This is a genomic window from Natrinema sp. CRL1 (assembly GCF_059162405.1).
The window spans coordinates 545769-657463 of sequence record NZ_JBLVOY010000001.1 but is presented as its reverse complement, the minus strand read 5'-3'; the positions used below and the strand labels follow the sequence as shown (position 1 = coordinate 657463).

The following is a 111695-nucleotide window of genomic DNA, read 5'->3' as shown; positions in this document are numbered from 1 at the left end:
GGCTCGAGACGGGTTCGCGATCCAGAAGCGGGACTGGAGACCGACATCGGAGTTGCCCAGTTCGGTCAGTCGCACGGAGGGGGCGGGGTCGTCCATGATGTCGGGGTGGCGCTCGGCTTCGTCGACGATGATTTCGGTCGCCCGCTCGATGTCGTCGTCGTAACCGATCCCGAAGACGAACTTCAGTCGAAGCTTGTCGGCGTCGACGGGGTTCTTGAGTACGCCGTCGGTCAGCGCCGAGTTGGGCACCGTCAGCAGTTCGTTATCGAACGTTCGCACGCGCGTCACGCGAAGGCTGATGTCCTCGACGACGCCGGAGTAATCGCCGTTGTCCCATTCGATCCAGTCGCCGATACGGAACGGTTTGTCGGTGTAGATGAAGACTCCTGCTACGAAGTTCGAAATCACGTCCTGCATCGCGAGACCGATCGCGAGTGCGCCGGCCGCCGCGATGCCGGCCATCGAGACGAGGAAGTTACCGAAGCCAGCGAAGCCGAACGCGACCGCGACCGCGAGGAACGCGACCCCGAATTTCGTGAGCATCAAGAGCGGGTTCTGGGCGTGTTCGTCGAGGCCACGCCTGTCGAACGCGCGCTCGACGAGCGGAAGAATGACGAAGCGGCCGACGAACCAGATCACGACGAAGGCGAGAACGAATCGGATCGCACCCTCCGCGCTCGCGGCGAGCGACGATCCGAAGAGGTTCGTGCTCTCGAGTGCCTCTCCGATCGGTCCCAGGTCCCCGCTCTGTAGCGGCGTCGAACGAGGGGTACCCCTCATCGATGCAGCACCGCCGTGTGCCCACGCGTATCGATCAACTCCGCGCTGACGCGATCAGCGAGATCGGCCGCTTTTTCCTCGGTCGAACTGCCCGCGCGGGCAGCACGCAGGAATTTGACTTTCACGAGGTCCCGGTCGGAGAGTTGATCGTCGAGTTCGTCGACGACCGCGTCGACACCGCTCTTGCCGACCCAGACGGTAACATCGAGATCGTGTGCTCGCTGCTTGAGGTCCTGTTTATCCATGGCCTGATTAACGAATCGAGGCGCTTCAATCTTCTCGATTCGGTAGCGGTCGGTCGCAACTGACTCACGCCGCCGCTGAGAGGAATCGGCGTCAGTCGTCGTATGGATATCTGGCGTGTGCGCCGCAATCGCAGGTGATCACGACGTGGCCGTCCCGTAATCTGACGCGCGCGTTCGTTCCCGGCCGGAGATACGCATCGCACCGATCGCACGTAAATCGTCGAAACTCCCGCGGAAGCGTCAATCGGTTTCGCTCTGCGACCCGTCGCGCGAGACGGACGTAGTAGCGAGCACGGTCGTCGTTACCGTCCGCTGCCGCCGCTCGAGCGAGGTCCTGGAGACGGTCGATCCGCTCGGCGGCGACATCCATACCCCGACTTTCGTCGGTCGACCTATTGATGTTGCGCTCCGGCGAGGCGAAATCGTCATCGGCCCCTGCAGGGATTGTTAGCTAACATCACACCAGTAGACAGTTGAGGCGAATGTGCTACCGAGTGAAAAGATTCTTTATCGTACCCCGTATTGGGTTGTAGTACGCAATATTGTTATATATTAAATAAGATGAGGTGTTACACAACGACATGAATTGGACCCCCACGCCGCCCGACGACGGCGTTAGCAGACGTTCCTTCCTCGCCGCCGGAGCGACCGGTGCCGCGATTACGACGAGCGGCTGCATCGATCGAGTTCGCAGCGTCGTCGATCAGAACGGAGACGATCAACTCTCGCTGTCCATCACCACGGTTCCCGCCGACTCGGACAGACAGAACATCCGAATCGCTCGTCGACTCGAGGCAAACCTCAAGAAGGTCGGCATCGACGTCTCGTTGGATATGCGGTCGCAGTCGGAGTTGCTGAAGTCAGTGTTGCTCGAACACGACTTCGATATCTACGTCGGCCTCCACCCCGCCAGCTACGACCCGGATTTCCTCTACGAGGCACTATACTCACGGTACGCCGACGAATCCGGCTGGCAGAACCCCTTCGGCTTCAGCGCTATCTACTTCGACACCCTCCTCGAAAACCAGCGCCACGCCGACGGCAATGAACGAAAGCGACACGTCCAGTCGCTGCTGACTGGATTGGCACAGGAAAAGCCCTTCGAGCCGATCTGTCTCCCCGACGAGGTCCGCGTCGCCAGCACCGACCGATTCGAGGGCTGGACCGATCGACAGGACCTGTTCGCGTCCCGACACGGCTATCTGGGACTCGAGCCGACCGACGAGACCGACCAGTTACACGCGCTCGTGACCGACGGCCGCGTGACGCGGAACCTCAACCCGCTCTCGGCGACGTTCCGCGAACGCGATACGATCATCGACCTGCTCTATGACTCGCTGCTGACCGAACACGACGGCAGCCTCCATCCGTGGCTCGCCGAATCGGTGGCGTTTGCCGACGCGTCGGCGGATTCTGGCGACGACGGCGACAACGATGCTGAGGACGACCCGTCGCTGACTGCGACGGTGACGCTCCGGGAGGATTGTCGGTTCCACGACGGCGAGCCGGTGACCGCCGAGGACGTCGCGTTTACGTATCGGTTCATCACGGATACGTCGTGGACGCTGGCCCAGATGCCGTCGCCGGCACCGCGGTACCGGAGCCAGGCCGATCTGATCGACGGGATCTCCGTCGGCGACGACGAGTATCAGCTGACGATGACCGTTACAGGCGGTCGAGCGGCCGCCGAACGGGCACTTACTGTTCCGATCCTCCCGAAACACGTCTGGAGCGATCGGGTCAACCGACACGCCGACGGCGAGACGTTCACGCCGAAGCAGGGTCAGTGGAGTGCCGTAACGACAGCTAATATCCCGCCTGTCGGCAGCGGTCCGTTCGAGTTCGACAGTCGAAGCGAAGACGAACACCTCACGCTGCGGCGGTTCGACGAACACTTTACGCTCCGAGAGGACGTTACCCTCGCCGACCCGATCGCCGAGCTATCCGAGCCGACCGTCGCGGAACTCCTGTTCGAGGTCGACCCCGGCAGTCCGTCCGCTATCGGCCGCGTCGCCGACGGGAGCGCCGACCTGACGGCGTCGATGCTCGATGCCTATTCGCTCGGCGCAATCCCCGACTCCTCGAGCGTCGAACGGTTGGAAACGCAATCGCAGATGTTCTATCACATCGGCTTTAATGTCCGGAACGAACCCTTTAGCAACCCTCACTTCCGCAGAGCGATCACTCAGTTACTCGATAAGGAGGAGATCGTCGAGGAGGTGTTCGGCGGGAACGCAACGCCCGTTGCGACGCCGGTGACCGGCGAGTGGGTCCCGGACGCCCTCGAGTGGAATGGGGAAGATCCAGTAACGCCGTTTACCGGGTCTGACGGTGTTCTAAACACCGAAATAGCGAAACTGGCGTTCGAGCGAGCCGGGTTCCGACACGATGATAACGGGCGACTGCTTGGGGGCAACTAGGAGCGATGCTCGCCGAGGTGCTGACACAGCTCGTTATCGTCATCAGTATTCTACTGCCGATCGCGATAGCCGTCTTTATCGGCCGTAAGCGCCTCGCACGGACGCGTGCGGAGTGGCGAACGCGACTCAGGGATGTCGCACCGGCCATCGGCGCTTTGCTGGTCGTGTTGCTGATCAATCGGCTCGCCAGACAGCGAGCGCCGCGGCTCTCCCGGGAGATCGGGCTCCACCTCACCTCGGAGATGTATAATATCGAGGGTGAGTTTATCCTGCTCTTCCAGTCGATCGCAACTCCCGAGACGACGGCGTATTTCTCGCTGATCTACATCTACGGGTATACGTTTCTATTACTCTTCCCACCGATAGCGTACTTTACCCTGTCGGAGACGCGGACGTTCCGCCGGCTACTGACGGCGTACGCGCTCAATTATGTGATCGGACTGATCCTGTACATCTTCGTTATCGCGTACGGCCCTCGAAACCTGATGCCGGCCGAAGTCGCAGAAACGATGCTGTTCGACACGAACCCACAGTATCGGTATCTCACTCGAGAAGTCAACAGCAACACGAACGTGTTCCCGTCGCTTCACACCTCGCTCTCGGCGACCGTCGCGACGTTTGCGGCGATGACTCGCTCGACGTTTCCGAAGTGGTTCCCCGTCGCGGTCGTGTTGGCGGCAAGCGTCGCGATCTCGACGATGTTCCTCGGGATTCACTGGGGGATCGACGTGGTCGGCGGGCTGTTGCTTGCAGCCCTCTGTGTCGTCCTCTCGGATCGACTCGTGGGCCGGTGGTCGATCTCCGAGGAACTCGGCGATCGATACCCGCAGATCGAAGACCGACTCCCGTGGCTAGATCGAGACGAGTAACCGCCTGTCAAGTCGTTTGCGACGCTTATAGCGTCGTATTTCCGCCATACAAACCGCTTCAGTACGGTGATCTACCGAGCACCGGGGAGAGCACAATACTGTTATATCGTGGCTCTTCAACTATGAGAAACGAACGAAATGAACGGGAGATCGGCCGCTCCGAACCGAGACAGCCGCGGCGGTGACAGCCGGACCCGCAGTCGTCGAGCGATGCTAGCAGCGACGGGTGGGCTGGCGGTTTCGGCCAGTGGCTGTCTCCGGCTCCGGGACATCGTCGTTCCGGACAACATCGACCAGCTCTCCGTTTCGATTACCACGATTCCGGCGGACGCGAACAGACAGAACATCCAGATCGCTCGTCGTCTCGAGAAGGCCCTCAAGGCCGTCGGCATCGACGTCTCTCTCGATGTTCGATCCGAAATCGACTTTCGTCGAACGGTACTGTACGACCACGAGTTCGATATCTGCATCGGCCGACATCCAGGCGGGACCGATCCCGATTTCCTCTACGAGGCGTTGTACTCGCGGTATGCTGACGAATCAGGGTGGCAAAACCCCTTCGGCTTTACCAACTTGGATATCGACGAACTCCTCGAGGAACAACGTAACACCGAGGGCGAAGCGCGCCGGGAGGCCGTCACGGCTGTACTCGAGGAGGTCGCGACCCAGCAGCCGTTCGTTCCGATCTGTCTCCCCGAGGAACACCGGGTCGCCAGGACCGATCGGTTCGACGGCTGGAACGAGGGACATCCCGCGACGCGTCACGGCTACCTCGGCCTCGAGGCGTCCGCAGGTGTCGATACGCTCCGGGTCGGCCACACCGACGCCAGACCGACAGAGAACCTCAATCCGATCGCGCCCGACTACCGTCACAACGGGCTGATTACGGATCTGCTGTACGACTCGTTGGCGTCCCAAAACGGGACCGGTGAGATCCAGCCGTGGCTCGCAGAATCCTACGACTGGACCGGCGATGCGTTCGATATTCGGCTCCGCGAAGGATGCGAGTTTCACGACGGCGAACCGGTAACCGCCGAAGACGTCGTCTTCACGTATCAGTTCCTGCAGGATACCTCGATGGGCGGTCGCGACACGGCATCGCCGACGCCTCGGTATCGGGGACGCGTCGACGCCGTCGATGTCGACTCGATCTCGATCCGTAATGACGACCACCGCATCGAACTCCCGATCGAAACGACGGAAGCGGTGGGCGAACGCGCACTCTGTGTCCCGATACTCCCCGCCCACATCTGGCGCGAGTACTCGACCGAGACCGCGGGACCGGGCGGCCCCAGCGTCGCGCAGGGAACCACGGAGGGGATCGTGACGAACAATATCCCGCCGATCGGTAGCGGCCCATTCCAGTTCGAAAGCCGAACCGAAGGCGACCAACTACTCCTCGAGCGCTTCGAGAGCCATTTCACGCGCCGACCCGGCGTCGATCTCCCGTCACCGACGGTCAGCGAGTGTCGGGTCGTTGTCCATCCGAGCAGCACGACGGTCGCGGAGGTCGTCCAGAACGATGGGGCAGACATAACGAGTCTTCCCCTCGACGCGCACGCGATCGACGGGGTCGAGAAATCCGGCGACGTGGCGGGACTCGAGTCGCCGTCATGGTCGTTTTGCTTCCTCGGATTTAACACGCGCAAGGCACCGTTTAGCAACCCGCTGTTCCGGCAGATCGTCGCCCGACTCGTCGACAAGGAGTGGCTGTGCAACGAGGTCTTCCACGGTCACGCCCGCCCCATCGCAACCCCGGTAACCGACGACTGGGTCCCCGAGGGCCTCGAGTGGGACGGCCGCGATCCCAAAATGCCGTTCCTTGGTACCGAGGGTGAGGTCAACGTCGAAGCAGTGAAAACAGCGTTCGAAGACGCCGGATTCCGATACGACGACCAAGGCCGGCTGCGAACCAGACAGTGAGCGGCCGTCGGAGATTGCCGAGAGTGTGAGTTGCGAGTAGTCGGCGCAAACGTCCCTCTATTCCGAGTTGGATATTGCTGTCGCTCTATAGTAGCCACTGAAAGTCATTGAACACCTGATCGCACGACTGCGTCGCGGTCAGTGTGGAAATCGTTTCAGTGGCTACTATAGCAAGGAAGCCACTCGAGCGGAGCGACCGCAAAAGGAACGGAGAGCGTTACTGGTCTTCGAGCGCGTCGGCGATGCGTTTCAGCGCGCGGGTCTGGTCGCGCATCTCGTCGCGCATCTGTCGGACTTCGCGGACGAGTTCCTCGTTGCTCTCGTCCTGGCCGCCAGCGCCGGGACCGGCACCCGGGCCGCCCGGACCGGGACCGCCGGGGCCGCCACCCATCATACCGCCCATCATTTGTGCGAACGGGTTGCCGCCACCGCCCATGCCGCCGGGGCCGCCACCGCCGCCGCCGAACGGGCTCTCGGGGGCCTCACCCTCGCCCTCGCCTTCCTCCGCTCGCTTTTCGCGGATCTCCTCGACCCGCTCGCGGAAGGATTTCTCCTCGCTGTCGTCGCCTGCGTCTCCGTCGGGTGATTCGTTTTCGTCCGTCATACCATCCGATTCCGTTGCGTGAGGGAAAAGGGTTGCCATGTTTTTGATGTCGGGGCTGACCGTCCTCTGGTGCCCGCGCGGCGATCAATGCCTGCACAAAATCGACCCGGCCCGAGCCGGTAGCCGCCGTATGACCCATCGATCCAACCGAGACCCGATCGTCAGCGAAGGACCGTACGCGATCGTCGACGCAACCGATAGCGACCCGGGGGACTACTGGCTCGTCTCGAGTCGAGATGACGAGACGACCGACGCGGACGAGCGCCGTCACGAGGTTCCGATCGACGAGACCGCGATCGACGATCTCGCGACCATCGTCTCACGGCTTCGGGGGCTGAAAACGGACACCGAGGAGTCATCGGAGTCGGTCGAACTGACTTGCCACGAGTGTGGCAAGACGTGGACGTACACCGGGTCGGACGAACACGCCTCGTGTCCGAACTGCGAGACGGAGGTCCCCATCGAGGGGATCGGACCGTAACTCTCGCGAGTCCTCGAGGGTGCAGGAATCACCGCCCACGATCGACCCACCACGAGTGCGAAGGCCGAACGGTTGTAATAGGTCTCGTTGAATCGGCACTGACCGAGCCAGAATGGGTAGACGAACGCACCACCAACACCATCGAGCGCGATTAGAACGACCGTCCTCCGACCGATGACACGACTAACGAGACGCGGCGCGATTGCGGGCATCGGAACCGCGCTGGCGGCCGCCGGTGGAGCGAGCGCCGTCACCGAAGCGGTGGATTCGGAATCGGTCCTCGAGGCAGATCGCGAGAGCGACTATCCACGATGTGTCTACCAGCCCGACGGCGACGAGTGGACGGTCACGATGCCGATTACTATGCACGTCACCGTCCCCGGCGAACGCCGCGCGGTCGCCGCGATCGAAGCCGAGTTCGTCGGCCTCGAGAACCCGCGCTGGACGGGCTTCTTTCCGGATGCGGAGGTCACAGCGTGGGACGGGGACGAAGAGGAACTCGTCGCACCGGATGTCTCGGTTCGTCGCCCCCGACTGGGCGAGGGGTGGAATCACGTCCACGTCTGGGACGTCGACGCGGACCGAGCCGCGGTCCACGCCCACTTAGATATCGTCGACCTCGAGTACGACTATTTCCACCGCGGCGCTCACTTCGACGCTGCCACGCGGCAGGTCCGAACGCACCTCTCGACGGACCACTGGCGGCGGCAAACGCCATACAGTATCGAGTACGGCGTCGAGGAGGGGAAACGAGAGGGCTGGGGTGAGACGGGCGATACGAAACTCGAGTACGTGTCCGGCTGACCGCAGCACAGGAGAAATCGCGGTCGCGGTCACTCGAACGAGCCCAACGACGACTGGAGGTCGCGATCCGCCCGGCCCGCCTCGAGGTCGTAGCCGACGAGGTCGCGCATGTCGACGGCGTAGGTCGTGGCGCCGTTCTCGAGGACCAGCAGCCGGCCCTTGACGCCGACGACGGTCCCGGAAGCGATCGTCTCGCGCACCGGGCGGGTCTCGAGGCCGAGTCCGTACTCGAACTCGACGGTGTCGATGACGTCGAATTCGTCGAGGGTGGCCGCCCAGCCCGCTTCGTCGACCGCGGCCCCCAGCGCGGCGACTTTCGTGCCGGTTCGAACGCGGTCGGGGAGTCGGGTCGCGATCTCGGCCTCGAGTTCGCGGGCGATCCGGCCGTTCGAGACGGTGTGGACGTGGGCCCCGCGGTCGGCTCCCTGTTCGCGCAGTCGGGTCTCGAGCCGCCAGCGTTTCGTGACGCCGACTTTGAACGTGTCGGGGGCGAACGCGGCGATGTAGACCGCATGCTCCTCGTGGCAGTCCATCTCGTCTTTCAGGCAGGTGCCCGTACAGCGCGCACAGACCCATGTACTCGTGTGGTAGTCGCAGTAGGGCGTCGACGGTCGGTCGCAGGAAACGTGCTGGCCGTCATCGTCGATGGTGCCGGCACAGTGGCGCGCCCCGAGCGAGTAGGCGAGGTCGTCGCCGGCTTCCAGCGGGCGGTGGTCGACGTCGCCGCTGCCGTCGCTGACCAGCAGCGCCGATCCCCGCCCGCTCGGTTGGTAACCGACCAGTTGCACGCGTGCGGCTTGGAACCGGGCGCAAATAGACGTAGCGCTCTCCGGTCGTGACAGCTCCATCGGACCGGCTGCCCGCTGGCGAGCGTGGAAGAAGACCTATCCGCGACCGCCACGAAGCCCGGGCCATGAGCCTCGAGGGGGCGCTCGAGACGGCGGCGGACGGCACCAGAGACGCCGTGATGTTCGTGTTCACCGTCACTAATTCGGGCGACGAGCCGGTCGATCTCCAGTTTTCGGACGCGTGCAAGGCGGAGTTTGTCCTCGAGGATGACGGAGACGAGGTCTGGCGGTTCAGCGAGGGACGCATGTTCGCGCAGGTGCTGAGCTCGGAGACCCTCGAAGTGGGTGAGGAAACGACCTACGAGGCGGAGTGGTCCGATCCCGAGCCGGGCGACTACACCGCGGCCGCGGAATTGCGAGCGCAGGACGAATGCTGTACGGCGCGGGCCCGCGTTTCGGTGCCGTCGTGACGCCCGTCTTGCGAGACCCCTCTTTTGTGGGGAAAATTGGTCGAACACACCGTCGGTAGACCCGGCGACGAGGGCCGACAGCGAAGTCCATATACCGTCTCCATCCTAAGCCGCGGGCATGCAAGCGCTGGTCATCGCGGCACACGGATCGCACCTGAATCCGGACGCCTCGGACCCCACCTACGCCCACGCGGACACGATCCGCGAGACGGGCGCGTTCGACGAGGTCCGCGAGGCGTTCTGGAAGGAGGAACCCCACTTCCGCGAGGTCATCCGAACGCTCGAGTCAGACGAGGTGTTCGTCGTCCCCCTGTTCATCAGCGAGGGCTACTTCACCGAGCAGGTCATCCCGCGGGAACTGCGCCTCGACGACTGGGACCCCGAGCAGTGGGAGTCCGACGGCACCAGCGCCTCGCAAGCAACTCTCGAGGCCGAGGACGTCGGGAAGACGATCCACTACTGCGGACCGGTCGGCACCCACGACGCGATGACTGACGTGATCGTCCAGCGAGCCGAGACCGCGACGGGCGATCCGGACGTCGGCGAGGGCTTTGGCCTCTCGGTTGTCGGCCACGGCACCGACCGGAACGAGAACTCCGCGAAGGCCATCGAGTACCACAGCGACCGCATCGCCGAGCGCGACCGCTTCGACGAGGTGAAGGCGCTGTTCATGGACGAAGAGCCGGAGGTCGACGACGTCACCGACTACTTCGAGAGCGAGGACATCGTCGTCGTCCCGCTCTTTATCGCCGACGGCTACCACACCCAAGAGGACATCCCCGAGGACATGGGCCTGACCGAGGACTACCGGCTCGGCTGGGACGTGCCGAGCGAGGTCGACGGCCACCGGATCTGGTACACGGGCGCGGTCGGCACCGAGGACCTGATGGCCGATGTCGTCCTCGAGCGGACGGCCGACGCCGGGGCTGACATCGGCGATGCCCGCGAGGCGGTCCTCGAACTCGCCGCATCGCTCGAGGACAGCGAGGCCGATTCCGGTCCCGAACCGAACGCGGGAGCGGGCGCGGGTGACTGATGACGGAACCGACGGCCGAACTCGAGTCGCTGCTCGAACGCGCGTCCGACGGCATCGCGTTCGACGGCCTGCACGTTACGGAAACGAACGGCGAGTACGCCCTCGAGACGCCGGCAAACGAGTGGACGGACCTCGACGAAGCCGACTGCCGGCGTGTGCTCGAATCGATCGAAGAGTACGTCACGAACTGGCACTACTGGCAGGAGACGGTCGGTGGCGAGGGGACCGCCCGCCGCGCGTTCCTCCGGTGGTGTGAGCGAGCCCCGCTCGCCGACGCCGCGGACGCTGACCCGACGACCGGGCCGTGGAGCGAGGACGCCCCCGAGCCGCTCGCAGTTCCCGAACGCTACCGCACGCTCCGTGACGGGATCGATCGCGAGTGGGGCCAGCTATCGATCACGACCCGGTTCGTCGATGTCGACAACCCTGACGGCGAGCGCGTCTATGACCTGTGGCACGTCGACGACGCCGACAGCGACATCGCGGACCTCGAGGTCTACGACGACCCGCGGGAGGCCCGAGAACTCGCGACCTACGACGAGGACGGCCGCTACCGGCCGCTGAAGACCGCGCCGACGCTGCCCGACGGCTGGGCCTTTACCGGCCTCTCGGGCGCAGATCTCGTCGAGACGGTCGAGTTCTTCTACCCCGCGACGGTCGCCAACTGGCACCGCGAACTGCGTGGCAACTTAGATGTCGACCACTGGCTCGAGACCGCCGAGCGACAGACGGGGATCTACGACGTGATCGACGAACTCCCGCGCGAGGCCGTCGAGTGGATGGCCGAGGCCTGCTGTGTCGACTCCCAGTGTCTCCGCCGACGGGAGTGGCAGTACGACGAGGGCGACGACCTCGACGCCGACGGCGGTGACGGTCCCTTCCCCTGTCGCGAACCCTGCTCGCTCGTCGTCGCCGCCGCCCGCAAGTGGACGACCCTCGAGTCCGAGACCGAACACACCTACGAACTCGAGTTGACGACCAGCGAAATCAATCAGCTCACGGAGCTGATCGACGCCGTCGCGGAGGGCCGCACCGACGAGATCCGCGAGGCTGACGTCTACGACGGCGCGAACCGCTACCGAGCGCGATATCTCCGGGCCAAGCGATTCGACGAGGACGGAGAGCTCGAGGCGACGCAGGTCGACGACTGACACCGGCCGACCCTGCTTTTGGCACGCGCTTGCCGACTCGCAGGTCGAGCAGCAAATGTCGTTCGAAACGCCGAGCCGGTACGACGGGCGGCGCTACCGAACGATCGTCGAGGTCGCGTGAGCCACGCGACCCGTGTGCTCCGCTACTGAACCAGCAGAAACAGCGCCACGAGAACGCCAATGACGACGACGCCAGTCCCGGCCGTGGCGACCGGACTGCCGATCGTCGCCGCCGTCAGCGTCGCGATCCCGACCGCGACCAGCCCGAGCGCGAGGACGACGAGCGTCGCCGGCTCGAGCCCGCTCGCGCCGGTAACCTGGCCGATGGTCCGCTCGAGCGCCGTCGGTTCGGGCTCCGTACGCGCGGGTTCGGCGAGCGAGTCGTCGACATCGACGGCCGGCGGGCCGGGGGTGACGGTGACGGCGACCGAGATCGATTCGGACCCGTAGCCGGTCAACACCTCGAGGTGGCCGTCAACGGGGTGATCGAGCGCGTCCGCGGTGACAGTAACCGGAACGGCGGTGACGCCGTCCGGTTCGACGTAGTAGTTCGTTTCGCCGATCGCTGCGATCCGTTCGAGATCACCGCCGAGGCGACAGTGGACGTGCGCAGGCGTCTCGTGGCCCTGTAACAGGAGCGCAAACGACTCGCTGGTCTCGAGCGCGTCGCTTTCTGCCTCGAGTTCGTCGGCGGCCCCGCGATTGACGTGGACGGTGACCTCAGTGCCGGACATAGTCGCGTGGCCTCAGGCCGGCGTCTCCTCGCGCATATCTGGCGGCAGGAGGTTCGGGATCCCGTCTTCGATCGGGTAGGCCTCGCCGCACTCGGTACAGACGAGGTCGCCGCCGACGACTTCCTCGCCGTCGTACTCGGCGTCTGCGAGTTCCAGGTCGTGTTTGTCGAGCGGGCAGCAGAGAATGTCCAGCAACGACTCCTTCATACTACGTAGGCTTGCCGCCTGAAGCAAAAGGTTTCGGGAACGCCGCGAGCGAGTTAGACGACGCTCCCTCGCAGGTTACTCGTAGGGATTCTCGACGACGACTGTCTCCTCGCGACCGGGGCCGACGCCGACGGCGTAGATGGGGGCGTCGAGTTCGTCGCTGATGTACTCGAGGTAGGTCCGCGCGTTCTCGGGGATGGCCTCGTAGCCGTCCTCGGCGACCGCGGCCCAGTCGACCGCGGGCCAGCCGTCGAAGGATTTGAACGTGGCCTCACAACGGCCCCACTGCTCGGTCGTCGGGGGCATCGTGAAAATCTCTTCCCCGTCGAACTCGTAGCTGTGGCCAACTTTGACCGTGTCGAGTCCAGACAGGACATCGATATGGTTCACTGCGAGTCCGGTAAAGCCGTTCGCGCGGGCCGCATGGCGCAGCATGGGCATGTCGAGCCAGCCGACCCGTCGCGGGCGACCGGTGACGGTGCCGTACTCCCCGCCCTCGTCGCGGATGTAGGTCGCGAGTTCCTCCTCGTCCGCGTCAGTACCCTCGTCCACGTCGTAGTCGGGCGTTTGGTCCTCGACGCCGCCGAGTTCGGTTGGCAGCGGACCGGTCCCGACCCGCGAGAGGTAGGCCTTGACGATGCCGATGACCTCGCCGTCGCCGATAACGGTCGGGCCGAGTCCGGTGCCAACGGTCGCGCCGCCCGCGGTCGGGTTCGAGGAGGTGACGTAGGGGTAGACACCGTGATCGATGTCGAGTGAGGTCCCCTGTGCGCCCTCGAGCATGACGTTGTCGCCGGCATCGATCCGATCCTGCAGGAAGGTCCCGCAGTCGACGGTCATATCCTCTTCGGCCAGGCGCTCGCCGTACTCGCGGTAGGTCTCGTAGAGGTGATCGATGTCGAACTCCTCGCCGGTCTCCTTGTCGAAGACGTCCTCGGCGAGGGCCTTCTTCTGTGGGACGACGTACTCGAGCCGTTCGCGGAGCGTATCGGGATCGAGCAGGTCGCCGATGCGGACGCCGCGGCGGCCGGCCTTGTCCTCGTAAGTCGGCCCGATACCGCGTTTGGTCGTCCCGGCGGCGAGATCTTCCTTTTCCTCCTCCTCGATGCCATCGAGCGCGCGGTGATAGGGGAGAATAACGTGTGCGCGCTCGGCGACGCGAACGTCCGGCTCGAGGCCGCGCTCGCGGAGGGTATCGATCTCGTCGAACAGCGTCTCGGGGTTGACGACACAACCGTTCCCGAGGACGCCGACCTTGCCGCGGACGGCTCCGGACGGGACGAGCGACAGCTTGTACTTGGTACCGTCGTGAACGACGGTGTGGCCGGCATTGTCGCCGCCCTGATACCGGGCGACGACGTCGGCGGCGTCGCCATAGAGGTCGACGACTCCGCCCTTGCCTTCGTCGCCGAGTTGCGACCCGACGATAGTGACGGTCATAACAGCGGCGGATTCTTGCCGGGCCGATAAACAGATTTCGGTATACGGGTGGGTGGAAGTCGCTGCTCGAGCAATCGAGCGGCACGGTCGAACCAGATCATTCGGCTACTATAGACCCCATCATCGGGAATGTAGTTCGACACGAGTTGTCGAACGAATCACGGACAGTGTGCGATGGAATAGCTACCAGTATATATACTAGCAGTGCGAACGGCCGATACACGGACACAGCGGCGGGTCGCCGACGACTCGATAGAGACCCGACCCCCGGAACCGCCGGGATCGGAAACGTTAACTACTGACAGGACCGACTGTTGGGTTGGGAGTAGTCATTTCAGTCGCCGAGAGTAACTTTTAAAAGGCCCAAAGACAAGTTAACAAATGCCATGATAGATAGACTTGAGAAGGAAGTCGATATGCTGGAACGTCATCTCCAGGTCCTGAAGATGGTCATCGAGAACGAGCCAATCGGGATCGTCAAAATGTCCAACGAGACCGGCTACCCCCACCACAAGGTCCGCTACTCGCTTCGGGTCCTCGAGGAAGAGAACCTGATCGAACCCTCGAGTCAGGGAGCGATCAAGACCGAGCGCACCGCCGAGTTCGTCGACGAACTCGATGGCAAGATCGACGACATCGTCGACAAGCTCGACGGGATGAAGATCGAAGACGTCGCAGAGATCGAAGGGTAGTCTCTCGCCCAGTTCGGATTGTCGTCCCCGCGGCCGGCAGCCGGCGCGAGCACGCCGAACATCTCATCGCCGTTTCTCCGCCGCCCTAGCGCTTCGCGTACTCCTACAGAGCCTCCTACTCCTCGACACCAGCCCATCGAGCGGCCGCTACGGTCCGAGCGCCTCGTCACCGTTCGAACGCGGGTTCAGCTGCTGTGCGGGGTCAGGACCGATCGGATCGAACGGAAGTGGGAAAAGACGACGGCCTGCTACAGCTCCGGGACGTTCATGTGGAACCCTTCGGAGCGCGACTCGACCAGACAGAGGTGATACCCCTCCTTCCGGGAGAGGTTGACGTAACTGAGTTTCGAGCCGCGGCTGAGGAACCCGCCGCTGGTCGCCTGCTCGGCCACCTCGAGCGCGCCGGGCTCGAAGTAACTCGAGGTGACGGCGATCGCCGCCGCGAGATCCGGATAGTTCGCCTTCACCGCGGAGGCCGCTTCCTCGAGACCCTCGAGTAGTTCCGTCGATGCCGGCTCCCGTGAGTCGTTGAGGGTGACCAGGACCAACGGATTCCCCATCTTGTCGAACGCGACGACGTCGAACGTGACCTGATCGGGAACGTCCTCGGTGTCGTCGTCCTCGAGCGAGATGGTGGCGTCGAGTTCGGCCCGGTCGATCCGCGGGATAGCGTCGTAGAGGTCACCCAGTCCGTCCGCGTTGCCGGTGTCGCGGATCTCGTAGAGGAGCATCTCGGTGAGCCAGTCGACGAACCGGTGTTCCATCGACGACGCGAGAAAGTCGGCGAACGGTTCGCCGTCGACGACGGTGTCGGCCGAGTCGAACTGCGTGTGATGCTCGAGTTGCAGGTTCGCCGCGACGTCGGTGCGGTCGGCAGCGCCGTCGTGGGCTTTCTCGAGCGTCGGCTGGCTCTTCGAGGCGTATCGGACGAAGAGGTTCGTCCCCGAAAGCGCCTGCTGGGCCGAGAGTTGGGTACCGCCACCGGCTCCGCCGGACTCCGTGCGCCCGGCATCTTGGGTGCGCGCGCGCTCGCGCTCCAGTTCCGTCTCGAGTTCCTCGATTCGAGACTGGAGCCGGTCGACCGTCGAGGACAGTTCGTCGTTTTCCGACCGCAGTCGGTCGCGTTCGGCCTCGAGTTCCTCGGCCTTCGCGACGAGCGCGTCGCGCTGTTCCTGCAGGGTCTCGAGTTTCTCGGTGAGCGCCGCGATCCGTTCCTGTTCCTCGCTCGGTCCGCGGCTCTGGCTCCGCTCGCTCGTCGACGTGGACGGTTCCGACCGGGACTGTCCAGCCTCCTGTGTTCCCTGTCCACGCGATTGGGTCCGCGATCGCTGCTCGCGCGTCTCAGGCGACTGCCCGGAATCGGTCGTCGACTCTGCGGTCGGCGAATCGGACTGAGCGCCGTTCGATGGGGCGGCGGTTGCGGGATCGGTCCCAGCGTCCGCCGCTGTCGAGGGCGAAACCGCCGATCGGCTCTCCCCCCGACCGCGCTCGCTCGCGCTCGCGGCCGCCGATTCGTCGGCCTCGCTGTTGTCCGGATCGATCGAGGGAATGCGCCGCGTTTCGCGCCACGCTTCCTCGCGTTCGAACTGCTCCTCGAGGTCGCCCTCGTCTTCCGCCTCGGGACTCGTATCAGCTGCTGTCGCGGTGTCGTCGTCGCCCGCCAGCTCCGGCGCGTCGTCGCCGTCAGTTCCCTCGTGATCCGCGGCTTCGTCTTCCTCGTCGACCCACGAGATATCGTTTCGTTCCAGTTCTTCGGCCGCCGCCTCGACCTCCGCGAGATCGGGACTCGCGGTCGCCGTCTCGGTATCGGGATCCGCAACCGTATCGTCCGGATCGGCCTCGACTGGATCCGCATCGACTGCTGCAGCCGCCTCGGCGGCGTCGGCAGTCGGGGACGAAGCGTCGCCCTCATCGTCGGCCCCGGTGACGGCACCGGGACCGGTGTCGATGGAGTCACCGTCCGGCGAGTCAGTGGCTGGCGAGTCGGTGACCGGAGAGTCGTCGGTCCTCGAGTCGGCCGCGTCTCCGCGTTCGGGTGTTGCTGGGCCGGTATCGAAATCGCGAGTCGGTTCGGAATCGGTTGTAGCCGGCTCCGCGTCGGTGATTCCGGCCGAAGCTGGCTCGGTCCCTTCCGGCGTCTCGTCGGTCGCGGTGATCCCCGACGGATCGCCCGTGAGATCGATGTCCGACGTCAGTGACGACGGATCGTCGACGGTCACGTCTTCGATCGGATCGGGGTCGGCTGCGTCGACTCCTCCGCTCGAGTCGGTACTCGAGACGTTGATCGGCTCGATCGACGAACTCGACGAATCGGCGGCTGGTTCGGCACTCGAGTCGCCCCGGTCGGGCGCACCCGGGTCGGCGGGAGAGACGGACTCCGACCGCGAGTCGGCTCCGTCGGCGAGCGCTCCCGCGCCCGTGGCGTCGTCACCGACACCGGCGTCGCCGGTTCCCGGAACGTCGGTGACCTCGATTTCGACGTCGGTCACCTCGTAGATGCCGACCTCGTCGGCCGCTCGTTCGAAGGCCTCGTCGCCGGTGAGCAGCCGTCCGGCGTTGCCGATGTAGGCGGCGGCCATTCGGCGGCCGCCGTAGTAGACGGCGTAGTAGTCGCCGCTGAGTACGTTTTCACTCAGTTCGATATAGCCGGTAAACGAGCCGCTCTGGAGGGTGTTGTCGACCTCTCGAAGCGGGGTCTCGTTGGTGTAGTATTTCGCCCGTGTTTCGCCGCCGCGTTCCTCCATTGCACAGAGTAGCGGCAGCGACGGATGAGGGGCCTCGTAGCGTGTCCCGGAGGCGGTCTCGAAGTCCTCGATATCGCCGTCGACGACGCCGATGATCCGGCCGTTGAGCATAAAAAGCCACGTGCCGACCGCCGAGACGGCACCGGAGAAATCAGCGTCAGCGAGATCGGAGAGGCCATCGAAACCGCCGCTGAACTGGCGGGAGTCCCACTCCTCGACGCGCTCTTGCGTGCGCGGGTCCATAGTTCAACAAGCGAGAACCACACTAAATACGTTTCGCCTAGAAACGGGCTATATTTTTGACTCTGCGTCCTCGGCAAGTTCCTTCATCCGCTTGCCGATCCGACCGGCGCTCGAGAACTCGTCTTCGCTCATGGCACTTGCCAGCGCGTTCCCGAGGACGAAGACGGCGTGTTTGTGTTCGCTCTTCGATTTGTGGACGTGAGAGGGATCCACATCGAGTTGGCGATAGTGATCGAACAGCGTTTCGTCGACCTCCTCGCGATCCGAGAAGTACTCCATAATAACGACGAGTTCTTCGTGGAGCTCGAGAAGTTCGTCTTTATGCATATCCCCGTATAGGAACGGTTTCGATTTAAGCGTTGTGTGGCCGAGAGTCGCAAAACCGGCCGAGATCGTCAGCGGTTCGGTGCGGCCAGTTCGCCGTCGTCCCGACGGAGAAGCGTGACCGCGAGCAGCAGGGTCCAGCCACCGATGGCGACGGCGGCGACGAATTCGGGCACGGCAAACCACGTGCTGGTGTCGACGCCACCGATCGACAGCACCCACACCAACCAGGCGACGGGATGGACGTTTCCGAGCCAGAACGACGCCACCGCGAGCCGACCGTCGCCGGCAAGGACCGCTCCGGAGCCGTAGATCCACGCCGCGAACGGGGCCACGCCGAACACCGAAAGCGCCGCGAGGCCGTGCAGGCTCGTCTCGAGGTAGACGACCGTATGCTCGAGGAAGAAGACGCCCACGCCGATCATCCCGACGACGGTGAGCCCGAGCAACAGTGTGCCGAGGCGTTCGAGGGTGTTCCGGCTCGCGATCCACAGCCGCCAGCCAAACGGGAGCCCGAGCAGCCCGCCTGCGATCAGCCCGCCGTTGAACAGCGGGAACGTCGACGCGCCGTAGCGACCCATATCCGAGAGGGCCCGCCCCTGCCACGTGAACGTCTCGGTCGGGGCGGCGATCGTCGCGAGCACGATCGCGCCAAGCGAGACGATCGGGCTGGCGATCCCACAGTACGTCGCGATGTGCCGCCAGTCAGCCATACGCTGGCTCGCGGTGCCCCGTATATCAACGTAACTGTTCGGAACACTGATTCGATAGGGCTGGGCCGGCAGCGGGGGAGAGAAGGGCATCGTACTGACTCTCCGGAGAGGCCAGCGGCGGCCGAAGCGGTTAGTCAGCGCCGGCAGGGGGCACGTCCGTATTCGCGTCGACGCCGTCACGGTGATCCGCGGGGAACCACGCCAGTTCGTGATCCGCGGTGACGCGGACGCCGACGCGTTCGTCTAGGTCGATGCGGTCGGAGTGGTTGTGCATGCAGGCGATGGTCTCGCCGCTGTCAAGTTCCACGCGATAGAGGACTGTCGGGCCGAGGTATCGTCGATAGACGACGCGCCCGTCGGCCTCTGGTCCGTCGGTGGGGAAGGCCGTCACGTCGTCCGGGCGCACCAGGAGGTCGACGACGCTGCCGTCGTACTGGTGGGCCAGCCCGTGAACATCGTCGCGGAACACGTGGCCGAGTGCGGTGTCGACGTGATCGTCGCGGACCTCGCCCGAGAGGAAACTGGCGTGGCCGAGAAAGCCTGCGACGAACCGTGATTCGGGCTGCTGGAAGACCTGTTGGGGAGTGTCGATCTGCTCGATGTCGCCGTCGTTCATCACGGCGACCCGATCGGAGATCGACAGCGCCTCCTCCTGATCGTGCGTGACGGAGATGGCGGTGACGCCGGTTTCCTTGATGATCCGGCGGACCTCCTCGCGCATCTCGACGCGCAGGTCGACGTCCAAGTTCGAGAAGGGTTCGTCGAGCAGGAGCATCTCCGGTTCGGGAGCCAGCGACCGCGCGAGCGCGATCCGCTGTTGCTGGCCGCCGGAGAGTTCGTCCGGATAGTCCGCGCCGTGGTCCGCGAGCCCGACGAGTTCGAGGAGTTCGTCGACGCGGTCCTCGCGGTCGACCTCGTCCCAGTCTTTGAGGCCAAAGGCGACGTTCTCGTGGGCGGTCAGGTGCGGGAACAGCGCGAAATCCTGAAAGACGACGCCGACGCCGCGTTCCTCCGGCGGGACGAAGCGTCCGTCGCCGGCGACGGTCTCGTCTTGCAGCGTGACCGTCCCGGCGTTCGGTCTCTCGAGGCCGGCGATCAGACGCAGCGTCGTGGTCTTCCCACAGCCCGACGGGCCGAGCAGCGTCAGGATCTCACCGTCGCGAACGGACAGCGAGAGGTCGCCGATGACGTCCTCGCTGCCGAATCGTTTCGCGACGCCGTCGAGTTCCAGAACCGTCTCCGCGCCCGTCGGTTCCCGGGGTTCGTCCTCGACCGCCGTCGTGAGTAGCTGTCCGTTCGCCATGAATCAACTCCGGCGTCTGCCGGTATACGTTCGATTTAGGCAACCCTAAAACACTTATAGCTGCCGGTCCGGTCCCGCTCAGTAGAAAATCCCGGCGCGCGGAGGTTACAGTTCGACCCCGCTTGGGATCAGGCTGTGCTGGCGGAGCAGGCTCCCCTCGTCGTCGTAGACGAGGAAGGTCCGTTTGTCGTAGGTGACGAACGGCTCGCCGTCGAGCGTGAGTTCGACCTCGTACCGGCCCTCGTCGGCGGCGTCCTCGCCGTAGCCCCGCGCTGCCCGGATAAACTGGAGGACATCCGCGGCGTCTTCGTTGAGCTCGAGGATGAATTCGCCGGTGACGCGGTTGGTCACGCTCACTACCCCCGTGGTGTCGTCCCCGAGTGGCCCCTGTAGTCGGAGGGCCACGTCGGTTTCGCTCGCCTCGAGAACGTCTCCGCCGGGACCAGTGAGGCGCTCGCGGAGCATCGTCGCCGGGCCGGTGAAATCGATCGATACCGCGGGCTTTTCGGGTTCACCGCCGGTTTCGACCCAGTCGATATTGGTGACGTCTAACGTGAAGTGCTCGCGCCTCATTCCGTACCGGTAACTTCGGACTCCCGCGGTATGAACGTAACGCACGATCACTCATCGGACAGAACAGTTCCACAAGCTGTCATCTCAGCAGCAGATTAGCCAGCCGGATACCGGATCGGCTCTCCCGAGAAGCCCACTCGCGTCGGGACGTGTCGTCTGATCGGTACTCGAGCGGGAATCGGCGGCGCCGGCGATGTAGAAACCCTTTAGTCCCCGACGAGGGAAAAGCCGGTGGGAAGCGCACGGCCGCAAATCTGACTGTGTCACCCACTCTTTCGGGTGGCTTGGGATTGCGGAAGTGCAGAGAGCCGATACTGTCGATTGACAGTATACGAGCGGTCAGTGCGATTCCTATCCTCAACAATGGCACGAATGCACACCCGCCGTCGCGGCTCGTCCGGTTCGGACAAGCCGTCGGCAGACGAACCGCCGGAGTGGAGCGACGTCGACCCCGAAGACATCGAAGATCGGGTCGTCGAACTAGCAGAGCAGGGCCACGAACCGAGTCAGATCGGGATGAAGCTACGTGACGAAGGCGTCACCGGCACGCCCGTTCCGGACGTCAAGCTGGCGACCGGAAAGAAAATAACCGAGATCCTCGAGGAAAACGACGCGCGAGCGGACATCCCTGAGGACCTCTGGAACCTGATGGAACGAGCAGTGCGCCTGCGCGAACACATGCAGCAGAACCAGCAGGACCACCAGAACAAGCGCGCCCTGCAGAACACCGAAGCGAAAGTTCGACGCCTCGCGGACTACTACCGCGGCGACGAACTCGAGCCGGACTTCACGTACACGCCCGAGTTCGCCCAAGAACTCATCGAAGACGCCGAATAAGTAGATGTCCACCGAGGGTCGATCCGCCGAGCCGGTGTCCGCCACGAGCGCACTCGAGAGCGCCGGCTTCGTCCGAATCGTCGCCCGCGCTGACGGTGACGCACTCGCGGCGAGTGGCCTCCTCGCGAGCGCCCTCGCCGAGCGCGAGACGCCGTTTCAGGTGACCGTCGGACGGACGGTCGCGGAACGATCCGAGCGCGTTCGAGCGCCGACCAACGACGGCGATGTGACGATCGTCCTCGGTGCCGCCGACGCGGCTGCCGACGGCGAGCACATCCTCGAACTCGAGGCGACGGACCGACCCGCAGCACTCGACGCCGTCGACCTCGTCCGCGAACTCGGTGCGACGCCGGATCCGCTGCTCGCACTCGCCGGTTTCGTCGCCAGCGGCGGCGATCCGGGTGCGGGCGAGAGCGAGTGGCTTCTCGAGACCGCACGCGAACGCGGACTCCTCGAGCGGCGACCGGGTGTCGCGGTACCGACCGCTGACCCGATCGACGGGCTCGCCTACTCGACGCGCCTTCGCGCGCCGTGGTCGGGCGATCCTGACGCGGCCCGCGAGGCGCTTTCGGACGCCGACGCCGACGATCCCGACGCGCTCGACGCGGAGGATCATCGCGCGATCGGCTCGCTCGTCGCACTCGACGCCGTCGGTGCGGACGAGGCCACCGACGCCGCCGCGGAGACGATCGGCCGGGCGCTGCGGCCCGACGCCACGCCCGATTCCCCCTTCGCGACGCTCGGCGGCTTCGCCGACGTGCTCGAGGCGCTGGCACGAACCGACCCCGGAACGGGGACGGCACTCGCGATTGGCCACGACGTTCGCGAGCTCGCACTCGAGGCGTGGCGCGAGTACGGACGCCGCGCTCACGGGGCCCTCGAGTCAGCGTCGACCGGTCGCTACGACGGGGTGTTCGTCGTCGGAATCGACGACGGTCCTGTCGAAGCGGTCGCACAGGTCGCGGCGGCCACCAGGTCACCGGAACCGACCGTCCTCGCCGTTTCCGACGGCGAGGCCGCCATCGCGACTCGCGAGGCCGGTTCCCTCGGCGCGACCGTCGAGGGAGTCGCTCGCGAACTCGCGGACACTGCGGCAGCGTCGGACCCAGAAGCGGACGACGGGTCCGAGACCGACACCGGCATCGAGTACGACATCGGCCATCGGCGCGGTTACCTTCGATACGACCCGGACGTGGACGAATCGACGATTATCGCGGCAGTGAGGGGCCTGCTATGAGCCGGCGCGCGACGATCAGGACGGAACACGACGATGCAGCACTCCTCGCGCGGGCGCTTAGCCCCGACAACACCGACGAGATGACGACGACCGTCGAGCGCGACGGGAGCGACGCGACGGCAGGCGACGACCACACAGCCACGATCGTCACGCGGATCGACCGCGAGGCGACCAGCGGGCTCCAGTCGACGGTCGACGACTACGTCGTCAACCTCGAGGTCGCGATCGACATCGTCGAGCAGGGACGACCCGGACAGCGCGACGAACCGACGGACACGGGACCTGTGTCCGACAGCGACTCACAACACGACACAACACAATGAGTGAACGATCAGTTTCACGTGCGAAACAGGAAAAGCGGTGGTACACCGTTCTGGCACCCGAGCAGTTCGACCGCCAGGAACTCGGCGAAACCCCCGCTGACGAACCGGAGAAAGTCTACGGCCGAACGCTCGAGACGACGCTCGGCGAACTCAACAACAACGCAAGCGAGAACAACACGAAGCTCACCTTCAAGATCACGGACGTGGGCAGCGACAGCGCCTACACCGAATTCGTCGAACACTCGCTGACGCGGGACTACCTGCGTTCGCTCGTTCGACGCGGTGCATCCAAGATCGAGGCCTACGTCACCGTCCTCACGACGGACGACTACCGCGTCCAGATCCAGCCCGTCGCCTTCACGACGAAAAAGGCCGACGCGAGCCAGGAGAAGGCCATCCGCGAACAGATGGTTCAGATGATCGAGGAAGCCGCCGAGGAGCGCTCCTTCGAGGAACTCGTCGACAGCGTCGTCGAGGGTCGTCTCTCCTCCGCCATCTACGGCGAGGCCAAGACGATCTACCCGCTGCGCCGCGTCGAGATCCAGAAGACTACCCTCGAGGCCCACCCCGAGGAAGTCGCCGAAGAGGAAGCGACCGCGGTCGATGTCGACGACGAAGACGTCGCGACGAGCGACTGAATCGACGGCGAGTTCGTTCGAATTTCCTCGCGACCCGTTTCGATATTTTGCGGCAGTTCAGCGCTAGCGATCAGGGAGCCGCGGCTCCGAACGCGAGACAGTCCAAAAACGACCTCTCGGTAGTGGGATGGACTCTGGGTTCAGAGTTCGACATCTTCGGCCGACTCGACATCGAACTTCGTGACATCGGGATCGCCGGCGAGGAGTTCCGGGAGCGCCGCCGCGAACTCTCGGAAGTGCTCTGTCTGGCCGTGTTCGGCGAACGCGTCCTCGTCTTCGTACTGCTCGAAGAAGCGGACGAGATTCGGATCGGAGACGTCCGTCGTAGCTCGGTAGTCGATCACGCCGTCTTCCGTCTGGGACTTGGTGACGAGATCGTCGATCAACTCGAGGGCGTCGTCGCGGCGATCGGGATCGAGCGGAAAACGCGCGTGAATAACGATCATTACGGCGGTAAAATACGCCCCTCGAGGCATAAACGTGGCCCTGCCGGACTCGAGTCACAGCGCGATGTGGCGAACCGATACGCCGCAGACGGCGACGACAATGCGCCGGCCGTTACTCGGTGACGACGATTTTGCCGACCATCTGGGCTCGCTCGTGGGGGATACAGAAGTAGTCGTAGGTGCCCGGGACCTCGAAGGTGTGTTCGTACGTATCGCGCGTCTCGAGTTCGCCGCCGTGGTCGTCCCACGCGTCGTAGGCGGCCGACTGGCTCTCGTAGCCGCCGGACGCGAAGTACTCGGCCTCGTCCGGAATCTGGCTCTCGTAGGCCGTAACGGTATGATAGGCCTCGCTCGTGTTCTTCCAGACGACCGTGTCGCCAACCGAGACTTCGTAGCTCTCGGGGGTAAACTCGGTGCGACTCATCCCGATATAACAGTCCGCACCGCTGCAGGACTCGTCGTCGAACGCGCCGAGCACGGACGAACACCCCGCCAGAGTGGCCGATGCGGCGGTTCCGACGGCGGCGAGATAGACGCGCCGTTGCATACGTGATCGTTAGGAGAGTCACGGTATAACCGCCCCGGTTCAGTTCTCGAAAACGGCGACCCCGTAGAAACGAAAACACGTAAGGTAGCTCCCCGTCGAATCCGGGCATATGCTCCCCCGGTTCGCCGGTCGGCTCGGTGTCGCCGACGCGGTGACGATCGCAAACGCCGCGCTGGGGTTCGTCGCGGTCGTCGTCGCGGTCGTCGATATCGAGCTCGCCGCTCGACTCATCCTGCTGGCGGCGATCGCGGACGGCCTCGACGGCATCCTCGCGCGCCGCTACGGCGGCACCGACGCCGGCCCGTATCTCGATTCGCTCGCCGATGTTGCCTCCTTCGCTGTCGCCCCCGCAGTGCTCTCTTTCGTGGTCGTCACCGACGGCCTCGAGGTCGGATTCGACGCGATCAGCCCCGTACTGCTGGTCGTGACCGCGGTCTGTGCGCTGTTCGTCGCGATGGCCGTCACCCGGCTGGGGATGTACACCGCCTACGACATCTCCGGCAGTCACACCGAGGGCGTCCAGACGACGCTGGCCGCGACCGTTTTGGGCGCGGCTATCCTCGCGGGCGAGACCCAGCCGGTGCTCGTACTCGCAGTCACCGGCGCGTTCTGTTACCTAATGGTCTCGCGGATCCAGTACCCCGACCTGCTGGCCAGAGACGCCGGAATCATGGGCGTCGTCCACGCGCTCGCGATCCTCCTCCCGAACGTTGTCGGCCGAACGTTTCCCTACGCCCTCCTGACGCTCGGACTCGCCTACATGGCACTCAGCCCATGGCTCTACTGGGGCGACGCCGAGCGGACCGGCGAGGTCGACGTGCATGGAAACGCTTAGGGCCGTGCTGACACGACCGTAGAGTATGTACACTGTCACGCGTCGGCGTCGTCCCGAGGTGGGACTATGAGCGAGGACGAGACGACCGGTGACGACGCGGCCGCCGACGGGGAAGCGGACGAGGCGGAACAGGAACAGTCGGCCGATCTCGAGGCCATCCGCGAACGGCTCGAGGCACTCGCCGCCGATCTCGAGGGGCTCGAGTCGAACCTCGAAGCGGCCGAGACCGAAGACGACCTCGACGTCGTCGAGGCCGATCTCGATTCGTTCCGCACCGAACTCGAGAGCGTCGAGATACCGGAGCCGCCCCAGACCGACGAAGAAGAGGAGGAGGAAGACGAGGTACCCGCGCCCGAAGAGGAACTGCAGGACGAGTACGACGAGATTGAGAGCGACCTCTCCGATCTCGAGTCAGACCTCGAGGACCAGCGCGGTCCCTACGGGGAAGACGTCGTGGACGAGATTGACGGCGCGAGCGGGACGATCACGGGCACCCGCTGGACCGAGGAGGGCAACGCCGAACTGATCGAAGCGGTCGACGACTTCCTCGACGACCTGAACGACCTGCTCGGAAGTTCGGTCACGCTGGTCAACGAGGGCGAGACGGTTCCCGACCAGTTGGACGCGACCCTCGACGACGCAGTCGAAGCGGTCGAGGACGCTGCTCTCGACGCTGACGACGACGCGGAGACGATTGCCGGCTTACTCGAGGCCACCGACGATCTCGAGAGCGATATCGACGACGCGACCGAATGGACCGACCTCGAGATCCGCGAACAGCTCCGCCGCGAGGGCTACTACGACGTGCTCGATCACGTCAAAGACTTCCCACCGGAGTGGCACGCGCTCAAGGTCCACGAGAAACAGGGCAACGTCGATCAGATCCTGCTCGCGCTCGATACCTTCGACTCCGATTTCATGGAGGAACACTGTCTGGAGTCCCTCGAGCGCATGGGTTCCAGTGCGGAGCCGGCCATCGACGCGATGTTGCAGAAAGCAAACCGCCGCGATCAGGCCGCAATGCGTATCCTCGGGAAGATCGGCGTCGAGACCGAGGAGATCGTCGAGACGCTGGTTGATTACGTCGACTCGAACCCGAACCTCCAACAGCCCGCGTTCCGCGCGCTCGGCGAGATCGGTGCCACAGAGGCGGTCGAGCCGATCGCCCAACAGCTCGTCGCCGACGAGGCCGACGTTCGCAGTTGGGCCGCCCGCGCGCTCGGCCTGATCGGCGATACCCGCGCCATCGACCCGCTCGCGGACGTTCTCGAAGACGACGACTCCGACCGCGTCCGGGCCAGCGCCGCGTGGGCGCTCAATCGAATCGGCACCCAAGACGCCCTCGCGATCGTCGCCGACTACGACGACGATCGCGCGTATCTCGTCCAAGCCGAAGCCGAGAACGCCGACCTCGAGCCCGCGGCCTGACGAACGGATCGTCGAAACCCATCCCAGACCGATTCGAGCCGATCACCTTGCTCCGACATTTTAAGTACCGATAGACGGCCAGAGGGAGCGATGCACGTCCGGCGGGCCGCCCTCGTCGCCGTCTTCGCCTGTTGTCTCCTCTGTAGTACCGCAGTACTGGCGGGCTTTGCGGTCGGCCACGGGACAGCGGTAGGTGATCGGCCGGCCACTCGAGCGATCGCAGAACCGAACTCGAGTCCGGCTGCCGGCGCTGCCCTCGCCTGTCCGACTCGAGCGGCCGACGGGGACGCGAACGACAGCGACTCTCCGACACGACCGCAGATCGTCGGCCTCTACCTGAACCCGACGACCGACGAAAACGTCGGCGAGTTCGCCGTCCTCGAGACGCCGCCCGAAACCCGACTCGAGAACGTCACCCTCACCGACGGTCACACGACGGCGACACTGCCGAACGAGACGGTCTCCGGACGTGTCGCGGTAAGCACGGCTCCGAACGTCACGCGGACGCTGACCGACGCGCCGGTCCTCGAACTCGAGGGACATCTCCAACTCGCGACCGACGGCGACGACCTCCAACTGCGAAATGCGACGGCCACGATCGATTCGGTCTCTTATGAGCGCGCGCCGACTGCAGAACAGTGGTACCGAACCGCCAGTGACGGCGATGAGCAGCCGACACAGGGCCAATGGTGGCCGCGAGACGCGACCTGTCTCCCCGTCTCGAGCAGCGAAGTCGACGACGCCACGGCGTTCGTCCTCCCCGATAGCCCGGAGATCCCGCGAGAAACGATTCGAAACGCCGACGACCGGCTCCTGCTGGCCGGCTACACTCTGACCTCCGAAGCGATCGCCGCCGACCTCGTCGCCGCGGCCGAGCGCGGCGTCGACGTCAGGGTGCTCCTCGAGGCGAGTCCGGTTGGCGGGACCCCGGCACCGACCAAGGGTGTCATCGAGACGCTCGAGGCAGGCGGCGTCGAGGTGCGAGCTATCGGCGGGGAGGCCGCACGCTACCGGTACCACCATCCCAAATACGCCGTCGCCGACGACCGCATACTGGTCACCAGCGAGAATTGGAAGCCATCAGGTATCGGCGGCGAGAGCAGCCGCGGCTGGGGCGTCCAGTTTGCGGACGAGACTCTCGCAGCCGACCTCGCAACCGTCTTTCACGCCGACTTCGAGGGTCGGGATACGGTGTCCGGAGAGAGCTATCGTACGACCACCTCGTTCGTCGAGGAGGAGAATCAAGACTTTACAAGCGCCGACTCACGGTCCGAGTTCCCGACGAATCACGAGGCGGTGACGATTCCCGTCGAGTCGGCCGAACTCCTGCTCGCGCCGGACAACGCCGACCGGCGGTTACAGGAGTTACTGGCCGGCGCTGACGACGAAATCCTCGTTATCCAGCCCAGTATCGCCGCCGACGTCTCGGTGCTCGAGGAGACGCTCGCGGCGGCACGCCGCGGCGTCGACGTCCGAATCCTGCTCGGCTCGGCGTGGTACAACGCCGACGAGAACGAGGCGCTGGCGGCCGACCTCGAACGTCTTGCCGATCGAGAAGACATCCCACTCGAGGTCCGACTCGTCGAAGACACCGACCGGTTCGAGAAGATCCACGCCAAGGGCGTCGTGATCGATCGCAAAATCGCGGTCGTCGGGAGCGCAAACTGGAATTCGAACTCCCTCGAGAACAACCGCGAGGTGCTCGTCGCGCTTTACGGGGACGAGGTGGGGAGCTACTACGCCGACGTGTTCGAGGCCGACTGGTCGGGCGACTCCTGGTCGTTCCCAGTCGGGCTAGCCGTGGCGGTTGCCGTCGCCCTCGCGGCCGCCACGCTCGTCGGGCGTCGCTACATTCGATTCGGCGACCGCCCCGAGAACGGGGACATCGATCCGGTCAGGCCGGGATCCGGAAACAAAAAGTAAGTCTCAGTCCGCGTGACCGCTGGCTTCGAGTTCGAGCAGTTCACAGCAGTCCTGCTCGGCGTCGAAACAGTCGGGACACTGGTCTGGCCGGTCGATAATCGTATCCAGCCGTTCGGCGACCGTGTCGTCGATGACGCTCTCGAGTGCGCGAGCCTCGTCGCGGAACTCCTCGACTTCGAGGACGTTCGCGAGGAACCGCTCGATGATACAGTAGGTCTGTAGCGCGTTGTGGGCGCGCTCGAGTCCCTCGTCGGTCAGGCTGGCTCCCTTATACTTCTCGTGGTCGACGAGCTCGCGGTCCTCGAGTTTCCCGATCATCTCGTTGACGCTCGCCGGGCTTACCTCGAGTAAGTCCGCGAGCGTGCCGGTCGATGCGGGACCGTCCTCGATTCGTTGCGCCAGATAGATCGCCTTGAGATATTGATCTGCGGTGTTCATAGCGTCCCTCCGTCGGTCGCGTTGCGTGCTGCGTCGGTCCCTCGCCGGTGTGCCCGAACCCGGGAATCGGTGCGCGTCTCGACTGTATCACCGTCGACGGCCGCGCCCGCCGCGGTGGCCGTCGCCCCGATCATGCTCTGTGCTCCATGATATCGGTCACTTCCTCGACACCCTCCTTTTCCTCCTCGCGGATGTCAGAGAGGGTCTCGAGCAGCCGGTCGCGATCGACGGCGAACTCCGAATCGGAGGCCTCGATTGCCTCGATCAGGTCGTCGTAGAACTTGTAGGCCGTCTCCTCGTTCGCTAACTGATCGTAGAGGACCCCGTCCGTATCCTCTGGTGGCCCGTACTGGGCGTCGACCAGTGCGTTGATTTCCTCGTATCCGACTGTTTCGGCCTCGAGATCGTCGATCAGCGCCTCGAGTCGCTCGCGGTGTTCGGCCGACTCCGCGGCGGCTTCCGCGAGCAACTCTTCCACCTCCTCGTCGAAGTCCGCTCGCTCCGCCGGCGGGAGCGAGTCGATGTGGTGGGCGGCGCGTGACTCGACGAGTTCCTCCAGCACGACCCCGATCTGTAGCAATCGGGTCAACTGGTGGTCGCTCGAGACACGCTGTCCCAGACTCATATCACCACAAGAGAGCCGCTGTTACTTAGTCGTCTCGGAGCACGGACAGCGAAAACGCGAGAAACGGCGCTTGAATCGGATTCGACAGCGGCGACAGCGGTTAGTCGCGCTGGCGCAGCCGCGCGTCGATCAGGTCCGTGAGATCGTCGCGGAGTTCGTCGACGTCGACTTCCTCGAGGACGGGCACGAAGAAGCCCTCGACGAGCATGTTCCGCGCGGATCGTGGGTCGACACCGCGGGAGGTCATGTAGAACAGGTCCTCCTGGTCGATCTGGCCGACCGTCGCGGAGTGGCTGGCCTCGGTGTCGTGGTTGTTGATGATCAGCTTCGGGGAGGCGTCGGCCTCGCTCTCGTCGCTAAGCATCAGCGTGTTCTCGCGCTGGTAGGAGCTGGTGTCCCACGCATCGGAGCCGACGTCTTGGACGCCCTCGTAGACCGAGCGGGCGATGTCGTCGGTGACGCCGCGGGTGACGAGATCGGCGGTCGTGTGCTCGGCGCGGTGCCAGACCTTCGCGTCGAGGTCGAAGTGCTGGTCGTTGTGGCCGTAGAAGGCCCCGACGATCTGGGTCTCCGAGGAGTCGCCGCGAAGCTCCGTCGAAACCTCGGTCTTGGTCAGCTGGGTCCCGAGGTTGCCCTCGATCCAGTCGATCGTGGCGTAGGTGTCGGTGACGCCGCGCTTGACGGTGAAGTTGTAGGCCTCCTCCGAGAGGTTCTGGAGGCTGCCGTACTGGACGTAGCTGTTCTCGCCGGCGGCGACTTCGACGATGCCGCTGTAGTACTGCTCGTCGGCTTCCGAACCGGTCGACTGGCGCTCGAGAATCGTGACCGAGGACGATTCCTCGGTGACGACGAGGGTGTAGTTAAACAGCGAGCGGGAGTTCTGCTCGGTTCGGATGGCGATGTCCTCGGCGTCGACGCCTTCGGGAACGTAGATGACCGTCCCGGTGCTAAACAGCGCCGTCGAGAGTGCCGTCAGGTAGTTCTCCTGGGGATCGACGATGCTGCCGAAGTGCTCTTTCAGGAGCTCCTCGTGCTCGTCGACGGCCTCTGCCCACGAGAGCACGTCGGCCTCGTCGGGACCGACTTGATCCTTGTTCTCGGCCGCGTTTAGCGGGTCCACCAGCGACTCGAAGTCGAGTTCGTGGAGGTTCGTCCAGTCCCGACCCGGTGTCCGGATGACATCCGGCATCTCGAGCTCCTCGAGGGCCGCGAGGGCCTCGAGTCGGGTCTCTAAGAGCCACTCGGGCTCGTCGAGGTCCTCGCTGATTTCGCGTACCTGTTCTTCGGTCAGATTGGCGTGTACCTGTGTTCCGGCGCTCATATTATCCGAGGCTCCCCTCCATCTCGAGTTCGATGAGACGGTTGAGTTCGACCGCGTACTCGATCGGCAGTTCCTCCGTGATCGGCTCGATGAAGCCGGCGACGATCATCTTCTTGGCGTCGTCGTCGTCCAGACCGCGGCTCTGCAGATAGAAGATGTCTTCGTCGCCAATCTTGCCGACGGTCGCCTCGTGTGCGACGTCGACCTTCGACTCCTCGATTTCCATGTACGGCATGGTGTCCGACGTGGACTCGTTGTCGAACATCAGCGCGTCGCATTCGACGGCGGTGCTCGCGTTCTCGGCACCGTCTGCGATGTGGACGAGGCCGCGGTAGTTGGTACGGCCGCCGTCCTTGGAGATCGACTTGGACTCGATGGTCGAACTCGTCTCGGGCGCGTTGTGGTAGACCTTCGCGCCGGTGTCGATGTCCTGCCCTTCGCCCGCCAGGGCGATGGTGATGTGGGTGTCGGTCGAGCCACGACCCTTGAGGATCGTACACGGGTAGAGCATGGTCACTTTCGAGCCCATACTGCCCGAGACCCACTCCATCGTGCCGTTCTCTTCGCAGATGGCGCGCTTGGTGTTCAGGTTGAACGTGTTCTTCGACCAGTTCTGCACAGTCGAGTACTGAACGTGAGCGTCTTCGCCGACGAAAACCTCGACGCCGCCGCTGTGGAGGTTGTGGGTGCCGTACTTCGGTGCCGAACAGCCCTCGATGTAGTGGACTTCCGAGCCTTCCTCGGCGATGATGAGCGTGTGCTCGAACTGGCCCATCCCTTCGGAGTTCATCCGGAAGTAGGCCTGAACCGGCATCTCGACAGTAACGTCTTCTGGGACGTAGACGAACGACCCGCCGGACCAGACGGCCCCGTGCAAGGCGGCGAACTTGTTGTCGCTCGGCGGCACGCAGGTCGTCATGAAGTGCTCTTTGACGAGCTCGGGATGTTCGCGAACGGCCTCATCCATGTTACAGAAGATGACGCCTTTCTCCTCCCACTGCTCTTGCATGTTCTGGTAGACGACCTCGGACTCGTACTGGGCACCGACGCCCGAGAGGGCGTTTTTCTCCGCTTCCGGAATGCCGAGCTTGTCGAACGTGTCCTGAATCTCGTCGGGCAGTTCCGTCCAGTCGTCGACGCCTTCGCGCTTGTCGACGTCCGGTCGGATATAGGGAATGATCTCCTCGACGTCCAGTTCGGAGAGATCGGGCATGCCGGGCCAGTCGGACGGCATCGGCATGTTGTGATACTGCTCGAGTGCACGGAGACGCCGCTCGAGCATCCAGTCGGGCTCGTCCTTGTCCTCGGAGATCATGCGGATGACCTCTTCGGTCAGGCCTTTGCCGGATCTGACGGCGGAGTTCTCCTCTTTCTTGAACTCGAACCGGGCCTCAGTGTCTGTCTCTTTTAGGTGGTCTTGATCGGAACTCATTGTTTGATGTAGTTGTGTTTACGGCTGTAGCGTTATTACGGTTGTTCTAGTCGAATCCGGTTACGCGGTGCCGTAGACCTCTTCGCGGACCCAATCGTACCCCTTGTCCTCGAGCTCCTCGGCGAGCTCGGGACCGCCGCTCTTGGCGATCTGGCCGTCGAGCATCACGTGGACGTGATCGGGCTCGACGTAGTCGAGGATACGCTGGTAGTGGGTGATCTGAAGGATCCCGGTGCCCTGCTCGTCGCGCAGTGCGTTGATCCCGCTGGAGACGTCCTGCAGTCGGTCGATGTCGAGCCCGGAGTCGATCTCGTCGAGGACGGCGACCGAGGGCTCGAGGATAGCGGCCTGCAGCACTTCGTTTTGCTTTTTCTCCCCGCCGGAGAAGCCGGCGTTGAGATAGCGTTGGGCGAACTTCTCGTCCATGTCCAGTTGCTCCATCTTTTCCTGGAGGATCTGCTGGAACTCGGCGACGCCGACGTCGCCCTCGTCCGCGGGGCCTTCCATCGGCGAGTTCTCGAAGCCTTCTTCGTCCTCGGCTTCAGCCTCGTCTTCCTCGTCCTCGAAGAGCTCCTCGCGCTCTTCGATCTTGGCGTTGAGCGCCGTGCGGAGGAAGTTCGTCATCGTGACGCCCTCGATCTCGGCCGGATACTGGAAGCCGAGGAAGATACCGAGCGCAGCGCGCTCGTTGGGTTCGAGGTCCAGCAGGTTCCACGTGCGCTGGTCCTCGTCGATCTCGATATCCTCGCCGAACTCCTCGTCCTCGAGGTGAAGCAGAACCTCACCGTCGGTGACCTCGTAGGCCGGGTGACCGGCGATAACCTTCGCGGTCGTCGACTTCCCGGAGCCGTTCGGTCCCATCAGGGCGTGGATCTCGCCCGACTGGACCTCGAGATTGACGCCCTCGAGGATCTTCTCGTCGCCCTCCGCTACTTCCGCGTGCAGGTTGTTTAGTTCGAGACGTGCCATAGTATTCGCTCACCTAAGGGGAGGGTCGTATGACTGATAACGGTTTCGTATCCAATTGGATACGGTCCCACATTAGCAAAATAATTTTCTAAAAGAAAAACTCGTGTTGTGTTCGAGCGGGTCCCTTTGATAGCGATTTTCGGTCACTCAAACCGCAGCTATTTGAAGACTCTAACTCCTCGGGGGACATAAGAGCCTACATGAAGCTGTCTAAGCCCTTCTGCTCCTGTCCGCTCTTCACTTCTTCCCACGAGATCCCAAGCGCCTCGAGGATCCGCTCGATCGGGCCCTGCAGCGTCTTCTCGAGCATCTTGTCGTAGTCGACGTCGAACGCCTCGGGGATCTGGTCTTCGTACTCGAAGCAGATAACGTCGGGATCGCGCTTGAACGCGCCGTAGAGCGGGTCCGTGCGGGCGTCGAACCCTTCCTCTTCCTCGAGTCGCTCGAAGAACGACGGATCGACACGGTCGAGGTAGAGTCGCTTCGGCTTGCTCCCGCGCTGGAAGTTGGTTCCCAACAGGAGGTTGGCGTACTTCGCGCCCCGAACCTGTGCCGTGTCGGTGTCGTAGTTGTCCAGTCGCTTGCCGATCCCGCCCGGGATCGCGATGTCCTCGAGCGAGATTTCCCCCTCGAGGACGTCTTCGATGACGCCGTTGACGTACTCCTTTGCCCCTTCGACGTCGCCCTCGCGGACGATCATCTCGATGACGCGGTGTTGGACCTCCTTGGTGATCGGGGCGATATCCGAGCGCTGATACTCGAAGCCGACGATGTCGACGTTGTTGACGTCTTTGCCCTCTTTCCACGTGATGTGGCCGGCGTATCGCTTCTTCTTGCCGGCTTGGAAGAACCGCCGGTAGAGTTTCTCGAACTCGATCTGAAAGCGGTGATCCTCGGCGTTCAGATCCTCGCGCGCGAAGTCGTCGTACCGGCCGTTGATATACTCTTCAATCTCGAAAGACTGCTCGAGGGCCTCTTCTTTCGACACGTCGGGGCCGAGCTCGAGCATGACACTATCCGTGTCACCATACGCGACCTGATAATCTAGTTCACCTGCGGCGGTATCGGTGAATTCGATCACTTCACGGCCGGTGGCGGTAATTGCGGCTGCTGCATCCTTATCATATAAGCGGAATTGTTCCCATCCAGACACCCCGTAGAGAGAATTCATGATAACCTTGACAGCTCCCTGCTGTCGGTCGTACTGCTCGTACTCCCTGGTGCCGGGTTCGTACTCGTTGCGCTGGGACTTCTTCTCCTCGCGTTCGGACAGCAGTTCGTTGATCATCTCCCGCATGACGCCGTCGGGCTCCTTCCGGAAGTGGGTCGGTTCGGGCTGGGTCGGCGCGACGAACGTCTCGCCGTCGTACTCGTCCGGATCGACCCGCGTCTCGGGCGAGGCGTTGACCGTCACCATACACATCGGATACAGCGACTTCAGGTCCAGCACGGTGACGTTCTCCTTGACGCCCGTGATCGGCTCGAACACCGCGCCGCCCTCGTACTCCTCGCCGGCCTCCTGTTGACCCTTCGACGGCAGCGCGAACCGCCCGTAGGCCTCGTGGAGGACGTACATGTCCACCGCATCTCCGGGGGTGGGGGCGTCCTCGAGTTTGCAGCCGACGAACGAGCGCACCTCGTCCCAGAAGGTGACGATCTCCTGTTGGCGGTCGAGTTCGACGCAGAGTTCCACGTCCCGGAGGTTGTACTCGAGCAGCCGGGTGGGGTCGCCCTCCCAGAGGTCCCCGATGTCGCCGGCGTAGCGCTCCTTCCCGACGCCGAGTTCCGCTTCGCCGACCGCGTCGAGCCGGTAGGAATCGAGTTCGGAGAAGACCGTCCGCTGGTAGGCATACAACAGGTCAAAGACGATGCGGCCCTTGATGTCGGGGCCGCCCCAGTTGCTCCGCCAGACCTCGTCGACACGGGAGAGTCGGTCGATCGAGAGGTCGTACTCGTGGTGGGGACCGTCGAGTTCCTCGAGGCGGTCGAGGAAATAGGGCGCGTCGAAGTCCTCGAAGTTCCAGCCCGTGAGGATGTCGGGATCGGTCTCGTCGATGTACTCGATGAAGGCCTCGAGCATGGCTTCTTCGTCCTCGAAGGCTCGAACGTCGTGGTCGATCGCGCCCTCGATGGGGTCGTAGTCGTCGATTTCGGCCGGGATCTCGCCGTCGCCGATCGGGGCCTTGTAGAGCCACATGATGTACTCGTCGCGATAGGAGTCGTGGCTGGTGAGACAGACGATCGGTTCCTCGCCGTCCTCGGGGAAGCCGTTCCGGTCGTCGACCTCGATGTCGAACGTGTTGACGCGGGGGTCGGCGTCGACAGCGGCCGATTCGACCTCGTCGTGGGGGACGACAAGCGAGTCGTCGTCGGCGCGTCGCTCCGGTACTCGAAGCCCGCTGCGGATGTCCTTGTCGATCAGGAACCGGTTCGGGAACAGAATGTCGGCCTCGTAGTGCTCGAAGTCGTCGCGCACCTGCCCGACATCCCGCGGCGTCTGGCCGAAGATTTTCGTGAGCTTCTCGCCGCGAATGCTCTCGTAGGGCTCGCCGTCTTCGCCGACCTCTCGGCTCCCCGTCAGTCGGTCGTACTGTTCCTCGGGCGGCCGCTCGAGCGTGTCCGTCGGCGCGTAGAAATACGGTTTGAACCCGACCACCTGGACGTGCTCGAGTTCGCCCTCGGGGGTGCGCCCGAAGACGTGCATGATCGGTCGTTCCTCGTCGCCGTAGCCGGCGATCGTGTAGTCGACTTGCATCACCGCGAGCTCGAGGTCGCCCTCGGGCTCGGGCAGCGTCTCCTCGACGACATCGATCACGTCCGCGGCGTTCGATCCGCCGTTGCCGGCGACGGCAGCCGCCTCTTCCGCCGGCCGATCGTCGCTCTCGTCGGAGTCGCCGCCGAACGCCGCGAGTCCGGTCTGGCCCGCCTCAGTCATGATACCGAGATTCGCAGTCGGCGGATAAAAACCCCTGCAATCCCCGCCTGCGTGATCGATTCCACACTGCCGTCACCCGCCCTGATCGCCGGTACTGGGACGCGGGCCCCAATTATCCATATTTAATGTGATATTTTATTCGGCCCCGACGGCTTGCGGGAGCAACAAGACATATAACTTGGTAACACATAGCACGGAATCAGGTGATCGATGTGTCCACCCATGTGAACGACGACGCGACGGATTCGAGCGAACCGAGTAGCGAGCCCGCGGGGACCGCAACGATCGAGTCCTACGAGACCGAAGACGGCGTGGTCTTCTATGACGCCGAGAACCCGCTCGCGTGGGTGGAGACCTCCCAGACGCTCACGCTCGCGGAGTTAGCCTAACGCCGTCGAAACGCGAACACTTTTCCTGTCGGTCGCCCTTCCGCCGAACGTGGTGTTCGACCCGTTCGAAGACGAGTCCGAGGACTGGGAGCCCGACGATCCCTACGACGATCCCGAGGACGCCTTCGAAGATCCGGACGACGATTCACTGACGATTCCGAGCGTCGACACGGAGGACCTCGCCACCGAGGCCGACGAGGAGTCGTACACGAACTCCGTCGACGTACCGGCAGTGACAACCGACGAAACCGACGCCCCGAACGACCTCCTCGAGGCGTTCTGGGTGCTCATTATCGTGATCAACGGCGCGCTGCTGGCTCTTGCACTCGGCGTTCTGTTCTTGCTCTTCGAGGGTGACACGACGACGGGCGGGTGGCTGCTCGTTATCGGACTCGTACTGAGCGGGTTCGCCGCTCGGCGATATTGGCAGTACCAACACACCGCCTTCGAGACGGACCCGCCGACCGACTCGGAGCAGACGGACGAATCCGAGACCGCGATCGAAACGGTCCCGGCGGACGAATCGAACACAGCAGACGACCCGACTCATTCATGAAATCTGTTCAGGACGACACCGGCAGACGATACCTCCTTCTCAAGCGATCGGACAGCGCGAGTCTCGTGCGCGATCCCGAAAACGGCAACGAGTGTTACATTCAAAACGACCGCCTCGAGGTCGTCAACGAGGAGTCGCCCCTCGAGACAGCCGCTCGAAGCGTCGGCGACCCGGTTTTGACGCTGCTGACCAACGTCCACGACGAGGAGACGCTCGGCCTGTTGGTCGAACTTGCAGAACGCGGCCCGCTCGGTGTCCGGACCCTCCTCGACGGCTACGACTTCTGCGAGAGCGACCTTCACGGCCGGCTGACGGTCCTCACCGCCGCCGGACTGCTCGAGGAGACGGAGATCGCCGGCGAACGCGGCTACCGGCTCACCGAGGACTGCGAGACCGCACTCGAGACGATTCGGCCGAGCCTCGAGGCGACGGACGAGACGGCGACGAGGGACTCCTGAGAGCGAGCCGGCCGAACTGACCGAAAGACGAGTTTTCAGTCCGAGGCGAGCAGTTCCGCTTCCGGCGGCTCGCCGCGCTCGAGTCGCGAGCGGTTCGAGGTGGCGTCTTTTTCGACCCGGACGAGCGAGTCGGCCGCGCCGACGAGTTCCTCGTCGTGGCTGACGACGACGATCTGTTCGACGCCGAAGTCGTTGCGCATCGATTCGATCAACGAGACGAGTTGGGTGATGTGGCCCGAATCGAGGAAGACCGTCGGCTCGTCTAAGATCAGCGGCGGCATCGGCGCGGTTCCCTCCACGCCCTCGGCGAGCAGCCGATAGATAGCACACCGCAGGCTGAGGTTGAACAGCGCCCGCTCGCCGCCGGAGAGCTGTTCGGGCTCGAGGGCTTCACCGTCTTTCTGGTAGACCGTTAGCCGGTAGTCGCCGTCGAGATCGATCGCCGCGTAGGAGTCGTTCTGATAGACGAGATCGAACGTCTCGTTGAGCAACCGTTCGAGGGTCTCGACGTTGCGCTGGCGCAGTTCCGCCCGCAACTCTCCGTACGTTGTCTGGAGCGTCTCAGCCTCGTCGTACAGCGACTCGAGACGTTCACAGCGACCCTCGAGGCGCTCGCGGCGCTCGCGGAGGCGCTCGAGTTCCTCGAGTTCGTTCTCGACGGCACCGATCGCGTTCTGGACGCCGTTGCGTTGGTCCTCGAGTTCCTCGAGTTTGTCGTCGACCTGCTCGAGATATTCTTCGGCGTTTTGCTTGTCCTCGCGTGCGGTTTCGACCCGTTCCTCGTCGAACTCCGACTCGAGGTCGCGCTTGCGATCGCGCTTTTCGGAGAGCCCCTCCCGGCGCTCGTCGTTCATCGTCTCCCAGTCCTGCCGTCGCTCGCGAAGGGTCTCGATCTCGCTCTCGAGGCTCGTCCGCTCGTCGGCGATTTCCGAACTGCGTTCGAGGGACTCGAGAGTCTGCTTGATCTCCCCGCGTTCGGTGTTGATCTCGCCGAGTTCGGCCCGTGCGTCGTCGACTGCTGCCTCGCGGTCGTCCGCCGTCGCTCGCTTTTCCTCGGCTTCGGTTTCGTACTCGTCAGCGTCCTCTCGGAGCTGGTCGCGCTGGTCGCGCCGATCGGCAAGTGTCTCGCGTTTCTCCGCGAGCAGTTGCTCGATGTTGTCGCGGTTCTCCTCGAGTCGGTCGACCGTCCGCTCGGCTTCCCGTAGGTCCTCGACGTGGTCGAGTCGCTCGTCGATCTCGTCGCGTTCGGCCTCGAGTTCCGCCCGACGTTCCTCGAGGTCGACGAGTTCCTCCCGACGGTCATCGAGTACGTCGACGTGAGGCGACTCCTCGACCGGTTGGCCGCACTCGGGACACTTGCCCTCCTCGAGCAGCCGTTCGCCCTCCTCGATCGCATTCTCGGCGGTCCGAATATCAGCGGTGAGATCGTTGATTGCCGAGACCACGTCCTCGCGCTCGGCCTCGAGTTCCTCGAGCCGTGACTCGGCCTCGCCGAAGGCGATCGACGCGTCGTCGAACGCCGCCCGCGCGTCCGTGATCTGCTCATCGAGGTCCTCGAGTTTCGACTCGCGCTCCGCGATCGTTTCCTCGTCGGCCTCGAGTTGCGCATCGAGTTCGTCGGCCTCTTCGCGAGCCGTCTCGGCTCGGTCGTCGAGGTCGTCGGCCTCGGACCGAAGACGGTCGATCTCGTTGGTCCCTTCCGTGATCGTCACGCGAACGTCCTCGAGGTCGTCCCGGAGTTCCTCGTCGCGAGCCTCGAGGGCGGCGATTCGTTCCTCGACCGCTTCCGCGTCGGGGTCCGTGGCCTCGAGATCGGTCTCCGCGAGCAACTCGGCGCGTTCGTCCGCGAGTTCCTCGCGCCGGTCGCGGATCCGGCTGATCTCGTCGGTCGCGTTCTCGCGCTTGCGCTTCGTCTCGGAAATTTTCGATCGAAGCGCCTCGATCTCGTCTTCGAGCGTCTCGATCTCCTCGCGGGTCTCCGCGTGGCGCTCGAGGACGTCTTCGGCCGTCTCGAGGGTTTCTTCGGCCTGCTTGCGTTGCGTTTCGTAATTGTCGATCTTCTCCGCGACGTCGGCGCGGCGGGACTCGAGGCTGTTCAGCCGCTCGTGGAGGTCCTTCGCTTCTTTCTGCTCGACTTGGTTGCGGACGTCCTCGAGGACTTCGCGCTGGCCGTCGAGCACCGTTTTGACGCCGAGTCGCGCCTCGCTGGCGCGCTCGCGGTAGTCCTCGAGCGCGCCGAGTTGGAGCAGGTCGTCGATCATGTCCTGCCGGTCGCTCGGCGAGGCGTGAATGAGCTTGTTGACCTCGCCCTGCCGGACGTACGCGCAGTTGACGAAGGCATCGGCGTCCATCCGCAGGAGTTCGGTCACCTCCCGGCGTACGTCGCGGGCGCCCTCGATCGTCTCGGTCGGCGTCTCGAGGACACACTTCGTCGTGGTCGCGCGGTCGCCCCGGAGTTTGAGCCGGCGTTCGACGTGGTATTCGCAGTCGTCGTGGGTGAACCACAGTTCGACCTCCGCTTCCTCCTCGCCGGTCGTGATCACGTCGTCGAGCGTGCGGTCGTCCAGGGCCTTCGAGCCGTAGAGCGCGAAGAAGACCGCCTCGAGCAGCGTCGACTTCCCGCTGCCGTTGACGCCGTGGACGACGGTGACCCCGTTCTCGAGTGTAAGGTCGGCGTCGCCGTAGCACTTGAAGTTCAGCAGCCGAACGCGGTCGACTTTCACGCGAAATCACCCAGCGACGCGGTATCGGCGTCAGCGTCGGCATCGGCGTCGCCATCAGTAGTTTCGTCGGTCTCGGCGGCGTCACTGTCGCCATCGCCGGGTGCGGCGTTGCCGGTGTCGGCGGTCGCGCTGTCGCCCGCATCGGCGGCCGCTTCGGCTTCAATTTCCCCTCCGTTCGTCGCGGCCGCCGTATCGGCGTCGCTATCCGCGGCTGCCGAGTCGGTCGACTCGGCTGTTGCCGTGTCTGCCGCCCCGTTCTCGTCTGCGAGTTGATCGGCAACCGTCGTCACGTCCTCGTCGCCCGGTTCCCGTTCGGGCGCGGGTTCGAACGACGACTCGTCGTCCTCGAGCAGGTCGCGCACCCGCCGTTCGACCGACTCGCGAACGTTCGAATCCGCGAGGTCGCCGCTCCGAACTGTCTCGTCGATCTCGAGTGCGGCGTTGCTGAGCCCCATCTCGCGGACCCGCTCGCGGACAGCGTCGTCCGGGTTCGCGAAGCTGACCGACACGTCCTCGTCTTCGTCCGGCAGGTCGCGACGATCGTTGACGCGGGCGACGAGCGCCCCGCGGTCGATCGCGAGTTCCTCGATCGCGGCCGGCGCGATGGGACGGCCCTCGCCCTCGACGGTGACGATGACGACCGCGCCCTCGAGGTCGTGCTGGCGGACGCGTTCCTGCACGCGGTCGACGCCTTCGCCCTCCGCGAGGTCGGCGTCGACGAAGACGAACTCCCGGGTCGCGGAGAGTCCCCGGCGGCTGATCGCGACCTCGTCGTCCGCGAAATCGACGAGGTTGTAGCCCCGGTCCTCGCGCTCGCTGGCGCTCGCGCGCTCGGTCGAGCCACAGTAGGTAACCCACGTGTCGCGTACCTCCGCGGTGTCCGGTTTGTGGTTGTCCCCCAGCAGGACGGCGTCGAAGTCGACCGTCGACTCCGCGAGGACGGTCTCGGTGTCCCAGTCCGCGTGCGCGAAGGGGTCGAAGAGGCCGTGGCTCACCAGCGTTGCGTACGCCGCCTCGCCTGGGACGGGGTCGAAATCGTAGGTCAGATCGTCCCGGCGAGAGCGGGGGACGAAGTCCAGCCCGTAGAGGGCGACATCATCGACGACGACGGGCTCAGCACCGAGTCGGGTCGCCAGTCCGAGATCCGCGAAGAGATCGAGCCACTGGGCGTCGCGTTTCGACTCGTGGTTGCCGACGACGGCCAGAAAGGGGATGTCGGTCTCTGCGAGAACTCGGAGGATGTCGACGGTCCCCTGTAGGTCGACCAGTCCCGGCCGGCGGTCGTGAAAGAGGTCGCCGGCGTGGACCACTGCGTCGACGTCATCCGCGACCGCGTCCTCGACGACGGTCCGGAACGCCTCGAGGAAGTCCTGTCGTCGCTCGGGCGAATTGTACTGCTGGTACCCGAGGTGGGTATCGCCCGTGTGTAGTACCCGCGTCATTGGCCAGTCGTTGGCGAGCCCGCCCTAAAGGGGTTCCGTGACCGAGGTGAAAGTAAAACGGACAGTTCGGACGAACTCGAGACGGCCGAGGGCGTTGGGCTCACAGACGAGAAAACCGCAGCGAGAACAGACGAATTCGATACCCCGAACGCCAGTTACGATTCGATATCGAGGCTGTACAGGCGCTTGCGGGCGTCGGAGAACGAAAAGCGCGAATCGATGACGTGCTGCTCGTCGAGCCGGTTGAGCGCGTACCGCACGGTCCGGGAGGGCAGGAGCGTCTCGTCGGCGATCTGTTGTTGGGTCATCGTGTCGTTGTACTCGAGGACTTTCGCGACGAGTTTCGCACTCGGCGGCAGCTCGCGCACGTCGTCCCACGTTCCCCGCTCGCTGGTCTCCTGTCGAAGCGACTCTGAAGCACTCATCCTACCACCCCATTCCGAATACGAGGTGATAATATTTTCTATTCCATTTAATGCTTTGTAGTTATATTTCGTGGCTAAGTACACCGACCCGAAGTCTCTTATGAACCAGTACCCAAAGGACGGGTGATGAGCGACACCGTGGACGACGTCGACCTCCCATATGATGAGGACGAGGCGTCCCAACAGGAGAAAATCCAGGCGCTCGAGGAACGGCTGGAGATCCTCGAGGCGCAAAACGAGGAGATGCGCGATAAGCTCCTCGACGCCAACGCCGAGAACAACAAGTACCAGCAGAAACTCGAGCGACTCACACACGAGAACAAGAAACTCAAGCAGTCGCCGCTGTTCGTCGCCACCGTCCAGGAAGTCACGGACGAGGGCGTCATTATCAAACAGCACGGCAACAATCAGGAGGCGCTGACCGAAGTCACCGACGAGATGCGCGAGGATATCGAACCCGACGCGCGGGTCGCAGTCAACAACTCGCTGTCTATCGTCAAGCCCCTCTCGAACGAGACCGATGTCCGCGCTCGCGTGATGGAAGTCACTGAGAGCCCGGAGGTCAGCTACGAGGACATCGGCGGCCTCGAAGAGCAGATGCAAGAGGTCCGCGAGACCGTTGAAATGCCCCTCGAGAAGCCCGAAATGTTCGACGACGTGGGCATCGACCCGCCCAGCGGCGTCCTGCTCTACGGGCCGCCGGGCACGGGGAAGACGATGCTCGCCAAGGCCGTCGCCAACCAGACCGACGCCACCTTCATCAAGATGGCCGGCTCGGAACTGGTCCACAAGTTCATCGGCGAGGGCGCGAAGCTGGTTCGCGACCTCTTCGATGTCGCCCGCGAGCACGAGCCCGCAGTCATCTTCATCGACGAGATCGACGCCATTGCGGCCAAGCGGACCGAGTCCAAGACCTCCGGCGACGCCGAGGTCCAGCGGACCATGATGCAACTGCTCTCGGAGATGGACGGCTTCGAAGAGCGCGGTGAGATCCGCATCATCGCCGCCACCAACCGCTTCGATATGCTCGACCGCGCCATCCTCCGCCCCGGCCGGTTCGACCGCCTGATTGAAGTACCAAAGCCCAACGCCGAGGGCCGCGAGATCATCTTCGAGATCCACACCCGCGGGATGAACGTCGCGGACGACGTCGAATTCGCCGACCTGGCCGAAGAGGCTGACAACGCCTCGGGTGCCGACATCAAAGCGGTCTGTACCGAGGCCGGCATGTTCGCTATCCGCGACGACCGCACCGAGATTCGGATGGAGGACTTCAGCAACGCGTGGGACAAGGTCCAAGCCGAATCCGACGAGACCGAAGACGTCTCGAAAACCTTCGCCTGAACTGCCGGCTCGAGGTCGACGTCGGTTCTTTATCTCGTCTTTCGTCTGGTCAAGCGATAGCGCCGGCATCGGTGATAGGGAGAGCGGCACAAATCGCGACCCCGACTGGTATAGTAGACGTAGACAGATCAGTCCGGAACGCACAGCAGAAAATACTGCATTGCAGTGACCGACGGCGTGCCGGTCGTCAGAACAGGTGGTCGTCTTCCTCGAGCAAGCGGGCGGGACCGCCGACATCCCATGTGGTCGTCGAGACGCCGCAGTCCGAGACCGCTTCCTCGACTTCCTCGGCGTGTTCCTCGGTGGTGTTGACGTAGACGCTGGCACCGGTGTCCGTCGAGAAGTAGACCGGGATGTCCTCTTCTTCGCGGAGTTCGCGTACCTTGTTGAAGATCGCGAGCGTGGCCGGCTGCCAGTAGACCCAGCCCGAGGGACCGGTCATGGTCGTCGCGGCCAGCGACAGCGAGTCGTGTTCGGCGCGTTCGAACACGCCCTCGAAGTCGTCGTTGCGCAGGGAGTCGCGCATCTTCGCGATCTGCTCGTGGATGTGGGCGTTACGGGCCTGGAACATGTGGCTGTCGGCGGCCTCGCGGTGGGCGTCGTCGGTGTCTTTGTGGTAGGGGACGAGACCAACGATGATCTTCAAATCCTCGTGAAGGTCCGAGGGGATCCGCTCGGAGCGACAGTCCTCGTCGTTCATCCCAGTGCGCAGATGCGAGAACGCGCCGGTGACCGCCCGCGCGGCCGAGGCCGACCCGACGCGCGCGATCGTCGAAATCTCCCCTTTCGAGGCGTCGAGTTCGGCCGCCTCGGCCAGCGCCATCGCCGCGGCCGCAAAACCCGAAGAGGACGAGCCCAGACCGACGTTCGTCGGGAAACTGTTCTCGCTCTCGAGGCGGACCGGGTAGACGGTGTGGGCAGCGTCGGACTTCGAGCGGGCCTTCTCGACGACGGCCTCGACCCGTTCGTGGGCGCGGCCCTCGAGTTCCTCGCCGTCGACGATGAAGGTGTCCTCGTCGTAGTCCATCGAGAACTCGACGGTCGTCCGGGTGTGGCTCGGAGCCGTACAGACGCTGATACTGTCGTGATAGGGAAGCCGCTCGATCTCGTCGCGCATCCCGTGATACTTGACCAGTCCCTGAATGGGGTGGGCCATGGCCGTGGCTTTCATACCCTGATACGTGGCTGAAGACCGCTTAAAGCTCACGGCATCCTATCGGTTCGAGGGTTCTCCCGCCTCAGCGTCTCACCCGCCGCTCCGCCGGGAATATATTGCAATTCCGGGACCGTGCGGCGCTATTTCGAGTCGATCTCGACTCCCGTATTATCGTAGCTCTTGAAAGTCAATGCACACCCGATCGCAGGACAGCGTTGCGATCAGTGTGTGAATCGTTTCAAGAGCTACTATATTTTCCGTCCCCGTCGTCCTCGAGTGCGGACAGTCGCCGCTCGAGCGCGCCGATATCGTCTGTCAGGGACGCTCGAATCCGTTCGAGGTCACTCTCGAGGTCCGAGGTGACCGTATCGAAGGCGGTCGCAACCGTTTGCTCGAGGGTCGCGAGATCGTCCGCGAGCGCGTCGATGTCGGCGTCACCATCGTAGTCGGTGTCGCCATCGTGAACGTCAGCGAGGGAATCCCGGACGGCAGTAAGCTCCGAGCGAAGCCTCCGCGTTTCGGACTCGAGACTCGCCAGTCGGGTCTCGAGGTCCTGCAGGCGGCGGTCGACGGTCTCGAGTCGCGGCTCGAAATCGTTCTCGATCTCCGCGACCTGCTCCGGCGTGGCCGTCTGCTCGAGGTCGAGCGCCCGACGGAGCGCTGCCCCGTTCGGCCCGTCGTCGGCCTCGAGTTCGGCGAGTAGTACGTCGATCACGCCGATTCTCGACTGTCCCTCCGCGCGGTCGACCTGCGTTCGACGTGTTTCGTCTGTCATTATCGATCGTCTCTCCCGGTGGCCCTGTCTTTCATATTACTCCCGCCGGGAATAATAATAGTATTCCTCCCGTGAATTCTGGCAGAGCGGTGGACCGTGTGAGACGCCTCGCCGGCGTCAGAATCGAGGGTGGAAGCATCCCGGAAGTCGAACGCCCCACTGCGAACCGAACGCCTCAAATGCGCGCTCTCGCAACGATTTCTGCATGGGAACCCCGCTCGAGACCCGCGCCGAGCAGGCGACGGAGGTCATCGATCGCCTCGAAGAGGAGTATCCGGATTCGACGATTTCGCTGCGGTACTCGAACCGACTCGAACTCCTGATCGCGGTGATCCTCTCGGCCCAATGTACGGACGAACGGGTGAACAAGGAGACGAAACACCTCTTCGAGAAGTACGACGGTGCCGAGGACTACGCCGACGCGCCAGAGGAGGAACTCGCAGAGGAGCTGAACTCGATTACCTACTACAACAGCAAAGCGGGCTACATCAAGAGTTCCTGCAAGACGATCCTCGAGGACCACGACGGTGAGGTACCGGACACGATGGACGAACTGACCGAACTCTCGGGCGTCGGCCGGAAGACGGCGAACGTCGTCCTCCAGCACGGCCACGACATCGTCGAGGGGATCGTCGTCGACACGCACGTCCAGCGGCTCTCCCGGCGGCTGGAGCTGACCGAGGAGGAGTACCCCGAACGGATCGAACAGGACCTGATCGAGATCGTCCCCGAGGACGACTGGCAGCAGTTTACCCACCTCTGTATCGACCACGGGCGAGCGACCTGTACGGCCCAGAACCCCGACTGCGCCGACTGCGTGCTGGCGGATATCTGCCCCTCCGAGAAGGGCGACAGCGAGATCGATCTCGCCGCCGGCGAGCCGTGGTAAGTCGCGGGGAGACGGCCAGGTACTGCAATACAGCTGCCACGCCGACTGTCGCAAGCCCAACGCCTTTTCAGCGACCGCGGGTAGCCCCACGCGGGATCACTATGTCCGACAACACCGACGAGCGCGACACCACCGGCAAGGACGAACACGGGCGGGACGTCCAACTCGCGAAAGAAGAGACCGATCCCGAGGAGGCCCAGGACGAAGAGGGGCTCAGCGAGGAGGAGAAGGAAGCTCGCGAGCGCCAAGACGAAGAGCAGCGCCGACAGGACATCGAACAGCAATCAGTCGACCGAGAAGACGACGCCCTCGAGAACGCGAACCCGGATCATCACCGGGACGAGGAGCCGTACAACGGCTAACCGGGCGACAACACCGATTCCGGTTGCTGACCGGCGGCCGATATCGCTTTTTCGTATCAGTCATTCCGACGCTGCGAGCCGCTCGTCCGGAACGACCAGGGTCGAGAGTGACTCGGCTGGTGAAACGGTCACCCGCGAGTCGACAGTGACCGACCCGATCGATCGGCCGTCGACGACGACCGTCACGTCACACGCCTCGCGTTCGACGGTGAACGTCAGTTCGTCGGTCGGCAGCACCCACTGGCGAGTCTGGGTGACGAAGGGACCGATCGGCGCGACCGCCACTGCGTCGACGGCCCGCGAGAGTTGTGGCGCGTCGACCGCGCTCGCGTAGCCGTGACTCCCCGCCGGTGTCGCTGTGACGACGCCGTCGGCCCGGAAGGTCGCCACGGACGTGCCCCGGTCCCGGACACCGTACTCCGAGATCCGGGCGGGCTCGTCGGTTATCAGCGTCACGTCGAACAGCGCACGTACCCGAGTTGCGGTCTCTGTCTTGTCGTCACCCACCGACTCGAGGGAGACGCCTAGTACGGACCGCTCGCGACTGAGAGCGCGGCCGTCGAGGACGGCCGCGAGCGCGTCGGGAAGGCGGTTGCGGTCGACCGACTCGATTCCGGAAACCGAACCGAACGGAAGAACGGGTACGTCGATATCGGCGCAAACGACCGCCGATAGGGTCGCTTCGCCGGTCGCGACCACCATCGACGGCTCCGCCGCGAGCACGTCCTCGAGACCCCCGGCGACGGTCGTTACGTCGGCGTCGGCAGCAGCGAAGACCGACTCGAGGGCGTCGATTTCGACGGCGTCGCTGGCGTCAGGCTCGCCAACGACGCCGACCACGGGGGACTCGCCCGGGCTCCACGCGGCATCCATGCCCGTCAGTTCACACGGGCCGCTCAAAAGCGTACGGTTGTCGGTCGCAGACTGCATGCCGACGGTCGGCCGCGGTCGCCGTAGAAACGCCGAGTGCCGCGGGCGGGATCACTCGTCGTAGGGCCAATCGCCGGTGATCTTCATCCCCTCGGCGAGGTCCTGAGACTCGAGGTCGGCCGCGATATCGGCGGTGTCCCTGTGGTCGACCGTCACCTCGCTATCGGCGAGCGCAACGACGTACGCCGTCAGAAGGATCGCCTGTTCGCGCAGGGTTCGGGGCTCGAGTTTCTCGATGGTGTCGGCAGCGGTGTGGCCCCAGCCCCGTCCCGGCCCGTCAGAGATCGATTTGACGTGACAGCCCGGTACGCCCCGCTCGACGAACGACCAGTGGTCGCTGTGGGGACCGACTTTCGGCACCGTTCCGATCGGGTGATCGTACTGATCCGCCACGTCGTTTGCAACCTCCTGCAACGCGTCGAAGCCCTGTGTGACGATCGAGAGCGTCCGATCGCGGACGACGCCGTCGTTGTTGACGACCGCCGTGATCGTCTCGGGGTCCGCCCGCTCGGCGTATCGCGCGGAGCCGACGAGGCCGACCTCTTCCGCGCCGAAGCCGACGAACTCGACGCGGGTCTCGAGGTCGTCTTCGCGCTCCGCGAGGGCGTTCGCGAGTTCGACGATCATCGCAGTTCCAGCGCCATTATCCATCGCACCCTCGGCGATGTCGTGGGCGTCGACGTGGCTCGTCACGAGCACGCGCTCGTCGGTCTCGGGGCCGAGTTCGGCGCGAACGTTCTGGCTCTTCGCGGGGTGGATGTCGGCCTCGACGGAGACCGTGATCGACTCCCCGTCGAACCGACGAGCCAGCCGCGCGCCGACCTCGTTCGAAACCCCCAGCGCCGGGATCGCACCGACCGGGTCCGCGTCGGTTCCTACGCTCCCGGTCGGCGGGAGACAGCCCTCGACGTGGTTGCGATAGACGAATCCGACGGCACCGTTTTCGACGGCATGGTAGTACTTCTCCCGCCGGTGGACGTACCGATCGTAGTAGTCCGGGCTGTCGCTGCGGACCATGACGATCGCGTCCTCGACATCGGCCTCCGCGAAGTCCTCGGGCATGCCATAGCCGAGATCGACCAGCGGTGCAACGACGCGCTCATCGGGACTGCGCGGCAGGGCGATACACGCTTGGGTCGTGTCGCCGGCCGTGATCGCGCTGTCGCCGCGGGTCCAGCCCTGTATCTCGAAGGACTCGAGGCGGGCGTTTCGCGCGCCGGCGTCGGCCAGCGCGTCACGGGTCAGTTCGGCGGCCTCGCGTTCGCCCTCGCTGCCGGCCATCCGGTTCCCGACATCGACGAGGTCCTCGAGGTGGCTCCAGCCGACGTCGCTCTCGAAAACGGATCCGATCCAAGCGGTCATGGCTGGAATAACACACGACGGCCGGGTAACTGTATCGCTCGCCGGATTCTGCCTTCCCCCAGTAGTATGAGGACAGACACCAATCACTGACACGACAAACTGCGAACCTTTTTCACGTCGCTCCGTCTCGGAATCCGTATGCGGGAGACGCTTGCCGACTGGCGGCCGGCCATCGACGAGGCGATCGCCGATCTGGTCCCACGCGAGATCGACGCCGACTACCTCGAGTCCTTCTTCGGTCCGCCCACCTACGAGTACGATCCCGCCGGCATCCAACGTGCGCTGGCGACGCCGCTGTGGGATCTGCTCGGTCGGGGCGGAAAGCGGTGGCGCGCGGTGCTCTTTCTCGTCTTCGTCGAGGGATTCGGCGAAGACCCGGCCGAGTACCTCCCGTACGCCTGTATTCCAGAGATACTGCACAACGGAACGATCATCGTCGACGATGTCGAAGACGGGGCGACGATTCGGCGCGGGGAGCCCGCGCTCCACCGCGTTTACGGGCGCGATATCGCGCTCAACGCCGGCAACGCGATGTACTTCCTGCCGCTGAAGGTCCTCACGCGGGACCCCGCCGACCTCCCGGCAGACCGGCGGCTGGCGGCCTACGAGATGCTTGTGCACGAACTGAACCGCACCCACCTCGGCCAGGGGATGGACATCTGCTGGCACAACGAAGGCGAGGTTCGGATCAGTACCGACCAGTACCTCGAGATGTGTGCGTGCAAGACCGGCTGCCTCGGCCGGATCGTCGCTCGCCTCGCCGCGATCATCACCGACCAGCCGCCCGAGGTCGAGGAAGCCGTCGCCGAGTACGCCGAACTGACCGCGGTCGCCTTCCAGATCGGCGACGACATCTTAGACGTCGAACACTCGCTGGGCCGGGCCGGCGAGTTCGGCAAGGCATTCGGCAACGACATCCGCGAGGGCAAGAAGACCCTCATGGTCATCCACGCCATGCAAACGAGCAAACCGGACCGCGTCCGGCGGCTGCAAGCGATCCTCGAGGCCGAAGCGAACACCGACGACGAGATCCTCGAGGCCCTGGAGATCCTCGCGGACGCGGGCAGCATCGAGTACGCTCGCGAGCGCGCCCTCGAGTTGGCCGCCGACGCGCGGGCGGCGATCGATGACGTGGATTTCGACGCGGAGACGACCCGGAAGCTCGAGGAGTTCACGGAGTTCGTCATCGAACGCGACGAGTAGCGCGGCGACGCGCTCGCTGGGATCGCTTTTCCGCCGTCTCGAGAGAGTAACGGGATCCGACCGGTAGGGCCAGATACTACACCCTCGACGTGGAACGCCGAGTATGGCCGACCACTCGCAGGGAACGACGACAGAACCGACGCGGGCCGACGGCGGGCGGCCGTGGCCGATCCTCGTCGCGCTTGGACTCGTCGGATCGGAGGTCGGCATCGTCGTCGGGTTCCTCCCCGTCGCCGTCATCGGACTCGTCGCGTTCGCCGCGAGCACCGCGGGGATTCTAGCCGACGCCGACTACGTCGATCGGCCGCTGGCGTTCGCGGCGACGTTCGGCGCGGCCTTCGTCGGTATCGGCGGGATACTGACCGCCCACGGGACCGGGGCGGCTCCGATCAGCCTCCTCGAGCCCCTGTCCGGGCTGGCGAGTCGCGGCGTCGCACTCGTCCTCGCCGGCGTCGTGACGATTGTCGGAGCCGGCGTTGTGCGGTCCCGACGGTAGCACCACCGCATTAGCCCAGCGGCCACGACGCGACTGAATCGAGCCGAAACCGATCGCAGGCAGCCACTCGAGACTATCCAGAATCAATGAGTCGACGCGCATTCGACGCCGAAATCGGGCTCGATCTCACGGTCAATCTGATCCCGTTCGCGATCATGGCGTTTTTCGTCGTGATCTTCGCGGTGTTCAACCCGTGGGGGTTCGACCCGCTCCAGTCGACGATCCAGTTTGCCATCCTACTCGTGACGATGGGGCTGCTCGCGGTCGTCACCTACATCGCGGCTCGAGCGATCGAGACCGACGACCGCACGCGACACGACACGTCCGAGAGTTGACCGCGACACGCGACGGGTTCGGCCTCAGTTGATGATGAGGACGAACCCGGTAATCGACATCAGTATCGCGATTCCGACGAGCAGTAACAGGAACAGTTCCTTCTCGGATAGCCGGTGCTGGAGGACTGCTCCATCGGCGTCGGCCTTATCGGAACTCACGGGGGATCACTGTCGGGGGTACACCGCAATCGGGGAAGAACGTTTCCCAGCCGTCACCCCGACACCGCGTTCGGATGCCAACGCGGAACGCCGCGGTTACACCACGAGGGAGACGGCGGGTCGGCGTTCCGTTCGTTCTCGTCTACGCGTGGGTCACCCGCACTGACCGACGGAGTATCTATGTGGCTCACTCCCGTTCGATTCGAGTACCGGGATCGAAGCGACGCCGCGACGCGTTCGGCGTGACCGAGAGATTCGATTCCGGATCGAACGGGTGAGACCGATGGAATACATCTACGCAGCCCTCATACTCCACGAAGCGGATCGAGAGATTTCCGAAGAGAACGTCCGCGACGTCGTAGACGCCGCCGGGGTCGACGTCGAGGACTCCCGCGTGAGAGCGCTCGTCGCCGCGCTCGAGGACGTCGACATCGAGGATGCCCTCGAGGAGACGGCCTTCGGTGCCGCACCCGCCCAGCCGGCGGCCGGCGGCGGGGAAGCGGCGGCAGCGGACGAAGAGCCGGGAGACGAACAAGCAGAAGCCGAGGAAGAGCCGGAGGAAGAAGACGACGACGAAGGAGACGCGTCGGGCGAAGGGCTCGGCGAACTGTTCGGCTAATCCCCTCCCTTTCTTTTCGATCCAGTCGAACGAGCCGCTCGAGTAAGCGACGGCCTCGAGCCCCGAGTACTACCCCGTCATCGTCGGTGCCGACGCAAGATCCACCACTCAGGACGACATACGGGGAACTATGCCCGACGACCGACGGATTACGGGCCGGAACGCCACCGCCGGCCTCGGCCTCGCGCTGATCGCCGCGACCGCCGCCTTCGGAGCGCTGCTCGGCGCGACGCTTCCCGGCCGGACCGGGCTCGAGGAGATTACCGTTCTCACGATCGCGGTTCCCGTGTCGCCGCTCACGCTCGGCATCTACGGGGCCGTTGCGGTCGGGGCCGTCCTGCTGTCGCTGCTGTTCGTCGTTCGACTACTCTCCCAATTCGACGCCGAAGCGTGATGGAGACGGTCGCATACCGCCGCTTGGAACTCACGGAGAGCTGTCCATCGATCGCCCGCTATCGCCAAACCGCGTCCGACGGTATCGGCGGAGAACCCCGTCAGCGCGGCGCTGCTGGCGGGCTCGAGGGGCAGCGCACGATCAGGCTAGGCCGATGCTCTCGCTGTACGCGCCGTGTTGTGCCTCGAAGACGGCCATGATCTCGCCCATCGTCGCGTAGGCCGTCACCGCGTCGACGATGTACGGCATCGTATTCTCGCCGCGCTCGCTGGCCTCGCCCAGTGCCTCGAGGGCCTCCTCGACAGCTGCATCGTCCCGGTCGGCTTTCACGTCCTCGAGTCGCCCGAGCTGGCGCTCGGCCGTGGCCTCGTCGATTTTGAGGATGTCGGGACTGGTGTCTTCCTCGAGCGTGTACTCGTTGACGCCGACGACGACCTCCTCGCCCCGCTCGACGCGTTCTTGGTACTCGTAGGAGGCGTCTTGGATCTCTCGGAGGAAGAAGCCGTCCTCGATGCCGGTGAGGATGCCGTCGCGGACCGATCCGTCGCCCATCTCCCGGATTTCCTCGATATATCGCATCGTCCGCTCCTCGATTTCGTTCGTGAGTGACTCGACCGCGAAGGAGCCGCCCATGGGGTCGACGATGTCGGCCGCGCCGGACTCCTCGGCGATGATCTGCTGGGTCCGCAGGGCGACCCTGACCGCCTTCTCGCCGGGCAGCGCCAGCGCCTCGTCGAAGCTGTTGGTGTGCAGCGACTGGGTCCCGCCGAGGACGCCGGCGAGGGCTTGGATCGTCACCCGGGCAACGTTGTTCAGGGGCTGTTGGGCCGTCAGCGATTGGCCCGCCGTCTGGGTGTGGAACTTGAGCCGTTTCGACTCGTCGGCCTCGGCACCGTACCAGTCGTCCATCACCCGGGCGTAGATCCGGCGAGCCGCCCGGAACTTCGCGATCTCCTCGAAAAAGGAGTTGTGGCAATTGAAGAAAAAGGAGAGCCGCGGCGCGAACTCGTCGACCTCGAGCCCTCGATCCATCGCGTCCTCGACGTAGCCGAAGCCGTCCGCGAGGGTAAAGGCGAGTTCTTGGACCGCCGTCGAGCCCGCCTCGCGAATGTGATAGCCTGAGACGGAGATCGGGTGGAACTTCGGCGTCTCGGCGGTGCTGAACTCGAGAACGTCCGTCACGAGATCGAGCGACGGCCCGGGCGGGATGACCCACTCTTTCTGGGCGATGAACTCCTTGAACATGTCGTTCTGCAGAGTTCCGCGCAGCTTCTCGCGTGGAACCCCTCGCTGGTCGGCCAGCGCGACGTACATCGCGTAGATCACTGGCGCGGAGGGATTGATGGTAAACGAGGTCGAGATGTCCGCGAGGTCGATCCCGTTGAAGAGGATCTCCATGTCCCGGAGCGTGTCGACCGCGACGCCCTCCTTGCCGATCTCGCCCTCGCTCATGGGGTCGTCCGAATCCAGTCCCATCAGCGAGGGCATGTCGAAGGCCACCGAAAGCCCGGTCTGGCCCTCGTCGATCAGGTAGTGAAATCGCTCGTTGGTTTCCTCTGCAGTACCGAAGCCGGCGAACTGGCGCATCGTCCACGTCCGTCCGCGGTACATCGTCGGATACGGCCCGCGGGTGTACGGCTCCTCGCCCGGGAAGCCGAGATCCTCGAGATAATCGAGATCAGAGATGTCGTCGGGAGTATAGAGGCGGTCGACCTCGTGGTTCGAAACCGTCGCGAATCGGTCCCGGCGCTCGCCGTGGCGCTCGAGGGTCGGCTCAAGGCGCTCGGCCTCCCACTGCTCGCCGGCCTCCCGGATCTCCTCGAGTTCCTCGTCGTCGTACATGGTCGTAATATTTGCCGACAGCCAATGAAGGTTCGGGGGCGTTCAATCGCCTGCAAACGGGACGGGATCCCCCGTAAGAGTACCTCAGATTCGGCTTCGTTCGCGGGAGACTGTAAGAGAGTCGTCGGCCCAGTCGATGTCGACGAGGCGTTTCGGCGTCCCCGAGAGCCCGTCGCGGCTGACGATTTCGATCGTCCGATTGCGCGCGTCGGGCGTGAACGGCGATGCGGCCATGATCCGCGCCACGTCGGCTCGCGGAATCGATCCCGAGACGGAATCGCCGCCTTCACCCACGAGAACCTCACCGCTCGGCGGGCCGTTCGTGAGTCTTCCGGGGCGAACGATCGTGTATCCGACCCCCGACCGGCGCAGCGAGGTCTCGGCGTCGCGTTTGGCCCGCAACGAGCCCCGGATCACGAGCCGCGCCGGCAGCGACAGCCCCGCCTTCGAGTTTCCGACGCCGATCGCGCTCTCGAAGACGAAATAGGAGACCTCCGCCGCTACGGCGGCGGTGACGAGGTTGATGACGCCGGTCCGGTCGATCAGTTTGCCGCCGGTCGCGTGTCGCAGACATGGCGGCGTCCCGAGCGCACAGTAGACGATGTCACAGCCCTCGACCGCTCGCACCGCGTCGGCCGACTCGAAGAAATCAGCGACGATTACCTCGTCGGCACCGTGTCGCTCGAGCGTGTCCGCGGCCGCGTACGACCGCGTGGTCGCGCGAACGGTCAGCTCGGTCGGTCGCAGAACAGACAGCAGTTCGTGTCCGGTGTCGCCGCTGGCACCGGCGATGAGAACGCGGTCGGGTGTGCGTGATCCAGCCATCGAGCGAGGTACTGCGCCGACACGGAAAACGCTCAGCAGCGGTTGGTCCGACTGACTGTCCGCCCTCGCCGACTATAAGACATAGTCTTGCGGTTCGCCGACCCCCTACTCGTCCCCGTCTCCGTCGCCATCCTCGTCATCCCCGCCGTCGGACTGGAGTCGTTTGGTCGTCTGGACCAACGGATGGCGCGCGTAGTCGACGACCTCGATATCGTCGATCCGCTCGAGGTTCTCCTTCTCGGCGGTTCGGGCCATCCCCAGATCGATCTCGTGATCGATGACGATGACGTAGGCGTCCATCTCGTCGATCGAGAGCTGATCGGCCGCGAGCACGCGGTGGTGGCCGTCTGCCAGCAGCAGTGTGCCGCCGTTGTCGATGACGACCAGCGGCTCGGCGAGCCCGCGCTCGAGTTCGTACCGTCGCCCCTCGAGTTCGTCGGCGTACACTCGGCCCTGCGTCGGGGTGAGTTCAGAGAGCGGGACGGTCCGACGTTCCTCGGTCAGATCGATCTCGTGGATCTGCTCTAAGGTCCGCATCAGTTTGCCCACCTTTTCGGGGGTCGCACGCTCGATCTGGCTGCGGATGACGTCGGCGTTCGAGATGATCCCGACGAGGTTGCCCGCGTCGTCGACGACTGGGAGCTTCTGGATGCCCGAACGGAGGATGACGCGCGCGGCGTCGTTTACCTTCATGTCGGGATGGGCGACCAGCAGATCGGTCGCCATGACCTTGAAAATCGGGTCGTCGTCCTCGGCGAGCAGCAGGTCGCGGGCGCTGATGAACCCTTCCACGCGCCGTCGATCGGTGACGGGAAAGCCGCTGTGTTCCTCGCTCTCGGCGATCCGCGTCGCGACCTCGCCGACGGTTTCGTCGGGCGACACCGTCGCCACGTCTCGCGTCATGTAATCTTTGACCTTGGGCTTCGTCCGGCCCGACACGACCTCCATATCCGGACAGACGGGAGCCGCGCGCAAAAGTACTGTTACTGACGACGGCGCAGTCTACCGCCTTAGCCGCGAGCCCGCTCACGCGGACTCGCCGTCTTCGGGCTCGCCCCGCTGGGTGAACAGCCACTCGCTGGTCTGGGTGTAGGCACCGACCGGGACACCCGGCCGCGTCTCGATCGCCTCGAAAAACCGGTTCGTGATGACCTCCTCGACGACGCTGACGATCGACTCGACTTCCTCTTCGTCGTCGGCGCTACCCAGAATGCCGATCTCGAGTTGCGCGCCGGCCATGTCGGCGTGGCCGCCGGCGCTCCCGATCCGGTCGAACGCGTCCCGAAGAGTTTCCCCTAAATCGACGTCGGCGGCCCGCGACCGCGCCGAGAGATAGACCATCTCGTCGTTAAAGCCGAACACGAGCGTCGTGTCGACGCCCTCCATCGCGAGCAACTGGTCGGCCGCTTGGGGCAGCGCGTCCCGATCGCTGATCCGCCCGACGCTGGCGACGGCGACCGACTCGCGTTGCACCCGATTCTTGATCGCCCGTGCGATCGTTTCGAGGGTCTCGCCCTCGAGGGAGGGTTGTTCGATCTGGCGCAAAAGCGACGTGTCTACGTGGGGCCATAGCCGCGATGCCGCCCGGAAGTCGGCGGGTGACACCTCCCGCGTGAAGTCGTTCGTGTCGACCCGGATGCCGTACAGCAGCGCCGTCGCTATCGCCGGATCGAAGTCGAGGTCGAACCGCTCTATGTACTCGGTCAGGACGGTACTGGTCGCGCCCGCCTGCTGGCGCAGATCGACGAACTCGCCGGGGACCGGCCCGCGGGGCGGGTGGTGGTCGATGACAATATCGACGTGGAGATCGGACGGCAGTTGATCGTTGACGCCGGGCCGGGAGTGATCGACCAGCGCGAACGCCGAGTACTCCGAGATCGGCTCGTCGCGGTCTAAGTTCCGCAGGTCCAGCCCGAGCAGGTTGACCATCGCCCGGTTTTCCTGGTGGGAAATCTCGCCGAAGTAACAGGCGTCGGCGGCAACGCCGACGGACTCGGCGACAGCGACCAGCGCGACCGCGCTCGCGATCGCGTCCGGATCGGGGTTGTCGTGTGCGAGGACCGCCAGTCGGCCGTCGATCCCCGCGAGGTGCTCGCGGAGTTCGATCGCCGCTTCGGCCGACGCGCTCGCCGCGTCGTCGAGGACTTGGTCGGCCATGACGCTCGACGGGTCGACGACGGCATCCGCCACCGCCTCGAACCGGTCGCGGTCCGCCGCCGTCGCGTTCCCGCCGAGATACGCCACGATCGAGGCCTCGGGGAAGCGCTCTCGCGCCGCCTCGAGTGCGGCCCGGTTGATATCGGTGCGGTCGCTCCCGATGAAAATCACGTCCGGCGGATCGATGTTCGAAATCGCGTCGGGGTCGGCCGGATCGGCGCTGCGGGCCGGCACGCTCTCGTCGCGCAGCGTTTCGACGACGCCCTCGTCATCGGTGATCGCGAGCAGTCGGTCGCCGTCGTGCTCGGACAGTCGCTCCGTGACCTGTCGGCAGACGGTCCCGCAGCCGAGCACGAGCCGGAAAACCATTTGTCGCGGCTTGCAACCCCGACGGGTAAAAGCTACCGGGTCGCCGCTCAGGCGACGACGGCGGCGGCCGCCTCGAGGGCGGCGTCGGCGACCGGCCCGAACGCGGGCAAGACGACGACCGTGAGGACGGCCGCGGCGATAATCGCCGCGTAGAGCCCGGTCGGCTGGGCGAGGCGGTCCCGGTCGAGGATCGGCTCCTCGATCCAGAGCGCCTTGACCAGCCGCGAGTAGTAGTACAGCGAGAGCGCGCTGTTGACCACGAGCGCGGCGGCGAGGACCAAGAGGATCGTGTTGTCCGCGGCCGCGTTGATCGTCTCGGTGTAGAGCAGATACTTGCTCCAGAAGCCGCCGAACGGCGGCACTCCGGCGAGGCTGAACATGAACACGGCCATCGCGGCGCAGGCGAAGGGTGCCTGCTCTGAGAGGCCGTTGTAGTCCTCGAAGGTCCGGCCGACGCCCCAGTACTCCGCGAGGGCGACGAACAGGAACGCGCCCGTGTTCATGAAGCCGTAGACCAGCAGGTGCATCATGGCCGCGCCCATGACGAGTTCGCCACCCTCAGCCGAGAGGGCGGCAAGGCCGATCAGCACGTAGCCGGCGTGGCCGATCGAGGAGTAGGCGAGCATCCGCTTGACGTTCTCTTGGGTCGCCGCCGCGAAGTTCCCGACCGTCATCGTGACGATCGCGAGGATGACGAAGGCGAGCGTCCAGTCGACGCCGATAACTTCCGTCGTCGCCGCGACCGGGAACGCCGTCGTGAACACGCGGAACGCGAGCACAAAGCCGGCGGCCTTCGAGGCCGAGGAGAGGAACGCCGAGATCGGCGCGGGCGCGCCCTCGTAAGCCTCGGGGGCCCAGAAATGGAACGGCACGCTCGCGGTCTTGAACGCGATGCCGCCGATCAGCATCAGGATGCCGAGTCCGAGCAGGCCGCCCATCTCGCCAGCGAGATCGAGGTTCGTCGCGATATCCTCGAGTCGCAGGGACCCGGTCGCGCCGTAGACCAGCGAGACGCCGTAGACGAAGATCGCCGAGGACAGCGCCCCGATCAGGAAGTACTTCAGGCCGGCTTCGACGCTGCCGCGGTTGTCCTTGAGGATCGCGACCAAGGCGTACGACGGCAGGCTCGTCAGCTCGAGTGCGATGAAGATCGTCACGAGGCTGTTCGAGGCGGCCATCATCGACATCCCGGTCGCCGCGAGGACGATCAGCGAGTAGTACTCGGCCTGGTAGGTGTGATCCCGCAGGTAGTCGTGGCTCGCGACCGTAACGAGGGCGGTGACGATCGCGATGATGATCATGAAGTACAGCGCGAGCTGATCGACGACGAACTGGCCGCCCATCAGGTCGATGACGCCGTAGTTCTCGATCCCCGTCGCGCCGACGCCGGCGGCGGTAAACCAGACGGCGACGGCGAGCGACGACAGCGAGCCGACGACGGCGACGCTGGCGAGCAGCGTGCGGTTCGTCGAGCGCGGGTTGATGCTATCGAGTAGGAACAACACGAGCGCCGTCCCCGCCAGAAGCAGCGCCGGCGCGAGTGCCATCCACTCCGGAAGCTCGAGAACCGCCATCAGAGGTCACCTCCGTGCTGGATGATCGGGTCGATTGCGTCGGTTATCATGTCGAAGATCAGGTCGGGGGCCACGCCCAGCAGGATGATGAGTCCCAGCAACACGACCATCGGTGCGATGTCGTGGAGTGGCGCACGGCCCACCTCGTAGTCGGTTTCGAGTCGATACGGGCCGAATACCGTCCGCTGGAGCGCAAAGAGCAGGTAGCCCGCGACGATGACGATGCCGAACATCGCCGCCGCGGTAAACAGCGGCGAGTAGTCGAGCAACTCGGAGCCGAAGGCACCGAAGAAGATCGTGAACTCGCCGTAGAACCCGCTCATCAAGGGCAGCCCCATATAGCCGAAGGCACCGGCGATGAGGATGCCGACCGCGATCGGCATCCGATCGGCCAGCCCGGACATGTCGGTGACCATCCGGGTGTGGGTGGCGTTGTAGATGACGCCGACGGCCATGAACATCAGCCCGGAGATCAGGCCGTGAGAGACCATCTGGAAGGTCGCGCCGCCGACCCCGAACTGGGTGTACGCGACCAGTCCGAGGATGACATAGCCCATCGACGAGACCGAGGAGTAGGCGACGATCCGTTTCAAGTCGGTCTGGGCGAGCGCCAGCATCGCGCCGTAGATGACGCTGATAACGGCGATCGCCGCGATCGGGACCGCGTAGGCCTCGACCTGTTCCGGGAACATCGTGAAGTTGAACCGGAGCAGCGCGTAGGTCCCCATCTTCAGCAGGACCCCCGCCAACAGCACCGACGCCGGCGTCGGGGCTTCGACGTGAGCGTCCGGCAGCCACGTGTGGAACGGGACGATGGGCACCTTCACCGCGAACCCGAGGAACATCGCGACGAAGACGACCGATGCGAGCGTCGTCCCCTCGAGCCCGAAGAAGCCTTCGGGGCCGCCGTCGAGCATCGCACCCGCGATTTCGGGTAGCGCAAAGGAGGTGACCGAGTCACCGAGTCCGAAGACGAGCGCGATGAAGGCACCGAACATCACGAGCGACGCCACGTTCGTGTAGACGAAGAACTTGATCGCGGCGTACTTGCGGCGCGGGCCGCCCCAGATCCCGATCAGCAGGTACATCGGGATCAGGACCGCCTCCCAGAAGACGAACCAGAGGAAGAAATCGAGCGCCGAGAAGACACCGATCAGGTTCGCCTCGATGAAGAGGATCAGGCCGTAGAACTGGGACTCGCGCTCGTCGATCGGCGTCCACGAGCTCACGATCGCCAACGTACAGAGGATCGTCGTGAGGACCACCAGCGGCAGGCTGATCCCGTCGAGGCCGACGAACCACGAGATCGAGTACTCGCCGATCTCGATCCACGCGGCTTGGGATTCGAACGCCAGTTCGCCACCGCGCAAGGCGTTGCCGCTGCCGTCGAAGGCGGCGAATAGCCACAGGGATAGCGCCGCCGGCACGAGGCTGATCGCAAAGGCGAGTTTCCCGGCGATTCGGTTCGGCGCGACGAAGGTTACGAGCGCGCCGAGCAGTGCGACCGCGATAAGCGCTTCTATCATCATGCGAACCACCCTCCGATATAGCCGAGGACGAGTAGCAAGCCGATGAACCCGCCCACCAACAGCGCCGCGTAGTTAGTTACGATACCCGTCTGCAGCCGCTTGACCACGTTACTGCCGGACAGGCTGATTCGAGAAGTGCCGTTGACGACCCCGTCGATCACCGTCTGGTCGAACCGATCGGCGGCTCGAGCCACCGGCAGCGTCAGGCCCTCAGCGAGCCAGACCTGGTATTCGTCCTGGTAGTAGTTGTTCTTGAGGACGCCGTACGCGCCGCCGAGTTTCGTCGTGTGTCGCTTCGGCTCGGGGACGTTGTACAGCGTGTGTGCCGCAATCGCGCCGGCCAGTGCGAGCCCGAGGGACAGCCCCGCACCCAGCAGCATGGTTGTCGTCTCGGAGCCGATCACGCCCTCCTCGAAGGCGACCGTCTCGTGGTACTCGTGGTAGGTCAGCCCCTCGAGGTAGCCGTACTCGCCGTCGAGCCAGAACTCGAGGAAGGTGATGTCGACGTGGAGCAGTTCCGCGACGGGCGCGAGGTTCGCGAGGCCCGCGACGGTCGCGAGCGTCCCGAGCGCGATCAGTGGGACCTTAACTGCCCAGCCGACCGCGTGGGGGTCCTCGGCCGTCTCGGACCGGGGTTCGCCGTGGAAGGTCAGGAAGACCATCCGGAAGGTGTAGAACCCGGTGAAGAAGACGGCAATCAGGCCCATCGCGTAGGCCACGAGGAAGATCGGTTGCTCGAGGCCGACGGCCAGCGCGTCGAACAGCACCTCGTCTTTCGACCAGAAACCGGAGAACGGAACGATCCCCGCGAGCGCGAGCGCGCCGGCGAGGAACGTGTAGTAGGTGACGGGCGCTTTGTCTTTGAGCCCGCCCATCTGCCACATGTCCTGTTCGTGGTGCATCAGGATGATGACGGCACCGGCACCGAGGAACAGTAAGGCCTTGAAGAAGGCGTGGTTCATCAGGTGGAAGACCCCGGCGACGTAGCCGCCGACGCCGAGGCCGAGCATCATGTAGCCGTACTGGCTGATCGTCGAGTACGCCAGCACCTGTTTGATGTCGTCTTTAACGACGGCCATCGTTGCGGCAAAGAGCGCGGTGAACCCACCGACGAAGGCGATGATCGCCAGCGCGGTCGGGCTCAGTGCGTAGTAGCCGAACATCCGCGCGACCAGGTAGACCCCGGCTGCGACCATCGTCGCGGCGTGAATCAGCGCGGAGACGGTGGTCGGGCCTTCCATAGCGTCGGGCAGCCACGTGTGGAAGGGGAACTGCGCGGACTTGCCGAGCACGCCGCCGAGGACGAGCAGTCCGGTGATCGTCACCCACGTCTCGGCGTCGAAGCCGAACAGGGTCGTGCCGTCGTCGATCGCCGTCTCGGCGGCGGTGACGAACGACTCCTCGCCGGCGAAGCCGACGGTGCCGAACGTCGCCGCGATGGCGACGACCCCGACCAGGAAGAAGTAGTCACCGAATCGGGTGACGAGGAAGGCCTTCTTCGCGGCCGAAGGGGCCGATTTCGTGCGGAACCAGAACCCGATGAGCAGGTACGAACACAGCCCGACGAGTTCGAAGAACATGAACGCCATCAGCAGGTTGTCCGCGAAGACGAAGGCGAGCATGCTGAACGTAAAGAGGCCGAGTTCGGCGTAGTACCGCGGGAGCCCCGTTTCGCCTTCGGCGTTCATGTAGCCGAGACTGAAGACGTTGACGAGCAGGGCCACGGTCGAAACGATCACCAGCATGAGCGCTGAGAGAGGATCGATCAGGATCCCGAAGGAGAACGAGATCGTCTCGACACCCGTCTCGCTCATCGCCGCGCCGGCCGTCCACTCGTACAGTTCCGTGTGATGTGCGTTGCCGCCCGCGACCGCCGCGAACATCACGAGCGAGACGAGAAGCGACCCCGCCGTCGCGATGATCCCCGGGAGCGCGCCTTTCTTCGGCAGGTGTCTCCCGAACAGCAGCGTGATCACGAACGCCACGAGCGGGAACACTGCGATCGCCGGTGCGAATCCGAACGGTCCTGTTGCTGTTGCTGCCATCTTACCACCTCATCGTCGTCGGTACCGTGACATCGACATCACGGAAGTTACGGTACAGCACCAGAATGATCCCGAGTCCGACCGCAACCTCTGCGGCAGCCAGCGCCATCGTAAACAGCGCGAACAACTGCCCGGTGAGGTTGCCGTGATAGAACGCGAACGCGATCAAGTTGATATTCGCCGCGTTCAGCATTAGCTCGACGGACATCAGGAACAACAGTGCGTTGCGACGCGTCAGCACGCCGAAGAGCCCGATACAGAACACTGCCATCGACAGCAGCACGTAGTACTGCACGTCGACGGTCATCGACTCTCACCACCGGCGTCTGCGGACTGGTCGGGCGTCTCGGCGCTCCCGCCGTCGGCGACGGCCGGCGCTGCACCCTCACTGCTACTCGAGGACTCGCCCGTGCTCGAGAGCGCGGCGACGGGTTCGCCGCCCTCCTCGCGTTTCGCGAGGACGAGCGAGGCGTCGAGTGCGGCGTCGAGTGCGATCGCGACGAGCAAGACGGCGGCGAGGAACGGTTCGGTGCCGCCGATCTGCTGGAGCGAGTCGAAGCCGAACAGCGCGTAGCCGAGTTCGGCCGTGATCGAGACGTCGTCAGGGAAGCCGGCTCCGGCGGCCGCGGTCATCGGCTCGAAGGACGCGTTCAGCGTGATGAGCGCCATCACGGCGAACAGCCCCACCGCGAGTAGCCCCGGAACCAGCGTCTTGCCGAGTCGGAGTTTCGGACCGGTCGTCATGTCTGTACCACCTCGTCTGTGTCGGCGTCGGTCTCGTCGCGCTGGGTCAGCATAACGGCGAACGTGATGAGGACGAGGACCCCGCCGACGTAGACGAGGACCTGCATCATGGCGACGAATTCAGCCGCCAACATCACGTAATGGGCCGCGACGCTGAGCAGCGCCACACCAAGCAGGAGCGCGGAATGCCACGGGTCCTGCATGAGCACGACACCCACCGCGCTGGAAATCGTCACGGCAGCGAACAGCGCGAACGCGATCAGCTCGTAGTTCATGTGTTGTTGATAGTGCCCGTTTGCGGGACGGGCGGACCCGTTACTGGTAGTCGACCTCTCCCTCTCCCTCACCGACCCACGCGCCCCGGTCGGGTTCGCGGGCGGCGAGCGGATCGATGTCTTTGTACCACGGGACGGCTTTCAGCTGCTCTTTGTTGTAGACGAAGTCGTGTTTCGTGTCCGCGGTGAACTCGAAGTTCTCCGTGAGCAGGATGGCATCGACGGGGCAGACCTCCTCGCAGAGCCGGCAGTAAATACACTGCCCGATGTGGAGGTTGTACTGTTCGCCCTGTCGCTGATCGTTCGTGACGATCTGGATCGTGTCGTTCGGACAGACGTTTTCACACTGGCGACACCAGATACACCGCTCCTGACTGAACTTGTGGACGCCGCGGAATCGCGGCGACACGTCGGGTGCGGTCTCCGGGTACTCCACCGTGAAGGTAGAGCCGTCCAGTGCGTGTTTCATCGTCGTTGCCATCGATTTGAGTATCCCGATCATGCTATCAGCCCCACGATTACCGCGGTCAAGATGAGATTGGCGAAGGACAGCACAAGCAGCCCCTTCCAGCCGATCTCGATGAGTTGGTCGATACGAACCCGGGGAACCGCCGAGCGCAGCCACTGCGTCGCGAAGAACACCGCCCAGATCTTGATGATGAACCAGACGATGCCCGGCAGAACGGGCCCGGCGGGTCCGCCGAGGAAGATGGTTGCGATGATCGCCCCGCCGAGGAAGATGTGGAGGAACTCCCCGAGGTAGATCAACACGAAGTAGACCGAGGAGTACTCGGTCTGGTAGCCCGCGACGATTTCGGTCGGTGCTTCGGGCGTGTCGAAGGGGTTGCGGCCGACCTCCGCGAAGTTCGCCACGAGGAAGAGCACGAAGGCGAACGGATTGACCAGCGCGTACCACGATGGGATCGAAATTCCCGCGATCGTGACGAGCGGTTCCGCCTGTGCCGAGACGATCTCTCCCATCTGGAGCGACCCGCTAAAGATCACGATCGACATCCCGGTGATGACCAGCGGGATCTCGTAGGCGACGTTCTGTGCCACCGCACGGAGTCCGCCGAGCAGCGAGTACTTGTTCGCCGACGCGTAGCCGGCCATCACCAGGCCCAGACTCGCGATCCCCGAGACGGCGAAGACGTAGGCCAGCCCGACTTCGGGATCCGCGAGATGGATCCCGCTGCCCATCGGGATGACGGCAAAGCCCAGCAGTGCCGACGATGCGACGACGATCGGTGCGAGGTCGTAGGCCGGTCGATCCGCGTTCTCAGGGACGACCAGTTCCTTCGACAGGAGCCGAACCGCGTCGGCGATAATAATGAACAGTCCGGCCGGTCCGAGCCGGTTGACCGCGATCCGGTCCGTAAACGCGGCCGTGATCTTCCGCTTGGCCCACGGCCCCGCGACGCCGGTCATCGCCAGCATCAGGTTGCCGATGAGGAAGGCAGCGAGGAAGGTCGCGAGCAACTCGCCGCCGAGCCCGAACCCGTCGAGACCGGTTAGCTCGCCGATCCGCTCGGGGAGCAAGACCGTATCCTGCAACGGTACCGCCGGAACGGCCGCGTTTCCGGCGGTCGTGCCTGCGATCTGGCCGGACATACTACCGGTCCACCTCCCCGAGTACGATGTCGAGGCTGCCCAGCGACGCGATCAGGTCCGGGACGTACTCGCCTTCGGACATCTCGGGCAGCGCCGAGAGGTTGTGGAAGCACGGACTCCGGATCTTGAACCGACCCGGCTTGTCGGTGCCGTCCGAACGGATATAGATCCCGAGTTCGCCTTTCGCACCTTCGACGGCGCGGTAGATCTCCGTGTCCGCGTCCGGCTTGAGCGTCCGCGGGACGTTGCTTTGGACCGTGCGCTCGTCCTCGGGCCAGTCCTCAAGCAGATCGAGACACTGCTCGATGATCTTGGCGGATTCCTCGACTTCCTGCATGCGGACGAGGACGCGGCTGTAGTTGTCACAGCCGTCCTCGGTGACGACGTCCCACTCGAGGTTGTCGTAGTAGCCGTAGGGGTCGTCCCGGCGAAGGTCGTAGTCGATGCCGGAGCCCCGTGCGACGGGCCCGGTACAGCCGTACTGTTTGGCGACCTCGGGCTCTAAGATACCGGTGTCGTGGGTCCGGATCTGGAAGATTTCGTTGCCGGTCAGCAGGTCATTGTACTCGTCGACCTTCGCGGGGAGTTCATCGAGGAAATCCCGTGTCTTCTCGATGAACTCCTCGCGGGGTTCGGGCAGGTCCCACGCGACGCCGCCGAGTCGGAAGTAGTTGAACATGAGCCGCTGGCCGGTCAGGTCCTCCAGAATGTCCTGGACGACCTCGCGGTCGCGCATACCATACTGGAAGATGGCGGTGAAGTCGCCGTAAACGTCCAGCGCGAACGTCGCCAGCGCGAGCATGTGCGAAGCGATCCGGCACAGCTCCGCGCCCATCGTCCGGATGACCTGTGCGTACTCGGGGACCTCGATGTCCGCGAGGTCCTCGGCCGTGCGCGCGTAGGCCCATTCGTTCAACAGGCCGGCTGAGACGTAGTCCCAGCGGTCAGGGTAGGGCATGATCTGGTGGCGGTAGGTTCCCTGCTGGCACATTTGCTCCTCGCAGCGGTGCAGGTAGCCGATGTCCGGATCGACGTCGACGACCGTCTCGCCGTCCAAGACCGTCTCGATGTGGAGCACGCCGTGGGTCGCCGGATGGTGGGGACCGATGTTCAGGAACATCGTGTCCGACTCGTCGTCGTGGTGATCCGGCTGGACCGGGTTGGCGTGTTCAGTCAGGGTCACCAGTTGGGGTTTCTCCTGATCGTAGCCCCGCGAGAGCGGGTGTCCTTGCCACGTTTCGGGCAGGAGGATTCGTCGCGGATCAGGGTGGCCCTCGTAGTCGATGCCGACGAGGTCGAAGGCCTCGCGCTCGTGCCAGTCGGCGGTCCGGAAGACCGGTTCGGCGCTCTGGCTGACCGGGTCGTCGGTGGTCGTCGGGACGACGATCGATACCTCTTGGGTGGGATCGTCGTACTTCCGGAGGTGGTAGATCGATTCGTACCGGTCGGCGTACTCCTGTGCCGTGAGGTTCGCGAGGTGATCGAACCCGGCCTCGTCCCGGAGGTCCGTGAGGACCGATTGGACGTCGTCCGGTCGGATGACGAATCCGGGTGCGTTCATGTGATCATCGCGTGCGAGCGCACGATCACCGATCAGCGCCTCGAGGTCGTCTTCCGTGACTTCGATCGGCGGCTGGCCGCCGCGTTCGAGTCCCGTGCTCATGGCGAATCAGCCCAGTTATAGCGCATGACGAGGTCCTCCTCGTCGATGTCGTCCGCGAGCTTCTGGACGAGTTCGTCTTTGGGCAGGTCGCCGAACTCCTCGAGTTCGTACGGTTTGACGACGACGGGTGTCGACTCGCCGTTGCGGATCCGCTCTTGGAGTTTGGCGATGCCGTAGACGAGCGCTTCCGGTCGGGGCGGACAGCCGGGAACGTGGATGTCGATGGGAATGATCTCCTCGGCACCCTTGACGACGTTGTAGCCCTCTTGGAAGGGGCCGCCGGAGATCGTACACGAGCCCATGCCGACGACGAACTTGGGTTCAGGCATCTGGTCGTAGACCCGCTTCATGCGGGGGCCGAACTTGGAGACGATCGTCCCGGGGACGATCATCACGTCGGCCTGTCGCGGCGAGGCCCGCGGGACCCCGGCCCCGAAGCGGTCGAGGTCGTGTTTGATCGCGTACGTGTGCATCATCTCGATGCTGCAACACGCGATCCCGAACTGGAGCATGAACATGGAGTTGCCCCGTACCCAGTTCATGAACTTGTCGAACTTCGTGAGGATAAACGGGGTCGAGCCAAAGGCCTCCCGAAGCTTGGAGTTGAAACGGTCGTCGGCACCCTCACCGATTCGCGAGTCCCGGGTGTCCGTCGACGGTGCGGTGCTATCGTAGATTTGCTGGCGTGGTTGTTCGCTACTCATGATCTGTCCGTTTCCAGCTGACGCGGTGTCTGTGCCCACTGTACTGCACCCGTACGCCACGCCCACGCGAGTCCGACGAGCAGGATGGCGACGAACAGCAACATTGGCCCAAGCGCGCTAACGAGCGAGATTTCGTCCGCCGCGAGCGCATCCTGATAGGCGACCGCCCACGGAAACAAGAGGACGGTCTCGATATCGAAGACGACGAACAGCAGCGCAACCATGTAGTACTGAATATTGAACCGGATGCGCGTCCCGCCGGTCGGAATCTCGCCACTCTCGTAGGTGGCGCGTTTGCTCGTTTCGGGCACGGTGGGTCGCAGGAGATACGATACCGCCATCATCCCGAACGGTATCAGTACTCCGACGAGCGCCAGCGCCCCGATGGCGATCCAATCATTCATCTCGGTAACGTCCGAGGCTTCAAACCGCACGCACATAAGGGTTGATTCTTCATTTTTCGGGGAAGCACGGGCCAAGGCGGGACTTCTGTGGAAACGACTCTCGTGAATAATCACGAGAAACCACCCCCGATCGCGGCGGACACGAACGGAGCGGTAACACGGGATTATCGACGCCCGATATCAGGCGGGAGGAGGGCTGCAAGTACCCGATAGGTTTTGCCGAACCAGTTCGGCGGTGGAGACGGTACTGTAACCGAAATCGGACCGAATCCGTGTCCGGTCGTGTGAGAACACAGAGGTGGCCCACTGCGATCGCAGCAAATCCGAGACGCCGTTAGCCGTTACTGGTCGCGGTCTCGGAACGCCGGCGTGCCGCTGTCGTGCAGTTCTCGAGAGACATCGCCGACGCCGTCGCGCAGATCCTCGTGGTATGCGACCAGTCGGTCACGGACTTCCTCGTGCTGGCGAGCGAGAATCTGGGCCGCCGACAGCGCCGCGTTAAACGACTTGCCAGCGTCGACTGCGACCAGCGGCGCGCCCGTCGGCATGCCGATGACGCTGTCGACGGATTTCTCCTGGACCGGCACGCCGATGACCGGCAGTGGGTACGCGATCGATGCGGTCATGTTCGGAAGATCAGCGGACTTCCCGCCCGCGCCGGCGATGATGACTTCGAGGCCGCGTTCCTCGGCGGTCTCGGCGTAAGCCGTCATTAAGTCGGGGGTGCGATGGGCCGAGGTGACGTAGGTCTCGAACGTGAACTGCGCGTCGGGCGCGCTCTCGTAGTCGGTCTGTTCGGCGAAGCCGAGTTCGTCCACGAAGGCGTCGTACGCGCCGCGGCGCTTGCCGCCGGTCATCATCGTCTCGAGGTCGGAGTCACTGCCCATGACGATCCCTACGTCGGGCGTCTCCTCGGCCGGCTGGTCTTGTGCGGCCTCGTCGTGCAAGCGATCGATCAGGTCGGAAACGCTGTCGCTCATGGGTGACTGTGGTCGGGCAGGCGACTTGAAACGGTGGCAAACGGGACGGACCCGAGCGCCCGTTTCGGCTATTCGTCCGTTCGGAACGTTACGGCGCTCTCGAGGTCGCGCGCACGCTCGAGTAGCTCCTCGACCGGCACGTCCTCGTCGCCCGCCGAGAGCGTCACGTGGCCTAACTTCCGCAGCGGGCGGGCCTGTCGTTTGCCGTACCAGTGGAGGTTTGCGCCGGGCGTCTCGAGGATGCGGTCGATGTCACCGAGTTCGGCCTCGCGTTCCTCGTCGACGTCGCCGAGCAGGTTCGTCATCACGGTCGGCGAGCGGAGGTCCGTCGAGCCGAGCGGCCAGCCCAGCACGGCTCGAGCGTGCTGTTCGAACTGCGAGGACTGCGCACCCTCGATCGTCCAGTGGCCGGAGTTGTGTGGGCGCGGGGCGATTTCGTTGAGGAGAATCTCCCCGTCCGTCGTTTCGAATAGCTCGATTCCGTATACACCCCGTCCCTCCATTACGTCAAGCACGTCACGCGCGACCGCGTGGGCGCGCTCAGTGACGGCCTCGCTCGAGCGCGCGGGAACGATCGTTTCGCGGAGTATCTCGTCTTCGTGGACGTTCTCGCCGATGGGGAAGGTCGCGGTCTCGTCATCATCGCGAGGAGTATCCTCGCGATTCGCCGAACTTCGTTCGGCGGCACCCTTGACCGCGATAACCGAGATCTCGCGCTCGAAGTCGACGAAGGACTCGACCATCGCGGGGCCGGCGACAGACTCGAGGGCATCTTCGGCGTCGGTCTTCGATTCGACCGGAACGTTGCCGCGCCCGTCGTAGCCGCCGGTGCGCGCTTTGAGCATCACCGGCGCGCCGTAGTCGTCGATGGCCGCGCGGATGTCGTCGGCGTCCTCGACGCCGCGAAACGGCGGCACCGGAACGCCGGCAGCCTCGAGTTCCCGCTTCTGGACGAGCTTGTCGTGAATCGTCTCGAGCGTCGACGGCTTCGGATGGACCGGCGTCCCCGAGTCCTCGCTGACGCGCTCCATCACGTCCTGATCGGCGAGTTCGATTTCGAACGTGAGCACGTCGGCGCGGGCGGCGAGTTCGCGGATCCCTGCCTCGTCGTCGAACTCGGCGACGATCTGGTCGCGAGCCACGAGCGCCGCCGGGCAGTCCGGTGTCGGATCGAGCACGACCACTTCGATTCCCAGCGGTGCGGCCGCCTCGGCGAGCATCCGCCCGAGCTGTCCCCCGCCGACCACGCCGATCGTTGGTCCCGGCGTCCGTAGCGTCGTCATTGCGCGCCGGTTGACGGCGGTTACGCTTAAGAATTGGTAATCGGTGACCGGAACCGACGACCGGCATCGCTTCGGTACTTCCGCCCTCGGTTTCCCCGGTTTCCGGACGACGCGAGCGCGGCTGACGTAGCCCGGTGTGCGGACGACGTTTCACCGCTCAGGTCGGACGTCACTCCCGTTCGTGGACATCGAGGACCTTCCCGGCAGCGATTGTCTGGCCCATGTCGCGGATGGCGAAGCTCCCGAGTTCTGGGATCTCGCTCGACGGCTCGATGCTGAGTGGCTTTTGCGGTCGGATGGTGACCACGGCGGCGTCGCCCGACTGGATGAAGTCGGGATTCTCCTCGTCGACCTCGCCGCTCGAGGGATCCATCTTCCTGTCGATGGACTCGATCGTACAGGCGACCTGGGCCGTGTGTGCGTGAAAGACTGGCGTGTAACCGGCCGTGATCACGGACGGGTGTTGCATGACGACGATCTGGGCCTGGAACGTCTCGGCGACGCTCGGTGGATCGTCGGCCGGGCCGCAGACGTCGCCGCGGCGGATGTCGTCCTTGCCGAGGCCGCGGACGTTGAATCCGACGTTGTCGCCGGGCGCGGCCTGTGGCACCTCTTCATGGTGCATCTCGATCGTCTTGACCTCGCCGGCCACGTCGCTGGGCTGGAAGGAGACGCTGTCGCCGATATTCATGATACCGGTCTCGATACGGCCGACCGGGACGGTACCGATACCCGAGATCGTGTAGACGTCCTGAATTGGGACTCGAAGCGGCGCGTCCGTCGGTGGCTGGGGCTCGGGAAGGTTGTTCAGCGCCTCGAGCAGGATCTCGCCGTCGTACCAGTCCGTGTTCTCGGAGTGTTCCGCGACGTTGTCGCCCTCGAACGCCGATACCGGGATGAACGAGGCGTCCTCGGTATCGAACCGGACCTGATTGAGTAGCTGGGTGACCTCGTCGACGACCTCCCTGTAGGTCTCCTCCGAGTAGTCGACGATGTCCATCTTGTTGACGGCGACGATGAGTTCGTCGATACCGAGGGTGCGAGCCAGGAAGACGTGTTCCTGGGTCTGGGGTGCGACACCGTCGTCAGCGGCGACGACGAGGACGGCGTGATCGGCCTGGCTCGCCCCGGTGATCATGTTCTTGACGAAGTCCCGGTGGCCGGGCGTATCCACGATGGTGAAGTCGTACTCGTCGGTGTCGAACTCCTGGTGAGCGATGTCGATGGTGACGCCCCGCTCTCGCTCTTCTGCGAGGTTGTCCATGACGTAGGCGAACTCGAAGCCGCCTTTCCCCTTCTCTTCCGCTTCCTCGCGGTGCTGTTCGATGACGTGCTCCGGCACGCTCCCCGTCTCGTAGAGGAGGCGTCCCACGAGCGTGCTCTTCCCGTGATCGACGTGACCGATGATGGCCAGGTTCTGGTGTGGGTTGTCTTTGCTCATGGTGAGTGGCTGTAAACGGGTATACGGTGGACACGCTGGTAAACTCTTATCTGGCATCTCCTAGACAGTCCGACGAACCGGTACAACCGGCGCGAGGTATCCGAGCCGGGCTCCGTCGTCCATCGAGAACGGTACCTCTTTTACCTGCCCACCCTACCGCTCGCGTATGACCACGCTCGGATTGGTGGTCGCGGAATTCAACCGTCCGATCACCGAGCAGATGGAGCAGGAAGCGCTCGAGGCGGCCACCGCCGCGGGCGCGGAGGTGTCCGAGACGGTCCGCGTTCCGGGGGCGTACGACGCGCCGCTGGCGGCGGACCGACTCGCACGCCGCGACGATGTCGACGCCGTGGCCGTCATCGGGACCGTCATCACCGGTGATACGGACCACGATCAGGTGATCACCGACGCCACCGCCCAACGGCTCTCCGACGTGAGTCTCGAGCGCGACACGCCCGTGACACTCGGCGTCACCGGCCCCGGCATGTCCGCCGCCGAAGCACGCGAGCGCGTCGAAAACGCGGCAAAGGCCGTCGACGGCGCGCTCGATCTCGTCGACGAACTACCCGACCCCAGTCCCGCCCCCGATTCCGACTAGATCCACAATGACGATGGAATTCACCGATCGCGTCAGCCGAGTCGAACCGTCCGCAACGCTTGCAATCTCTGCACTCGCCACCGAACTCGAGGCCGAGGGCGCAGACGTCGTCGACCTCTCCGTCGGCGAACCCGACTTCCCGACGCCGGAGAACATCGTCGACGCGGGCCAGAACGCGATGGACGCCGGCCACACCGGCTACACCACCTCCGCAGGCATCCTCGAACTCCGCGAGGCCATCGCCGACAAACTCGCCGACGACGGCCTCGATCACAGCACGGACGAGATCATCGTTACACCCGGCGCGAAGCAGGCACTGTACGAGATCATCCAGGCACTCATCCAAGACGGCGACGAGGTCGCCTTGCTCGACCCCGCGTGGGTCTCCTACGAGGCCATGGTCAAGATGGCCGGCGGCGATCTGACCCGCGTCGATCTCTCGGCGACCGACTTCCAACTCGAGCCCGCGCTCGACGACCTCGAGGCCGCAGTATCGGACGAGACCGAACTGCTGATCGTCAACTCGCCATCGAACCCCACCGGCGCGGTCTACTCCGACGCCGCGCTCGAGGGCGTCCGCGATCTGGCCGTCGAACACGACATCACCGTCATCTCCGACGAGATCTACAAGGAGATTACCTACGGCGTCGAACCCACGAGCCTCGGCACGCTCGATGGCATGGCCGACCGCACCGTCACCGTCAACGGCTTCTCGAAGGCCTACTCGATGACCGGCTGGCGGCTGGGCTACTTCGCCGGCCCCGAGGAACTGATCGACCAGGCCGGCAAGCTCCACAGCCACTCCGTCTCCTCGGCGGTCAACTTCGTCCAGCACGCCGGTCTCGAGGCCCTCGAGACCGAAGCCGCCGTCACCGAGATGGTCGAGGCCTTCGAACAGCGCCGCGATCTGGTCGTCGACCTGCTCGCCGACTACGACGTCGACGTCGCCATCCCCGAAGGCGCGTTCTACATGATGCTTCCCGTCGACGACGACGATCAGGCGTGGTGCGAGGGCGCGATCGAGGACGCCCACGTCGCGACCGTCCCCGGCAGCGCGTTCGGCACGCCCGGCTACGCCCGAATCTCGTATGCGGCGAGCGAGGAGCGACTCGAGGAAGGGATCGAACGACTGGCCGAAGAAGGCTACCTGTAGTCGGTCTCTCGCAGGGATTCGCTTTCGCGATCGCTCTCGAGCGTCTTCGTTACCGGCTCCGCGTGGCTGCTGAGCGCAGTCTCTCGTCGCCCTGGTGGGCGGCCTCGAGTTTATATACGAGAGCGGGACCAGCAACCGCATGGACTGTCCGACGTGTGGCAAATCGCTCTCGACGGAGCAGGGCATGCGACAACACCATACCAAAGTCCACGGCGATTCGCTGCCGAATCGCACCTGCAGCGGGTGTGGCACCGAGTTCTACGACCCGAAGGCGCGCCTCGAGTTCTGTGACGAGTGCAACCCGAACGGCGGAGCGCACAACGGGAACTGGAATGGTGGGAAGGAGACTGCATCGTGTACGTGCTGTGGCGCTCAGTTCGAATACTATCCGTCGGACAAACGGGGCGTTTACTGCTCCGACTGCATCAAGGATGCGCAGGGATTGTTGCCCGATAATCCGTCAACAAAAGAGGAACGGGTCGTCGTCGACTGTGCGGCCTGCGGTACCGAACTCGAGGTGCGCCCGGCGAGACTCGAAACGCAGGAACGGGGATTCTTCTGTACGCTCGACTGCTACGGCGACTGGCTGTCGGAGCACGTCGTCGGGCCGGCCCACCACCAGTGGGAAGGCGGCCCGATCGACTACGGCCGCACGTGGTGGCGAATTCGGCGACAAGCCCTTGAGCGAGACGAGTACGAGTGTCAACACTGCGGGGCGGAGAAAGCGGACCTCGGTCGGAATCCGGACGTCCATCACCTACGTCCCGTTCGCTCGTTTGACGACCCCGAGGCGGCCCATACGATGGCAAACGTCGTTACGCTCTGTCGGCCCTGTCATCGACGCGCCGAGGACGGACGGATAGCCGTTTCTCCTCGCGACGAAAAGTAACACTATTGTGCCGCCGTCCGCTATCTCGAAGCGCGAAGTCCCGTGGTGTAGTGGCCAATCATATGGGCCTTTGGACGTGTCCGGTTCATGCCGTCACGGAAGTGAGCCCATGACGGCGGTTCGAATCCGCCCGGGACTATTTTTACGGTAGCGCACCACTATGGCCCAAATTTCGTTGGTACAGCGATATCAAAGGGCAAGTAACTTCGACTCTCTGTGAGTCGAATCCGTCCGAAACTCTCGTAGCAAGTTCTCATCGCGGATCAGACGAAACGTCACAATTCCACAACCTCGAGACGTGGACCCACAGCCAGTATCGACCACGGCTCCCAGTCGCCGGGAATGTGAGGCAGTCTTAGGAGCGCGCTCGAGCAAGCAGTCGTATGGCGCTCTCGTCCGACCGGCAGTCACGATTGCAGCGGCCGCCGTCGACGGTTACCGACCGGGAGGGGCGAACGGTGACGGTCAGTGCGTACGCGGGCGACGCCGACCCGCTGGTGGAGATGTACGCCCACTTCGACGACGAATCGCGGTCCCAGGGGCTGCCACCGCGAGGGGAGTCCCGACAACGTGAGTGGCTCGAGGGGCTCCTCGAGGACGGGCAGAACGTCGTCGTTTGGCATCGAGATGACGTGGTCGGGCACGCGGTGTTGATTCCCTATGACGACACGGCGGAGTTGGCGATTTTCGTCAGACCGGACTATCAGTTGGCGGGGATCGGAACGGAACTCATTCGGTGCTTGCTCGGTCACGGGCAGGACCATGGGCTGGGTCACGTCTGGCTGACCGTCGCTCGAACCAATCGCATCGCGATGAACCTCTACCGGTCGGCCGGGTTCGAAACGACGGCGCACAAACGCGGCGAACACGAGATGGAACGGGACCTGTAATTCCCGGACTCATTGGGGGCGCACCCGTTCGGGTGGCTCGACACGCTTCGAAACCAAACTGGCTGGGGTCCGACTCGTGTGCCGTTCTCGAGGACAGTGTCGACTGTCATTGACCCATCAACCAGTATCGGGGTTCGTCTCGGTTGCGCGGCGGCGGTCCGAACTCTCGAGTTCGCTCCTGAGGCGTGAATGGAATCGTATCGCGACGACCGGCCCGAGAACCGACGGTACTGGTCTGGGTGACCGAACACGGGTGGTCAATCAGTCCGGATCACTGTCTCGAGCCCGCCGTATCGTCGTCCCCCTCGATTGTCAGATTCGCGGTATTCAGGTCTCAGTAGCCGGTTTAACGCATAGATAATGAAGTGTTCCGTCTCACTTGAGGCGGATAGAGACGTGGTGCAACGAACGACACCGCTGCCGCGGTCTTTCGGTAGCGGGCGGCTAGAATCTATGCGACAAACGAGAGTAACTGAACGATGACTCGGACGTTTCGCCGGGACGATGCGACGGCGACTGGGAGTACCGCGAGCGAACCGAACGGACTGGAGACGTTGCTGATCGGGATCGACGCGGGCTGTCTGCCGGTCTTCGAGCGCCTGTTCGACGCCGATCGGATTCCGACCATCGAGCGGCTCTGTTCGGACGGCGTGGCCACACCCCTCGAGTCACAGATCCCGCCGTGGACGCCGAGCGCGTGGCCGTCGATCTATACCGGCGTGAACCCCGGGAAACACGGCGTGGTTGGGTTCGTCGGCTACGATGGCTACGACTGGCACGTGACGAGCAACGACGACGTCCACGAGCACCCGCTGTGGACGCTGTTGGACCGCCACGATCGCTCGAGTGTCGTCGTCAACGCGCCGGTCACCCACCCGCCGGACGAGTTCGACGGCGCAGTGATCCCCGGCTTTCTCGGCCCCGAAGAGCCGCGGTGTCAGCCCGAGGGACTGCTCGACGACGTTCGCGAGGCGATCGGGGAGTATCGCGTCTATCCGAACTACACGCGCGACGACGACTCGCTGACCGACGACGAGAAACTCGAGGAATATCGAACCCTCGTGCGGATGCGCGGCGAGGCGTTTCGCTACCTCGCCGACGAGTTCAATCCGGATTTCGGTTTCGTGCAGTTCCAGAAGACGGACACGGTGTTCCACGAATTCAGCGGCGAGCAGCACCACGTCGCCCCGGTCTACGAGGCGGCCGACGAACAGATCGCAGAGATCCTCGAGGCCTGCGATCCGGACCGGGTCTTCCTCGTGAGCGATCACGGAATGGGGCGATACGACGGCTACGAGTTCCGGGTCAACGAGTATCTTCGCGATATGGGCTTTCTCGAGACGACGACCGGCGGCAAGGGGATGCCGTCGTGGACCCCGATGCGCAGGCGGCTCCGCGAGGGCGAGGAGTGTGACACCTGGGAGCCGGGGCCGGTCGCCCGCGCGGCGTCGGTCGCCGCGCGGTTCGGCGTGACCGCCAGTCGGATCAGGGCGGCCCTCGAGCGCGTCGGGCTGGCCGACGTGGCCATCGAGTACGCGCCGGGCGGCGTCTCCCGGACGGCAAACGAGCAGGTCGATTTCGCCGAATCGGAGGCGTACGTCCGCGCGCGGACCGAACTCGGCGTCCGGATCAACCTCGAGGGCCGGGACCCGACGGGCGTCGTGCCGCCCGAGGAGTACGAGGAACTCCGCGAGAATCTTATCCGGGCGCTACAGGCCGTCGAAACGCCCGACGGCGAGCCGTTTTTCGAGACGGTCGCGCCCCGCGAGCAGTACTTCCACGGCGACGAACTCAAGGAGACAGTGGATATCGTCACGATCCCGACCGACTTCGACCACATGCTCTCCGAGCAGTTGGGCGACGGGGACTACTTCGGCCCGGCGGAGCCGTGGAATCACAAGCTCGACGGCGTCTTCGTCGCGGCGGGCGAAGGAATCGACGCGGATGCCTCGCTCGAGCGGGCTCACCTCTTCGACGTCGCGCCGACGATCATGGCCGCGATGGGGGTCCCCTACAGCGACCGCATGGACGGCAGCGTCGTGCCTGCCGTCGATTCGGTCGACCCGATTTCCTATCCCGAGTACGAGACAGGAGTCGACGAGTCGCGGCCGGCGACCGACGAGGCGGTCACGGACCGGCTGGCCGATCTCGGCTATATGAACTGAGCAGCCAAAGCCGACGGTTTGAGCCAGTACAAGTCACTTACCCGCGGTATAAGTATGGGTCGACGGCCCCGACGACGGCGTAGCCAACGAGATCGAAATGGGATTTATCGCAGCAGTCCACCTCGTCCACGACGATCTGCCGCTGGTACCGACGGTCGAACGCTGTGCCGGCGTAACCCTCAGACTCGAGTACGGGACGACGGTCGACGGGCGACGCCTGCAGTTCGTCTCGGTCTTCGGCGACGGGGACAGAGGAGGGGAAGAGACACGGGAGGACCTCGAGGACGCGATGGCCGCCGATCCGACCGTCTCGGAACCGACCCGCGTCGCGACGTTCGAGAACCGAGATATCTACCGCGTCGTCGTTGAGACTGATCTCGAGATCGTCCCCGACCGGTGTGTCGAGTACGGGCTGTTCGTCTTTACCGTAACGAGCGACGCGGGGGGATGGATCGCGCGGATTCACCTCCCAGACCGGGATGCGCTGTCCGCGTTCCGGGAGCGCTCCCGCGAGCACGGGATCTCGTTTCGAGTCACCCAGTTGTACGACTCCTCGGTCTCGGACGAGCAAGCGTATTTCCTGACCGCACAACAGTACGAGATCCTCATGATGGCCTACTACGCCGACTACTTCGAGGTGCCCCGAAAGACGACCCAGGACGACCTCGCCGAACGCCTCGGAGTCTCGGATTCGGCGGTCTCCCAGCGGCTTCGGCGCGCCATCTCCGAACTGATCGCCGCCACGCTCGAGAACGATCGAACGCCCGCCGAGTGCGGATAAGCTGGTCCACAATATGATGGAAATAATCTAAATATATTGAGATATCCACACCTCCGGCGAATCCGAGCGAGTGACTGAGTGACAATGGTCGGCAGTCGCTCTTAAAAGCTTGCTATCCGAATCCATAGATACTGGATCCCGACATCACTCAGAAAGAAGTGACTTTCAATGTCGGATCGAAGTGATATGCAGCGCTCGAATCGTGACGTTTCTCGTCGTTCTCGGTCGACCGGCGGGGAGGACGGTCGACGATCTGTCGACGGATCGACCCCGCGAACGCGCTCACGCCGGCGGTTTCTGGGCGGAGCCATTGGCGCGTGTGCGGCCGGAATCGGACTGACGGGGACCGCCGGCGCGGCCGCGGACCCGTACAGCCACTACTACGACGATTACGCGACTGTCGTGGACGTGACCGACGCGGGCGCGGACGATACCGGGACCGAATCGATCACACCCGTTCTCGAGGACCTGCGGGACGACGATACCCTACTCGTCTTTCCCGAGGGGGAGTACTTCATGGACGAACAGTTCCGGTTTACTGGCTTCGAGAACTTCGGCGTCGTCGGCGAGAACGCGACGCTGATCCCAGCGAACTACTACGAGTTCGACGGGCCGCAGTATCGGCTGTTCCGTCTCGGCGTCTCGTATAGCCCAGGGAGCCACCTCCGTTTCGAAGGGTTCGACGTCGATCAAACGGCCCCGGACACGGGGATTCGCGTCATCGAAGCCTACGCCGCCGACCGGCTCGAGGTACGCGACGTGACGGTCCGCGGCCAGCACGACAGCGGTACGTGGGGGCCGGGCCTGTTCAACGTCACCGACCCCGACGGACGGGGGATCGTCGAGCGGTTCCGAGCGCCTGACGGGGGAGCGTGGGTCGAGAACACGCCGAACGCAGACGAGCGCTGGCGCGGCCCGATCGGAATAGAGGCGAACGAAACCGAGGGCACGCTCGAGTTCAGACGCTGCTGGCTCGGCGGGTTCCCGAACAACGGGCTCTACGCGGCGGGCGGGAACGGAACGATCGTCGTCCACGGCGGTCTCTACCGGAACAGCAACGGCGCAAACATACGTGTCGGCGGTCGAGGAAGCGAAATCCGGTGGCCAACCGTCGAAGTCGACTCGACGCGGTCGCCGGACAAATCCCAGCGTGGCATCCGGATCGAAAGCGGACGCGACCTCGAGATCCACGGCGCTGCGGTCGAGATCTCCTCGCCGAAACCGACCAGCCACGCGATTTCGGTGATGAACACCTGCAACAGCGCGCGAATCGACAACACACGCATCGAACTCAGCGGCGAGGAGGTAAACCACGGGATCGTCCTCTCGCCGGATTGTGGGGAGGCGACGATCGTGGATACGGAGATCACCCACGACACTGCCGGCGGCTACCCGCTCTGGATTCGGGACAACGACGATGGCGAGCAAGTGCTCGTAGAGACGGTGACGATCTCGGGGAAAGCGGGAGACGCAAGCGGGTTCCGCGACGGGATTCGCTGCGAACGGGATAACTGCCGGTTCAGTCACATCGACGTTACCCAGCACGGACGTGACGGCGTCGACCGAAACGCCGTCGTCAACACGGGCGACGACCTGACGATCTACCGGAGCGACCTGCACGCCAGTCAGTACCCGTTCGTCGACCTCGGCTCCGAGGTGCTCGTCCGCGATTCGACGCTCGAGTCCTCGGAGGACCGCGAGGCCGTCTGTCTCTACTCGTCGTCGACGAATCCGACCTTCAAGAAGAACCGGCTGGTCGGCGGCATCCGCGACCTCGGTGCCAGCGGCGTGACGACCTGGGAGAACACGCTCGAGTAGTCGTCGTCGCACTATAGTAGCCACTGAAACGATTTACACACTGATCGCGACGCAGTCGTGCGATCAGGTGTGCACTGACTTTCAGTGGCTACTATAGCCGGTTTTTCTCCACTCGCTCGTCGCCCGAACCCGCGGCTCGAGCCGGTTTAACCCCAGTATAATAACGCCTCGCTTCGCCCACCGTGAGACCACAGTGAGTCCGTCGGATCGCGACCGATCGTGGGGCAGCGGTGCTATCGAGAGTCGGTTCGACCGCCAGGGGGTGCAACCGTGAACAGGAGTATCGCGAGTGGCGTCCTATCGGTCGTCAGCGCGAAGGTCGTCGTGCTCGTCGTCACCGCGCTCTCGACGCCGCTGCTGTACCGGCTTCTCGGTGCGTCGGCGTTCGGCGAGTACTCGTTTCTGCTCTCGGTCTTCGCCATCTACATGATCTTCGTCAGCTCCGGCGTCACCGACGGCGTCCGCAAGTTCCTCGCCGAGGACCGCGCCGCGGCGGACTGGAGCGAACACGTCGTCGGCTTCTACTTCCGGTTGGCCATTTTGCTATCCGGACTCGGCGCAGTCGCGCTAGTCCTCGCGACGGAACTGGGGATCGTCGACCTCGCGTTCGGGTCGGGACTGCGGCGTTACTTCTACGTTCTCGCCGCGCTCGTGGTGACGGCCCAGTTTCGGGACTACACTCGGAAGACGCTCATGGGCTTCGGCCTCGAGCGATACTCCGAACCGCTGAAGATCCTCGATAAGATCGCCTTCGTCGCGGTCGCCGTGCCGCTGGTTTCCCTCGGTGCCGGGGTGGTTGGCGCGCTCGCGGGCCATCTGGTCGCGAGCACGCTCGTCGCCGTCATCGGCCTCGCGCTCGTCCACCGGCGGATACCGCTCTCCTGTCTCTTCAGCCGGCCAACCGAGCGGTTCCCCCGGAAACAGATGCTCACCTTCAACTCGATGAGCATCGCGCTGGTCTTCCTCCTGATGTCGCTCTATCACATCGACATCGTGATGCTCCAGCGATTCCGGGAGAGCGCGGCGGTGGGCAACTACAAGGCGGCGCTGACTCTCGCCGAATTCCTCTGGTTCATCCCGATGGCGCTCCAGACGGTGTTCGTCCACTCGACGTCGGAGCTGTGGTCCCAGAATCGGCTGGGGGAGATCTCCGACCTCGCGTCCCGGACGATGCGGTACACGTTCCTCCTGACGGCCGTCATGGCGGTCGGGCTCGCGGCGTTGGCGGATGTCGCCGTGCCGATCTACTTCGGCGAGGAAGCCCTGCCGGCGATTATGCCCCTGTTGTTGTTACTGCCCGGCGCGCTCGGGTTCGCGCTCGCGCGACCGATTCTCGCGATTTCGCAGGGCGAAGGAACGCTCCGGTATCCGGTCGCGGCGACCGGGGTTGCAGCCGCGATCAACCTCGTCCTCAACCTCGCGCTCATCCCCCGCTTCGGGATGGGTGGTGCGGCAGTCGCGACCAGCATCGGGTACGGCTCGATGGTCGTCTTCCACTGCTGGAGCGCTCGACTCGTCGGCTTCGACCCGCTCGCGGACGCGCGGCTCGGTCGTGCGACGCTGACGACGATTCTCGCAGCCGTTCCGATCGTCACCCTCTCGACGGCGATCGCGGAGCCGTGGCTCGCGCTCGTCGTCGTCCCGCCTGTCGGGTTCGGGATCTTCGTAACCTTCGCGTTGCTCGTGGGCGCGCTGGACCCGGCCGAACCCTTCGAAGTGCTATCGCTGGCTCCGGATCCGATCGGTGGGAAGGCGGATGCGATCTGTCACCGGCTCGCGGACGGCGGGAACGACGGCCCCGGCCGGAACTGGGTACAGGTCATCCTGTTCGTCGCCGGACTCTCTCTGTTCGTCTCAGGGCTCGCACTGGGGCTGCTCGACGCCGGACTGCAGGGCGTTTCTCCGTAGCGGGACGACCCGAACGGTGATCTGTCGTGGTGCCGAGAACGGTGACGAATCAGGATACTGTGGAGTCCCTCGAGCCACGCAGACTGTTTCGACCACCGAGCGAGAAGCGAGCCTCGAGAATCTGTCACAGACATGCGGAAGAACGAATGTAGCCGAGTGGAGACGACGACGCAACCGACGAGGCTATCGTACCTGCGTTTCGAGGGTTTCGCTTTCTGCCATGTCGAAGACCATCGCGAACAGCAGGAACGCGACGCCGGCGACGAGCAAGAGTAGAATCGTCGATCCCTGTACCGACGGACTGAGCGTCGACAGCGTCGCAACGAGCGTCACGGCGGCGGCGAGGACGCCGGTCGCCGCCAGGCCCGCGCCGACGAAATAAAACAGTGCCAGCGGGTGGAAGTCCAACACGAGGTACTTGGTCCGCAGCCGCCACAGGAAGTTGCGAAGCAGCATGCTCGACACCTTGGGAATGTACTGCGAGTAGGTAATACTCGAGTCCTCCTCGCCGTAGACGGCCGGCATCGCCACGTCGGCGACGCGCATCCCGCGGACGTTTAGCTTGACCAGCAGGTCGTTGCAGTAGCCGTAGTACTCGTAAAGTCCCTCGACATCGATCGCCGCGAGTGCCTCGTGAGAGATTGCGGTGTAGCCGTTCTGGGGATCCATCGTCTTCCAGTAGCCCGACGCGATCTTCGTCAGGAAAGTCAGGATCGAGTTCCCGAGAAAGCGAAAGCGCGGCATCGCCGCTCGGTACTCCCGGGAGAGGAGTCGGTTGCCCTTCGCGTAATCGGCCTCGCCCTCGACGATCGGGTCGAGGAGCCGCGGCAGTTGCGAGAGGTCCATCTGGCCGTCCGCGTCGACGGTGACCGTGGCGTCTACGCCGTCGGCGAGTGCGGCGAGGTAGCCGGTCTTGATCGCGCCGCCGGCACCGCGGTTCTCCCGGTGCTCGATCGGCACGACGCGGCCGATGGCCTCGCGGACCGTCGCGCGACTCGAGAGTGCGGATGCGCCGCCGTCGGCGGCGAGTTGTTCGACCAGCTCGCCGTCACCGTCGCGGCGCTCGCGGTCGGCCGCGTCCTCCCGTGCGGCTTCGTAGATCTCCTCGAGGGTGCCATCGGTCGATCGGTCGTCGACCGCGTAGATCCGGTCGACGAAGGCAGGCATCTCGCGGATCACGTCGCCGACGAACCCCTCCTCGTTGTAGGCGGGGAGGACGACCCCGACGCTCTTGCCTCGATACATCAGCGGACACCCCGGGATGCGACTCGGCAAATAGCCTCGGGCGCGCGCTCGAGTTCGGGCTCGTCGCTGCCACCGAACCGATCCGAACCGCCTGCGTTGCGTGCGGTCATGTTCCCTCCAACAGGTCGGTTGCGGTGACGACATCGACGTCCTTCGCGTCGACGTATGCGAGGAGATCCTCGAAGGCCTTCTCGCTCATCCCGTCCTCGCCGATGTGTTCGAAGTGCAAGACGGCGAGTTGGTCGTAGTCGGCCGCGAAGTCGACGTACGTTTTCGTCTCCTCGCCGGCGCTGCCGGCGAAGAACCCGACGTTGTGGGAATCCGTAAGCGGCAGGCCGTTCGGGCCGCCGCCGAACCGGAACGCCTGCTCGTGATACTTGCGGACGAGGTCGAGGGCGGTCGGACCGAGCACGTTCCGGGGCGTGACGAAGTGGTTCGCGCCGTCCTCGAAGCCGCGGTTCTCGAGGAAGGCATTTGTCCGCCGGATCATCCCCTCCTGCTGCTCGGGGGTGTACTCGTGAAGGAAGCGAGCCCCGGTCCGCGGGCGGGCCGCCATGTCCCAGCCCGCGTCGTGCAGGTCGTAGAGCTGGTCGAGCGTGAGCCGACCGCCCTCGCCGACGGCCTCGGGGATGACCGCTTCGACGCCCGCAAAGCCGTAGGACGAAAGCAGGTCGGCGGCACGCGTTGCGTGACTCTCGAGGGTCCCGTCGAACAGGAACATGACCTTGCCCGTGTCAGGCCGGTCGACCGCCCGGAGGTCGTCGACCAGACAGTCGATCGAGCCGGTGAGGTCGCCGCGTCGCCGGGCTGTCAGGCGAAGTTCGCGCACGTCCGAGAGGTCGGGCTGGCCGTCGATGCGGTCGATCCCGAAGTCGACGCGGACCCATCGATCGGTCGGGCCGGTGAGCGTGCGCTGGACCGCGTAGGCGTCACGCGAGTTCGGCGCGAACAGCTCGAGCGTAAGGTGGAGCTGGTCGCGGCCGGTGAATTTCGTCGCGATCGAGAGCGTCGTCCCGCGCAGATCCAGTCTATCGGGGGCCGTCCGGTAGATTGCCGCGTACTCGGTGTCCTCGGTCGCCGTGAGGCGAGCCGACTGGGAGCCGGCGTAGGGCGCTTCCGTCTCGGCCTCGAGGTCGCCGGCGTCGATCATCGCCGTCCACTCGTCGAGGGCCTCGAAGCCGTCGATCGAGTTACCCGGAAGGTCCGGGCGGTCATCGGCACCGACATCGGGGCCGTCGGTTCCGTCCCTCGACTGCGTTGACGTTGGGTCGCCGTCTGCGCCGCGCCACTCGCGCACCTGCGAGAGGCAGCCGGCGAGCCCGAGCGTACCGGCCGCTGCAACCGTGGTTACGAACGATCGGCGGTTTCGATTCGTCATCGGCCGCGTCGACGGAGCGATCGCTCTTGCTTATACAGCCGTTAGTGCGTTTGCCGCCGATCGATCCCGTTCGGCTCGAGAACGCTCGCGGTCGTCCGAGCGGGCCACCGCAGCCGATATCGTCTGGCCCCCGCGTTTATCCACGCGATAATAATCCGCTCTCCCCGGGAAGATCGGGGAAATGACTCGCGTCAGCGTCATCATCCCGACGTACAACAGAGCGGCCACGCTTTCGCGCGCGATCGACAGCGCGCTCGAGCAGACGATCGACGATCTCGAGGTCGTCATCGTCGACGACGGCTCGACCGACGACACCGATTCGGTACTCGCCACGTACGACGATCCCCGCGTTCGGCCGGTCGTCCACGCGACCAACCGGGGCGCAAACGTCGCCCGGAACACCGGCCTCGAGCACGCCCGCGGGGAGTACGTCGCCTTCCTCGACTCGGACGACGAGTGGCACCCCGAGAAACTCGAGCGGCAGTTCGCGGCCCTCGAGGATCGGTCGGACGACTGGGTCGGCGTCTACTGCGATTCGACTTACGACCTCTCCGGAACGGGCGGCCGGCTTCGGTCGGTCGCCGCGTCCGTCCTCGCCCGGTCGGACGACGAGCCGACACGGGAGGGAAACGAGGAACTGGTCGGCGAAATCCTCGCCGACAACGTCCAGCCGGGGGCCGGATCGACGCTGCTCGTCCGGACCGACATCGCCGAAGCGGCCGGCGGCTTCGACGAGGATCTCGACCGGTTCCAGGATCCGGAGTTCTGCCTGCGCGTGCTCGAACAGGGGAAACTCGCCTTCGTCGACGAGGCGCTTGTCCGCCGTGAGGAAACCGGCTACCCGTCGGCCGACGTCATCGCGACGGCGAGCGAGCAGTACCTCTCGACGTACGAAGACGAGGTCGAGCGCTTCGAGGACGAGGGCTACGAGATTCGCTCGAGTCACGCGATCGTCCTCGCGAAACGTTACTTTGCCGAGGGACGATTCCTGCGGGGCGCGTGGCATCTCAGGAACGCCGCGGTTTCACCGCGGGTGTACCCCGGTCTCTGCTGGGTTGCCGGCTCCGGCGCTCGGCGGCGACCGCTTCCAGTTGTCGCAACGCTCGTTGTCCTCCTCGCCGTGGCCACGGTCGGTCGGTACGGACTCGCTCGGTGAGCCTGCCGGCCGCCCGGCCACCGTTGCCGATCTGAAACGGCCTCGCCGACCGAATTTGACCGGCGCGGACCGTTGCAGGTGTGCAATCGTGTCGTTCCCACCGGTTATCTCACCTGTAGTAAAATCGACCCACATCCACGGCACGAACGGATGAGACGCGATACACTCTCACGGCGATCCGTACTGACTCTCACGAGCGGGTTCGCACTCGCGAGCGCCGGCGTCGCAAGCGTCGTCGGCAACTCGGCCCAAAGTGACGAGGGGGCTATCTCTCGAGAAACCATTGTCATTCGCGAGGGGACCGAAGAGGAGACGACGGCGTACGTGACGACCGCGGCCGCCGAGGGGCCGACGGCGGTCGTCGTCGGCGGGATACACGGAAACGAGGTCGCGGGCTACACGGCCGCGGGCCGGATCGCAGAGTGGACGATCGATGCTGGCACGCTCGTCGCGATCCCCGAAGCCAACGCCGTCGCGATCGAGCGCGGGACCAGAAACGACGCCGAGGGGAACAACCTCAACCGGCAGTTCCCCGAGTCGGAGACGCCGGAAACGGAACTCGCCCGCGCTATCTGGGGCGTCGTCAGCGAGTACGACCCCGATATGATCGTCGACCTGCACGAGTCGACGGGCATCTACGCGGGCGATCCGATGGACGGCGTCGGACAGGCGATCTTCCACTCCGCGGGCGAAGCGGCCACCGACGGCGCCGCCGACGCCGCCGACTACGTCACGCGGACCGCCGTGGACGACCCCGCCCTCGCGTTCGAGACCGGCCCGTTCTCCGACCCCGAAAACGACCCCGCCGGCCTGCTCGCACACAAGACCGCTCGAGACCTGAACGCCGACGGATTCCTCGCGGAGACACTGTCGACCGACGTGGCACTCGAGACTCGCGTCCAGTGGCACACGGCGATCGTCGAGCGACTGTTCGAGGGAAAACTCCTGCTCGAGGATTCCGGCACCGATAGCGGGAGCGCCAGTGTGTCCGACGAACCGGCTGACGAGGAGCCACCGGAGGAATCCGAACCCGACGAGCCGAGCGACGAGGAACCGGCGGACACCGAATCCGACGGGTCAGCTGACGACGATGGCGGCGACGATACCGACTCAGGGGGCGAAGGAACCCCGACCGACGAGTCCCCGGTCGCTCGGATCGAACTCCTCCCGACGTGGCGCTCCGAGACGGCCCTCGAGCCGGGGGAAACAGTCACGCTCGACGCGTCGAACTCGAGCGCTCCAGACGGGGAACTCGTCCGCTACGAGTGGTGTATCGGCGACCACGGCTCGTTCAGCGAGACTGGCGAGACGGTCGAGGTGACGGTCAGCGCGAACGGCGACCACCCGGTCGCGCTGCGCGTCGTCGATGATGACGGCTCGACCGACATCGATCGGGTCACGCTCTCGACGAGCTGCTGACTCGCCGCCGATCCCCGCGTCGTCCATCGCGACGGCAGTGCCGTCGCACGCTTCCCGTCTCGGCCCGGAACGGTATCGTGACTAGCCATAGAACTCGTGATGCGTCGAAAAAGGTCTCCAAACAGCACAGCGGGGGCGACTCTCCTCGTCGAATTCAGCTATTGCTCGTCCGTAGTCGCCAGAGCTCGTCGAACGTAACGACCTCGACGTCAGCATTGTCGATGTGCTCGAGGAGCGATTCGTAATCGCCTACCGGCATCGTGTTCGCCGCGTCGAACGTGTGGAAGTTCAACACCGTACACTGGTTGTGTTGGGCGGCGAGGTCGACACAGCGCTTCGAGATCTCGAGGTCGTGCCCGATCGTCCGCGGCAGCGCCAACGGATCGAAGCCGTAGACGCTCGTCGTGTTGACGTTGCCAGCCTGATTGAACCCGCCGCAGTAGTGGTAGTCAGTCGCGTACTCGAGGCTCGTCTTGTCGTAGCTGTTGTGCGGGTAGACGATGTAGTTCGCTCCCTCGAAGTCGTTGTCGACGAACCAGCGTTTGTCCTGTCTGAGTCGGGCCTCGATCGCCGATTCGTCGTCGAGTTCGTGAATCGGATTGTGCCGCCCGTGGACGACAATCTGGTCGCCTGCCTCCTGTCGTTCTTGCAGTTCCGAGACCGACATGGTGCCATCCTGATTTCGCTCGACCCAGCGCGGCACCGGTGCCTGGACCGCCGGGATCCCGTACTCGTCGTGCAGCGGCGCGGCCGTTTCGTAGTAGTCCCGCGTGCCGTCGTCCCAGCTCAGCATGACGTACCCCTGATCGGGCGTCTCGTGTGTCCGCAGGTCATCGATCCAGACCTCCGCCTCCGACATGGAGTGTAGCACCTGAATCTCGAGTCGGTCGAGGTGATCCAACGCGGGTTCGTACTCGCTTTGCTGGAAGACGCCCGGACTCGAGCGGAACCAGCCGACATCGGGCGACCGATACGTGATCTCGCGCAGCGAGTACACCTTCTCGCTCCCGAACTGGTCGACGAGACGCAGGTTGATGGTGAGGCTCTGGGGCGTCGTCGTCTGAACTGCAACCGAGAGGTCGATGTCGGTCAGGTCCTCGCCCTCGAGGCTCCGCTGGGCGACGATGTTCTCGCTGCCGTTCGACTGAAGCTTGAAACTCTGGTCGCCGTCGAAGACGACGTCCGTATCCGCCTCGCCCGACCCTCGACCGACGCTCCACGCGTCGAGGTCGCTGAAGTCGTCGAACGACTCTCCCGGCTGGCGATACCGTTCTCGGCTGTCGAACTCGGTCTCGAGCGGCGGCACGCCGTCGGCAAGCCCCGGGACGGTCGATTCGTCGGGATCGCCCGACGAGTCGTCCGATGAGTTACCGCTAAGTTCGTCGGATGCCGACTGGAATCGGTCCGCACAGCCGGCCAGTCCGGTGAGTCCGGCGGCACCCGACAGTGCGAGGAACCGACGTCGTGTCGCGCGGTTTCGTGTCATTGGCGGGCCGAAGCTACCGACGGTGATCCCATTATTATAGATTTGATAGGCGACATCGAGACCGGTTCAATTCGTCCTGGACGCGTCGACTCGGCGCTTAACAGTCCCATAGTAATTGAGCGACCCTCCGATGCTGTTCCACGGAGGCGTACGTGTGGCGAGTCGGAAACTCGACTCCATCGGAGTGATCGTACGCCGCCTCGAGGTGGTCTTCGACGATGAACAGGGAACTATTCGGTGTATTCGGCGGTATCGACGCGTTCGAGCGGTTCAGATCCAGCGACGACTTCGACGAGGTGCTCGCCGGGTCGTCCGTCACGGTCGGAATCAGAGATCCCGATCTGGGCACGTCCGGGTGGAGCGCCACCTACGCGGGCGAAAAAGGGTGCTGTCTCATCTGGGGCGAGGCGTACGTTCCCGGTGACGAGGGAAACGCCGCTCGCTGGCTCCTCGAGCGCTACGAGACGGACGGACGCGACGCGCTGGACGCGCTCAACGGGTCGTATCTCGCCGTGGTCGACGCCGACTCGAGCGGGGACGCGTTCGTCGCAACGGACCCGATTCGCTCCCGAGAGTGTTTCTATACCGACGATCCGGGGGCACGCGTTTTCGGAACCGACGCGGCCGCGGTCGGCCGCACGGTTTCGGACCCGACGCTCCGCCGGGACGGTGTCCTCGAGTTCCTGCATCTGGGCGTCACCCTCGGTGAGAAGACGGCCGTTGCGGAACTGGCTCGGCTCCCACTCGACAGTCTGCTGACGCCCGCGTCGGTCGACTCGCTCGAGCGGTTCGTCTACGATCCGCGGCCGGCCCGCGAGTTCGATCCGGTCGACGAACTCGCCGAGCGCCTCGAGCGGGCGCTGGGACGGCGGTCGTCGTTGCCCGGGCAAACTGGCGTGCTCCTCTCGGCGGGCTACGACTCGCGGATCATCCTCTCGCGGATCGGCGACATCGACCGCAGTTACACGGTCGGCTCGGTAGACGCCCAAGAGGTCCGCGGCGCGAGAGCAGTCGCTGCCCAGTACGGTGCGAGCCACACCGCGTTCCCGCCCGACGATCGCTATCTCCGCGCCGACGAGTCGAAGACGCGGTACTCACAAGGGATCAAGGAATCCCTGCACATCCACCACGCCGGTTACACGGACGAGATCGGGGTCGACACGATGTACCACGGCCTCCTCTGTGATACGTTCCTGCGCGGTCACTTCACCGCCTCGGAGACCGTCGACGTCCTCGGGAAACCCGTCCCGACCGGTCGGCTCGAGTCCGATCCGGACCCCGTCGAGGTGCTCCTCGAGAAGTTCGGCTACAGCCGCGAGGCGAGTCTCGAACTCGCCGAACTGACCTCCGTCGACGCGGAGCCGGAATCGTTCGTCAGGGACGCGATCGGCGAGGAGTTCGACCGGAGACGGGGTCGTGCGAACACGGTCCAGAACGCGCTCACCTGCTGTGGCATCGCGAATCAGCCGTCGATGCCGTTCCACACGCACCTCGCCGATCACTTCGTGACGTCGTTTCTGGCGACCGACCGCGAACTGATCGACTGGCACCTCCGGACGCAACCGGAACACCGGACGACCGAAACGTTCCTTCGAGCCTGCGAGCGACTCGACGACGATATCCTGCGGCATAGACCGCCCGATCGGCCACACGACGCGATGCTGCTCAACGAGGTCGAAGGGTTCGTCCGGCGGAAAACGCCGTTTCTCGCGTCGTTCGAGCCGCCGTGGCCGGATCGGAAGACGCTCTTCGATCGACACGACCTCGACCGCCGCCTGCTTTCCGACCTCGAGCACGTCCACGACCTGCCGGCCAGACACAAACTCAGGCTCGTCGATCTCCGCGGGTGGCTCGAGAGTTGGTCCGACGCGAAAAGGAAACTGCAGCCGTGGTTGCGGCCACCGGAACCGATCGTCGCCTGAGGTGAACACGCCGGCCCGAAGATCGGGTCACGTACGTGATCGTCTCGGCGGCGAATATTGCTGCCAGAAACCGATCTAACGGGCCGCTATTTCGTTCACGGGCGATGAACCGTGAGAATGCTTATATACCAAGGAGTTTTAGCCTGGAATATGCGTCTGACGCCGTCCCGGTTTCGCTCGTCCTCGGAAGAGTCCGACGGCGAGCAGGCTGGCGATCCTCACGGACTTTCGGGACTGACGATGGTTCACGCCCCGGGAGACGATTCCGCGGCGGACGATGCCGACACCGGCTATTCGGCAGACACGTTCCTTCCAGAAGACGACGGTTCGCTCCTCGCCGTCCTCGACGGACTGAGCACGCCCGTGACCGTCGACGAGGTGGCCGATACGTTGGTGGCCCCAGCCCAGCCGTCCATCGAAACGTGGGCGACCGTCCACGAGCGACTGCACCGGGACCGACTGCCGGCACTCGACGCGTCAGGGGCCATCGAGTTCGATGAAACCCAGGGGCTCGTCGAACAGACACAGTCGCCGCCGCGCGAGGCCGGTCGCTTCGTTGTGTCCGTCTTGACGGCGATTTCCATCGTATTCCTGCTCGTCTCCATCGGGCTCGTCTCGGTGTCCGTTCTCATTGCGTAACTCGCTATAGAGACTCGCGATGTGGAGTCGTTCGAACTGATTGTCCGTCCGCTGGCTTAGTCGATGACACGGCTGATCGTCAGTCCCGTAAACAGGAACAGGATCAGCGCGCTCAGACCGATACCTGAGAGAAACGAGATGAACGGCAGTTCGATCACTGCACCGAGAAGGACCGCATAACAGAGGACGGTCGTCACGATGTAGTAGTCGTCCCACTCCGCGTCGTCCGTCTCCTGTTTGTCGGCCGATTCCTCGGACGAATCCAACTCGAGGTACTGGTCGACGCGATCGGCGAGCGGCTGTCGCTCCACGATCCCGCGGTTTTGTTGGTACTCGATTAGGCCCGCGTCGTCGAGTTTCGAGAGGTGAGACTGATAGAGCGGGATGTACACGCGCTGTCGCTGCGTGGACGTAAGATCCTCGACGGTCGTATCGTGCTCCCACGCTGCGACCTGCTCTGCGACATCGCGCATGCGTATGGCTCCCTCAGTCCCCCGGAGATACCGGAGGACCATCCGACGGCGTTCGTTCTGCAGGAGATGAAAGATTTCGTCCTTCGAAAACGCGGGCTCCTCGGAGGGACTATCAGCCGTCTCGTCCGTCTGAGCGTCGTCAGTCACACCCTGCTCGTCCTGCTCTTCAGAGCTGATATGTTTCGCTTTCATTGCGCCACTCACCCCTATTCAGAAGGAGGTAATAAATGGTAGAAACAGTATATCCGAGACATACACAGTTTACGTAATTTCATAGGATGTAGTTTCTTTTTCTGTGATTTTAATACCCCGATTTGGCCACCAAAAGCCGATAGAAACCACATCTGAGAATATCACTGGAAACTTTATTTCGAGAGAGTACGACGCACGTATTTCAGAATGTCATTCCGAATTTCGGTCCGTTCACGGTTCTATGACAGTCAAGAACAGCTGCAATCTATAGATACGGATTCTATGTCGAGTTCGTTATAGGTGTGCGTCAGACGGCCGTCGGACTGCCCCCAGAGAGCGGGGCTTATCGTGGCGATAATAAACCACTCTCGTCCCTACTGACGACGTAATGAGCGACACCAACTGGTGGTTTTTCGATCAGGCAGTCGTCATCGCGGTCACTGGCGCGCTCACGCTCGGGATTCTTTCAGGGATCGGCGGCATCGGACGAATAGCGCTGACGGTTCCGCTCGTTCTCTTTCTTCCCGGGTATGCGCTCGTCTCGGCACTCTTTCCGGACGAACCGAACGACGAGTATCAGTCCTTCGACGAGGAGAAAACCGGACTGGGGAACCCGCTGCTGGTCAGCGGCGGAGTCGAGTCGGTCGAACGGGCGATCCTTTCAGTCGTATTTACTGTTGCACTCGTTCCAGCGATCACCCTTTTCGCGACCGTGACTCCTAGGGGTATAGCCCTCGAAACGGTACTCCTCGCGCTCGCAGTGCTCACCGTTGTCCTCGCACTCGCCGCGATCGCCGCTCGCTACCGCTGTCCGGCCGATCGACGGTTCGTTCCTACGCTTCCGGCGGGGTCCCCGTTCTTCGCTCGTGGACGACCCAGTCCCTACCAGCGGGTCAGTAGTCGGCCGTACAACGTGGCCATCGCCGTCGGACTACTCCTGTTGCTCGCAAGCGGGGGCTTTGCCGTCGCAAACCCGCCCCAGCACGAGGGGTTCACCGAGTTCTCGATCGAAACGGAGACCGTCTCCGGCGAGACCCAAACGATGTACGACGCGACCTACGCCGCGGGAGAGCGCCACGAGCTGAACGCGACGATCACCAACCGGGAACACGAGGACCGGACCTACACGACCGTCGTTTTGCTCGAGCGGGTCAGTAGCGAGGGTGACAACGTAACCGTAAACGAGTCCACAGAACTGGACAGGCAGACGACGACGGTTTCGGACGGGGAATCGCGACAGCAAAACCTCGAGATCACGCCATCGATGCGGGGAGACGACCTTCGGTTGACGCTGCTGCTCTACGAGGGCGAACCGACGGCAGAGCCAACGGCCGAAACTGCGTACCGCACGATCCACCTGCCGATCGAGGTGGCATAGATGTGGCCGTGGGAGCACCTCGCCTTCGCGTACCTCCTGTACTCGGTGACGACGAACGTGGTGTTCCGGCGGCCGCCGTCAGCCGGCGAGGCGATCGCGATCGCCGTCGGCTCGCAGCTCCCGGATCTCGTCGACAAGCCACTCGCCTGGACACTCGGTATTACGGAGACCGGCTACTCGGTCGGCCACTCGATTCTCGTCGCACCGTTTGTCTGTCTCGGGGCGTACGCGGCGGCAGTCCGACTGGGCGACCGACGACTTGCAGGGGCGTTCTCGATCGCGTTCCTCTCACACCCGGTTTCTGACGGTCTCAACCGCGTTCTCAACGGGGACGCGATCGACCCGCGGATCGTCCTCTGGCCGATCGCGTCTCCGCCTGCGGGTACACAGAGCGGCTTCGTCGACAACTTCAGGCGGTACTTCGTTCGGTACGTCCACCAGCTGCTCACCGACGGGCTGACACTGCAGGTCGCGTTCCAGTCCCTACTGGGACTCGCCGTCGTCGCGCTCTGGCTGTTCGACGGTGCGCCGGTCGCGGCCGATCTCTGGCGAGTCTGTCGCGACCGTGTCGAGCAACAATGGGCGCATAGCCGTCGGTAGAGACCGCAGCGACGGCTCGAGGCGACGAGCCGAACCCGAATCGATACGATCGACGGTTCGACGTTCGAGCCGTTAGTTGCCGGGCGTCGGAACGAATAGACAGCGGTCACTGCTCCGCTCTCACTCTCGAGAGGCAGTCCGACCGGGACGACCAACCCTCCGGGTGGACGACAGTCAAGGGAAAGCGGCTACAGACAGCGACTGTGTCGACGTGCCGAACCGTCATCGGCGACGAGTCGAGGCTGGTTCCCTCGAGGTCGATCGTCGACGAGTGATTCACAAGCGGTCAAAAGACGCTCGAGCAGCGTCGCGAGGCGAGCCGTTAGGTCCCGGCCGAGGGCGTACATAGCGTCACGTCACCGTTCGTGTAGACCGTGGCCTGGTCCGGCCGACAGAGTTGGCTTCGGGAGAGCCGTTCGATCCGCGCGTTCCCGTCGGCGCCAGTGACGTAGGTCGCGTCGGTCGATTGCTCGGATCGATAGACCGTATAGCCGTGGTCCGCGACGCCGCCCTCGGGAACCGTCGCGGTCGTCGTCGACGGGTACGCGCCGGTCCGACTGAACAGCGTCTGATAGGGGTGGTCGGTGTAGAGTTGCTGATCGGGGCGGATCTCGTCGCCGTCCGGGGAGCCGGTCAGCGTCCCGATCGACTCGGCCGCAGCGAGTTCCGACTCGTCGTAGGCCAGTCGCTCGTGCTGATCCGCAAAGACTGGGTTGTCGGCGTTGCTCTCGACTGCCAGGACCATCGCGCCGGGATAGACGAGCACGACCACCAACAGGACGGAGACGACGACCGACGGCGTTAGACTGCCCCGTAGCGTTCGCACCCCGATCGCGCCGAGGACAGCCATCGGTGCGTAGAGGAACGCGAACCAGCGCGTCGGGATGAAGTTCCGGATGCCGAACATCGGCAGGCCGAGGACGAACACGAGCATGAACGCCGACGCCAGCAGGAGGGTAAACACCGACTGCTCGGCGCGTCGTCTGTGGACGACGTACAGACAGCCGACGAACGTAACCCCGAGCAGGAACAGGAAGCCGAGGGTATCGACGTAGGGAACGAGTTGCTCGAGCAGCGTCGGTGCGGCCTCGGCTCCCGCATCGGCCGCCTCGGCGGAGCCGCCGGCCGTGTTGAGGAATCCGGCGCTGTCCTCGAGGGTCTCGCCGAGGTACAACAGGACCGTCTCGAGGAACGAGCCCTCGCCGTAGGGCGTCAGCGACCAGACGAAGATCGTCAGCCCGGCGTTGAAGACGACGAGGCCGACGAGGTTGACCGGCTTTTTCGTCCGGAAGACGCTCGTATCGAGTCGCGTGAGCCCGAAGGGGCCGATCACGAACAGGACCTGCGCGACGAACGCCGCGAGCAACAGGACGAGCATGATGAACGTCGACACCTGATGGGTGAGGATGACGGCGACGCTCAACAGGAGGAGCACGGAGAAGTCCCGGATGGTGTACTCGATCCGCATCACGCGGATCAGCGCGTACAGCATGCCGAGGAAGAAGACAAGGCCCAAGCTCGTCGGGATAAGGTGCATCCCCCAGCGGGCGACGTGGCTCCCGAGGGCGTAGAACGCCGTCGCCAGCACCGCCCAGCGCGTCGAGACGAGCAGATTCGTGGTCGCGTAGACGAGCAGGACCGACAGCGGCATCACGAGCCCGACGGAGAGATACAGCGCGGTACGGATCGGAACGTCGTACAGCAGCGACGAGGCGGCGACCAGCAGGTGATAGAACGGCGAGCCGTAGTGTTTGTCGTGTGAGATCGCGCTCAGGGACCCCTCCGAGAGGATCGACTCGACGAAGGCGTGGTGCGTCCAGATGTCGATCCCGATGTACCCCGGCGTCGCGTACAGCGCGGTAAACCGGAAGACGAACGCGAAACAGACGATCTGGAGGAGCAACAGCCCCGGGTTGAGATCGCGGTCGTTCGCGAAGATGATCTGGCCGATCACGAGCGTCCCGACGACGCTTGCCAGTCCGAAAAAGAGGTGCGTTCGCGCCCCCTGGACGACCGTCAGCGCCACGAGTCCGGCGAGGCCGGCAAGCACGACGCTCGGCAGCGCCATCGACACCGTAGACGGCAACGTCGGGAACGCCCCCGCGTCGTCGCCCTGATACAGGGAGAGCAGATACAGCCCACAGGCAGTGCCGAGGACGACCGGAACGGTCTCGAGGTAGATCTGCGACGAGAGCAATCGCAGCGGGAGCAACACCGCCGCGAGCAGGAGTCCGCCGAGCGCCGCGACGGTGTCGAGTCGCAGCGGCCGCAGTTCGGAGAGCGATCTATACCTCATGGCTGACCCCCGTCGGGGAGCCCGTCCCGTCGTTCCGCTCGAGGACGCGCCGATAGACGCCGTGCAGGCGCTCGCCGAGCGAGTCGACGGAGAGCCCGTCGATCGACTTGCGGCCGTCGGACCGACCGCCGTCGCCGCGTTCGGCGATTCGCTCGAGGCCGCCGAGGAGCGCGCCGTCGTTGTCGCTGACGACGCAGTTTCTCACGCCGCGTATCGTCCCGCGGACAAAGCCGACGTCGGTCGAGACGACCGGCAGGTTACACGCGGCGGCCTCCTTGACCACCATCGGGCCGCTCTCGCGCCGGGACGTGACGAGCAGGGCGTTGCTCGCGTTCATGTAGTACGGCATTCGGTCGTGGTCGACGCCGGAGACCGTTCGCAGTTCGATGTCGGCGTCGGCTCGGTCGACGAGCCGTCGCGCCCGCGGATAGTCCTTGACCGACCGGGTCTCGTCGTACGGAAAGAGCGCGATCGGCCGGTCGGTCTCCCAGCCGACGTGTTCGCGGGCCTTGGCCCGCGACATCGGCCGGAACAAGTCGGTGTCGACGCCGAAGGGGATCAGTTCGTGCTCGGTCTCGAGGTCGCGAGACATAGTCCGACTCGGAACGATCGCAGCGTCCGCCCGGCGGGCACCGTACCGGCTGCACGACCGCAGCCACGACCGGTCGCTCATGAGGTCTGTCCCCCACAGCGTCAGCACTACCGGCCGGGTCGGCTGTGCGAGCGCGAAGGGCGCGACGAGGCCGTAGTTCGCGTGGACGAGGTCGTACGACCCCGAGCGGACTTCCGAGACGATCTCGGGGTAAAACCGCGCGTAATCCGACGGCCTCCGACTCGAGTCGCCCCCGTGTTCGCCGGGGACCTCGAGGACCGTACAGTCGACGCCGCGGTCCTCGAGGGCCGAGACCTGCTGTTCGAAAAACGGTCGCGACGAGGTGACCAGTTGCAGTACCTTCATGGGGAGTCCGGGTTCGCTGCGGGAACGGCACGCTTCGCCGCGTTCGCTTGGGCGATCGTCTCGAGTTGTCGGACGACGAGATCCGTGACATCGATTCGGTCGGCGAGCAGGCGCTCGCGACGGCGCGCCCACGTGTCGGCCGGCTCCTCGAGGATCGAGACCGCCCGCTCGAGCCCGCGGGTGTGTCTCGTCTCATGGTTGTACTCGAACAGCAGGCCGTACTCTTCCTCGAGCTCCGTCGTGTAGCCCAGCGAGAGCGGGTTCACGTAGACCGCCGGCGTGCCGAGTACGGCGGCCTCCGCCGCGGTCGTCGCGCCTTCGCTCAGGACGACAGCCGCGTGGGCGAGCAGGTCGTGCATTCGGTCCGGCGAGGTCTCGAACTGGTGTGATTCGAGATCGGCCGGGGGGTCGCCCTCCGTCGTGAGCAGGACCCGCAGTCCCGCCTCTTCGAGTCGGTCGACGACCTCGCGGGGGTCGTCGAACCCGCCGTGACCCACGTCGTGGGAGGCGTCCCAGCTGCTGAGTCGGACGACGGCGACCGATTCCTCGGGGGCCACGCCGACTTCCTCGAGCACCGACTCGTCGGGCTCGAACCGATCGGGGTGGAGATAGGCGAGTTCGTGATAGCCAGGATACGTCACGTGGTTCGGGCCGATCTCGTCCCGATAGCACGCCGGCGTACAGATCACGTCCGCGAAAGGGTAGCCGAGTCGCGTGATGAGCGTCGCGTGTTCGGTGTCGTAGAAGACGAGGCTCTTCGTGCCCAGCACCGACGCGACGTGAGCGGCGGCGACGCCGCCGATAGCCGTGATCACGTCCGGCTCGATCCGCCGCGCCCGCCACAGCAGTCGCATCTCGTAGGTCGCCTGCACCGCCGCCAGCGAGACCAGCGAGTCCGATTCGCCGGCCAGTACTTCGTGGTCGATATCGTAGGCCTCGAGCAACTGGACGGCGACATCGCTCTCGCGAGCGAAGACGTGGACCTCGTGGCCCGCGGCTTCCAGTTCCGCGATCGGGTGGCGGAAGAAGTGGACGTGGCCGGGGTGCTGGATCGTAATCATCACGCGCATCGTCAGCCCACCTCCGCGGTCGGTCGGCGGCTCGAGACGGTGACCGCCCCAGACGGTGATCGGTCTCTCGTCCGGGCGACCGCTCCGCCGAAGCCGTGGCGCTGGTCTCCCATCGCCTCACAACCTCCGGTAGACGAGACCCGCGTCGGCGGCCGCGTCCGCCTCGACCGCGCCCGTTACGTCGATCAGCGCGGGATCGTCCGCGAGGTCGCCCGCCAGGGCCTCGAGGTCCAACTGCTCGAACTCGGCGTGGGGCGTCGCGAGCAAGACCGCGTCGAAGCCCTCGAACGACAGGCGCTCCTGGATATCAATATCGAACGATTCCCGGGCCGCGTCGTCGTCCGCGAAGGGGTCGAACCCCTCGATGTCGATGTCGTACTCCCGGAGTTCGTCGATGACGGTGCCGATCTTCGAGCTTCGAATGTCCCCCACGTCCGGTTTGTAGGACAGCCCCAACACCAGCACGCGACTGTCCCGGAGCGTCTTGTGACACTGGTTGAGCGCCTTGATCGTCAGCTCGGCGACGTGGTCGGGGACCGACTCGTTGACCTGCCGGCTCGTCCGCATGAGTTCGGGGTCGAACCCCTCCCGAGCCGACCGGTACGCGAAGAAGTACGGATCGACCGGGATGCAGTGGCCGCCGACCAGTCCCGGCCGGTAGTCGTGGAAGTTCCACTTCGTGCCCGCGGCCTCGAGGACCGCCTGCCCGTCGACGTCCATGTTGTCGAGGGCCATCGAGAGTTCGTTGACGAACGCGATGTTGAGGTCGCGCTGGGCGTTCTCGACGACCTTGCAGGCCTCGGCGACCTCGATCGAGGGCGCGCGGTGAACCCCCGCATCGACGACCGACTCGTACAGCGTCGCCACGTCCTCGAGGACCGTCTCGTTCTGTGCGCTGACGACCTTGACGACGTCCGCGAGGCCGTGGTCCTCGTCGCCCGGTGTGGCGCGCTCCGGGGAGTAGCCGACGAAGAAGTCCTCGCCCGCGGTCAGACCGGACGCGTCCTCGAGCGCCGGGACGAGGACCTCGCGCGTCGAACCGGGGTAGACCGTCGACTCGAGGACGACCGTCGTTCCGGGGTCCATCTTCGAGCCGACGGTAGTCGCCGCGCTCTCGACGTAGCCGAGGTCCGGCCGATCGTCGTCGTCGATCGGCGTCGGCACGGCGACGATGACGTAGTCGGCCTCGCCGATCTCGGCCGCGTCGGTCGTATATGAAATGTCCCCGTCCTGAATCGCCTCGTCCGAGAGGTCGCCGGTCGTGTCGACTCCCGCTTGCAGTCGGTCGACCGTCACGTCGTCGACATCGTAGCCGATCACGCGGTAGTTCGACTGCGCGAACCCGACCGCGAGCGGGAGTCCAACGTATCCCAGTCCGACGACGCAGATCGTCGCCGCACGCGTCGATTGGGCATCCGTGTGCTCGAGGGCGGTTCCGCCGCCCGTCTTCCGCGCGTGCTGGTCGTTCTCTCGATCGTCCGCTCGCTTCTCAGTATCGCTGATTATCGTGGTCATGGGTGAGAGATTGTCGCCGTCCGTCGCACGACCGAGTGCGACGGTGACTGGTGCGCCCGCGATCGGCGGGGCATGCTGTGAAATCGACAAGGCAGCATCGGGGGTTTACTATAGCTCGGATAAACGGATGCGAGAGCGACAACGAGTGGAACCCGCCGATCGGGAACGCTACCCGCGGCGCTGGCGGATCGAAGACCGGTCGCGGGTGCGGGGACTTAGAACGTTGTTAAACCCACCTGTACGGCTCTATAATGAAGGGGGCGTGGGTCGGATCACCGATGCGGTCGGCGAGTCCACGACGATCGTGGCTCGGTCACGCACCGACTGCACCAGACACGCGAATCATGGTGATCACGTCCCAGATCGGCGTCCGCGGCCGGCTCGAATCGATTCACGGCACCGCCTCTCTCGACGCGGTTCCGGCGGCGACACGGCAGTACGAGGTCCACGCGATCGCGTCGGAAGCGATCGGTCCGCGGGTCGGCGACCGGTCCATCGGGTCGTTGTACTGGGGACAACTGCTGCGCACAACGTCGGTCTGGGAGTCGGCCCTGGTCGCGGTGCTCTTCCTGTTGATCAGCGGCCTCGTCGGGCTTCGAATCGTCGACGTGGTCGCGGACCGCGGCATCGACCTGTCGTCGCTCCCGCTGGGGACGAACACGGGGGGTGACGAGGGCGAATCGGATCGCACACGCGCCGACGATCGCGCGTACGAATCCTATCTCTCCCCCGAGACCCCGCCGCGACTCCTGAGCGACGAGGGGCGAGTAGTTCGGCTCCTGATCGCCAACCGCGGCCGCATTCGGCAGCATCAAATCGCCGACGAGACCGGCTGGTCGAAGTCGAAAGTGAGCCGGATCTGCTCGCGCATGCACGACGACGGCACGATCGAGAAGCGATCGGTCGGTCGGGAGAACGTCATCGCTCTCGCCGATCGAACGTCGGCAGAGACGCCGCAGTCGGACGAAGTCGAAAACGCGGTCCCGTAGCGCGCTGTCCCTGTCGTCGCACAGCAGCCCTGTCGGTTGCAGGCGGTGAAACTGCGACCGCCGAGGTCGGTCCCTTTCTGCCGTCGCATCTCGGTCGGACTCGAGTCCTCGAGGCGGAATCCGACGCGATAAGACGGGGCTGCCAGATTCCAGCAGTTCAGCGCGTCCAGACGGAGCGATACGGGCGGAACGAATCGGAACGCACCGACACAGACGGATCGAAACGACCGTCGTGACACACCGTGATATCGGTCCGGCTGGTAGAAGAATGGCGGATCGGGAAAACGAATGTGGGATTATACAGCCGATAGTAACCGTCGTATCCACGGTATCGTCTTAATCGTGCTATAGTAATGGCCGCTGTCGAACGTGGTAAGAGTGACGCCCCGGCCGTCGGCAACGGCGACTGGGGCCGGTGATACCAATGACACGGACCAGAACCGTCCCGCAGGCAGCGATCTCGAACCGCCCCGAACCGACCGTCGCCGCTCGAGCGGAGGTGCTGGGCTGATGTGCGGCATCATCGCCCGAATCGGCCACGGCAACGCGACGGAGACGCTCCTCTCGGGGCTCGAGAACCTCGAGTATCGGGGCTACGATTCGGCGGGAATCGCCGTCCAGAACGGCTCCGGTGTGAAGGTCCACAAGTGTTCGGGCGAGGTCTCGAGTCTCAAATCGACCCTGAACGGCCGTCCGAGCGGGAACATGGGGATCGGGCATACCCGCTGGTCGACCCACGGGCCGCCGACCGACGAGAACGCCCACCCGCATACTGACACGGCGGGCGACGTCGCGGTCGTCCACAACGGCGTCATCGACAACTACACCGAACTCAAAGCGGACCTCCGGGAGAAAGGCCACGAGTTCGAGAGCGACACGGACACGGAGGTCATCCCGCATCTCATCGACGAGTTCCGGTCGGAGACCGGCGACACCGAACTGGCCGTCCGCCGGGCCGTCGACACGCTCGAGGGGAGCTACGCGATCGCCGCGATCGTCGACGGCGAGGAAGCGGTCTACGCCGCCCGGAAGGGCTCGCCGCTCGTGCTCGGCCTCGACGAGGCGGAGTGGTTCCTCGCCAGCGACGTGCCGGCGTTCCTCGATCACACCGACGACGTGATCTACCTCGAGGACGGTGATATCGTCGTTCTCGAGCCCGACTCCTACCGAATCACCGATCTCGACGGCGAGCAGATCGAGCGCCCGGTCGACACCGTCGACTGGGACCCGGAGGACGCGGGGAAAGGCGGGTACGACCACTACATGCGAAAGGAGATCAACACGCAGCCGACGGCCCTCGCGAACACGATCGAGGGCCGAATCGAGAACGGCGACGTCGCCTTCGAGCGGCTCCCTGCCGGCACGTTCGAGGGCGTCGATTCCGTCCAGTTCGTCGCCTGTGGCACATCTTATCACGCGGCGATGTACGGCGCGCAGTTGGTACGCAAAGCGGGGCTGCCGACCGAGGTCCTCCGCGCGAGCGAGTACGAATCCAGCTCCGGGCCGGTCGACGAGCACACGCTCGTCGTTGCGGTCACCCAAAGTGGCGAAACCGCGGACACGCTCGATGCGGTCCGGCAAGCGACCGACCGCGGTGCTCGGTCGCTTGCGGTCACCAACGTCGTCGGCTCGACGGCCGCACGCGAGGCCGACGACGCGGTCTACATCCGCGCCGGGCCAGAGGTCGGCGTTGCGGCGACGAAGACCTACTCCTCGCAGGCGGTCACGCTCGCCCTGCTCAGCCAGCGCATCGCCGGCGACGTGCCGGCAGCGACCCCCGTTGCAGACCGGGCCGCGATGCTCGAGGCCCTCGAGGACCTGCCCCGACACGTCGAAACGGTCTTGGAGACGAGCGGGGCCGACGCGCTCGCACGAAACACCATCGACAGCGAGTCGTTTTTCTTCATCGGCAACGGGCTCGGCCGTTCGGTCGCGCTCGAGGGCGCGCTGAAGTTCAAGGAGATTACCTACGAGCACGCCGAGGGGTTCGCCGCCGGCGAACTCAAACACGGCCCGCTCGCGCTCGTCACCGATGAAACGCCGGTGTTCGCGGTCGCGACCGGCGGTGCCGACGACAAGACGAAGACGAACGCGATCGAGGCCCAGGCCCGCGGCGCACCGATCGTCGCCGTCGGACCCGACGATCACCCGCTCGTCGATATCGCCGATGCCCACCTGTCGGTTCCGGACACCCACCCGGTCTGGACCGGGCTGCTGGCGAACGTCCAGCTCCAGTTGCTCTCCTACCACGCGGCAGACCAGCTCGGACGACCGATCGACAAACCGCGTAACCTCGCGAAGAGCGTCACGGTCGAATGACCGCCTTCCAGCCCACCTAACGTCTTTTCGACGCGCGTTCGACGCCGCTACCGAAGTCCGTTCTCGAGTCGACTGTCTCCGACGCCACGTCACGGCGGCTCAACAGTACCGAAGTCCGGTGAGCAGCGCGTCTCGTCTCTCCGACGGGCGTGTCACGCTGTCAGCGGCTCATTTGCCGGTTTCGGCCTCGGCGGGGAACTCGAACTCGAGTTGCCCGTCGAGGACGTGTGTTCGGTCAAGTAGCCCCGACTCGACGAGTTCGACGGTGCTCTCGACGACGAGTTGACCGGCCGACTCCGGCCATTGGGTGACCGGAAGCTCGAGAAATACGGTCTCGTCGGCAATTTCGCCGAATCGGTGGACATCGACGACTGCAGCCGTCCCCTCACGGAACAGTGACACGGATGGATGTGGTTCGTGGTCGCCCATGAATGGGCCTTGGAGCGAGAGCCGTGGCGGGGTGCCGTCACCGCCCAGCGTCACGAACCGCTGTGTGAGCGACTGCAGTTCGGTATCCGCAGGGTGCGAAATCGACGTGAGGAAATGGGTCGGCACGGGGGACAGCTCGGGGTCGACGCCCACGGTAGCGAGATTAGTGCCGTCTCCGCGAAATTCGAGATATTTCGCAGTATCTCGGGGATTGTCGTCGATCTTTACTTCCGGGTCCGTGTGTTCAGTTCGTGATTCGACAGCACTACACCCCGCAACGGTGGTGGAGGCGGCGGTTATGGCGGACGCGAGAAACGCGCGGCGGCGCATAAACGTCGATTTCATCGGCAACAGTAAGAATGTTAAGAACTTATCACCGGGCGGACTTGATCACTGACCGACAGCGGCGACTCGAGAAACGACGGTAGTGAACCCGATCTCCGAGAGCCCCCGCTCGCGGTCCGCATGAGACTCGAGACCGAAACGTTCGAAAAACAGCCTACCGGACCGACCACCGCGTCTGACGGCGATTCGATCAGCCGTCGTCTTCCGCGATCGTCAGCGTGATCTCCCGATCCGAGCCGTCGATTTCGACCGTTCGTTCCGCCTCGGAATAGCCGTCAGTGGTCGCGGTCACCGTGTACTCCTCGCTCTCGCGTTCGAACTCGACTTGGCCGTCGTCGTCGACTTCCTTCTCCTCGCTCGAGGCGATGAGACCCGAATCGTCCTCGAGTTCGACGGTCGCGTTATCGACCGCGCTTCCGTTCCGATCTTCGACGGTCACCGCCAGCGTGTACGGGCCGTCGCTGTCGTCATCGCTGCTATTGGTGTCGTCGCTGTCGTCGTCACTATTACTGTCGTCGTCACTATCGCTGTCGTCGTTACTATCGCTGTCATCGTTACTATCGCTGCCGTCGCTACTATCGCTGTCACTCTGTTCCTCGAGCGCCAGGGTGGCTGTCGCGTCTTCGCCGTCGATTTCGGCGGTGGTCTCCGCTGACTGGTAGCCGTCCGCGTCCGCGGTAACCGTATAGGTGCCGTTCGGACGCTCGAAGCTGGCTTCGCCGTCCTGCCCGACCGCACTCTCCGTCGTCGTCCCCGCTCCGGAGACCGTCACGGTGGCGTTCTCGAGCGTCTCGCCGCTCTGTGTTTCCACGGCCGTCGTCAGGACGTGCGTTTCGTCGCCAGTATCACCCGACCCGTCGCTTCCATCGCTCTCGTTTTCGCCATCCGTCCCGCCGTCACTGTCGGTCTCGGCCGGTTCGTCGCCGCCACCGCTCGTTTCGTTGACTCCGCCACCGCTGTCAGCGCTCCCGGTGTCGTCGGTCGCGTGATCGGCGTCGTCGCCGGCCGGCTGTGCGGAGTCGTCCCATCTGTCGGTGACCGAGCCGACCGCGCCGCTGACAGACGCCCCGCTCGCGGCGAGTACCAACCCCGCCAGCAGGAACGCGATGCCGCTGACGGTGAGTAGAATCTGGACGCTGCTCCCGATCGATCGGGTCTCCGTCTGCTGTCGTCTTGCATTGCTGCGCATTGTCAGTAGTGAAGTGAAATTGGGCAATCAATTGTTATGCGCTCGCCGTCGAGGCGGCGGTCACTCCGCGCTCGAGTTCGGACGCCGTTGGTTCGACGTGCCTCGAGGAATGCTGCTCGCCGTTCGATCCGTCACGTGCGGGGACGAGTGATTTCATTACGCCATTCTTTCGCTGTTCGGCGGTTCACTATACGGAGGGTAAAACCGTTGCAGCCGCTGAAACTGTCCGGTATAGCGGCCGAACGATGGTATGGGCCGGAGTCTGGTATTCCGACCCATCGTCGAGATCAGCGGCAGCGAAGTGCGCAGAAAACGGTCTCCGAGATCAGCAAGAGTCGGTCGTGACCGGCAGTAGATGGATCACGGATACGGCTCGGACCCCGGCTCGGGCGTTCGCCGCTCGAGGAACTCGAGGACGGGTTCGGTCGTAGCCAGTCGAATCCCGACTCGCGTGAGTCGGTCCCGGATCGCGGCGGGGACGAGCGTTCCGTACAGCGAGCCCAGCAACGGCACCGGGCCGACGCGGTAGTGCGTGTCGGGATCCCGAACGGTCGCGGCCTCGCGGATCGTCGCGGCGACTCGGTCCGGGTCGTTGATCAGCGGGCCGCCGCCGTCGACGGCGCGGAGTCGCCCGAGAACGCGGTAGAGGTCGGTGTAGTCCGTCGGCCTGACGACGGTCGAACGCGCCGCCGAGACACCCGCCGCGTCGGCGTCCGAACCGCGGCCGGGGGCTCGAGACGGAGACTGTGCACTCGCGGCCGCGTCGTCGACCGCCGCGACGGCGCGGTCGTAGAACGGGGTTCGAACGATTCCGGGTTGCACGACGACGACCTCGACGCCGGAGCCAGCCAGTTCCTGTCGGAGCGCATCGCAGAGACTCGCCATCGCCCACTTCGACGCGGTGTAACCGCCGATCCCGGCGAGCGCGAGGCGGTCCGCGGCGCTGGTGACGGTGACGATCCGTCCGCGGCCGCGCTCGCGCATGCCGGGCAACACTGCCCGGATCAGTCGGTGCGGCCCGAAGCAGTGGACGGCGAACTGGCGCTCGAGCAGGGACGTCGGCACGTCTTCGACCGGACCGAACTGGCCGTAGCCGGCGTTGTTGACCAGACAATCGACGCCGTCGGCCTCCTCGCGGATGCGATCGACGACGCGGTCGATATCGTCGGGTTCGGTCAGGTCAAGCGCCGCGATATCGGCCCCGCGGTCGGCCAATTTTGCGAGGCCGACCCGGTCGCGGTCTCGAGCGGTCGCGTAGACGCGCCAGTCGTCGGCCAGCAATTGGTGGGCGGTTTCGTAGCCGATCCCCGAGGAACAGCCGGTCACGAGTGCGGTCGAAGGCATGGGGTGTGTACGACGGCACCGAAAAAGGCAGTATCCGTCGGTCGGGCTGGAAGAGAGTCACGGCGACCGACGGACTCGGAAGGTGGCCAAATTGGAGGCGGTGGTCACTCGTCGGACGGCCCGGCGTCGTCGGGCGGTCCGCGTTCGTCGTCCGACGGTCCAGCATCATCCGGTGGCCCGCGCTCGTCGTCGACCGAATCGTCCTCGCCGTCGGCCAATCCGGCTTGCTCAAGCGCCCACTCGAGGCCGCTGAGGTCGGTGGAATCGTCCGTCTCGGCCGCCGACTCTTCCTCATCCGCTTCGGCCGCCTCGTCGGCGGCCGGCGGGTCCGAGTCGGTGACCGAATCCTCGACTGCGGATTCAGCCGCAGCGTCCGCGGTTGTGGCGTCATCGTCCGCCGAGTCAGCGGGCGGCTCGTCCTCGGCTGCGGACTCCGGCGGCGACGGCGCGTCGTCGACCGAGTCGCTTCGTTCGATATCGGTCTCGGTCGTCGAGACGCTCTCGGTCGCATTGGCCGTCGCGTTCGCGTCGGTGGTTGCGTTCGATTCGTTCGTCAGCGCGTCGTTCTCGGCTGCAGTGTCAGTCGGGTTCGTTTCGCCGGCCGTCAGGTCCGGGCCGAAGACCGAGGCGAGCAGCCCGAACGCGAGCAAGACGGCCGCGATCGTGACGAGTAGCGTGACCGCCGATGGGAGGTCATCGCGAAAGCGGGACATTCGACGGGTCGTTCGTAGGCGGCCACCCCGCTTTGTTAATCTCAGCCCACAGCCCACCCGCCGGTTTACCGATCGATGCGGGGTCGGGGTTACCGACTCGAGCGCCCGGGCTCGAGGGAAACTGCGGTCGCGACGGGGGAAATCCGCCGCGCGTGGCCGAACAATGATATAGCCGGCCCACCGAGTGGGTGACAACGGATCTCGCCGACAATGACGAGTCATTACGATCACGCGCAGGTACAGGAGTTTTGGCAGTACGTCTGGGAGCGCGACGACGTCTACGCGCTCGATGCCGACGCCGCCGATCCGACCTACGTCCTCGGCATGTTTCCCTACACGTCGGGCACGCTCCACATGGGGCACGTCCGCAACTACGCGATTACCGACGCCTACTCGCGCTATCGTCGCATGCAGGGCGACGATGTCCTCCATCCGATGGGGTGGGACGCGTTCGGGTTACCGGCCGAAAACGCGGCCTTCGAGCGCAAGACGGACCCGGAATCGTGGACCCAAGCCTGTATTCGACGCATGCGCGAGGAACTCGAGACCATGGGCTTCGGGTACGACTGGTCTCGAGAGATCACTACCTGCGAACCCGACTACTACCGGTGGAACCAGTGGCTGTTCAAACGGCTCTACGAGGCCGGACTCGTCGAGTACGAGGCGGCGACGGTCAACTGGTGTCCAGACTGCGAGACGGTGCTCGCCGACGCGCAGGTCGTCGAGCGCGAGGGCGACCACGACGAGTCCGCGGGCCAGGACAGCGACGAAGTCACGGGCAGCGGCGGCCATCGAGTCTGCTGGCGGTGTGAAACACCTGTTGGGCGACGCGAACTCGACCAGTGGTTTTTCACGATCACCGACTACGCGGAGGAACTCTACGAGGATCTCGACGACCTCGAGGGGTGGCCCGACGGCGTCCGGGAGATCCAGCGCAACTGGATCGGCCGGCAGGAAGGGGCCCGGATCACGTTCGAAATGGACGACTACAGCGGCGACCGCGGTGACACCGGAGACGGCGACGGACCCGAAACCGTCGACGTCTTCAGCACCCGACCGGAGACGGTCTACGGCGCGACCTACCTCGCGGTCTCCCCCGGTCACGAACTCGCCCGCGCACTCGCCGCGTCCGACGAGGCGGTCGCCGACTACGTCGACACCGTCCGCGAGCGAGACCCCGAGTCGGTCGGCTTCTCCGGCGTCGAAACCGACGCGACCGCAATCCATCCGCTGACTGGTGCGGAACTCCCCGTCTACGTCGCCGGCTACGTCCTCGAAGACGTCGGCACCGGGGCCGTGATGGGCGTTCCCGGCCACAACGAGCGCGATCACACCTTCGCGCGCGAACATGACCTGCCGATCGAGCGCGTAATCGATTCCGAGGGAGCAGACGAGATCGACGTCGAAACCGGAGCCTACACCGGCGACGGCGTCCTCGAGGGAAGCGGCGAGTACGACGGCCTCGCGAGCGAGACGGCCGGCGACCGGATCGTCGCGGACCACGACGCGCTCGAAGACGACGTCACCTACCGGCTCCGGGACTGGCTCATTTCCCGACAGCGCTACTGGGGGACGCCGATCCCGATGGTCCACTGCGACGACTGCGGCCGCGTCCCCGTGCCCGACGAGGACCTCCCCGTCGAACTCCCGGAGTTCGTCCGGACCACGGGCAACCCGCTCGACGCCGCCGAGGAGTGGAACGAGACGAGCTGTCCGGACTGCGGCGGCCCCGCCCGACGGGAGACGGACACGATGGACACGTTCGTCGACTCCTCGTGGTACTACCTGCGTTTCCTCTCGCCCGATCTGGCGGACGCCCCCTTCGACACCGACCTCGCGGACGACTGGCTGCCGATCGACGTCTACGTCGGCGGCGACGAACACGCCATCCTGCACCTGCTCTACACCCGCTTTTTCACCAAGGCGCTCGCCGATCTCGGCCTGCTCGAGCGGCGGGAGCCGATTCGGGAACTGCTGAGTCAAGGGACGGTGCTCTACGACGGCGAGAAGATGTCCAGTTCGAAGGGTAACGTCGTCGCGCCCGAGGAGTACGGCGCGGAGACGACTCGGCTGTTCGTGCTCTCGGCGGCTCACCCCGAACAGGACTTCGAGTGGACTGCGAACAACGTCCGCGGGGCCTACGACCTCCAGCAGACGCTCTACCGGATGGCGACCGACTTCGTCGAGGAGGGCGACGCCCGCCTCGAGCGCCGCGATCACGACGACTACGTGGCCCGGGAGATCGACCGCACCATCGCCGCGGTCACCGAGGAGTACGAGCGGTTCCGGTTCCACCGAGCCGCGACCGAAATTCAAGAGCTCGCACGCTTGCTCCGGCGCTACCGCGAGTACGACGGGCCACACAGCGATGTCTACCGGCGCGGCCTGTTGACCCTGGCCGCGCTGATCGCCCCGATGGCACCGCACCTCGGCGAGGAACTCTGGAACAAGCTCCGCGGCGAAGGACTGGCCGTCGAAGCCGACTGGCCCGAGCCCGAACGCGCGGTCGGAGCCGTCCAACTCGAGCGCCGACTCGTCGACCGCACGCTCGAGGACGTCCGGGACATCGTCGACGTCGCCGCGATCGACGAACCCAAACGGATCGAACTGGTCGTCGCTCCCGACTGGAAGTACCGGACCGCCGAGTTGCTCAGTCAGACCGCAGCGGCCGGCGACGGCGCGGCCAGCGATGTCGATTCGATCGTCGATCAGGTTCTCGCGGCCGACTCCCTCGAGGGGCCGGTCGACCGCGAGCGCGTCGGGGTGTTCGTCGCGGAACTGCTCGAGCGCGACGGCGGGACGGAGCGCGATCAGTTGCTCGCGGCCGACCGTGAGCGGGCGATCCTCGAGCGCGCGTCGTGGCTCGTCACCGACGAGTTCGGTGCGGCGGTTACTGTCAGTCGGGCGTCGGCCGACGACGAGCAGGCGGCCAAAGCCCGGCCCGGCAAACCCGCGATCCACATCAGCTAACGGCCAACCCCGTTTTCCCGACAATCGCGATCGGTCGAGCGTCGTTCTCGATAGTGGTTGTTGTCCGTCACTACTCGCTGTATCCCGTCGATACCTCCCGTTCCGGCCCGGTGCGGCTCTCGCTATCCGCGTTGGTTCATTGGCGTCTTCCCTTCACGTTCCCGTTCAGTCACCCGGTGTGCCGCGATCGGACCGTGAGGAGTCGGGAAGGACAGTTTTATTCAATGGGGTTCAGAAGGAGAGATACGATGGTTGAGGGTGGCGGTAGCGTCGGCGCATCGTCTCGGAGAGCACCGAGCCAAGCGGTTATCGAAGCGGTCGCCGAGGCAGAAGACGTGTCGCCGACGGATATCTCTCCGCCGGCGTACGAACCGCTCCACGCAGTCGTCGATCCAACGGCACTCGATGCGCTCTTCGCGGAGCGACCCAACGGCGCGAGCAGATCGTTCGGGAGCGTCTCCTTTCGGTTCTGTGGCTACGACGTGACCGTCTCTCACGACGGGACCGTCGTTCTCGAGGACCCGACCGAACCGACCGAGTGAGCCCGTTTTCTGCGGATTGGCCGAGTGCCGGTACCCCTATCGAACCCGAGCGGGTGGCTCGAAGACCGAAAGCGATCCAGGGAGAAAGACTCTTTTCGGCCAAGGAACGAATGGATTCACCGTGGAGCGCCACTACGATGTCCTGGGGCTATCGCCGGACGCCGACGAGCGGGCGGTTCGGCGAGCCTACCGGACCCTTCTGAAGGTCCACCATCCGGATCAGGGCGGCTCTCGAGAGCGATTTCTGCAAATTAAAGACGCCTACGAGGCGATCCTCGGCGAGCGGGTCCCCAACGAACGCGAAACAGACGGCGGTGCGATTACCCGAGGCGGAAACGGGTCACGACCCCGACAGCAACCGACCTACGACCCCGAGGGGCGCGACGACCGCGACCGAACCCACGAACTGACCGTCAGCAGCGAGTACCTCACGCTCGCGCTCGCGGGGCTGGTCCACGATGTCGATCTCGCGTCGCTGGTCGACGGCCCCGTCACGGCGGCGACGACGCGGACGATCGCGTTCTTCCGCGTCCACAACACGAGTTCCCGGCCGCTCCCGTGGCGGGGAAAGACGAACACGAACTTCATCGGGGACGACGGCTTTCTCTACGAGGGCTCGAGCATCGTCGCCCCCCACGCCACCGATCTGCCGGAGCGGTGGGTCGGGACCGACGTCACCCTCGAGCCGGGGCGAGCGCTCGACGCGGTCGTCATCGCACAGGAGATGCCGGAGAACGTAGCCGTCGAGCAGGTCATGTACACCCAACACGTTCCCGATGAGGAAAGCGAGGGTGACGATATCGCCGACACCGAGCGCTACCTCTTCGAGCTGAAACCCCTCGTCCGCGAGCGGCTCAATCGGGTTCCGTTCGACCGGGACTGAACCGCGAGGCCGCTACGCGCCGGCGTCGCCGCGGCCGATCTCGGAACAGCAAGCGTGATACGGCGGTGCTCCAAAGGACCACTAATGGCAACCGCTGACGCG

Annotated in this window: 108 protein-coding genes and 1 tRNA gene (2 of these 109 cut by a window edge); 48 read left to right on the top strand and 61 right to left on the bottom strand. The window is 64.7% G+C overall.

Annotated features, from left to right (window positions below; genetic code table 11):
• From ACJYUO_RS03490 to ACJYUO_RS03480, 3 genes are all read right to left on the bottom strand, one after another.
• Positions 1-780 carry the 5' portion of a mechanosensitive ion channel family protein gene (locus ACJYUO_RS03490; protein WP_494344013.1) on the bottom strand. 153 nt of this gene lie to the left of the window's left edge, so only the first 780 of its 933 coding nucleotides appear in the window; its start codon is at positions 778-780; the stop codon falls past the left edge of the window.
• On the bottom strand, positions 777-1025 hold the full coding sequence (locus tag ACJYUO_RS03485; RefSeq protein ID WP_494344012.1) for a YhbY family RNA-binding protein: 249 nt from the start codon (positions 1023-1025) through the stop codon (positions 777-779). Before ACJYUO_RS03485 ends, ACJYUO_RS03490 begins: the two co-directional genes overlap by 4 nt.
• A 91-nt stretch (positions 1026-1116) precedes the next feature.
• Positions 1117-1395: a ribonuclease P protein component 4 gene (locus ACJYUO_RS03480; RefSeq protein WP_494344011.1), complete on the bottom strand. Its 279-nt coding sequence runs from the start codon at positions 1393-1395 to the stop codon at positions 1117-1119.
• 211 nt (positions 1396-1606) lie between these two features.
• Here ACJYUO_RS03480 and ACJYUO_RS03475 point away from each other — a divergent pair, with 211 nt between their 5' ends.
• From ACJYUO_RS03475 to ACJYUO_RS03465, 3 genes are all read left to right on the top strand, one after another.
• Positions 1607-3445, top strand: coding sequence for an ABC transporter substrate-binding protein (locus ACJYUO_RS03475; RefSeq protein ID WP_494344010.1), 1839 nt, complete (start codon positions 1607-1609; stop codon positions 3443-3445).
• A 5-nt stretch (positions 3446-3450) separates the two neighbouring features.
• Positions 3451-4314, top strand: a complete 864-nt coding sequence (locus ACJYUO_RS03470; protein ID WP_494344009.1) for a phosphatase PAP2 family protein — start codon at positions 3451-3453, stop codon at positions 4312-4314.
• Between the two features lie 210 nt (positions 4315-4524).
• The gene (locus ACJYUO_RS03465) at positions 4525-6237 is read left to right on the top strand and encodes an ABC transporter substrate-binding protein (RefSeq protein ID WP_494344008.1); all 1713 of its coding nucleotides are present in this window, start codon (positions 4525-4527) and stop codon (positions 6235-6237) included.
• 217 nt (positions 6238-6454) lie between these two features.
• On the opposite strand, the gene ACJYUO_RS03460 is transcribed toward ACJYUO_RS03465, so the two are convergent.
• Positions 6455-6841: a hypothetical protein gene (locus ACJYUO_RS03460; RefSeq protein ID WP_006429698.1), complete on the bottom strand. Its 387-nt coding sequence runs from the start codon at positions 6839-6841 to the stop codon at positions 6455-6457.
• 130 nt (positions 6842-6971) lie between these two features.
• Between ACJYUO_RS03460 and ACJYUO_RS03455 the strand changes: the two genes are divergently transcribed.
• Both ACJYUO_RS03455 and ACJYUO_RS03450 read left to right on the top strand, forming a co-directional pair.
• Positions 6972-7322 carry a hypothetical protein gene (locus ACJYUO_RS03455; protein WP_494344007.1) on the top strand — a complete coding sequence of 117 codons (351 nt, stop codon included), beginning with the start codon at positions 6972-6974 and terminating at the stop codon, positions 7320-7322.
• 174 nt (positions 7323-7496) lie between these two features.
• A complete protein-coding gene (locus ACJYUO_RS03450; protein WP_494344006.1) occupies positions 7497-8126 on the top strand; it encodes a hypothetical protein in 630 nt (209 codons plus the stop codon).
• A 29-nt stretch (positions 8127-8155) separates the two neighbouring features.
• Here ACJYUO_RS03450 and ACJYUO_RS03445 read toward each other — a convergent pair whose 3' ends face one another.
• A complete protein-coding gene (locus tag ACJYUO_RS03445; protein ID WP_494344005.1) occupies positions 8156-8914 on the bottom strand; it encodes a DUF2797 domain-containing protein in 759 nt (252 codons plus the stop codon).
• Positions 8915-9039: 125 nt separating this feature from the next.
• Between ACJYUO_RS03445 and ACJYUO_RS03440 the strand changes: the two genes are divergently transcribed.
• From ACJYUO_RS03440 to ACJYUO_RS03430, 3 genes are all read left to right on the top strand, one after another.
• Complete coding sequence (locus tag ACJYUO_RS03440; RefSeq protein WP_494344004.1) at positions 9040-9384, top strand: BsuPI-related putative proteinase inhibitor; 345 nt, start codon at positions 9040-9042, stop codon at positions 9382-9384.
• Positions 9385-9502: 118 nt separating this feature from the next.
• Positions 9503-10420 carry a CbiX/SirB N-terminal domain-containing protein gene (locus tag ACJYUO_RS03435; protein WP_494344003.1) on the top strand — a complete coding sequence of 306 codons (918 nt, stop codon included), beginning with the start codon at positions 9503-9505 and terminating at the stop codon, positions 10418-10420.
• Positions 10420-11571 carry a DR2241 family protein gene (locus ACJYUO_RS03430; protein ID WP_494344002.1) on the top strand — a complete coding sequence of 384 codons (1152 nt, stop codon included), beginning with the start codon at positions 10420-10422 and terminating at the stop codon, positions 11569-11571. Before ACJYUO_RS03435 ends, ACJYUO_RS03430 begins: the two co-directional genes overlap by 1 nt.
• 143 nt (positions 11572-11714) lie before the next feature.
• Here ACJYUO_RS03430 and ACJYUO_RS03425 read toward each other — a convergent pair whose 3' ends face one another.
• From ACJYUO_RS03425 to ACJYUO_RS03415, 3 genes are all read right to left on the bottom strand, one after another.
• A complete protein-coding gene (locus tag ACJYUO_RS03425) occupies positions 11715-12305 on the bottom strand; it encodes a DUF7524 family protein (protein WP_494344001.1) in 591 nt (196 codons plus the stop codon).
• 12 nt (positions 12306-12317) lie between these two features.
• On the bottom strand, positions 12318-12512 hold the full coding sequence (locus tag ACJYUO_RS03420) for a methytransferase partner Trm112 (RefSeq protein WP_006429688.1): 195 nt from the start codon (positions 12510-12512) through the stop codon (positions 12318-12320).
• A 75-nt stretch (positions 12513-12587) separates the two neighbouring features.
• Positions 12588-13952 (bottom strand): adenylosuccinate synthase, encoded by a 1365-nt coding sequence (locus ACJYUO_RS03415; RefSeq protein WP_494344000.1) that lies wholly within the window; start codon positions 13950-13952, stop codon positions 12588-12590.
• Between the two features lie 386 nt (positions 13953-14338).
• On the opposite strand from ACJYUO_RS03415, the gene ACJYUO_RS03410 reads away from it, so the two are divergent.
• Complete coding sequence (locus tag ACJYUO_RS03410) at positions 14339-14644, top strand: hypothetical protein (RefSeq protein WP_006429686.1); 306 nt, start codon at positions 14339-14341, stop codon at positions 14642-14644.
• 248 nt (positions 14645-14892) lie between these two features.
• Here the strand turns inward: ACJYUO_RS03410 and ACJYUO_RS03405 are convergent, their stop codons facing one another.
• From ACJYUO_RS03405 to ACJYUO_RS03385, 5 genes are all read right to left on the bottom strand, one after another.
• Positions 14893-17631, bottom strand: coding sequence for a DUF7527 domain-containing protein (locus tag ACJYUO_RS03405; RefSeq protein ID WP_494343999.1), 2739 nt, complete (start codon positions 17629-17631; stop codon positions 14893-14895).
• A 48-nt stretch (positions 17632-17679) separates the two neighbouring features.
• Entirely contained in the window at positions 17680-17958 is a 279-nt protein-coding gene (locus ACJYUO_RS03400; protein ID WP_006429684.1) for a UPF0058 family protein, read from the bottom strand.
• 68 nt (positions 17959-18026) lie between these two features.
• Positions 18027-18668, bottom strand: a complete 642-nt coding sequence (locus ACJYUO_RS03395) for a DUF998 domain-containing protein (RefSeq protein ID WP_494343998.1) — start codon at positions 18666-18668, stop codon at positions 18027-18029.
• A 130-nt stretch (positions 18669-18798) separates the two neighbouring features.
• Positions 18799-19971 (bottom strand): ABC transporter ATP-binding protein, encoded by a 1173-nt coding sequence (locus tag ACJYUO_RS03390; RefSeq protein WP_494343997.1) that lies wholly within the window; start codon positions 19969-19971, stop codon positions 18799-18801.
• Between the two features lie 105 nt (positions 19972-20076).
• Positions 20077-20544 (bottom strand): DUF5793 family protein, encoded by a 468-nt coding sequence (locus tag ACJYUO_RS03385; RefSeq protein ID WP_494343996.1) that lies wholly within the window; start codon positions 20542-20544, stop codon positions 20077-20079.
• Between the two features lie 363 nt (positions 20545-20907).
• Between ACJYUO_RS03385 and ACJYUO_RS03380 the strand changes: the two genes are divergently transcribed.
• From ACJYUO_RS03380 to ACJYUO_RS03365, 4 genes are read left to right on the top strand one after another with little or no spacing between them, the layout of a single operon-like run.
• A complete protein-coding gene (locus ACJYUO_RS03380) occupies positions 20908-21381 on the top strand; it encodes a 30S ribosomal protein S15 (protein ID WP_494343995.1) in 474 nt (157 codons plus the stop codon).
• Positions 21382-21385: 4 nt separating this feature from the next.
• Positions 21386-22618: an exonuclease gene (locus tag ACJYUO_RS03375; protein WP_494343994.1), complete on the top strand. Its 1233-nt coding sequence runs from the start codon at positions 21386-21388 to the stop codon at positions 22616-22618.
• On the top strand, positions 22615-22941 hold the full coding sequence (locus ACJYUO_RS03370) for a KEOPS complex subunit Pcc1 (protein WP_494343993.1): 327 nt from the start codon (positions 22615-22617) through the stop codon (positions 22939-22941). The genes ACJYUO_RS03375 and ACJYUO_RS03370 overlap by 4 nt, the downstream gene beginning before the upstream one ends.
• A complete protein-coding gene (locus ACJYUO_RS03365; RefSeq protein ID WP_494343992.1) occupies positions 22938-23579 on the top strand; it encodes a 30S ribosomal protein S3ae in 642 nt (213 codons plus the stop codon). The genes ACJYUO_RS03370 and ACJYUO_RS03365 overlap by 4 nt, the downstream gene beginning before the upstream one ends.
• Positions 23580-23719: 140 nt before the next feature.
• Here the strand turns inward: ACJYUO_RS03365 and ACJYUO_RS03360 are convergent, their stop codons facing one another.
• Positions 23720-24025, bottom strand: a complete 306-nt coding sequence (locus ACJYUO_RS03360; RefSeq protein WP_494343991.1) for a putative quinol monooxygenase — start codon at positions 24023-24025, stop codon at positions 23720-23722.
• Positions 24026-24137: 112 nt separating this feature from the next.
• Positions 24138-24572, bottom strand: coding sequence for a cupredoxin domain-containing protein (locus ACJYUO_RS03355; protein ID WP_494343990.1), 435 nt, complete (start codon positions 24570-24572; stop codon positions 24138-24140).
• Between the two features lie 109 nt (positions 24573-24681).
• On the opposite strand from ACJYUO_RS03355, the gene ACJYUO_RS03350 reads away from it, so the two are divergent.
• From ACJYUO_RS03350 to ACJYUO_RS03340, 3 genes are all read left to right on the top strand, one after another.
• Positions 24682-25407, top strand: a complete 726-nt coding sequence (locus ACJYUO_RS03350; RefSeq protein ID WP_494343989.1) for a protein sorting system archaetidylserine synthase — start codon at positions 24682-24684, stop codon at positions 25405-25407.
• Between the two features lie 66 nt (positions 25408-25473).
• On the top strand, positions 25474-26835 hold the full coding sequence (locus ACJYUO_RS03345) for a HEAT repeat domain-containing protein (protein ID WP_494343988.1): 1362 nt from the start codon (positions 25474-25476) through the stop codon (positions 26833-26835).
• Between the two features lie 90 nt (positions 26836-26925).
• A complete protein-coding gene (locus ACJYUO_RS03340) occupies positions 26926-28758 on the top strand; it encodes a phospholipase D-like domain-containing protein (protein WP_494343987.1) in 1833 nt (610 codons plus the stop codon).
• A gap of 3 nt (positions 28759-28761) precedes the next feature.
• On the opposite strand, the gene ACJYUO_RS03335 is transcribed toward ACJYUO_RS03340, so the two are convergent.
• The 7 genes from ACJYUO_RS03335 to ACJYUO_RS03305 all read right to left on the bottom strand — a co-directional run bounded on the left by ACJYUO_RS03335 (position 28762) and on the right by ACJYUO_RS03305 (position 36478).
• The gene (locus tag ACJYUO_RS03335) at positions 28762-29196 is read right to left on the bottom strand and encodes a metal-dependent transcriptional regulator (protein ID WP_494343986.1); all 435 of its coding nucleotides are present in this window, start codon (positions 29194-29196) and stop codon (positions 28762-28764) included.
• Entirely contained in the window at positions 29193-29330 is a 138-nt protein-coding gene (locus ACJYUO_RS03330; RefSeq protein ID WP_494343985.1) for a hypothetical protein, read from the bottom strand. Before ACJYUO_RS03330 ends, ACJYUO_RS03335 begins: the two co-directional genes overlap by 4 nt.
• Positions 29327-29821, bottom strand: a complete 495-nt coding sequence (locus ACJYUO_RS03325; RefSeq protein WP_494343984.1) for a ferritin-like domain-containing protein — start codon at positions 29819-29821, stop codon at positions 29327-29329. Before ACJYUO_RS03325 ends, ACJYUO_RS03330 begins: the two co-directional genes overlap by 4 nt.
• A 100-nt stretch (positions 29822-29921) precedes the next feature.
• Positions 29922-31142 carry a Fe-S cluster assembly protein SufD gene (sufD, locus tag ACJYUO_RS03320; RefSeq protein WP_494343983.1) on the bottom strand — a complete coding sequence of 407 codons (1221 nt, stop codon included), beginning with the start codon at positions 31140-31142 and terminating at the stop codon, positions 29922-29924.
• Between the two features lies 1 nt (position 31143).
• Entirely contained in the window at positions 31144-32574 is a 1431-nt protein-coding gene (gene sufB, locus ACJYUO_RS03315) for a Fe-S cluster assembly protein SufB (protein ID WP_006181959.1), read from the bottom strand.
• Between the two features lie 60 nt (positions 32575-32634).
• On the bottom strand, positions 32635-33543 hold the full coding sequence (locus ACJYUO_RS03310) for an ABC transporter ATP-binding protein (protein ID WP_494343982.1): 909 nt from the start codon (positions 33541-33543) through the stop codon (positions 32635-32637).
• A gap of 196 nt (positions 33544-33739) precedes the next feature.
• On the bottom strand, positions 33740-36478 hold the full coding sequence (locus tag ACJYUO_RS03305) for a DNA-directed DNA polymerase (RefSeq protein ID WP_494343981.1): 2739 nt from the start codon (positions 36476-36478) through the stop codon (positions 33740-33742).
• Between the two features lie 203 nt (positions 36479-36681).
• On the opposite strand from ACJYUO_RS03305, the gene ACJYUO_RS03300 reads away from it, so the two are divergent.
• Genes ACJYUO_RS03300 through ACJYUO_RS03290 form a run of 3 tightly spaced genes read left to right on the top strand, consistent with a single transcriptional unit; the run spans position 36682 to position 37881 of the window.
• Complete coding sequence (locus tag ACJYUO_RS03300) at positions 36682-36867, top strand: DUF7331 family protein (RefSeq protein ID WP_193364770.1); 186 nt, start codon at positions 36682-36684, stop codon at positions 36865-36867.
• A 49-nt stretch (positions 36868-36916) separates the two neighbouring features.
• Positions 36917-37423, top strand: a complete 507-nt coding sequence (locus ACJYUO_RS03295) for a DUF7322 domain-containing protein (RefSeq protein ID WP_494343980.1) — start codon at positions 36917-36919, stop codon at positions 37421-37423.
• Positions 37420-37881, top strand: a complete 462-nt coding sequence (locus ACJYUO_RS03290) for a DUF7346 family protein (protein ID WP_494343979.1) — start codon at positions 37420-37422, stop codon at positions 37879-37881. The genes ACJYUO_RS03295 and ACJYUO_RS03290 overlap by 4 nt, the downstream gene beginning before the upstream one ends.
• 35 nt (positions 37882-37916) lie before the next feature.
• Here the strand turns inward: ACJYUO_RS03290 and rad50 are convergent, their stop codons facing one another.
• From rad50 to ACJYUO_RS03275, 3 genes are all read right to left on the bottom strand, one after another.
• Positions 37917-40604 carry a DNA double-strand break repair ATPase Rad50 gene (gene rad50 / locus ACJYUO_RS03285; protein ID WP_494343978.1) on the bottom strand — a complete coding sequence of 896 codons (2688 nt, stop codon included), beginning with the start codon at positions 40602-40604 and terminating at the stop codon, positions 37917-37919.
• Positions 40601-42046, bottom strand: coding sequence for a DNA double-strand break repair protein Mre11 (mre11, locus tag ACJYUO_RS03280; RefSeq protein WP_494343977.1), 1446 nt, complete (start codon positions 42044-42046; stop codon positions 40601-40603). Before mre11 ends, rad50 begins: the two co-directional genes overlap by 4 nt.
• A gap of 155 nt (positions 42047-42201) precedes the next feature.
• Positions 42202-42471 carry a MarR family transcriptional regulator gene (locus ACJYUO_RS03275; protein WP_494343976.1) on the bottom strand — a complete coding sequence of 90 codons (270 nt, stop codon included), beginning with the start codon at positions 42469-42471 and terminating at the stop codon, positions 42202-42204.
• Positions 42472-42597: 126 nt separating this feature from the next.
• On the opposite strand from ACJYUO_RS03275, the gene pan1 reads away from it, so the two are divergent.
• Positions 42598-43815, top strand: coding sequence for a proteasome-activating nucleotidase Pan1 (gene pan1, locus ACJYUO_RS03270; protein WP_494343975.1), 1218 nt, complete (start codon positions 42598-42600; stop codon positions 43813-43815).
• Positions 43816-44002: 187 nt separating this feature from the next.
• Here the strand turns inward: pan1 and mvaD are convergent, their stop codons facing one another.
• Positions 44003-44986 (bottom strand): phosphomevalonate decarboxylase MvaD, encoded by a 984-nt coding sequence (gene mvaD, locus ACJYUO_RS03265; protein WP_494343974.1) that lies wholly within the window; start codon positions 44984-44986, stop codon positions 44003-44005.
• A 223-nt stretch (positions 44987-45209) separates the two neighbouring features.
• On the bottom strand, positions 45210-45746 hold the full coding sequence (locus ACJYUO_RS03260) for a hypothetical protein (RefSeq protein ID WP_494343973.1): 537 nt from the start codon (positions 45744-45746) through the stop codon (positions 45210-45212).
• Positions 45747-45951: 205 nt separating this feature from the next.
• On the opposite strand from ACJYUO_RS03260, the gene nth reads away from it, so the two are divergent.
• The gene (nth, locus tag ACJYUO_RS03255; RefSeq protein ID WP_494343972.1) at positions 45952-46635 is read left to right on the top strand and encodes an endonuclease III; all 684 of its coding nucleotides are present in this window, start codon (positions 45952-45954) and stop codon (positions 46633-46635) included.
• 101 nt (positions 46636-46736) lie between these two features.
• Positions 46737-46997 carry a hypothetical protein gene (locus ACJYUO_RS03250; RefSeq protein WP_494343971.1) on the top strand — a complete coding sequence of 87 codons (261 nt, stop codon included), beginning with the start codon at positions 46737-46739 and terminating at the stop codon, positions 46995-46997.
• A 60-nt stretch (positions 46998-47057) separates the two neighbouring features.
• On the opposite strand, the gene ACJYUO_RS03245 is transcribed toward ACJYUO_RS03250, so the two are convergent.
• Both ACJYUO_RS03245 and ACJYUO_RS03240 read right to left on the bottom strand, forming a co-directional pair.
• Positions 47058-47870 carry an NAD(+)/NADH kinase gene (locus ACJYUO_RS03245; RefSeq protein ID WP_494343970.1) on the bottom strand — a complete coding sequence of 271 codons (813 nt, stop codon included), beginning with the start codon at positions 47868-47870 and terminating at the stop codon, positions 47058-47060.
• Between the two features lie 108 nt (positions 47871-47978).
• Positions 47979-49289: a M28 family peptidase gene (locus tag ACJYUO_RS03240; RefSeq protein WP_494343969.1), complete on the bottom strand. Its 1311-nt coding sequence runs from the start codon at positions 49287-49289 to the stop codon at positions 47979-47981.
• Between the two features lie 138 nt (positions 49290-49427).
• Here ACJYUO_RS03240 and ACJYUO_RS03235 point away from each other — a divergent pair, with 138 nt between their 5' ends.
• The 3 genes from ACJYUO_RS03235 (at position 49428) to ACJYUO_RS03225 (ending at position 51323) form a co-directional block, all read left to right on the top strand.
• Positions 49428-50492, top strand: a complete 1065-nt coding sequence (locus tag ACJYUO_RS03235) for a polyprenyl synthetase family protein (RefSeq protein WP_494343968.1) — start codon at positions 49428-49430, stop codon at positions 50490-50492.
• A gap of 103 nt (positions 50493-50595) precedes the next feature.
• On the top strand, positions 50596-50988 hold the full coding sequence (locus ACJYUO_RS03230) for a DUF7541 family protein (RefSeq protein WP_494343967.1): 393 nt from the start codon (positions 50596-50598) through the stop codon (positions 50986-50988).
• A gap of 86 nt (positions 50989-51074) precedes the next feature.
• Positions 51075-51323 carry a DUF6684 family protein gene (locus ACJYUO_RS03225; protein WP_494343966.1) on the top strand — a complete coding sequence of 83 codons (249 nt, stop codon included), beginning with the start codon at positions 51075-51077 and terminating at the stop codon, positions 51321-51323.
• A gap of 24 nt (positions 51324-51347) precedes the next feature.
• Here ACJYUO_RS03225 and ACJYUO_RS03220 read toward each other — a convergent pair whose 3' ends face one another.
• Positions 51348-51482, bottom strand: coding sequence for a hypothetical protein (locus ACJYUO_RS03220; RefSeq protein ID WP_494343965.1), 135 nt, complete (start codon positions 51480-51482; stop codon positions 51348-51350).
• A gap of 283 nt (positions 51483-51765) precedes the next feature.
• Here ACJYUO_RS03220 and rpl12p point away from each other — a divergent pair, with 283 nt between their 5' ends.
• Both rpl12p and ACJYUO_RS03210 read left to right on the top strand, forming a co-directional pair.
• On the top strand, positions 51766-52101 hold the full coding sequence (gene rpl12p / locus ACJYUO_RS03215) for a 50S ribosomal protein P1 (RefSeq protein ID WP_494343964.1): 336 nt from the start codon (positions 51766-51768) through the stop codon (positions 52099-52101).
• A 130-nt stretch (positions 52102-52231) separates the two neighbouring features.
• On the top strand, positions 52232-52495 hold the full coding sequence (locus ACJYUO_RS03210; protein ID WP_494343963.1) for a DUF7520 family protein: 264 nt from the start codon (positions 52232-52234) through the stop codon (positions 52493-52495).
• 141 nt (positions 52496-52636) lie between these two features.
• On the opposite strand, the gene ACJYUO_RS03205 is transcribed toward ACJYUO_RS03210, so the two are convergent.
• The 18 genes from ACJYUO_RS03205 to tuf all read right to left on the bottom strand — a co-directional run bounded on the left by ACJYUO_RS03205 (position 52637) and on the right by tuf (position 71941).
• The gene (locus tag ACJYUO_RS03205) at positions 52637-54337 is read right to left on the bottom strand and encodes a methylmalonyl-CoA mutase family protein (protein ID WP_494343962.1); all 1701 of its coding nucleotides are present in this window, start codon (positions 54335-54337) and stop codon (positions 52637-52639) included.
• Between the two features lie 84 nt (positions 54338-54421).
• Positions 54422-55162 (bottom strand): SDR family oxidoreductase, encoded by a 741-nt coding sequence (locus ACJYUO_RS03200; protein WP_494343961.1) that lies wholly within the window; start codon positions 55160-55162, stop codon positions 54422-54424.
• Between the two features lie 105 nt (positions 55163-55267).
• On the bottom strand, positions 55268-56110 hold the full coding sequence (locus tag ACJYUO_RS03195) for a CBS domain-containing protein (RefSeq protein ID WP_494343960.1): 843 nt from the start codon (positions 56108-56110) through the stop codon (positions 55268-55270).
• A gap of 78 nt (positions 56111-56188) precedes the next feature.
• Positions 56189-57688, bottom strand: coding sequence for a DHH family phosphoesterase (locus ACJYUO_RS03190; protein WP_494343959.1), 1500 nt, complete (start codon positions 57686-57688; stop codon positions 56189-56191).
• Between the two features lie 47 nt (positions 57689-57735).
• Positions 57736-59262, bottom strand: coding sequence for an NADH-quinone oxidoreductase subunit N (locus ACJYUO_RS03185; protein ID WP_494343958.1), 1527 nt, complete (start codon positions 59260-59262; stop codon positions 57736-57738).
• Entirely contained in the window at positions 59262-60791 is a 1530-nt protein-coding gene (locus ACJYUO_RS03180) for a complex I subunit 4 family protein (protein ID WP_494343957.1), read from the bottom strand. Before ACJYUO_RS03180 ends, ACJYUO_RS03185 begins: the two co-directional genes overlap by 1 nt.
• Complete coding sequence (gene nuoL, locus ACJYUO_RS03175; protein WP_494343956.1) at positions 60788-62836, bottom strand: NADH-quinone oxidoreductase subunit L; 2049 nt, start codon at positions 62834-62836, stop codon at positions 60788-60790. Before nuoL ends, ACJYUO_RS03180 begins: the two co-directional genes overlap by 4 nt.
• A gap of 1 nt (position 62837) precedes the next feature.
• Positions 62838-63143, bottom strand: a complete 306-nt coding sequence (gene nuoK / locus ACJYUO_RS03170; RefSeq protein WP_006181260.1) for an NADH-quinone oxidoreductase subunit NuoK — start codon at positions 63141-63143, stop codon at positions 62838-62840.
• A complete protein-coding gene (locus ACJYUO_RS03165; protein WP_494343955.1) occupies positions 63140-63580 on the bottom strand; it encodes a hypothetical protein in 441 nt (146 codons plus the stop codon). Before ACJYUO_RS03165 ends, nuoK begins: the two co-directional genes overlap by 4 nt.
• The gene (locus ACJYUO_RS03160) at positions 63577-63855 is read right to left on the bottom strand and encodes an NADH-quinone oxidoreductase subunit J (protein ID WP_494343954.1); all 279 of its coding nucleotides are present in this window, start codon (positions 63853-63855) and stop codon (positions 63577-63579) included. The genes ACJYUO_RS03165 and ACJYUO_RS03160 overlap by 4 nt, the downstream gene beginning before the upstream one ends.
• A 40-nt stretch (positions 63856-63895) precedes the next feature.
• Positions 63896-64357 (bottom strand): NuoI/complex I 23 kDa subunit family protein, encoded by a 462-nt coding sequence (locus ACJYUO_RS03155; protein ID WP_180840971.1) that lies wholly within the window; start codon positions 64355-64357, stop codon positions 63896-63898.
• Positions 64354-65466, bottom strand: coding sequence for a complex I subunit 1/NuoH family protein (locus tag ACJYUO_RS03150; RefSeq protein WP_494343953.1), 1113 nt, complete (start codon positions 65464-65466; stop codon positions 64354-64356). Before ACJYUO_RS03150 ends, ACJYUO_RS03155 begins: the two co-directional genes overlap by 4 nt.
• Before the next feature lies 1 nt (position 65467).
• Positions 65468-67129, bottom strand: a complete 1662-nt coding sequence (locus ACJYUO_RS03145; RefSeq protein ID WP_494343952.1) for an NADH-quinone oxidoreductase subunit D — start codon at positions 67127-67129, stop codon at positions 65468-65470.
• The gene (locus ACJYUO_RS03140) at positions 67126-67833 is read right to left on the bottom strand and encodes an NADH-quinone oxidoreductase subunit B (protein ID WP_007108027.1); all 708 of its coding nucleotides are present in this window, start codon (positions 67831-67833) and stop codon (positions 67126-67128) included. Before ACJYUO_RS03140 ends, ACJYUO_RS03145 begins: the two co-directional genes overlap by 4 nt.
• Positions 67830-68237 (bottom strand): NADH-quinone oxidoreductase subunit A, encoded by a 408-nt coding sequence (locus ACJYUO_RS03135; RefSeq protein ID WP_494343951.1) that lies wholly within the window; start codon positions 68235-68237, stop codon positions 67830-67832. The genes ACJYUO_RS03140 and ACJYUO_RS03135 overlap by 4 nt, the downstream gene beginning before the upstream one ends.
• Positions 68238-68578: 341 nt before the next feature.
• Positions 68579-69217 carry a 5-(carboxyamino)imidazole ribonucleotide mutase gene (gene purE / locus ACJYUO_RS03130; protein WP_494343950.1) on the bottom strand — a complete coding sequence of 213 codons (639 nt, stop codon included), beginning with the start codon at positions 69215-69217 and terminating at the stop codon, positions 68579-68581.
• A gap of 68 nt (positions 69218-69285) precedes the next feature.
• Entirely contained in the window at positions 69286-70500 is a 1215-nt protein-coding gene (gene purK, locus ACJYUO_RS03125) for a 5-(carboxyamino)imidazole ribonucleotide synthase (RefSeq protein ID WP_494343949.1), read from the bottom strand.
• Between the two features lie 169 nt (positions 70501-70669).
• Positions 70670-71941 (bottom strand): translation elongation factor EF-1 subunit alpha, encoded by a 1272-nt coding sequence (tuf, locus tag ACJYUO_RS03120; protein ID WP_494343948.1) that lies wholly within the window; start codon positions 71939-71941, stop codon positions 70670-70672.
• Between the two features lie 166 nt (positions 71942-72107).
• Between tuf and ribH the strand changes: the two genes are divergently transcribed.
• The 9 genes from ribH to ACJYUO_RS03075 all read left to right on the top strand — a co-directional run bounded on the left by ribH (position 72108) and on the right by ACJYUO_RS03075 (position 82143).
• Positions 72108-72539, top strand: coding sequence for a 6,7-dimethyl-8-ribityllumazine synthase (ribH, locus tag ACJYUO_RS03115; protein ID WP_494343947.1), 432 nt, complete (start codon positions 72108-72110; stop codon positions 72537-72539).
• A 7-nt stretch (positions 72540-72546) separates the two neighbouring features.
• Positions 72547-73692 carry a pyridoxal phosphate-dependent aminotransferase gene (locus ACJYUO_RS03110; RefSeq protein ID WP_494343946.1) on the top strand — a complete coding sequence of 382 codons (1146 nt, stop codon included), beginning with the start codon at positions 72547-72549 and terminating at the stop codon, positions 73690-73692.
• Positions 73693-73831: 139 nt separating this feature from the next.
• A complete protein-coding gene (locus ACJYUO_RS03105; protein ID WP_494343945.1) occupies positions 73832-74581 on the top strand; it encodes an HNH endonuclease in 750 nt (249 codons plus the stop codon).
• 36 nt (positions 74582-74617) lie between these two features.
• Positions 74618-74720: transfer RNA gene (locus ACJYUO_RS03100), tRNA-Gln, on the top strand.
• A gap of 244 nt (positions 74721-74964) precedes the next feature.
• The gene (locus tag ACJYUO_RS03095) at positions 74965-75471 is read left to right on the top strand and encodes a GNAT family N-acetyltransferase (protein WP_494343944.1); all 507 of its coding nucleotides are present in this window, start codon (positions 74965-74967) and stop codon (positions 75469-75471) included.
• A gap of 479 nt (positions 75472-75950) precedes the next feature.
• The gene (locus ACJYUO_RS03090; protein ID WP_494343943.1) at positions 75951-77636 is read left to right on the top strand and encodes an alkaline phosphatase family protein; all 1686 of its coding nucleotides are present in this window, start codon (positions 75951-75953) and stop codon (positions 77634-77636) included.
• Positions 77637-77733: 97 nt separating this feature from the next.
• Positions 77734-78417 (top strand): helix-turn-helix domain-containing protein, encoded by a 684-nt coding sequence (locus ACJYUO_RS03085; protein WP_494343942.1) that lies wholly within the window; start codon positions 77734-77736, stop codon positions 78415-78417.
• A gap of 309 nt (positions 78418-78726) precedes the next feature.
• On the top strand, positions 78727-80235 hold the full coding sequence (locus ACJYUO_RS03080; RefSeq protein WP_494344426.1) for a right-handed parallel beta-helix repeat-containing protein: 1509 nt from the start codon (positions 78727-78729) through the stop codon (positions 80233-80235).
• A 270-nt stretch (positions 80236-80505) separates the two neighbouring features.
• Positions 80506-82143: a flippase gene (locus tag ACJYUO_RS03075; RefSeq protein ID WP_494343941.1), complete on the top strand. Its 1638-nt coding sequence runs from the start codon at positions 80506-80508 to the stop codon at positions 82141-82143.
• Positions 82144-82326: 183 nt separating this feature from the next.
• On the opposite strand, the gene ACJYUO_RS03070 is transcribed toward ACJYUO_RS03075, so the two are convergent.
• Positions 82327-83388 (bottom strand): glycosyltransferase family 2 protein, encoded by a 1062-nt coding sequence (locus tag ACJYUO_RS03070; protein ID WP_494343940.1) that lies wholly within the window; start codon positions 83386-83388, stop codon positions 82327-82329.
• 106 nt (positions 83389-83494) lie between these two features.
• Positions 83495-84766: a polysaccharide deacetylase family protein gene (locus tag ACJYUO_RS03065; RefSeq protein WP_494343939.1), complete on the bottom strand. Its 1272-nt coding sequence runs from the start codon at positions 84764-84766 to the stop codon at positions 83495-83497.
• Between the two features lie 181 nt (positions 84767-84947).
• Between ACJYUO_RS03065 and ACJYUO_RS03060 the strand changes: the two genes are divergently transcribed.
• Entirely contained in the window at positions 84948-85922 is a 975-nt protein-coding gene (locus tag ACJYUO_RS03060; protein WP_494343938.1) for a glycosyltransferase family 2 protein, read from the top strand.
• A gap of 150 nt (positions 85923-86072) precedes the next feature.
• A complete protein-coding gene (locus tag ACJYUO_RS03055) occupies positions 86073-87341 on the top strand; it encodes a PKD domain-containing protein (protein WP_494343937.1) in 1269 nt (422 codons plus the stop codon).
• A 154-nt stretch (positions 87342-87495) separates the two neighbouring features.
• On the opposite strand, the gene ACJYUO_RS03050 is transcribed toward ACJYUO_RS03055, so the two are convergent.
• Positions 87496-88827 carry a polysaccharide deacetylase family protein gene (locus ACJYUO_RS03050; protein WP_494343936.1) on the bottom strand — a complete coding sequence of 444 codons (1332 nt, stop codon included), beginning with the start codon at positions 88825-88827 and terminating at the stop codon, positions 87496-87498.
• Positions 88828-89045: 218 nt separating this feature from the next.
• Between ACJYUO_RS03050 and ACJYUO_RS03045 the strand changes: the two genes are divergently transcribed.
• A complete protein-coding gene (locus tag ACJYUO_RS03045) occupies positions 89046-90749 on the top strand; it encodes an asparagine synthetase B family protein (protein WP_494343935.1) in 1704 nt (567 codons plus the stop codon).
• A gap of 150 nt (positions 90750-90899) precedes the next feature.
• Positions 90900-91388: a hypothetical protein gene (locus ACJYUO_RS03040; protein ID WP_494343934.1), complete on the top strand. Its 489-nt coding sequence runs from the start codon at positions 90900-90902 to the stop codon at positions 91386-91388.
• Between the two features lie 56 nt (positions 91389-91444).
• Here ACJYUO_RS03040 and ACJYUO_RS03035 read toward each other — a convergent pair whose 3' ends face one another.
• Entirely contained in the window at positions 91445-92053 is a 609-nt protein-coding gene (locus ACJYUO_RS03035) for a DUF7344 domain-containing protein (RefSeq protein WP_494343933.1), read from the bottom strand.
• A gap of 388 nt (positions 92054-92441) precedes the next feature.
• Here ACJYUO_RS03035 and ACJYUO_RS03030 point away from each other — a divergent pair, with 388 nt between their 5' ends.
• The gene (locus tag ACJYUO_RS03030; RefSeq protein ID WP_494343932.1) at positions 92442-93431 is read left to right on the top strand and encodes a DUF1616 domain-containing protein; all 990 of its coding nucleotides are present in this window, start codon (positions 92442-92444) and stop codon (positions 93429-93431) included.
• Positions 93432-94031, top strand: a complete 600-nt coding sequence (locus ACJYUO_RS03025) for a metal-dependent hydrolase (RefSeq protein ID WP_494343931.1) — start codon at positions 93432-93434, stop codon at positions 94029-94031.
• A 322-nt stretch (positions 94032-94353) separates the two neighbouring features.
• On the opposite strand, the gene ACJYUO_RS03020 is transcribed toward ACJYUO_RS03025, so the two are convergent.
• The 4 genes from ACJYUO_RS03020 to ACJYUO_RS03005 all read right to left on the bottom strand — a co-directional run bounded on the left by ACJYUO_RS03020 (position 94354) and on the right by ACJYUO_RS03005 (position 99870).
• Positions 94354-96327: a hypothetical protein gene (locus ACJYUO_RS03020; protein WP_494343930.1), complete on the bottom strand. Its 1974-nt coding sequence runs from the start codon at positions 96325-96327 to the stop codon at positions 94354-94356.
• Entirely contained in the window at positions 96317-97285 is a 969-nt protein-coding gene (locus ACJYUO_RS03015; protein ID WP_494343929.1) for a glycosyltransferase, read from the bottom strand. Before ACJYUO_RS03015 ends, ACJYUO_RS03020 begins: the two co-directional genes overlap by 11 nt.
• Positions 97282-98355: a DUF354 domain-containing protein gene (locus ACJYUO_RS03010; RefSeq protein WP_494343928.1), complete on the bottom strand. Its 1074-nt coding sequence runs from the start codon at positions 98353-98355 to the stop codon at positions 97282-97284. The genes ACJYUO_RS03015 and ACJYUO_RS03010 overlap by 4 nt, the downstream gene beginning before the upstream one ends.
• A gap of 117 nt (positions 98356-98472) precedes the next feature.
• The gene (locus tag ACJYUO_RS03005) at positions 98473-99870 is read right to left on the bottom strand and encodes a nucleotide sugar dehydrogenase (RefSeq protein WP_494343927.1); all 1398 of its coding nucleotides are present in this window, start codon (positions 99868-99870) and stop codon (positions 98473-98475) included.
• 344 nt (positions 99871-100214) lie between these two features.
• On the opposite strand from ACJYUO_RS03005, the gene ACJYUO_RS03000 reads away from it, so the two are divergent.
• The gene (locus ACJYUO_RS03000) at positions 100215-100859 is read left to right on the top strand and encodes a helix-turn-helix transcriptional regulator (RefSeq protein ID WP_494343926.1); all 645 of its coding nucleotides are present in this window, start codon (positions 100215-100217) and stop codon (positions 100857-100859) included.
• A gap of 510 nt (positions 100860-101369) precedes the next feature.
• Complete coding sequence (gene glmS, locus ACJYUO_RS02995) at positions 101370-103178, top strand: glutamine--fructose-6-phosphate transaminase (isomerizing) (RefSeq protein WP_494343925.1); 1809 nt, start codon at positions 101370-101372, stop codon at positions 103176-103178.
• A 168-nt stretch (positions 103179-103346) separates the two neighbouring features.
• Here the strand turns inward: glmS and ACJYUO_RS02990 are convergent, their stop codons facing one another.
• From ACJYUO_RS02990 to ACJYUO_RS02970, 5 genes are all read right to left on the bottom strand, one after another.
• Positions 103347-103937 carry a DUF8121 family protein gene (locus tag ACJYUO_RS02990; protein ID WP_494343924.1) on the bottom strand — a complete coding sequence of 197 codons (591 nt, stop codon included), beginning with the start codon at positions 103935-103937 and terminating at the stop codon, positions 103347-103349.
• Positions 103938-104142: 205 nt separating this feature from the next.
• Entirely contained in the window at positions 104143-105141 is a 999-nt protein-coding gene (locus ACJYUO_RS02985; RefSeq protein ID WP_494343923.1) for a carboxypeptidase regulatory-like domain-containing protein, read from the bottom strand.
• Between the two features lie 34 nt (positions 105142-105175).
• The gene (locus ACJYUO_RS02980; protein ID WP_494343922.1) at positions 105176-105298 is read right to left on the bottom strand and encodes a hypothetical protein; all 123 of its coding nucleotides are present in this window, start codon (positions 105296-105298) and stop codon (positions 105176-105178) included.
• Positions 105299-105501: 203 nt separating this feature from the next.
• Entirely contained in the window at positions 105502-106485 is a 984-nt protein-coding gene (locus ACJYUO_RS02975) for an SDR family oxidoreductase (RefSeq protein ID WP_494343921.1), read from the bottom strand.
• 104 nt (positions 106486-106589) lie between these two features.
• Entirely contained in the window at positions 106590-107198 is a 609-nt protein-coding gene (locus tag ACJYUO_RS02970; RefSeq protein ID WP_494343920.1) for a cell surface protein, read from the bottom strand.
• Positions 107199-107408: 210 nt separating this feature from the next.
• Here ACJYUO_RS02970 and leuS point away from each other — a divergent pair, with 210 nt between their 5' ends.
• From leuS to ACJYUO_RS02950, 4 genes are all read left to right on the top strand, one after another.
• Positions 107409-110168 carry a leucine--tRNA ligase gene (gene leuS, locus ACJYUO_RS02965; protein WP_494343919.1) on the top strand — a complete coding sequence of 920 codons (2760 nt, stop codon included), beginning with the start codon at positions 107409-107411 and terminating at the stop codon, positions 110166-110168.
• A gap of 248 nt (positions 110169-110416) precedes the next feature.
• Positions 110417-110710, top strand: a complete 294-nt coding sequence (gene ddfA / locus ACJYUO_RS02960) for a DdfA family disk-determining factor (RefSeq protein WP_494343918.1) — start codon at positions 110417-110419, stop codon at positions 110708-110710.
• A 121-nt stretch (positions 110711-110831) separates the two neighbouring features.
• Positions 110832-111593, top strand: coding sequence for a J domain-containing protein (locus ACJYUO_RS02955; RefSeq protein WP_494343917.1), 762 nt, complete (start codon positions 110832-110834; stop codon positions 111591-111593).
• Between the two features lie 84 nt (positions 111594-111677).
• A protein-coding gene (locus ACJYUO_RS02950; protein ID WP_494343916.1) for a DUF420 domain-containing protein crosses the window boundary here: on the top strand, positions 111678-111695 show its 5' end (the start). It continues 588 nt past the right edge of the window; only the first 18 of its 606 coding nucleotides appear in the window; it begins with the start codon at positions 111678-111680; the stop codon falls past the right edge of the window.

Excerpts from the sequence above, each read along its gene's own strand:
- ACJYUO_RS03485 (WP_494344012.1), bottom strand. The coding sequence starts at position 1,025 with ATGGATAAACAGGACCTCAAGCAGCGAGCACACGATCTCGATGTTACC.
- ACJYUO_RS03480 (WP_494344011.1), bottom strand. The coding sequence starts at position 1,395 with ATGGATGTCGCCGCCGAGCGGATCGACCGTCTCCAGGACCTCGCTCGA.
- ACJYUO_RS03475 (WP_494344010.1), top strand. The coding sequence starts at position 1,607 with ATGAATTGGACCCCCACGCCGCCCGACGACGGCGTTAGCAGACGTTCC.
- ACJYUO_RS03470 (WP_494344009.1), top strand. The coding sequence starts at position 3,451 with ATGCTCGCCGAGGTGCTGACACAGCTCGTTATCGTCATCAGTATTCTA.
- ACJYUO_RS03465 (WP_494344008.1), top strand. The coding sequence starts at position 4,525 with ATGCTAGCAGCGACGGGTGGGCTGGCGGTTTCGGCCAGTGGCTGTCTC.
- ACJYUO_RS03460 (WP_006429698.1), bottom strand. The coding sequence starts at position 6,841 with ATGACGGACGAAAACGAATCACCCGACGGAGACGCAGGCGACGACAGC.
- ACJYUO_RS03455 (WP_494344007.1), top strand. The coding sequence starts at position 6,972 with ATGACCCATCGATCCAACCGAGACCCGATCGTCAGCGAAGGACCGTAC.
- ACJYUO_RS03450 (WP_494344006.1), top strand. The coding sequence starts at position 7,497 with ATGACACGACTAACGAGACGCGGCGCGATTGCGGGCATCGGAACCGCG.
- ACJYUO_RS03440 (WP_494344004.1), top strand. The coding sequence starts at position 9,040 with ATGAGCCTCGAGGGGGCGCTCGAGACGGCGGCGGACGGCACCAGAGAC.
- ACJYUO_RS03435 (WP_494344003.1), top strand. The coding sequence starts at position 9,503 with ATGCAAGCGCTGGTCATCGCGGCACACGGATCGCACCTGAATCCGGAC.
- ACJYUO_RS03430 (WP_494344002.1), top strand. The coding sequence starts at position 10,420 with ATGACGGAACCGACGGCCGAACTCGAGTCGCTGCTCGAACGCGCGTCC.
- ACJYUO_RS03425 (WP_494344001.1), bottom strand. The coding sequence starts at position 12,305 with ATGTCCGGCACTGAGGTCACCGTCCACGTCAATCGCGGGGCCGCCGAC.
- ACJYUO_RS03420 (WP_006429688.1), bottom strand. The coding sequence starts at position 12,512 with ATGAAGGAGTCGTTGCTGGACATTCTCTGCTGCCCGCTCGACAAACAC.
- ACJYUO_RS03415 (WP_494344000.1), bottom strand. The coding sequence starts at position 13,952 with ATGACCGTCACTATCGTCGGGTCGCAACTCGGCGACGAAGGCAAGGGC.
- ACJYUO_RS03410 (WP_006429686.1), top strand. The coding sequence starts at position 14,339 with ATGATAGATAGACTTGAGAAGGAAGTCGATATGCTGGAACGTCATCTC.
- ACJYUO_RS03405 (WP_494343999.1), bottom strand. The coding sequence starts at position 17,631 with ATGGACCCGCGCACGCAAGAGCGCGTCGAGGAGTGGGACTCCCGCCAG.
- ACJYUO_RS03400 (WP_006429684.1), bottom strand. The coding sequence starts at position 17,958 with ATGCATAAAGACGAACTTCTCGAGCTCCACGAAGAACTCGTCGTTATT.
- ACJYUO_RS03395 (WP_494343998.1), bottom strand. The coding sequence starts at position 18,668 with ATGGCTGACTGGCGGCACATCGCGACGTACTGTGGGATCGCCAGCCCG.
- ACJYUO_RS03390 (WP_494343997.1), bottom strand. The coding sequence starts at position 19,971 with ATGGCGAACGGACAGCTACTCACGACGGCGGTCGAGGACGAACCCCGG.
- ACJYUO_RS03385 (WP_494343996.1), bottom strand. The coding sequence starts at position 20,544 with ATGAGGCGCGAGCACTTCACGTTAGACGTCACCAATATCGACTGGGTC.
- ACJYUO_RS03380 (WP_494343995.1), top strand. The coding sequence starts at position 20,908 with ATGGCACGAATGCACACCCGCCGTCGCGGCTCGTCCGGTTCGGACAAG.
- ACJYUO_RS03375 (WP_494343994.1), top strand. The coding sequence starts at position 21,386 with ATGTCCACCGAGGGTCGATCCGCCGAGCCGGTGTCCGCCACGAGCGCA.
- ACJYUO_RS03370 (WP_494343993.1), top strand. The coding sequence starts at position 22,615 with ATGAGCCGGCGCGCGACGATCAGGACGGAACACGACGATGCAGCACTC.
- ACJYUO_RS03365 (WP_494343992.1), top strand. The coding sequence starts at position 22,938 with ATGAGTGAACGATCAGTTTCACGTGCGAAACAGGAAAAGCGGTGGTAC.
- ACJYUO_RS03360 (WP_494343991.1), bottom strand. The coding sequence starts at position 24,025 with ATGATCGTTATTCACGCGCGTTTTCCGCTCGATCCCGATCGCCGCGAC.
- ACJYUO_RS03355 (WP_494343990.1), bottom strand. The coding sequence starts at position 24,572 with ATGCAACGGCGCGTCTATCTCGCCGCCGTCGGAACCGCCGCATCGGCC.
- ACJYUO_RS03350 (WP_494343989.1), top strand. The coding sequence starts at position 24,682 with ATGCTCCCCCGGTTCGCCGGTCGGCTCGGTGTCGCCGACGCGGTGACG.
- ACJYUO_RS03345 (WP_494343988.1), top strand. The coding sequence starts at position 25,474 with ATGAGCGAGGACGAGACGACCGGTGACGACGCGGCCGCCGACGGGGAA.
- ACJYUO_RS03340 (WP_494343987.1), top strand. The coding sequence starts at position 26,926 with ATGCACGTCCGGCGGGCCGCCCTCGTCGCCGTCTTCGCCTGTTGTCTC.
- ACJYUO_RS03335 (WP_494343986.1), bottom strand. The coding sequence starts at position 29,196 with ATGAACACCGCAGATCAATATCTCAAGGCGATCTATCTGGCGCAACGA.
- ACJYUO_RS03330 (WP_494343985.1), bottom strand. The coding sequence starts at position 29,330 with ATGATCGGGGCGACGGCCACCGCGGCGGGCGCGGCCGTCGACGGTGAT.
- ACJYUO_RS03325 (WP_494343984.1), bottom strand. The coding sequence starts at position 29,821 with ATGAGTCTGGGACAGCGTGTCTCGAGCGACCACCAGTTGACCCGATTG.
- sufD (WP_494343983.1), bottom strand. The coding sequence starts at position 31,142 with ATGAGCGCCGGAACACAGGTACACGCCAATCTGACCGAAGAACAGGTA.
- sufB (WP_006181959.1), bottom strand. The coding sequence starts at position 32,574 with ATGAGTTCCGATCAAGACCACCTAAAAGAGACAGACACTGAGGCCCGG.
- ACJYUO_RS03310 (WP_494343982.1), bottom strand. The coding sequence starts at position 33,543 with ATGGCACGTCTCGAACTAAACAACCTGCACGCGGAAGTAGCGGAGGGC.
- ACJYUO_RS03305 (WP_494343981.1), bottom strand. The coding sequence starts at position 36,478 with ATGACTGAGGCGGGCCAGACCGGACTCGCGGCGTTCGGCGGCGACTCC.
- ACJYUO_RS03290 (WP_494343979.1), top strand. The coding sequence starts at position 37,420 with ATGAAATCTGTTCAGGACGACACCGGCAGACGATACCTCCTTCTCAAG.
- mre11 (WP_494343977.1), bottom strand. The coding sequence starts at position 42,046 with ATGACGCGGGTACTACACACGGGCGATACCCACCTCGGGTACCAGCAG.
- ACJYUO_RS03275 (WP_494343976.1), bottom strand. The coding sequence starts at position 42,471 with ATGAGTGCTTCAGAGTCGCTTCGACAGGAGACCAGCGAGCGGGGAACG.
- pan1 (WP_494343975.1), top strand. The coding sequence starts at position 42,598 with ATGAGCGACACCGTGGACGACGTCGACCTCCCATATGATGAGGACGAG.
- mvaD (WP_494343974.1), bottom strand. The coding sequence starts at position 44,986 with ATGAAAGCCACGGCCATGGCCCACCCCATTCAGGGACTGGTCAAGTAT.
- ACJYUO_RS03260 (WP_494343973.1), bottom strand. The coding sequence starts at position 45,746 with ATGACAGACGAAACACGTCGAACGCAGGTCGACCGCGCGGAGGGACAG.
- nth (WP_494343972.1), top strand. The coding sequence starts at position 45,952 with ATGGGAACCCCGCTCGAGACCCGCGCCGAGCAGGCGACGGAGGTCATC.
- ACJYUO_RS03250 (WP_494343971.1), top strand. The coding sequence starts at position 46,737 with ATGTCCGACAACACCGACGAGCGCGACACCACCGGCAAGGACGAACAC.
- ACJYUO_RS03245 (WP_494343970.1), bottom strand. The coding sequence starts at position 47,870 with ATGGATGCCGCGTGGAGCCCGGGCGAGTCCCCCGTGGTCGGCGTCGTT.
- ACJYUO_RS03240 (WP_494343969.1), bottom strand. The coding sequence starts at position 49,289 with ATGACCGCTTGGATCGGATCCGTTTTCGAGAGCGACGTCGGCTGGAGC.
- ACJYUO_RS03235 (WP_494343968.1), top strand. The coding sequence starts at position 49,428 with ATGCGGGAGACGCTTGCCGACTGGCGGCCGGCCATCGACGAGGCGATC.
- ACJYUO_RS03230 (WP_494343967.1), top strand. The coding sequence starts at position 50,596 with ATGGCCGACCACTCGCAGGGAACGACGACAGAACCGACGCGGGCCGAC.
- ACJYUO_RS03225 (WP_494343966.1), top strand. The coding sequence starts at position 51,075 with ATGAGTCGACGCGCATTCGACGCCGAAATCGGGCTCGATCTCACGGTC.
- rpl12p (WP_494343964.1), top strand. The coding sequence starts at position 51,766 with ATGGAATACATCTACGCAGCCCTCATACTCCACGAAGCGGATCGAGAG.
- ACJYUO_RS03210 (WP_494343963.1), top strand. The coding sequence starts at position 52,232 with ATGCCCGACGACCGACGGATTACGGGCCGGAACGCCACCGCCGGCCTC.
- ACJYUO_RS03205 (WP_494343962.1), bottom strand. The coding sequence starts at position 54,337 with ATGTACGACGACGAGGAACTCGAGGAGATCCGGGAGGCCGGCGAGCAG.
- ACJYUO_RS03200 (WP_494343961.1), bottom strand. The coding sequence starts at position 55,162 with ATGGCTGGATCACGCACACCCGACCGCGTTCTCATCGCCGGTGCCAGC.
- ACJYUO_RS03195 (WP_494343960.1), bottom strand. The coding sequence starts at position 56,110 with ATGGAGGTCGTGTCGGGCCGGACGAAGCCCAAGGTCAAAGATTACATG.
- ACJYUO_RS03190 (WP_494343959.1), bottom strand. The coding sequence starts at position 57,688 with ATGGTTTTCCGGCTCGTGCTCGGCTGCGGGACCGTCTGCCGACAGGTC.
- ACJYUO_RS03185 (WP_494343958.1), bottom strand. The coding sequence starts at position 59,262 with ATGGCGGTTCTCGAGCTTCCGGAGTGGATGGCACTCGCGCCGGCGCTG.
- ACJYUO_RS03180 (WP_494343957.1), bottom strand. The coding sequence starts at position 60,791 with ATGATGATAGAAGCGCTTATCGCGGTCGCACTGCTCGGCGCGCTCGTA.
- nuoL (WP_494343956.1), bottom strand. The coding sequence starts at position 62,836 with ATGGCAGCAACAGCAACAGGACCGTTCGGATTCGCACCGGCGATCGCA.
- nuoK (WP_006181260.1), bottom strand. The coding sequence starts at position 63,143 with ATGACCGTCGACGTGCAGTACTACGTGCTGCTGTCGATGGCAGTGTTC.
- ACJYUO_RS03165 (WP_494343955.1), bottom strand. The coding sequence starts at position 63,580 with ATGACGACCGGTCCGAAACTCCGACTCGGCAAGACGCTGGTTCCGGGG.
- ACJYUO_RS03160 (WP_494343954.1), bottom strand. The coding sequence starts at position 63,855 with ATGAACTACGAGCTGATCGCGTTCGCGCTGTTCGCTGCCGTGACGATT.
- ACJYUO_RS03155 (WP_180840971.1), bottom strand. The coding sequence starts at position 64,357 with ATGATCGGGATACTCAAATCGATGGCAACGACGATGAAACACGCACTG.
- ACJYUO_RS03150 (WP_494343953.1), bottom strand. The coding sequence starts at position 65,466 with ATGTCCGGCCAGATCGCAGGCACGACCGCCGGAAACGCGGCCGTTCCG.
- ACJYUO_RS03145 (WP_494343952.1), bottom strand. The coding sequence starts at position 67,129 with ATGAGCACGGGACTCGAACGCGGCGGCCAGCCGCCGATCGAAGTCACG.
- ACJYUO_RS03140 (WP_007108027.1), bottom strand. The coding sequence starts at position 67,833 with ATGAGTAGCGAACAACCACGCCAGCAAATCTACGATAGCACCGCACCG.
- ACJYUO_RS03135 (WP_494343951.1), bottom strand. The coding sequence starts at position 68,237 with ATGAATGATTGGATCGCCATCGGGGCGCTGGCGCTCGTCGGAGTACTG.
- purE (WP_494343950.1), bottom strand. The coding sequence starts at position 69,217 with ATGAGCGACAGCGTTTCCGACCTGATCGATCGCTTGCACGACGAGGCC.
- purK (WP_494343949.1), bottom strand. The coding sequence starts at position 70,500 with ATGACGACGCTACGGACGCCGGGACCAACGATCGGCGTGGTCGGCGGG.
- tuf (WP_494343948.1), bottom strand. The coding sequence starts at position 71,941 with ATGAGCAAAGACAACCCACACCAGAACCTGGCCATCATCGGTCACGTC.
- ribH (WP_494343947.1), top strand. The coding sequence starts at position 72,108 with ATGACCACGCTCGGATTGGTGGTCGCGGAATTCAACCGTCCGATCACC.
- ACJYUO_RS03110 (WP_494343946.1), top strand. The coding sequence starts at position 72,547 with ATGACGATGGAATTCACCGATCGCGTCAGCCGAGTCGAACCGTCCGCA.
- ACJYUO_RS03105 (WP_494343945.1), top strand. The coding sequence starts at position 73,832 with ATGGACTGTCCGACGTGTGGCAAATCGCTCTCGACGGAGCAGGGCATG.
- ACJYUO_RS03095 (WP_494343944.1), top strand. The coding sequence starts at position 74,965 with ATGGCGCTCTCGTCCGACCGGCAGTCACGATTGCAGCGGCCGCCGTCG.
- ACJYUO_RS03090 (WP_494343943.1), top strand. The coding sequence starts at position 75,951 with ATGACTCGGACGTTTCGCCGGGACGATGCGACGGCGACTGGGAGTACC.
- ACJYUO_RS03085 (WP_494343942.1), top strand. The coding sequence starts at position 77,734 with ATGGGATTTATCGCAGCAGTCCACCTCGTCCACGACGATCTGCCGCTG.
- ACJYUO_RS03070 (WP_494343940.1), bottom strand. The coding sequence starts at position 83,388 with ATGTATCGAGGCAAGAGCGTCGGGGTCGTCCTCCCCGCCTACAACGAG.
- ACJYUO_RS03065 (WP_494343939.1), bottom strand. The coding sequence starts at position 84,766 with ATGACGAATCGAAACCGCCGATCGTTCGTAACCACGGTTGCAGCGGCC.
- ACJYUO_RS03060 (WP_494343938.1), top strand. The coding sequence starts at position 84,948 with ATGACTCGCGTCAGCGTCATCATCCCGACGTACAACAGAGCGGCCACG.
- ACJYUO_RS03055 (WP_494343937.1), top strand. The coding sequence starts at position 86,073 with ATGAGACGCGATACACTCTCACGGCGATCCGTACTGACTCTCACGAGC.
- ACJYUO_RS03050 (WP_494343936.1), bottom strand. The coding sequence starts at position 88,827 with ATGACACGAAACCGCGCGACACGACGTCGGTTCCTCGCACTGTCGGGT.
- ACJYUO_RS03045 (WP_494343935.1), top strand. The coding sequence starts at position 89,046 with ATGAACAGGGAACTATTCGGTGTATTCGGCGGTATCGACGCGTTCGAG.
- ACJYUO_RS03040 (WP_494343934.1), top strand. The coding sequence starts at position 90,900 with ATGCGTCTGACGCCGTCCCGGTTTCGCTCGTCCTCGGAAGAGTCCGAC.
- ACJYUO_RS03035 (WP_494343933.1), bottom strand. The coding sequence starts at position 92,053 with ATGAAAGCGAAACATATCAGCTCTGAAGAGCAGGACGAGCAGGGTGTG.
- ACJYUO_RS03030 (WP_494343932.1), top strand. The coding sequence starts at position 92,442 with ATGAGCGACACCAACTGGTGGTTTTTCGATCAGGCAGTCGTCATCGCG.
- ACJYUO_RS03025 (WP_494343931.1), top strand. The coding sequence starts at position 93,432 with ATGTGGCCGTGGGAGCACCTCGCCTTCGCGTACCTCCTGTACTCGGTG.
- ACJYUO_RS03020 (WP_494343930.1), bottom strand. The coding sequence starts at position 96,327 with ATGAGGTATAGATCGCTCTCCGAACTGCGGCCGCTGCGACTCGACACC.
- ACJYUO_RS03015 (WP_494343929.1), bottom strand. The coding sequence starts at position 97,285 with ATGAAGGTACTGCAACTGGTCACCTCGTCGCGACCGTTTTTCGAACAG.
- ACJYUO_RS03010 (WP_494343928.1), bottom strand. The coding sequence starts at position 98,355 with ATGCGCGTGATGATTACGATCCAGCACCCCGGCCACGTCCACTTCTTC.
- ACJYUO_RS03005 (WP_494343927.1), bottom strand. The coding sequence starts at position 99,870 with ATGACCACGATAATCAGCGATACTGAGAAGCGAGCGGACGATCGAGAG.
- ACJYUO_RS03000 (WP_494343926.1), top strand. The coding sequence starts at position 100,215 with ATGGTGATCACGTCCCAGATCGGCGTCCGCGGCCGGCTCGAATCGATT.
- glmS (WP_494343925.1), top strand. The coding sequence starts at position 101,370 with ATGTGCGGCATCATCGCCCGAATCGGCCACGGCAACGCGACGGAGACG.
- ACJYUO_RS02990 (WP_494343924.1), bottom strand. The coding sequence starts at position 103,937 with ATGCGCCGCCGCGCGTTTCTCGCGTCCGCCATAACCGCCGCCTCCACC.
- ACJYUO_RS02985 (WP_494343923.1), bottom strand. The coding sequence starts at position 105,141 with ATGCGCAGCAATGCAAGACGACAGCAGACGGAGACCCGATCGATCGGG.
- ACJYUO_RS02980 (WP_494343922.1), bottom strand. The coding sequence starts at position 105,298 with ATGAAATCACTCGTCCCCGCACGTGACGGATCGAACGGCGAGCAGCAT.
- ACJYUO_RS02975 (WP_494343921.1), bottom strand. The coding sequence starts at position 106,485 with ATGCCTTCGACCGCACTCGTGACCGGCTGTTCCTCGGGGATCGGCTAC.
- ACJYUO_RS02970 (WP_494343920.1), bottom strand. The coding sequence starts at position 107,198 with ATGTCCCGCTTTCGCGATGACCTCCCATCGGCGGTCACGCTACTCGTC.
- leuS (WP_494343919.1), top strand. The coding sequence starts at position 107,409 with ATGACGAGTCATTACGATCACGCGCAGGTACAGGAGTTTTGGCAGTAC.
- ddfA (WP_494343918.1), top strand. The coding sequence starts at position 110,417 with ATGGTTGAGGGTGGCGGTAGCGTCGGCGCATCGTCTCGGAGAGCACCG.